The organism is Cryobacterium sp. TMB1-7, assembly GCF_004402435.1.
Classification (GTDB): Bacteria; Actinomycetota; Actinomycetes; order Actinomycetales; family Microbacteriaceae; genus Cryobacterium; species Cryobacterium zongtaii.
The window spans coordinates 57,672-173,014 of the sequence record NZ_SOFZ01000010.1 but is presented as its reverse complement, the minus strand read 5'-3'; the positions used below and the strand labels follow the sequence as shown (position 1 = coordinate 173,014).

The window sequence follows — 115,343 nt, the reverse complement described above, 5'->3', positions numbered from 1 at the left end:
TCCTCGCGGTTCGCCCGCGACGGCTGCCGCACCCGCACCGCGGTGAACACCGCGGCGGACAGCACGGCAAGCGCGTTCGCGCCATGGATGAGGCCCAGGTACGGGATGTCGCGGAGCGCAAACCCGAGCGTGACCTGCGCCACGATCAGGCCGAGCACGATCGCAGCCCACAGCCGAGCACGCGGGACTCTCACGAAGAACGCGACGATGAGAAGTGCCACGGCGGCGAGCGGAATCACCCCTGCGCCGACGATGGCATGAATCCAAAATCCGAGTTCACCGGTGTAGGCCAGCTGGCGACTTTCGAGCAGGGCTTTGTCGACGACGCCGCCCTCCTGCACGAAATGCACCATTCCGCCGACCCCGAAGGCGATTGCGGCAGCCTGCACTAGGACGCCTGCAGCGACGGTCCAAGCGATGGCCGAGTAGATCCTGCGCATGATGTCTCTCCTTGTTCGGTGCGGTCGCTCATGGAATTTGCTCATGGCATCCGCTTGACTCCACGCTCGTCTGCTCGGCGTGCGGTGGGATCGGGGTAGACCTCGCCGCGCGTGGAGGTGCTCCGCGCTTGTCACTGGCACGGCGGATGGGGGCTAACCGCCGACGGATGGTGAGGGCTGCCCTCCTTGTGGCCGACAACGCAACAGGAGGACGATGGAATCGTGGTTCGCAGATGGGTGTGCCTCGCGTCGCTCGGCCCGATCGGGGTCGCGGCTCTGGCCTATATCGTCGTCATGCGCGGGTTCATCGACATTGACGTCGACGTCGATCACGGCCTCGCCTGGCCGCTACTCGGCGCACTGCCGCTGTTCGTGTTCGGCATGTGGCTGCTCACGGTGTCGGCGTCGCGGATCGCCCTGTTCATCGGGCTCGGCTCGACGGCGATGCTCGTCGGCTCGGCGTATGAGATCTTCGTGCACACCAATCCTGAGATTCTTGCCGCACCGTGGTTCCCGGTCGTCAACACGGTTGGCCTCACCGCCGATGCGGTGGCCACGTCGACGCTGCTCATCGTGTTCGCCACCTTCCCGAACGGCACGCCGGAGCGGCGATGGGAGCGGATCGCGGTCGTTCTTCTGTGGACTCCGGTGCTCGTCGGCCCACTCACTTTGCTCACGAACCCGCACGTCGTGATGTCACAGTTCATCGGCATCAGCGGCGATTCGAACCCCAACCCATTTGTCGTACCGTGGCTGGCGTGGGCAGCCCCCTTCGTCCACCACCTCATCCTCCAGGCGTGGGGGGCCGTCGCGCTCGGCCTCGCCGTGCTCGCCTCCCGATCGATCTTCGGCGCAGCAGAGGCGCGGGCTCGCACCCGAGTCATGGCCCTGGCGGTCGCTGCGGCGATCGTGGCATTCGCGCTGTGGACGTTTGTGCCCGGCCTCCCAGGCGTCGAGTTCCAGGTCTACGCGTCGATGATCGCGATCCTGGTCGCCGCGATCCATGGCATCCTCCGTTACGGGGCGTTCGACATCGGACCAGGGGACCGCGGCGCGCGCGTCGAGCGCTCGTCGAACATTCTCATCACCGTCGTCTACGCCGCCGGCGTTGCGATGCCGGCTCTGCTGCTCGCGCCGCCGCTGAGGACCGTGCCGGCGATCCTTGTCACGACACTGCTCGCCGTCGTGCTGCTGCCCGCCCGTGGCTGGATGCAGCGCCGGCTGCACCGCGCCCTGTTCGGCGACCGGGAACGCCAATTCGGCGTGCTCAGCGAGCTTGGCGCCCAGCTGGAGCAGGCGGCAGAGCCCCGTGACCTACTCACCCGGCTCGCGGAGGCGGTGCGCGAAGGACTCGACGCGTCATGGGTGCGGATCCGGCTTGTGTCGACGGCCGGCAGGTTGGCGGATATACCCACCGAAACCGCCGGCGACGTGGCGGACGCCAGCGAGCCGGTCGAGTCGTGCGATCTCATCCGCGGCGACGAGACGCTCGGGCGAATCGAGGTCGGCCCTCGCCGCCGCCGGGACTACACCGACGCAGAGCGGACACTGCTGCGCACTGTCGCGAGCCAGGCGGCGGCGTCAGTCGCCAACATGAGCCTGACCGAACAGCTCGCCGAGCAGCTTGACGAGCTGACCGCCTCGCGCGAGCGGCTTGTCGCCGCGCACGACGATGAGCGGCGTCGGCTGGAGCGTGACCTGCACGACGGCATCCAGCAGACCCTTGTGGCGCAGATTGCCGGTCTCAGGCTCGCTCGAAACCGGCTGGAGCGCGGCGAGTTGACTCCCGCGGAACTCACGCTGTTGCAGGAGCAGGCTCGCGATACGCTCACCGACCTGCGCGAACTCGCGAGCGGTATCCACCCTCCGGTGCTGAGTGACAACGGCTTGGTCGCTGCGGTCGAGTCTGGGGTGGCGCGGTTTCCGATCCCGCTGTTGGTCGACGCGGACTCCGCCGTGCGCCAGACGCGTTTTCCCGATGACGTCGAGACGACCGCGTACTACGTGGTGCGCGAAGCGCTCGCGAATACCGCGAAGCACGCTAACGCGACCCATGCGTCGGTCGGGCTTGCGCAGGGCAACGGGCGCCTGTTCATCTCGATCAGCGATGACGGATGCGGCATGGGCGACGTCTCGCCGCCGTCGCGGTCCTATGGCGGGTTGGCAAACATCCGCGACCGGGTCGCCGCCTTGCGGGGCGCCATGCGGGTCTCGCCGAATGAGCCGTCTGGCACGACGGTGTTCGTGGAGCTGCCTGTGGACGGCGTCGTGCCCGCAGCCGGACGGACGGTCGTGTCCGTTGGATGAGCAAGGAGTGCTGCGGGTTGTGATCGCCGAAGACAATTACCTCGTGCGCGAGGGGGTGCGCCGCCTGCTCGAGGACTCTGGCGAGGTGGACGTGGTCGCGGCGGTCGGGAACGGCACCGAGCTGCTCGACGCGGTGCGACGGCTCACCCCGCACGCCGTCCTCACCGATATCCGAATGCCGCCCGGCCATCACATGGAGGGCATTGAAGCCGCACACGCGATTCGGGCCTCTTCAGCGGAGACGGGCGTAGTGGTGCTGTCGCAGCACGCCGACGAGAGCTACGCCCTCACGCTGTTCTCCAACGGCTCGGCAGGCCTCGGTTACCTGCTGAAGGACCGCGTCGGCGATTTGGAAGACCTTGTGCATGCCCTGCGCGAGGTCTGCGCCGGCGGGTCGGTTATCGACCCGCAGATCGTCGACACGCTCGTGCGCCGTCGCAGCGCGGGGGAGTCGAGCCTGCTCGGCGCATTGTCGCCCCGCGAACTCGAGGTGCTGCGCGAGATGGCCGCAGGCAAGACCAACGCCGGGATCGAGCAGTCGCTGTTCCTGGCGACGTCGACGGTGGAGAAGCACGTGAACGCGATTTTCACCAAGCTGCGCCTGCCAGAGACCGGCGTGCACCGGAGGGTGGCGGCCGTGCTGGCTTTCCTGCAGAACGACAACGAGCAGAGGAACAGCGGGTAGAGGAGACGAGACCATGGCATTCGATACTCCGAACGGAACGCGAGGGGCCCGTCAGCCCGGCCGCAACCGATTCGAGCGCTGGGCGAACCGGCGGATGATCCGCCATGTCCGTCGCACCGGCACCCTCGGGCATTCGAACCTGCTGGTACTGGTCACGACAGGGAGCAAGACCGGAGCCCAGCGCAGGACCCCGGTGGGCTGGTTCCCCGGCGGGGACGACACCCGACTCATCGTGGCGTCGGCATCAGGTGCCGCGCGCAATCCGTCGTGGTACTTCAACCTCGCGGCGCATCCATCAGCGGCCCGCATCGAGAGTGCCGGACAGCAGATCGACGTCACTGCCGCCCAACTGCACGGCGCAGAACGGGATGAGGCCTGGCGGCTGATCACCACAGAGGCCCCGGCGTACGCCAAGTACGAGACGATCACCGACCGCGAGATACCCGTCATCCGTCTCACACCACGCTGACAGGCGTCGCTTCGAGCGCGGTTGCGGGCTATCGTGTGGGCGTGCCCGCACTTGTCGACGCGAAGCGCGCTCACGCCGCCGGCGTGCAGCGCCTACTCGAGAGCTATCGGGCCGTCCCCGACGGGGCCCCGATTCGGCTGGCCAAACCAACGTCGAACCTGTTCCGGGCACGCGCCAAGAACACCGTGCCGGGCCTGGACACCTCCGGGCTGACCTGCGTCATCGCGATAGACGAAGAGGCGCGGACGGCCGACGTGGCCGGCATGTGCACCTACGACGACCTCGTCGCCCAGGCGCTGCCCCACGGGTTGGCGCCGCTGGTGGTGCCGCAGCTGAAGACCATCACGCTCGGCGGCGCAGTCACCGGCCTCGGCATCGAGTCGACGTCGTTCCGCAACGGCCTGCCGCACGAGTCGGTGCGGGAGATGGACATCCTCACCGGCACGGGGGAGGTGCTCACCGTCTCGCCCACCGAGCACGCGGATCTGTACCGGGCCTTCCCCAACTCCTACGGGACGCTGGGGTACGCGGTGCGCCTGCGCATCGAGCTCGAACCCGTGAAACCGTTCGTCGCGCTCAGCCATCTGCGGTTCCACTCGCTCGTCGACCTGATCCGGGCCATGCACGGCATCATCGAGACCGGGATGTTCGACGGTGACGTGGTCGACTACCTCGACGGCGTGGTGTTCAACGCGGCGGAAAGCTACCTCTGCCTCGGTAGGAAGACCAGTGCGCCCGGCCCCGTGAGTGACTACACCGGCCGACAGATCTACTACCGCTCCATTCAGCACGACAGCGGGGTGACGGACGACCGCCTCACCATCCACGACTACCTCTGGCGCTGGGACACCGACTGGTTCTGGTGTTCGGAGGCGTTCGGAGCGCAGAATCCGCGGGTCCGCCGGCTGTGGCCGCAACGCTACCGGCGCAGCAGCGTCTACGGGAAGCTGATGAAATACGAACAACGATTCCACATCGGCGATCGCATCGAGAAACTGGCCGGCCGGCCGCCCCGCGAGCGCGTCGTCCAGGACATCGAGGTGCCGATAGAGCGGTGCGCGGAGTTTCTGGACTGGTTCCTGGACACCGTGCCGATCACACCGGTCTGGCTGTGTCCGCTGCGGTTGCAGGATGACACCGGCTGGCCGCTCTACCCGATCGGGCCGCGCCAGAACTACGTGAACGTCGGCTTCTGGTCGACGGTGCCGGTCGGGTCCACCGCGGGGGCGACGAACCGCCTGATCGAACGCGCGGTCCGTGATTTCGACGGGCACAAGTCGTTGTACTCCGACTCCTACTACTCCCGGGCGGAGTTCGACGAACTCTACGGCGGAGAAAACTACCGGGCAGTGAAGAACAGATACGACCCTGATTCACGTCTCCTCGACCTCTATGCCAAGGCGGTGCAACGACGATGACCACGTACCGGGAACGCTCGACGAAGTCGACTTCGCTGACGGATGCGCCAGGGAAAACCGGATCGGCGGGGAAATACACCCTCGCCGAGGTGCTGGAGATCTTGGCAGGCGGCCGGCTTCCGCTGCGGTTCACGGCCTATGACGAGAGTTCGACCGGGCCGACGGACGCGTCGTTCGGGCTGGATCTGAGAACCCCCCGCGGCACGAGCTACCTGGCCACCGGCCGCGGCGACCTTGGCTTTGCCCGCGCCTACATCGCCGGCGACCTCGACATCCGCGGGGTGCACCCGGGGGACCCCTATGAGCTGCTCAAGGCCCTCGCCGACAGCCTCGTCTTCGCACGCCCACCGGCACGGATGATGGTCGACATGATCCGCTCCATCGGCGCCCGGCACCTGCGCCCGATAGCGCCGCCGCCCGAGGAAGCGCAGCCCCGGTGGCGCAGGATCACCGGAGGGCTCCGGCACAGCAAGACCCGGGATGCCGAAGCGATCCACCACCACTACGACGTCTCGAACACCTTCTACGAGTGGGTTCTCGGGCCGTCCATGACCTACACCTGCGCGTGTTACCCGCGCGGGAGCGCATCCCTCGAGGAGGCGCAGCACAACAAGTACCGACTCGTCTTCGAAAAGCTGCGACTGAAACCGGGCGACCGGTTGCTCGACGTGGGCTGCGGCTGGGGCGGCATGGTGCGCTACGCCGCCCACCGCGGCGTGCGAGCGACCGGTGTGACGCTATCGACCGAGCAGGCCGGCTGGGCACAGCGGGCCATCGCAGACGAGGGCCTGGGCCATCTGGCCGAGGTCCGTTACGCCGACTATCGCGATGTCACGGAAACCGGGTACGACGCGGTGTCGTCGATCGGGCTGCTCGAGCACATCGGCGTGCGCAACTATCCGTCGTACTTCGGGTTTCTGCAGTCCCGGCTGCGCCCCGGCGGGCTGCTACTCAATCACGCCATCACCTGGCCGGAGAATCACAAACCACCCCAGCCGCGCGGATTCATCGATCGTTACGTCTTTCCCGACGGGGAGCTCACAGGGTCTGGCCGGATCATCAGCGAGGCGCAGGACGCCGGTCTGGAGGTTCTGCACGAAGAGAACCTACGGCAGCACTACGCGCTGACGCTACGCGACTGGTGCGCCAATCTCGTCGAGCACTGGGACGAGGCGGTCGCCGAGGTCGGGCTCCCCACCGCGAAAGTGTGGGGTCTGTATATGGCTGGATCGCGGCTCGGGTTCGAGAACAATGGCATCCAGTTGCACCAGGTGTTGATGGCCCGGCCCGACAAACCGGGCGCTGCCGGCGAGCTGCCGTTGCGGCCCTGGTGGACCCCGTAGTCGCCGTTCGTGCGGCCCGCACGGCTCCTGGAGCGGCCTACGCTGGGGGAATGTCACGCACCAAGCGCCTGAAGCCGAACGAGTTGGTTCACGAGTGGCCGGATGGCCCGGCCAGCGACGCCATCGGCGAGGTCGCGCGGACGTTCGCGGGCAACTTGCGCCGTGCCATCGGTTCGCGGAGCATCCGCAATGCCGCCGAGTCCTGCGGCGTGAACCACGCCACCCTGATCGGCATCCTGGACGGGCGGGCCTGGCCGGACATGGAGACCATCGCCAAGCTCGAACGTGGGCTGGATGCGGCGCTATGGCCGGGGCACGTGACGAGGACCTGACCGGGTCGTTTTGGTTTGCTCAGCGGTGGTTTTCGGTCTGCTCGATCTGGTCGGCGAGATTGTCCGGGCTGAGGTCCGCGTTCTTGAACTCGGGTGTGAGCGGCAGTTCCAGGTGCAGGTCGGTACCGATGCAGATCTCGATGGTGCCCGAGAGTAACGCGAAGTCGAGCACGTGGCCGCCGTGCTGCCGGTCGGCGTCGACGAAGTGCACGTGCCCGCCGGGCACGCCGATGCCCTGCCCGTAAAGCGGGGTGCGGAACCCCGCGACGACGCCGGTGGAACGGCCGAACTCCAGGGTCTTCTCGCCCCGGATGGCCTCGGACATGGGCAGATACGGCTTCTCCTGCCGCTGCACGGCCCGCACCCGCACCCACTCGAACTCGCCGGTCAGCCGCACCGCGTAGAGGTAATTCGCGCTCTGCAGGGTCTCGTTGATCAGCGCCACCGCCTGATCGCGGGTGGCAGGCCCGGTGACGGGGATGGTGACCGTGGGGACGAACTCGGTGACCACGGCGAACGGGGTCAGGTCGCCGGGCGCGGCGGGTGCCACCGTGCCGTCGACCCGCATCCGGTAGCAGACACCGTCGAGGATCAGCATCTCGCCGTCGAGCGCGTTGAAGGTGCCCAGGCCGAAGTCGCCGTGTTCGAGCAGGGTGGCCACGGTGGTGTCACCGTCGTAGATGCCGTCGAGCAGGGCGCTCATCAGGCTGGTCTGGTACACGAGATGGCGGCCGGCGGGGACGTCCACGATGGTTCCTCCTAAGCGTGCGGTGGGGTTAGAGCGACGGGATCAGCTCGGGCACCCGGCAGGGCTGGCCGTGGGCGTAGTTGAGGCAGGAGCCCAGGGCATCCGGGTACGGGTCGGGGTTGCCGGAGCCGAACCAGGCCGTGTAGAACAGCCAGAAGTTGAGGTTGCCGTGGGTGGAGCATCCGTCGCCATCACTGTCGGGGTCGGCGAGGGCCGCCTCGTTGGGCTGGTACGGGGTGTAGTTGTACAGGTTGGCGGTGGCCTGGTTCTGGATGTCGACGGTGCTGGCGCCGCACGCGGCGTCGGGATTGTAGCCCACCTCGGTGTCGCCGATCTTGTAGGTGCGCTCGGGCTCCTGGGTGTACTGACGGAACTGCCAGGCCGCGTTGTAGACCTGGTTGAAGAAACCGAAGTACTCGGTCTCGCAGTCGGCCGTGTCGGGGCAACCGTAGCCGGTGGCGCGCAGGTAGCCGGACTCGGTGGGCCGGCTGAGCAGGGACTGCTCCTTCTGCAACAGCACCAGCAGAACGCGGGGGCTGATGCCGCAGGCCTCGGCGACCTTGCTGATGATGGTGCTCGCGTGTTCGTTCTCGGCGCCCGGGTAGGCGGCACAGTGGCCGGCACCCGCGGCGGGCTGGTCGACGGTGCTCTCGCGGTACTCCCAGAGGCAGGGTGAGCTGTCGGTGCGGATGCAGCTGCGCGACAGCAGGAACGACTGCACCTGCTGCTCGGTCATGGCGTCGGCGTTGAAGAAGGTGTAGTCGCTGACGATGCGGCCGGGCTCGAAGCCGGCCAGGTCGATCGTGTTCGTGGCGATGGGCGCGGTGGGGGCCGCCGTGGCGGGTTCGGCGCGCAGGGCGGCACTGACGAGGGCTGCGCCGGCCAGGACGACGACGAGAACGGCAGCCGTCGCGAGCGCGGACAAACGGTGGCGCTCGAAGTAGCTCATCCCCAGAGACTATCGAAGGCGTTGGGGCGCCGGGTGGGAGGCGGCTGCGAGAGGCTGCGCCGGCGCGGCTCAGCGGCGGAGGGCGGCCGGAATTCCTCGCCCGAGATGGCCCGCGCTCTACCGGCGGCAGGCTCGGGACGGTTGAATGGGAGGGAACCGCAGGAGTCGGACGCTCCGCCTTCCGCGGCAGGAGGCCACCATGGACGCTGACACCGGCACAGGCAAGGACCCTCGACCCGATGCGGGCGACGCGGCGGCGGTGCACGCCGAAGCGGCCGCGCAACCGGCACAGCAGCCCGGCCCACGCACGGGCATCGTCGTCGGGCATGATGGATCGGCCGACGCTGATCACGCCCTGACCGTGGCTCTCGACCTGGCCGCCGACCTCAAGGTGCCGGTGACGATCGTGCGTGCCTGGACCATCGACACGGCTCCGCGCCCGGCGAACTGGGAGTTCGGCTATGTGTCGTCGTACTCGGACTACGCGGGCGCGGTGCGGGAACGCCTCGTGGACGACACCCGGGACGTCGTCGCCGAGCATCCGGGGCTCACTGCGGAGTACCGGGTGGCGCTGGGCGGGCCGGCCAAGACTCTGATCGAGGTCTCGCGGGGGTCCCGGATGCTGGTGGTCGGCTCCCGCGGGCGCGGCGGACTGGCCGGGATGCTGCTCGGCTCGGTCAGTGAGCAGTGCGTGCGGCACGCGGACTGCCCGGTGCTCGTGGTGCGGCCCCGGTCCTGACCCGCGGAAGCGGGACTGCCGGGTGCGGGGCTGCCGGGTGCGGGTCAGCCGGCCTGGAGGCGGTTGCCCACCGCGAACCAGGCGAGCGCGCCGAACACCGGTGCGAAGACCACGGTCAATACCCACCGTGTGCGGGCCGGTTCGCTCAGGTGCACGGCGCGGACCACCTGCGCGAGGGCGGCCACGATGAGGACGAGGGCGCCCAGGCCGGCCAGGACGATGAGCGTCACGCCGATCAGAGCGCCCAGCGTGGCGCCGTCGATAGCGCCGCCGTCCAGGACATCTGTGCGCCCGAGCGTTCCTTGCCAGGCGGTGCTGAGTATTCCTGTGCTGTTCATTCGTCGGATTCCCCTCGATCCCGGCAGATGGTGCCCGGCGGCGGCGCTGGGCGGGTGGTGCGGTCGTGCGGTAGTCGTCGGCCGGGAAAACAGGTTCCCCCCGGAATGCTCGCCCGGCCTAATGGAAGCATACCAAACGGTATGCTTTCTGGTGAGACGAAGTCGGAATTGGTCTCGGTGCCGTGCCGGGTGCCCGTTTCCAGTCGAGGAGCGTCATGACCCAACAGGCTCGCGCCGTGGAAACCCGGGCGGCGATCATCCGCGCCGCCGCCGATGTCTTCGGCGCTGTGGGCTACGGCGGTGCCTCGATGGCGGATATCTGTGTCGCGGCCGGGCTCACCAAGGGGGCGCTGTACTTCCACTTCGCGTCGAAGGAGGCGCTGGCGCTGGCGGTCATCGACGCCCAGCATGAGCGGGCGCTCGGGCTCGGCGACGAGTTGCTGCACAGCGAGCAGCCCGGCCTGCACGTGCTGTTGCGGATGGCGTTCGAGCTGGGCAAGCAGGTGCGCGACGATCCGGTGTCGCGGGCAGGCATCCGCCTGACGATGGAATCGAGCAACCTCTCGGTGCCCGTGGTGACGCCATACGAGGACTGGATCGCGGCCTGCGAGCTGTTGCTGCGGCGCGCGATCCTCGACGGCGACGTGCGCGCCGACGTGGATGTCGCCGCCGCCGCCCGGTTCATCAGCCCGGCGTTCACGGGTGTGCAGGTGGTCTCCGGCGTGCTCACCGGCCGGGCGGACCTGATGCAGCGGCTCGTGGAGATGTGGTCGTTCGTGCTGCCGAGCCTGGTGGTGCCTGAGCGGTGGGACGTGCTGCGGACCCTGCCCGCGGAGATGGCCGACGTCTGGGGGTAGAGCCTGCCGGTGGCGCAACTGGTGCCCGTGCGGACAATTGGTGCCGGTGTGCCGGACGCAATTGTCCGCACGGGACGCAGAACGAAGGTGGTGGCTAGTCCTCGTCGGTGACGACGGTGAGCTTCACGGCGATGTTGCCGCGGGTGGCGCGGGAATACGGGCAGACCGCGTGTGCGGCTTCCATGGCTGCCTGCGCTGTGGCCGGGTCTGCGCCGGGGATCTGGGCCTCGATGGTGACCTCGAAGTCGAGGCCGGTGGCCATGCTGCCGACGAGGTTGACCGTGAGGGTGACGGCGGATTCCGACACGTCGACCTTGTTCTGGCGGGCGGTGGCCTTGAGGGCGTTGTGGAAGCAGGCCGCCCAGCCGCTGGCGAAGAGCTGCTCGGGGTTGGTGCCGGGTCCGTCGTCGCCGCCCATGTCCTTGGGGATGGACAGGTCGAGGTCGAGCTTGTTGTCGCTGGTGACGACCTTGCCGGTGCGTCCACCCCAGGAGGTGGCGGATGCGGTGTAAATGGCGTTGGTCATGATTGTCTTCTTTCGGGTAGAGCGGAGCACACTGGACTCAGTCGTCAACACGCAGAGTGTTCGACATCGAGCCGACAAGTGCTTCGTATTCGAAACAACTTCTTTCTCACCCTAACGGAGGACCGACCATGGGAATTCCCGAACCATCCATCTCGGCCGATGAGATGCGTGCCTGGGCGGCCCTGTTCGAGACGTCGAACATCGTGCAGTACGCGGCCGACCGCAATCTGCGCGACTCTGTGGGCCTCACCCTCGCGCAGTTCGAGATTCTCCTGCGCATCGGCGAAGCCGGCACCGTTGGGCGGCGCATGACCGACATCGCCGATTCACTCACGGTCTCCCGCAGTGGGCTCACGTACCAGGTCGGCCAGTTGGAGCGGAAGGAGCTGGTGCTTCGGCAGCCAGCCCCCGACGACGACAGGTCGGTCATCGCCCACATCACTCCGGCGGGCCTCGACCTGCTGCGGACGGGCATCCCCGGTTACGTCGACCTGGTGCGGGAGATGCTCTTCGACAGGCTCAGCCATGCCGACCTGATGACCGTCACCGAGATCCTCGACGATGTGCGCCGCCAGCTCAAGGAGCAGCCGAAGCGGTCAACCTACCGGCGGGCGCGGCGCAGCGTCGCTCAGGCTGGTTCGGATGCCGCGGCGGCGGCCGGTGCGGTGCCGACCACCGAGTAGCGCCGGATGGGCAGCCGCGAGGGGTTGCATCCGTCGGCGCGCTGGGCAGACTGGGGGGATGAGCATCCCCACACATGGCGATAGTCAGCCCGGTGCCGGCGAGCAGCGCACCGTCGAACTCGTCGAGGATGAGCGCCGGTACGTGCTGCTGCTCGACGGGGTGCAGGTGGGCCACACTGTCTACGCCGATCACGGCGAACAGCGGGTGTTCGTGCACACCGAGATCAGCATGGACCAGTCCGGCAAGGGGCTGGCGTCGACGCTGGTGGCGGCCGCGCTCGCCGATGTGCGGGCGCGCGGGCTGCGGGTCGTGGCGTTGTGCCCGTTCACGGCCGCCTACCTGCGCGGGCATCGCGAGTACGACGATATTCTCGACCCGCTGACCCCGCGGCTGAAGGCCGATCTGCGCGCGGCGCAGCTGATCTAGCGCCCGCCGCACGGCCTGCGCGGGCCACGGCGCGGGGGTACTCTGTGCAGCGAAAACAGGCCGAACCCCAAGGAGATGCATCATGGCTGGTGGAGTAGCGCGCCGCGACCGATTCGAATTGCCCGACTCGGTGCGACGCTTTTTTGAGGGCGACTGGGAGTCCGCAGCCCTGCGGGTGGAGGAATACCAGGAGGGTGACACCCTCGTGGTGAAAGCCGAGATGCCCGGCATTGACCCCGACAAGGACGTGGACATCTCGGTGTCCGACGGGGTCCTGCACATCCAGGCCGAACGCCAAGAGACCAGCGAACACAAGGAGAAGGGCGGCTACCGCACCGAATTCCGCTACGGCTCCTTCGCCCGCGACATCCCGTTGCCCAGCGGCAGCAAAGACTCCGACGTCTCGGCCAGCTACCGGGACGGCGTACTCGAGGTGCGGGTGCCCGTCGCCGAGCGCGAGCAGACGACGTCGAAGATCCAGGTGACCCGCGGCTGAGCCTGCACCGCTGGCACTGACGGGTCAGACGGCGGTCGGCGCCGCCGCCTCGGTGGATGCCGGTTCGCCGGATGCTGCGGCCCGGGGCGCCGGCTCGTGGCCGAACAGCTTCGGGCGCAGCCACAGCGACACGTAGACCAGGGCGATCAGAGCCGGCACCTCGATCAGTGGGCCCACGATGCCGGCCAGGGCCTGACCGCTCGTGGCGCCGAACGTGCCGATGGCCACCGCGATGGCCAGCTCGAAGTTGTTTCCCGCCGCTGTGAAGGCCAGCGTGGCCGTGCGGGCGTACGACAGCCCGACCAGCCGGCCGGCCAGAAAGCCCGCCCCGAACATCACCGCGAAGTAGACCAGCAGCGGCAGGGCGATGCGCACCACGTCCAGCGGCCGGTCGATGACCTGCTGACCCTGCAGGGCGAAGAGCAACACGATCGTGAAGAGCAGTCCGTAGAGCGCGAACGGGCCCACCCGCGGCAGGAACCGGCTCTCGTACCAGGCGCGGCCACGGGCGGCCTCGCCGATGCGACGGGAGAGGTAGCCGGCCAGCAACGGAATTCCGAGGAACACCAACACGCTCGCGGTGATCGCCCAGATGGAGAACTCGGCGCTGGTCGTGGCCAGGCCGAGCCAGGCCGGCAGCACCTGCAGGTAGAGCCAGCCGAGGGCGGCGAACGCGATGACCTGGAACACCGAGTTGATCGCCACGAGGAACGCCGCGGCCTCCCGGTCGCCGCAGGCCAGGTCGTTCCAGATGAGCACCATGGCGATGCACCTGGCCAGACCCACGATGATGAGCCCGGTGCGGTATTCGGGCAGGTCGGGCAGGAAGACCCAGGCGAGCGCGAACATCAGCGCCGGGCCCACGAGCCAGTTCAGCACCAGCGAGGACACCAGCAGGCGCCGGTCGCCGGCGACGGCGCGGGCATCCGAGTACCGCACCTTGGCGAGCACCGGATACATCATCACCAACAGGCCCACCGCGATCGGCACGCTCACCGAGCCGATCGAGAACGCGTGCAGCAGGTCGCCGACGCCGGGCGCGAAGACGGCGAGCAGTAGCCCGAGCCCCATCGCGAGGAGAATCCAGACCGGCAGCAGCCGATCGGTGGTGCCGAGCTGCGCGGCGGCAGGGGCGGGCTGGTCGGCGGATGTCATGGTGCTCCATCGGTCGCGGCTGGGAAATAGATGAACGTCGATATTGAGTGTGGCGACAGCATCGATGGATGTCAATTCGCGTGTCAGAATGGGGGGATGGTGAACGTCGAACTTCTGCAGGCCCCCGCGGCGGTCGAGTGCTGCGCGCCGCCCGCCCGCCAAGCGCTCGCCGCGGACGGCGCGGAAAAGCTTGCGAAGACCCTCAAGGCCATCGCCGATCCGGCCCGGCTTCGGCTGATCTCGATGGTCGCCGCCCACGACGACGCCGAAGCCTGCGTCTGCGACCTCACCGAACCCCTCGGCCTCAGTCAGCCCACGGTGTCCCACCATCTCAAAGTGCTGGTGGATGCCGGTATTCTCTCCCGGGACAAGCGCGGCACCTGGGCGTACTACCGACTGGTGCCCGGCGCTCTCGACGCCCTGGCCCAGTCGGTCGTCACCGTCTGAGCCCCGGGGTCCACTGGAACCACCCAGCCGCGCTTTGTAGAGTGAAGGCATGACAATCGCACCCGATCACGCCGTGCGCCGCAGCGCGCTGTTCGGCTGGCTGTGGAGCGTCGCGGTTCTCGGCCTCGGCCTCTGGGTGAGCCTGGCCACCGGTGAGTGGATCGCCTTGCTGTGCGCGGCAGGCCTGGTCATCCTGCCGATCGGCGGCCTGGCCCTCCGCGCCAGACGACCCTAGCGACACCCCCGCCGATGTGTGCGTACGCATGCACGCACACGGTTTACCCAGAAACGTGACGTAACGTCATTTACCTGCGCGCGGGGCCGACGTCGTCGCCGTGTGCTGGATTCCCATTCGGCGGTGCCACCTTCACGGTTCCCGCCCGCTCCACGCCCTATCCGGCCTGCCCTGTCACCTGACGCGGGCCGCTGCCGGTGAGTGACCCTTTCGAGGCCTGGTGGATCCGCATCCTGATCCCGCATCGACCAGAAAGCTTTTGCCATGTCCATTTGCACCGTGCACATCCTTGCCCACGTTTCGGCCGGGGAGTTTCATGCGTAGGCGCAGCGGATTCATCAAGCCGCCCTCCCGCCGCCGGCAGGTCACCGCCGTCACCGCCATGACCTTTGTGGCGCTGCTCACCACGGCCGGTGCGCTGCCCGCGCAGGCCGCTTACGTGGATGCCGACGGTGCTCCGGCCAGCGCGGCTCAGGCGTCCGCCGCCAGGGTAGCCCAGGCCGAGGCCGCACCGGCACAGAGCATCAGCGTGACCGCCGCAGCGCCCGTCCCCGTGCAGGTGGACACCTACACGGCCAAGGAGGTCGCGCCGCCACCACCACCCGTGGTCGTCGCCCCCGCCGCCGCGGCCGCGGCCACCGCCGTTGCCGCCGCCCCCGCCGGGGCGAGCGTGCGCTGGCCGTTCCCCGGCTCCATCCGCATCTCCGACGGGTACGGCCCCCGCTCGGCGCCCTGCGCGGGATGCTCGACCTTCCACGACGGCCTCGACATGAACCCCGGCCAGGGAACCCCGATCGGTTCCGTCGCCGACGGCGTCGTGAGCTCGGTGACCGCGTACGACAACGGCGGCCTGGGCGTGCACGTCATGATCGATCACGTCGTGAACGGTCAGAACGTCACCAGCACCTACGGGCACATGCTCGCCGGCTCCGCCGCCGTGAGTGTGGGCCAGTCCGTCACGGCCGGTCAGGTGATCGGCAACGTCGGCAGCACGGGCCAGAGCACGGGACCGCACCTGCACCTGGAGCTGCACCTCGACGGCGTCACCGCCATCGACCCGTACTCCTGGCTGACCGAGCACGCGGGGCCGATGTAGCCGACCCCGGGGCCATACGGCGCCGGTCGCCCGGGCCGGGAGTCAGGGCGTCGGCGGCGTCACCTGGAAGTACAGGTGGGCGTGCAGACGACATCCGTCATTGAAGGGCGACCCGCACGCCGGGCAGGCGGACACGGACCTGTAGACCTCGATCGTGAGGGTCTGCCCGCACGCCCCGCAGAGAATCGCCCGCTCGGCCCACTCCGCCGGCTCCCACTGCGCTGCCGGGTGCGATTCGGCGTCGGCGTGACACTGGAAGCACGGGTAGAACCTGTCGCAGCAGCGGAACCTGATCGCGACGATGTCGGTGGGCCCGGCGTAATGCACGCACCGGGTGTTCGCATCGACGGTGGCGCCGTAGACGCGCGGCCTGGCCGGGTGCCGGTCGGCCGGGACTTCGTGCAACATGCCGTCTCCTTCGGGTCCAACAGCGCGGTCACCCGTTCGCATCCGCTCGCATCCGCTCGCATCCGCTCGCATCCGCTCTCGTGCGCGGAGAACAACTGTGGCCGGTGCGGACTTCTGCGCCCGGTGTGCCGGGTGCACTTGTCCGCACCGGCCACAGTAGCCGAGCTGGATGCCGTCGCGGGAGTCCGCGCGGGCAGTGGCTACTCGCCCGTGTCGGTGCCCGAGTCGGTGCCGCTGGTGTCGGTCGTCGCGGTGGCCTGCTCCAACACGAACGCCTCGAAGGCTGCCGCGTCGCCGAGGTCGCCCTCATACTTGACGCCCTGCACGAGGACCGTCGGGGTGCCGGCGAGCGCGCCGATGTCGGTGTTGGGCAGCGGGTTGTCCAGAGCGCGGTCGGTGGCGTCGCCCACCCAGTCGGCGAACTCCTGGTCGGTGATGCAGGTGGCCACGGATTCGTCGGTGACGCCGGCCTCCTCCACCAGGCTGACGAGCTCAGCATTGCTGAGGCCGGTCGTGCCCTCGGTGGGCTGGTTCGCGAACAGGGCGCTGTTCACGTCGAGGAAGCTGTCCGGCTGGTAGTTGGCCACGCAGGCGGCGGCGTTGGCCGACCTGGTGGAGTACTTGCTGCCGCTCGAGGACTGGTCGAGGATCGAGATCGGGTGCGTCTCGAGGGTGATGTTGCCCGCGGTGAGCCAACTGGTGAGCTGGGCGCCGTTCGTGGTCTCGAACTGGCCGCAGTATGGGCACAGGTAGTCCAGGTACACCGCGATGTTCACGGTGCTGGTGAGCTCGCTCACATCGGTGGGCACTGGCTCGGCGTCGGCCGCGGTCGCCGCGGTCGTCACGGCGCTGATGGTGGTGCCGTCACCCTGCATCAGGATGCCGTCGCTGGCCATGTTGAGCGGCCCGGGCGAGGGCGGCTTGACGCTGCCCACGATCAGGACGGCGACGATGACGGCCACGGCCACCAGGGCCAGGCCGATGCCGCCGCGGAGGAACCAGCGATTGCGCGTCTCGCGCTTCTTCTGCTCCTCCCGCTGGATGCGGGCGGTCTCGCGCGCGACCTCACGGCGATCCTTCTTCGGGGGGAGCGCCTGGCCGGGGGTTTTTGAGTTCATGGGCTATCTGTGCCGTTTCGTCGGGACTGGTTCTCACCCCGACGATATCGACCCGGCCTATGAGGCCGGTTGCCGGGTGCTGTGAGCTAGCTGGGAGGGCAGCCCGAGCCGGGCACCCAGATCAGCCTAAGACCAGATCGGGGTGCGCCGGGAGCGATCGGCTAGAACCAGGTGCTCAGGTGCGGGGCGTAGGCGGAGTGCAGCGCCGTGTCCAGCCGGATGGCGGCATCCGGGGACTTCTCGGTGATCCGGCCGGCGCGGGCGAGGTCGACCGCGCTCGTGCCGCCGAGGTACAGCGACGCGAGGTCCGCTGCCGAGAGGGCCACCTCGACGGCGCCGGCCGGGGCCGTACCGGTGAGCGGATGCGCCTGCCCCGACCCGTCGGCGGCCACGGTGAGCAGAAACCGGCCCTCGGCGAAGCCGAGGTCGTCGGTGACGTCGAGCAGGTAGTCGCCCGGCGCCGCGTAGCTGCGGGCGCCGAGCGCCACCGGAACGTCGAGGATGCGCAGCCAGAGGTGGTCGCGTTCGCTGGTCTTGCGCACGGCGCGGTGGTCGGAGACCTGCCAGGCCACCGGCTCGGAGACGCTGCGGAGGCCCGCGTTGATCTCGCTGACCATGTCCATCTCGATCACGAACCGCCAGAGCGCGGCATAGGCGTCGTCGGTGGCCGCGACGAGGTCGACAAGCTTGAGCTGGCCGGGGTGGCTGACGTTCTGCAGCGCGATCTCGTAGAGCGCGAATCCGGCGATGGCGCCGTCGGCATCGTCGTAGCGCACCGCGCGGATGCCGCGCTTGTGCGCGTCGGGTTCGTTCGGCAGCAGGCCAAGGGTACGCTTCCACCAGATCTCGCGACGGTCGACCTCGCCGGGGGAGCGATCGCGGGTGCGTTCGAAGACTTCGGGGCCGTCGGCGAGCAGCGATTCCGGGCTGACGAACTGAACGCGGCCGGCCGGGGTTGGGCCGGTCCAGCGGGCCCGCTGGGTGTCGACGACGTACGAGGACTGCCGAGCCGACGGTCCGAAACCGTACCGGCCGTAGATGGTGGCTTCGGAGACCGTGAGCATGGCGATCGGCAGGCCGAGCCGCTGGGCGGTGCGGAGCTCCGAGGTGAGCATGGCCCTGGCAATGCCCTGGCGGCGGTGGGTGGGGGAGACGGTGACCGAGCTGATCGCCCAGGTGCCCAGGGCGGTGCCGCCGGGCACGGTCAGGCCCATCTCCCAGGACCGTATCGTGGCGACCGGGGTCTCCGGGTCGGCCTGCGAGGCGTCCCAGACGCCGGTGACCCTGTCGGTGGCGATGTCCTCGACCTGCACCTCGAGGGTGCCCTCGGTGGGCGTGACCTCGTGGAAGCCGCGGGCATCCGCCAGCAGCCAACGCTTGAGGCCCGCCTCGTCGTCGGCGTCGAGCACCGCCAGTCTCAGGCCGCGTTCGGCGAGGTTTGCGGTGGATTCGGGGTCGACGGGTGCGGAGGCGTAGGCATTCACCCATCCAGCCTACTCACGCCGATCCGGCGCGGACCGGGTGGGTGGCGGCCCGCTTGTCACCGATGCGGACGTCGTCGGCGGCGACGGTACCGGGATGGTGTTCCTGGCGCAGGCGAGTGCCCTCCGCGTCTCGTGGACCACTTTCCTCCCGCAGGCAGGTGTCCTTCGCGGCGGCACGGGTTCTAGCGTGTACCGCCGGGACTGACCTGTGCCGCCGGGACTGGCGCGTGCCGAGAGGCCCGCGGCGCCGGAAGCGGGGCGAGGACCCGCCGGGAATGGACCGCGCCAGAGGCGCCAGGCGGCTGCAACGTTGTAATGGAGGCGGTAAGTTCGGACGTGAGCAGACCGACGCGCCGAGGACGGTGTGTGGCCGCGCGGCGCCGCGACCGCGCGCACGGACTGTTCGCGGCACTGACCGACAGGGAGCGAAATTGGCAGCAACACTGCGCGATGTGGCGGCGCTGGCCGGGGTGTCGATCAAGACCGTCTCCAATGTGGTCCATGACTTTCAGCACATCCGGCCCGCAACCCGGGAGAGGGTGCGCGCGGCCATCGACGAGCTCGGCTACAAGCCCAACATCTCGGCACGCAGCCTGCGCTCCGGCCGCACCGGTGTGATCGGCCTGGCCCTGCCCGAGCTCAGCCTCAGCTACTTCGCCGAGCTGGCGGATGCGATCATCCAGGCCGCCGAGCGCCGTCACCTGGTGGTGCTGCTCGAGCAGACCGGTGGCGGTGACCGCGGCCGCGAGATCGCCATGCTCTCGAGCCCGCGGCTACAGCTGACCGACGGCCTGATCTTCAGCCCGCTGGGCCTGAGCACCGACGATGCCGCAATGCTCAACGTGGGCTACCCGATGGTGCTGCTCGGTGAGCGGGTCTTCGGCGGACCCGTTGACCACGTCACCATGCACAACGTGGAAGCCTCGAAGGCGGCGACCCTGCACCTGATCAGCCGGGGCCGGCGCCGGATCGCCATCATCGGTGCGCACGAGGGCGAGGTGGTGGGCTCCGCCGTGCTGCGTGTGCAGGGTTATCGCGAGGCCCTCGCCGAGGCCGGCATCCCGTTCGACCCGGCTCTGATCTGCAATGTGGGCCGGTGGCACCGGGCGGACGGCGCCGAGGCGATGCGCGCCCTGATCGACACCGGCGTCAGTTTCGACGCGGTGTTCGGGCTCAACGACACCCTGGCGCTCGGCGCCATGCGGGTGGCTCAGGTGGCCGGGCTGCGGGTACCGGAAGACGTGATGTTCATCGGCTTCGACGCCCTCGACGAGACCAAGTACTCCCTGCCGACCCTGTCGACCATCGACCCCGGCCGCGACGAGATCGCCGACACCGCGGTGCGCCTGCTCGTGCAGCGCATCGAGGAGGGCGTGACCCCGCGGGTGCCCGAGGTCTACCTGGCCGACTACACCGTGATCGACCGGGAGTCGACGGCAGGCTGACTGGACTGGTGCTCGAGGGGGGTGTCGAGGTGCACAAGACGGCAGCCGTGTGCCGGCACCCGCAGGGTGAGGCCGCCGTTCGTCACCGCGACCTGATCGCCGTGCCACAGGTCGGTGGCCGTGGCCGCCCCGGCCGGTGCGCCCAGCGCAGACAACGGCAGATGGATGTCCCTGGCGGCGTCCGCGGTGTTGAACACGGCCACATAAATCGCCGCCGGCTCCTCGACTTCGGCCCCGGCAACCGAACTCCACACGATGGTGTCACCCTCCCGCCAGAGCTCCCGCTGGCCGTGCGAGTCGCGGTGCATGCGCAGCACCGCCGGGTTGGTGAGCAGGGCCAGGGTCTGGGATGGGGTGGACGGCAGGTCGCCGCCGAACATCAACGGGGACCGGGCCAGGCACCACAGCGTGAGCATGGTGCGCTGTTCGTCCGGCGTGAGCCGGCTCATCCGGTCGTCGCCGCGTTCGGCCCGGATGCCGATGCGCCCCAACGGCAGCATGTCGGCGTCGGCCCAGGCTCCGGGGCGCTGGTGCGGTGCCCAGCGCGCGAGCCGGCCGAACTGGTCGAGGATGTCCTCCCAGCGGTCCCAGAGATCGTCGGACACCCGCCAGAGCTCGGCGTTTGCGGCCAGGTGCTCGCGGTGGGCCTGGGAGAGATCGGTGCCGGGGGAGAGGCTGAGGGTGATCGGGCGTCCGGAGCGGGCGATGGCCAGGGCGTAGGCCGCAATTTCGCGGGAGTGGTACGGCGCGAGCATGTCGTCGGCCTTGATGAAGTCCACGCCCCAGGTCGCGAACTGGGCCACCTGGGCGTCGTAGTAGGCCTGCGCGCCGGGGTGGTCGTGGTTCAGGCCCACGTTGTCCGGGTTCCAGGTGCAGGCCGAGGCCGGGTCGGCGATGTCGGCGGCGGTCACCCCGGCACGCTCGAAGACGGGCAGGGCCCGCTCCACCGCGGCGCGCGGGATCCCGCGCATGATGTGCAGCCCGAAACGCAGGCCGAGCGCGTGCACCCGGGCGGCGAGCGGGGCGAAGCCGGCGCCGGCGGCCGCCGACGGGAACCGGTTGGTGGCGGGCAGCTGGCGGCCCCAGGCATCCATCTCGATGCCGGGCTTCTCGTTGTAACCACCCGCGCGGGCGGCGGGGTCGTACCAGGCGATGTCGACCACGATGGTGTCCCAGCCGAAGCGCAGAAGGTGTTCGGCCATGAACTCGGCGTTGGCCAGCACCTCGGCCTCGGTGACGGTGGTGCCGTAACAATCCCAGGAGTTCCAGCCCATCGGAGGCCGGTCGGCGAGTGGGGCGACGGTGTCGTGCATGGCCAGGTCAGCGGGGAATTCGAGGGACATCGGGAGGCTCCGGTTCGGTGGGCCGCCCCGGCCACGGCCGGTAACGGGACGATAACATTTATTGCAACGTTGGAATTTTTTACCGGGATTCGTTGCGTATGCACCGAGCCTGTCATACTGTTACAACGTTGTAAAACACTCAGGACGCGGATGTCCGACCCGACGGGCCGTGGCATCCACCACTCACAGCACAGCCAATCGGGAAGGAACTACGTGATGAAGAGGTCACGTTTTATCGCCGCCTCCGTAGCAATGATCGCTACGACCGGCCTTCTGCTCAGCGGATGCTCGGCAGGAGCAGCAGACACCGGTGAGAAGCAGCTCACATTCATGTTCCGCGGCGGCGAAGACGAGAAGGCCGCATACACGACGGCCATCAAGGCCTTCGAAGAAGCCAACGACGTCAAGGTCAAGATCATCTCGACCACCGCAGACGACTACGCCACCAAGCTCAAGGCGGCCATCGCCGGCAAGCAGATCCCGGACGTGTTCTACATCGCGCAGGGCGACATCCAGGCCTACGTGAACAACGGTGTCGTCCTCGACATCACTGAGTACGTCGAAGGGTCGGACACCCTCGACCTCGACAACATCTGGGAATACGGCGTCGACAGCTACCGCTTCGACGGCAGCCTGGTCGGCGAAGGCGCCATCTACGCTCTGCCGAAGGACGTCGGACCGTTCTCGTTCGGGTACAACAAGACCATGTTCGAGGCCGCCGGTATTCCGCTGCCCGACGTGGACGTTCCCCTGACGCTCGAGGAGTTCGTCAACATCTCCAAGCAGCTCACCAAGGACCTCAACGGTGACGGCGAGCTGGACCAGTGGGGCACCGGCCTCAACGTGCAGTGGAGCCTGCAGTCGTTCGCATGGTCGAACGGCGCCGACTTCCTCAACGAGGACCGCACCAAGGTCACCGTTGACACGCCCGAGTTCGCCGAGGCGCTGCAGTGGTTCGCGGACCTGTCCAACGTGGAGGGCGTCACCCCCTCCACCGCGCAGGCGCAGACCCTTGACACCTACCAGCGTTGGATGAGTGGCCAGATCGCGTTCTTCCCGGTGGGCCCGTGGGACGTCTCCACGTACGCCGAGCTCGACTTCGACTGGGACCTGATTCCCTACCCGGCCGGGAAGACCGGTGAGTCCGCCACCTGGGTCGGCTCGCTCGGCATCGCCGTCGGCAGCACCACCGAGGACCCTGAGCTGTCCGCCAAGCTTGTCGAGTACCTCTCTGCCGACGTCACGGCGCAGCAGACCTTGGTCGACGCCGGGGTGCAGATCCCGAACCTCAAGGACATGGCCGACACCTGGGTGGCCGACTCGACCACCAAGCCGGCCAACAAGCAGGAATTCCTCGACATCGTCAACGACTACGGTCGTGCGCTGCCGGCGAACAACACCTACAACGCCGAGTGGTACGACGAGCTGTTCACCAACATCCAGCCGGTTCTCGACGGCAAGCAGACCGCCGCCGACTACCTCAAGGAGGCGCAGCCCAAGATGCAGGCCTTCCTGGACGACGCCAACGCCCAGGCCGGTATCGGCTAACACCGCCCGGATGCCGCGGCCGCGCTCTCTACGCGTGGCCGCGGCATCCGCCCCCGGCCCCGGCCGGCCCCCCGCTCATGGAATCACGTCAAGGAAGATCACTGATGTCCACCACAGCTCTTCGCACCAAGCCGCGCCGCTCTCGACTGCACAGGCGCGAGCACCAGGTTGCCCTCGCGTTCATCGCGATCCCCCTGATCGGCTTCCTGCTTTTCACGCTCTACCCGCTGCTGTTCTCCGTCTACGCCTCCTTCACGGCCTGGAATGGGCTGGCCGCTCCGAAGTTCAACGGGATCGACAACTACATCAAGATGTGGAACGACCCGTATTTCGCCAAGGCCATGTGGAACACCTTCTTCATGATGATCGGTATCCCGATCGGCCTGGTGCTCTCGATGGCGTTGGCCCTCGGGCTCAACCGTAAGATGCGCGGCACCACGTTCTTCCGCACCGTCTACTACGTGCCGGTGATCTCTTCGATCGCCGCAATCGCCATCCTCTGGCAGTGGGCCTACAACGGCGACTTCGGCCTGGTCAACCAGGTTCTGGACCTGTTCGGCATTCAGGGACCCAACTGGCTGGCGAACAAGGACACCGTCAAGCCGGCACTGATCATCATGGCCACCTGGAAGGGGCTCGGCTACTCGATGCTGCTCTACCTGGCTGCCCTGCAATCGGTGCCGCGCTACCTCTACGAGGCCGCAGCGCTCGACGGCGCCGGCACCTGGGCTCAGTTCCGCCACATCACCCTCCCGATGGTTCGACCGGTCACCTTCTTCCTCGTGGTGACGAGCATCATCGGCGGCTCGCAGATCTTCATCGAGGTCAACATCATGACCCCGACGGGCGGTCCGGAATTCAGCTCGGCGACCATCGTCTGGTACATCTGGCGGCAGGCCTTCAACAACCTGCACATGGGCTACGCGTCATCGATGTCGATCGTGCTCGGTCTGATCATCTTCGTGATCACCGTCATCCAATTCAGGCTCAACCGCCGCAACCAGTTCTCGATCGACTGAGGCCGCCACCGTGACTACATCAACCTCCCTGCCCGGCTCCATTCCGAGCGCAGCTCCCCTCCTGGCCCCCGACGGGGCACTCCCACCGACCTCAGGTGGCCGCCGTCTCCCGGCGCCGAACCGCAAGCGCGGCGTCTCGCGCACCACCAGCTATTCGATCGGCAATGTGATCGTCACGATCATCCTGTCCATCGGCGCTGTGGTCATGATCGGCCCGTTGCTCTGGACGTTCTCCACCTCCATCAAGACCCAGGAAGCGATCTTCTCGCTGCCGCCGCAGTGGATCCCCGACCCGATGGTGTGGGAGAACTACCTGCGGGTCTGGTCGGCCGGTCCGCTGCTCAGCGGCATCCGGAACAGCTTGATCGTGGCGGGTACCGTCACCGTGGTCGGATCGGTCACCTCCTCGATCGCCGCGTTCGCTTTCGCGAAGATGCGGATGCCGTTCAAGAACGCCGCATTCCTGATGCTGCTGGCCGGCCTGATGATCCCGTTCCCGACCATCATGATTCCGCAGTTCATGGTCTTCGCCGAGATCGGTTGGGTCGACACCCTGCTGCCGTTGATCGTGCCCGGCCTGTTCGGCAACATCATCATGATCTTCTTCCTCAAGCAGTACCTCGAGAACGTGCCGGACTCGATCATCGAGGCCGCCAAGCTCGACGGCGCCTCCTACCTGCAGATCTTCTTCAAGCTGATCTTCCCGGCCATCCGGCCCGCCATGGCGGCGCAGTTCATCCTCTGGTTCATGGCGGTCTGGAACGACTACCTGGCCCCGATCATCTACCTGAACACGCCGGAGAAGCAGACCCTGCAGCTGGTGATCGCGAGCTTCAACGCCCAGTACGCCAGCCAGACCGACTACCCGCTGATCATGGCGGCGTCCTTCATCGCCCTGCTGCCCGTGCTGATCGTGTTCATCATCTTCCAGCGCCAGATCATCGAATCCGTCGCCCTCACCGGCGGGAAGGGCTGATCATGTCGGTTCTCGACCAGACCCTGCCCGGCCAAGCGCGACCCGGCCAGGCGCTGCGCAGCCTGACCCCGGCGCCCGCCGGCGACCCGGCCGACTGGGGCACCCGCAACGCCCACGACCCCACCGTCGTGCGCGACACCGACGGCACCTGGTACATGTTCTCCACGGATGCCGCCGCCGGCGCCGATGCGGTGGCGGCCGGCGTGCACGTGCGCCGGTCGACCGACCTCGTGCACTGGTCCTTCGTCGGCACCGCCCTGGACGGCGTGCCCGGGCCCGCTTTCGAGTGGAGCCAGGCGCCCGGGCTCTGGGCTCCGGAGGTCGTGCGCTGGCCGACGGGCGGCGCCTCGACCGCCGCCGCATCCGATGTGAAGTGGCACATGTACTACTCGGCCTCCACCTTCGGTTCGAGCACGTCCGCCATCGGCCTGGCCGTGGCGAGCCGGCTGGCCGGACCGTGGGAGGACCGCGGCATCGTCGTGGCCACCCGCGCCGGAACCGACAGCCAGAACGCGATCGACGCGGCCGTCACCGTCGACAGGTCCGGCACCCCGTGGCTGACCTACGGGTCGTTCTTCTCCGGCATCTACACGCTGCCGCTGAACCCGGCGACCGGCCGACCACAGACGCCGGGCGACCTGGGCACCGTCATCGCCCGCCGGCCGGTGTCGGTGGACCGGGCGATCGAAGGCGCCTTCATCGTCTACCGCCGAGAGGAGGACCGCTACGTGCTGTTCTCCTCCTACGACTCGCTCTTCGACAGCTACAACGTACGGGTGGCCGTGGCCGAGGAGATCACCGGCCCGTACACCGACCTGCTCGGCCACTCGATGACCGACCTCGACACCGATCCGGCCCTGATCGGCACCAAGGTGCTCGGCAGCCACCGGTTCGGCGACGACACCGGCTGGCTCGCCCCCGGGCACAACTCGATCCTGACCGAGCCGGGCCTGCCCGGCACGAGCCCTGCCGCCGATGCAACAGCGTCAGCCTGCCGCGCCGACGAGTACTTCATGGTGCACCACGTGCGCTTCGCCGACGACCCCAGCCAGCACGTTGTGCAACTGCGGCGCACCTTCTTCACCGAAGCGGGGTGGCCCGTCGTCTCGCCGCAGCCGTTCGCCGGCGCCGATGCGGAGCGCCTGGCCGCGCCGGTGAGCCTGGCCGGCCCGTGGCGCGCGGTGCGTCTGGCTCCGGAGTCGACCGCGCTGGTGAATGCCGACCCGGTCACCGTCGCGGTGGCGCCCACGGTTCTGGTTCCCACGGATGCGCCTGAGCGGCTCTTCGACGGGCGCACCGAACGCGTGCGGCTGGTGGTCGGGGGCGTATCCGGCACCGAACTCGACGCCGTGGTCTTCACCAGCTGGGACTGGGCGAACGCCCGGCCCGCCCTCTCCTTCAGCGGTCTCACCGCCGACGGGGTGGCCTGGTTCGGCACGAGTGGCGCCTGAGATGGACGACTACGCCATCGGCTGGGCCGGGAAGGTGATGCACTGGCTGCGGTTCGCGATCGCGCTCGTGGTGATCAACCTGCTCTTCCTCGCGGGCACTCTCGCCGGGCTGATCGTGCTGGGCGTGTTCCCGGCGGCCACGGCCGCGGCGATCCTGCTCGGCCGGCTGCGCGCCGGCCAGCCCAGCGACAGGCTGGTGCGGGACTTCATCACCGCCTACCGCGCCCAGTTCTGGCACCTCGCGGTCGTCGCGATCCCGTTCCAGCTCGCCACGGTACTGGTGTTCCTCGACCTGGTGGCTTTCCAGACCACTGCGGTGGCGGGCAGCCCGGTCAGCGCAGTGCTGCTCGTGCTGCTGGTCGTGGTCTCGGTCGGCACCCTGCTGGCGGCGTTCTCCGCGATCATCATCTGCACCCGCTACCGCGACTCGGCCCGCTCGATCTGGCGGTACGCGTTTGTGCTGCCGTTCGTGTCCCCGCTGCTGAGCCTGTCGCTGATCCTGGCGCTGGGCGCGCTCACGCTGGCCCTGTTCCAGTTCGGCGTGCTGGTGCCGCTGATCGGCGCCTCGGCGCCTCTGTTCGTGGCGGGCTGGCTCATCGACCACCGGCTCGCCGCCCTCGACGCGGCGCACCCCGCGCACGGCGCGGTGCGCAACGAAGACGGCGCACTGTCACTCGCGCCCAGCCGGCGTGCGTCGCCGGCCTGAACAGCCCACCCCACCGCCTTTTCTCGTTTCACTCGACTTCGCCCCACCTCGTCAACGCTGCACAGATAGGACACGATCTCCATGACCACCGCACGAATCAGTATCGACCGCACCAATGTGGTCGCCACCATCAACCGGCGCATCTTCGGCTCCTTCGTGGAGCACCTCGGTCGCTGCGTCTATGACGGGATCTACGAGCCCGACCACCCCACCGCCAACGAGGACGGCTTCCGCCTCGACGTGGTCGACCTGGTCAAGGAGCTGGGCTCCACCACCATTCGCTACCCCGGCGGAAACTTCGTCTCCGGCTACAAGTGGGAAGACGGCGTCGGACCCCGCGACCGGCGCCCGGTGCGCCGCGACCTGGCCTGGCACTCGCTGGAAAGCAACCAGGTGGGCCTGGAAGAGTTCGGCCGCTGGTGCGAACTGACCGGCTCCGAACTGATGATGGCCGTGAACCTCGGTACCCGCGGCATCGAGTCGGCGCTCGACCTGCTCGAATACGCCAACGGTGAGGCCGGCACCGCCCTGGCCGACGAGCGCGTCGCCAACGGCAAGACCGAACCGTACGACATCCGCATGTGGTGCCTCGGCAACGAGATGGACGGCCCCTGGCAGGTCGGCCACATGTCCTCCGACGACTACGGCAAGATCGCGGCCCGCACCGCCTCGGCAATGAAGACCGCCGACCCGTCGCTGGAGCTCGTGGTCTGCGGATCCTCCGGCTCGGCGATGCCCACCTTCGGCGAGTGGGAGCGGGTCGTGCTCGAGCACAGCTACGAGTCGGTCGACTACATCTCCTGCCACGCCTACTACCAGGAACGCAACGGCGACCTGGCCTCCTACCTGGCGTCGTCGCTGGAGATGAAGTACTTCATCGACACCGTCGTGGCCACCGCCGACCACGTCAAGCACAAGCTGCGCAGCAAGAAGACCATCCAGCTCTCCTTCGACGAGTGGAACATCTGGTACCTCGACGAGCACCAGGCCTCCGAGGAGGTCAACGACGAGTGGCGTTTCGCGCCGCGTCAGCTCGAGGACGTCTACTCGGTGGCGGATGCCGTCGTGCTCGGCAACCTGCTGATCACCCTGCTGCAGAACCACGACAGGGTCGGCTCGGCCTCTCTGGCACAGCTGGTGAACGTGATCGCCCCGATCATGACCGAACCAGGCGGAGACTCCTGGCGCCAGAGCACATTCTTCCCCTTCTCGGTGACCTCCAGGCTCGCCCGCGGCGAGGTGCTCACGCCCCGCATCACCGTCGACACCTACGACACCGCGGTGTACGGCGCCGCACCGCTGGTGGACTCGGTCGTGACCGCTGACGCCGAGACCGTCACGAGCGCGGTGTTCCTGGTGAACCGCAGCCAGACCGAGTCGATCGAGGTGGCCATCGACGTGTCCGGGCTCGGCGCATCCGCCATCACGGAAGCCGTCACCCTGCACGACGCCGACCCGTACGCGAAGAACACGCTGGCCGACCAGAACCGGGTGGGCCTGAAGGACCTCACCGGTTCGGTCCTCGCCGACGGCACGCTCACCGTGACGTTGCCGCCCGTCTCATGGTCGGCGATCGCGCTCGGTTAGGACGAGCGGGTCAGGCGGGCACGCCCGCGGGCCTGTTCGTCCTGACCCTGGCCGCGGTCGTCCTGTTCGTGCTGAGCGGATGCTCGGCCGAGCAGGGCGCCCGCGAGCTCAGCGGTGACATCGCCACCCACGACCCCGCCTACGTGGCCGGGGTCGAGGGGGACGCGTCGTACGTGTACTCGACCGGCAACGGGCAGGTCGCGGACGGCAACATCCAGATCCGCCGGTCCATGGACGGGCTGGATTGGGAATACATCGGCGAGGTCTGGCAGGAGAAGCCGGATTGGCTGGTGGAGGCGGTGCCCGGGGTGGACAACCTGTGGGCGCCGGAGCTCTACCAGCACGACGGCACCTGGTACCTCTACTACTCGGCGTCGCTATTCGGCACGAACACCTCGGTGATCGCGCTGGCGACCAACAGCACCCTCGATCCGGATGCGGCCGACTACGCCTGGGTGGACCGGGGCGAGGTGATCACCTCCGTGGGCACCGACTACAACGCGATCGACGCCGGGGTGGTCGAGGATGCCGAGGGCACGCCCTGGCTGAGCTTCGGCTCGTTCTCGTCCGGGCTGCACCTCGTCGAACTCGACTGGCCGAGCGGGCTGCGCGCCGACGACGCCGACCCGGTGCTGATCGCGGACCGCAACTTGGCCGTGAACGCTCTCGAGGCGCCGTTCCTGCTCGCGCACGACGGCTTCTACTACCTGTTCTTCTCGCGGGATTTCTGCTGCCGCGGCGTGGACAGCAGTTACAACATCGCCGTCGGACGGTCCGAGACCGTGGACGGACCGTACTTGGACGCCAACGGCGCCGCGCTGCTGGATGACGGCGGCACCCCGGTGCTCTCCGGCGACGGGGACCGGGTCGGCCCCGGCGGCCAGTCGGTGTCCGGCGGCACCCTCGCGTTCCACTACTACGACGCCAGCCTGGACGGCGCCTTTCAACTCGGCCTCATTCCGCTCGGCTGGGACGACGGCTGGCCGGTCGTGGCCTGGGAATAGCCGCCCATTTCTTCCGAACTAGCCACAGGAGTCCTCATGCCCATCACCGGACCCGTCAGCCCCCTCGCCAGGGCACACAGCGTCCTCCGTCCGCTGCCCCTCGACGCGGTGAGCCTCACTGGAACCGGGCAGCTCGCCAGCTGGCAGCGGGTGAACCGGGACGCCACCCTGGCGCACTGCGTGCGGCAGCTCGAGGAGTCGGGGGCGCTGGCCAACCTGCGGATCGCGGCCGGCTTGGAGAGCGGGGTCTTCCGCGGCTTCGTCTTCGCCGACTCCGACGTCTATAAGGTGCTCGAGGCCATCGGCTGGGAGGCCGGGCGGGCCGGTGGGGGCGCCGAGGTGTTCGTCTCCTTCGTCGATGACACCGTGGCGCTGCTGCAGGCGGCGCAGCAGGACGACGGTTACCTGGACTCGTTCTTCCAGGTGGCCAAGCCCGACGAGAAGTTCGCCGACCTTCGTTGGGGCCACGAGCTGTACTGCCTCGGGCACCTGCTGCAGGCCGGGGTGGCGTGGCAGCGCACCCGTGCCCGCACCGACCTGCTCGAGGTGGGGCTGCGGTTCGCCGGCCTGGTCGAGCAGCGCTTCGGCGCCGGCGGCGTGGACGCGGTCTGCGGGCATCCGGAAATCGAGACAGCCCTGGTCGAGGTGTACAGGGTGACCGGGCAGCGGCGCTGGCTTGAGCTGGCCCAGCGCTTCGTCGACCTCCGCGGCCACCGGAGCGTGGGCGAGGACCGGTTCGGCTACGGGTACTTCCAGGACCACGAACCCGTGCGCACGGTGCCCGGCGCCACCGGGCACTCGGTGCGCCAGCTGTACCTGGCCGCCGGCGTGGCCGACGTCTATGCCGAGAACGGGGAGCCGGAGCTGCTCGCCGCCCTCGAACGCATCTGGTCCGATGTGCACCGGAGCAAGATGTACGTCACCGGCGGGCTCGGCTCCCGGCACCGCGACGAGGCCTTCGGCGACCCGTTCGAGCTGCCGCCGGATCGGGCATACTCCGAAACCTGCGCCGCGATCTCCAGCGTGCAGTTCAACTGGCGGATGCTGCTACTCACCGGCGAGGGCCGGTTCGCCGACGAGATCGAACGCGCGCTGTACAACGCCGTCGCCGGGTCGACCACGAGCGAGGGCACCGCGTTCTTCTACTCCAACCCGCTGCAGGTGCGCACCCACCGGGACGGCGCACACGAGCAGGCTCCGGCCCGCCGGGTGGGCTGGTACGACTGCGCCTGCTGCCCGCCCAACCTGGCCCGACTGGTCTCGTCGCTGCAGCACTACGCGGCGACGACGGCTGCGGGCTCCCTGCAGCTGCACCTCTACGAAACCGGCACCATCGACCTCGGCGGGGTCGGCGGGGCGGCCACCGTGGCCCGGATCCGCACGGGTTACCCGGTCGACGGTGTCGTGGCGATCGAGTTCGACGCGCCGTTCACCGGTGGCGAGGTGGCGCTGCGGGTGCCCGCCTGGGCGGAGTCCTGGCGGCTGACCGTGAACGGGGAGGCGGCTTCTGCGGCGGTGTCGGCCGGCTACCTGCGGGTGCCGGGGGCGGGCATCCGCTCGATCGAGCTGGTGCTGGACATGCCCGTGCGGCTGCGGCGGGCACATCCGCAGGTGGATGCGGTGCGCGGCTGCGTCGTGGTGACGCGCGGGCCGCTGGTCTACGCGCTCGAACAGGCCGACCTGCCCGGGTCGCTGGTGCTCGAGGACTTCGTCGTGGATGCCGCCGCCGCCGCCGAGCTGGGCCCGGTCGACGCGGATCTGGGCGTGCCGCTGGTGCGAATCACCGGGGCGCGGCGGGCGCCGGACGCGGGGGAGCTCTACCCGGTGGCTTCTGGCGACCGGTCTCCCGGCGGCGATGCCATCACCGTGACCGCGGTGCCGTACTACCGGTGGGGCAACCGCGCGCCCGGGGGCATGCGCGTCTGGATCCCCACCAGCTAGCCGTACCCCGCCATCCGCGCACTCGGCCCACCTCGCGAAAGCGGTGATGTGGTTGCTTCGGGTCGCGCGAAGTGACCGTTTCCCCGCTTTCGCGACACAGCGAACGTACGAAAGCGGGGTGCGGAGCTAGGCGCGGTGCGCGGCGTACTGGGCGCGGATGACCGGGCGGAAGTCCGGGGTGGGGTGCGCCTCGACCGCCACCGACCAGGCCGGGCGGGTGCCCGTGAGCGACCAGGCCGCCTGGGCGGCACCGCCGTCGGCGACGTACTCGCCGGGGGTGGGCACGGCCACCGGTGCATCGAACACCTGCGCGGCTATGAACTGCACGGCCGGGTTCTGCGCCGCTCCGCCGATCAGCAGGATGCGTTCGACGCTGACTCCCTGCGCGCGCACGGCGTCCAGCCCGTCGGCGAGGCCGCACAGCAGCCCCTCGATCGCAGCCCTGGCCAGGTTCGGCCGGGTGGTCGAGGTCAGGGTCATCCCGAACAGGGATGCCGTGGCGTCGGGCAGGTTGGGGGTGCGTTCGCCCTCGAAGTACGGCTGCAGGACCAGGCCCTGCGCGCCGGGCTCGGCCTCCAGCGCGAGCCGGCCCAGTTCGTGGTGGTCGACGCCGAGCAGGCCGGCAATGGAGTCCAGGATGCGGGCGGCGTTGAGCGTGGCGATCAGCGGCAAGTGCAGCCCGCTGGCGTCGGCGAACCCGGCGACGGCGCCGGAGGCATCCTCGCTGGGCACCGCGGTGACGGCGAAGACCGTGCCGCTGGTGCCGATCGACACGATCACGTCGCCGGCCGCAGCGCCCAGGCCCAGGGCGGCTCCAGCGTTGTCGCCGGCTCCCACACCCACGACGAGACCGGCGGGAACCCCGGGCAGGGCCACCGTGGTGCCTGCGGTCTCGCCAGGGCCGAGCACCCGGGGGAGCACGGCGTCGTGGCCGAGCCCGCGCACGAGCAGCTCACGGTCGTAGTCATCGAGGGCGGCCGAGAAGTAGCCGGTGCCGCTGGCATCCGACCGGTCGGTGGTCAGCGCGGTCAGCACGGGGCCGAGCTCGCTCTCACCGGCCGGGCCGTAACCGCGCAGCCGCCAGCTGAGCCAGTCGTGCGGGAGGGCGACGGCGGCGACCCTGGCGGCGTTGGCCGGTTCGGCATCCCGCAGCCAGCGCAGTTTGGTGACGGTGAACGAGGCCACCGGCACGAGGCCGGTGCGGCGGGCGTATTCGGCGGCGCCGACCTCATCGATCAGGTCGGCGGCGGCCTGCGCGCTGCGGGTGTCGTTCCAGAGCAGGGCCGGGCGGATGACGCGGCCGTCCTCATCGAGCACGACCATGCCGTGCTGCTGCGCGGCCACCGACACGGCGGCGACGTCGTCGAGACCGCCGGCCTTCTCGACGGCGGCCAGCAGGGCATCCCACCAGGCGGCCGGATCGACCTCGGTGCCCACGGGATGACTCGCCTTGCCGGTGCGCACCAGCGCGCCCGTCTCGGCATCCCGCACCACAATCTTGCAACTCTGCGTCGACGAGTCGACTCCGGCAACCAGCGCCATGGCGCACTCCAAACCTCAAAAATCCGCGGTGGGTCGGCGGCGTCCTCGCCGTCGCCCGGGGGCTCACACATAAAATGTTCTGGGTCTAAACATATTCGGTCCAGCGGGGATGTTCAAACGCTTGCGGGCCCCCGCGGCATCACGCAAGGGGCTCCGTGCCGCCCGCAGCGGGCGGGCGGCACCCTCAGGACAGGGTGAGCAGTCGGCAGACGGTGGCGACCGCGCGCTCCAAATTTGCCGCGCCGTCGGCGAGGGCGCTGGGCAGGTCGGAGACACCCGGCAGGATGGGCACCAGGGCGGCGAAGCCGTGGTCGTAGAGCACCTCGGCGCCGGGGCCGATCCGGCCCGCGAAGGCGACGACCGGGACACCGTGCACGCCGGCGGCCTCCGCAACACCCATCGGGGTCTTCCCGCTCAGGGTTTGGGCGTCGAGGCTGCCCTCGCCCGTGAACACGAAATCGGCGCCGGCGATCCGGTCGGCCAGGTGCACGGCATCCATCACGACATCCACACCGCGGCGCAGCTCGGCCGGGAAGAACGCCAGAAAGGCGGCCCCGAGTCCACCGGCGGCTCCGGCGCCGGGCTGGTTGGACACATCCGTGCCGGTCAGGGCGGCGATCACGGTGGCGTACACGCCCAGCGCGGCGTCGAGCTGGTGCACGGTGGCGGGGTCGGCGCCCTTCTGCGGGCCGAAGACGGCGCTGGCGCCGGCGGCTCCGAGCAGCGGATTCGTGACGTCACTGGCGATCTGGAACGTGCTGCCGGCCAACCGCGGGTCGACGGCGGACAGGTCGATCCGGTGCAGCCGTGCCAGGGCCGCACCGCCGCGCGGCAAGTCCGCACCGGCCTCATCGAGCAGGCGGGCGCCGAGGGCCTCGAGCATCCCGGCGCCACCGTCGTTGGTCACCGAACCGCCCAGACCCACGATGAACCGCGTCGCTCCACGGTCCAGGGCGTGGCGGATCAACTCGCCGGCCCCGTAGGAGCTGGTGATCTTCGGGTCCCGGTCGGCGACGGCGACCAGGTCGATCCCGGCGGCGGCGGCGATTTCGATGATGGCGAGGTGCTCGGAGCCGACGTAGCCGTACCGGGCCCGAACGGAACGTCCCAGGGCGTCGTGCACCGGGGCGCTGACGAGCACACCGTCGAGGGCATCGGTGAGGGCCTCCCTGGTGCCTTCCCCGCCGTCGGCCATCGGCGCGGCCACGCAGTCGGCGTCGGGAAACACCGACAGCACACCGCGTCGCATGGCGGCGACGGCCTCGGGTGCGGTCATCGATTCCTTGAACGAGTCGGGGGCCAGAACGAATTTCATGGGATCGATCCTCTGTGGAAGCGACGAACGCAGGGACGAGGGCGACCCTCTTCCCGCCCGGACGCCCGGTTCTCGACACGGTACCGCATGCCGATCCCCGGTTCGTCAGCGGGTTGTCGCTCCACGCCCCTCGGCAGAAACGGACTAGCCTCGCCTCATGGTTTCCCTTGATCCCCGGCCCACCGGCTCGCAGGCGCTCCTCCTGTCTCCTCTCACCCTCGGCACGTCCGGCTGGTCGCCGCGGAGTGCTGCCGAGACCAGCGCCACGGATGCCCTGGCCGCGTCCTGGGCGGCCGGCCGGCTCAGCACGAACGTCATCGACACCTCCAACATCTACGGCGACTCACACTCGGAAGGGGTCATCGGCAAGGCGCTGGCCGGCACTGTCGGCCCGGGACTGGTCGTGCAGACCAAGCTCGACCGCGACGTGGCGCGCAACGACTTCTCGGCGGCGCAGATGGAGAGATCTCTGCAGCAGTCGCTCGACCGGCTCGGCCTCGAATCCGTCGACATCCTTTTCCTGCACGATCCCGAAAACGTCGGCTTCGAGAGCGTCATGCAGCCCGGCGGTGCCGTGGATGCGCTCGTCGCCATGCGGGACCGCGGTGTGGCCCGGTACATCGGTATCTCGGGCGGACCTGTCGCGATGATGCGCCGCTTCGTGGACACCGGCCTCTTCGACGTCCTGATCAATCACAACCGCTTCACCCTGGTGGACCGCTCGGCGCTGGGCCTGTACCAGGCGGCCAGGGACCGGGGCATGATCGTGGAGAACGCGGCCCCGTTCGGCGCCGGGATCCTCACCGGCGACCCCCGGTTCGCCGGCACCTACGCCTACGGCCCGATCCGGCCGGAGACCCAGGCCGCCGTGGACGCCGTCACCCGCATCGCGGCCGACGCCGGGATCCCGCTGGCCGCGCTCGCCTTGCAATTCAGCCTGCGGCATCCGCTCGTCGACACGACCGTGCTGGGCGTGCGCACGAGGGAGCGCTTCGACGAGGCCGTCGCCCACGCCGCGATCGACGTGCCGGATGCGGTCTGGGCCGAGCTGGACACCATCCTCGCGAACTGAGAGAAAAGCACCCACAACTCGCGCGAAGGTGCTTACCTCACGGTTCGCGGGTGGGGGATGCGAGAAAGCCCCGGCCGGGAGAACCCGGCCGGGGCAGATGGTGCGGGTGGAACGGTCGAACGAACCTGCTGGTTAGCGGGCGCCGAGCAGGTGCTCGAGGGCCAGCTGCTGCAGGCGAACGAAGCCGAAGCCCTTGCCGCCGAAGTACTCCTCCGGAGCGAAGTCCTCGTAGGCGCTCTTGTCGGCCAGGAAGTCGTCGTAGCTCTCGCCGTCGGACAGAGTGGTCTGCGACAGTTCCGGCACGCGCGATGCGGCCAGCTGCTCCTGCACCTCGGGGTCGGCGCGGAAGGCCGCGGCACGCTCCTTGAGCAGCAGGTAGGTGCGCATGTTCGCGGCGGCGGAGTCCCAGACGCCGCTGATGTCCTCGGTGCGGCTCGGCTTGTAGTCGAAGTGACGCGGGCCGTCGTAGGACGGGCCACCGTTCGGGCCGCCGTTTTCGAGCAGGTCCACCAGCGAGAACGCGTTCTGCAGGTCGCCGTGGCCGAAGACCAGGTCCTGGTCGTACTTGATGCCGCGCTGACCGTTGAGGTCGATGTGGAACAGCTTGCCCTGGTAGAGCGCCTGGGCGATGCCGGCGGTGAAGTTCAGCCCGGCCATCTGCTCGTGACCGACCTCGGGGTTGACGCCGACGAGTTCGGGGCGCTCGAGGGTGGTGATGAACGCCATGGCGTGGCCGACCGTGGGCAGCAGGATGTCGCCGCGCGGTTCGTTGGGCTTGGGCTCGATGGCGAAACGGATGTCGTAACCCTTGTCGGTGACGTAGTCGCCGAGCAGGTTGACAGCCTCGCGGTAGCGGTCGAGGGCGGCGCGGATGTCCTTGGCCGCGTCGTACTCTGCGCCCTCACGGCCGCCCCACATGACGAAAGTCTTGGCGCCGAGCTCAGCGGCGAGGTCGAGGTTGCGCATGACCTTGCGCAGGGCGAACCGGCGCACGGCGCGGTCGTTGGAGGTGAAGCCGCCGTCTTTGAAGACCGGGGCGCTGAACAGGTTGGTGGTGATCATCGGCACGATCATGCCGGTGTCGGCGAGGACCTGCTTGAGACGGTCGATCTCCTTCTGGCGGGCGGCATCCGTGGAGCCGAAGGCGAAGAGGTCGTCGTCGTGGAAGGTGAGGCCGTATGCGCCGAGCTGAGCGAGGCGGGTGACGGCTTCGACGGTGTCCAGCTGCGGGCGAGTGGGTCCGCCGAACGGGTCAGACCCGTTGTATCCGATGGTCCACAGGCCGAATGAGAACTTGTCGGCGGGGGTGGGGGTGAGTGACATGACTGTGCTCCGATTCAGCTTCATTGGCGATTTGTTGCTATGACCAACATATTACACACCCGCGGCCCATCCGTACAGTTGCCCGCACGGGCCGCAGGAAAACCCCCGGCCACAACATATTCGCCGGAAGTCCGTTTTTGCGCCTCCTCCCGCCACTGACCCTGTCGAACGGTTTCGACGATTCCCGTCGCAATTAGAGCCCTCGAGGGGGTGCGTCATCATGCCAACCCCCCAAACAGGGGCATTTCCTGTTTTGCCCCTAGGCAAACCGAGAAGGTACGAGATAAGTTCTGTCCGTCAACAAAGGCCGCATTTGCGCGGTGGGTCAATCACAGCGATGTCCCGTTACAAGGAGGTAACCCTGACACGCGTTCGCCCAGTGCTGGGGGAGCGGGCGACAAGATTTCCTCCTCTGGCAGTCCACCGGCATACCGGTGACTGCGGTGACTGGCAGCTCTCAGAGAGGAAAGCTCCAACTATGTCCAAGACCAAGAAAATTCTCGCCCTCGCGGCCACAGGCATTTTCGCCCTGTCGCTCGCGTCCTGCGCCAGCGACGGTGAAACCACCGGAGGCGGCGATGCAGCCGCCGGCGGTACCGAGTGCAACGTCGGCATCTCGATGCCGACCCGCAGCCTGGAACGCTGGATCAACGACGGTGAGCAGCTCAAGGCGCTGCTCGAAGAGGCCGACTGCACCGTCGACCTGCAGTACGCCGACAACAAGACCGACCAGCAGATCAGCCAGATCCAGAACCAGGTCGCCGGCGGATCGAAGATCCTCGTTGTGGCCGCCGTCGACGGCCAGGTGCTCGCGCCGGTGCTCGCCGAGGCCAAGAAGCAGGACGCCACCGTCATCGCCTACGACCGCCTGATCAACGGCACCCCTGACGTCGACTACTACGCCACCTTCGACAACTACAAGGTCGGCCAGCTGCAGGGCCAGTTCCTGGAGACCCAGCTCGACCTGGCCAACGCGACCGGGCCGATCTCGATCGAACCGTTCGCCGGCAGCCCCGACGACAACAACGCCAAGTTCTTCTTCTCCGGCGCCTGGGACGTTCTGCTGCCCTACGTGGAGAGCGGCGTCCTCGTCGTTCCGAGCGGCCAGTCACCCGCCTCCAACGACGACTGGGCCTCGATCGGCATCCAGGGCTGGGCCAGCGACAAGGCGCAGTCCGAAATGGACAACCGTCTGTCGTCGTTCTACACCGGCGGCGACAAGGTCGACGTGGTGCTCTCCCCGAACGACAGCCTGGCCATCGGCATCATCGCCTCGCTGAAATCGGCCGGCTACGCACCGGGCACCGACTACCCGCTGATCACCGGACAGGATGCCGACAAGGCCAACGTCAAGGCGATCCTCGACGGTGAGCAGTCCATGACGGTCTGGAAGGACACCCGCACGCTCGGCGAGCAGGTGTTCACCATGATCGAGGAGATCGTGGCCGGCGACGAGGTCACCGTCAACGACACCGAGACCTACGACAACGGCGAGAAGGTCGTGCCGTCGTTCCTGCTCGACCCCGAGGTCGTCGTCAAGGACGATGTGCAGACCAAGCTCGTCGACTCCGGCTTCATCAAGGCATCGGATGTCGGCCTCTAACGAGCCGACCCTGGCCGGCCTGTTCGTTCCGAGCAGGCCGACCTCCTAGCCGGGCACCCGGGAAACCGGGTGCCCGGCCCATCAGCAAACAGGAGAGCGCAGTGGAGCATTCGATCATCCTCAGGATGAACAACATCGTGAAGGACTTCAATGGGGTGAAGGCCCTCGACGGTGTTTCCCTCGAGGTCACGAGGGGGCAGGTGCACGGCATCTGCGGGGAGAACGGCGCCGGCAAGTCCACGCTGATGAAGGTCCTCAGCGGGGTGTACCCGGCCGGCAGCTTCGACGGCAGCATCGAGTTCGAGGACCACGAGGTGGCCTACAAGACCATCAACGACAGCGAGCACGACGGTATCGTCATCATCCACCAGGAGCTGGCGCTGAGCCCGTACCTGTCAATCGCGGAGAACATCTTCCTCGGCAACGAGAACGCCACCCGCGGGGTGATCGACTGGAACAAGACCAACCGTGAGGCCGCCCTGCTGCTGGCCCGGGTGGGCCTGGACGAGAACCCGGCCACCAAGATCCTCGAGCTCGGCGTGGGCAAGCAGCAGCTCGTGGAGATCGCCAAGGCGCTCTCCAAACGGGTCAAACTGCTCATCCTCGACGAGCCCACCGCGGCCCTGAACGACGAGGACTCCACCCATCTGCTGGGCCTGATCGACCACCTGCGCACGCAGGGCATCACCTGCATCATCATTTCCCACAAGCTCAAGGAGATCAAACGCATCGCCGACACCGTCACGGTGATCCGGGACGGCAAGACCATCGAGACCATCGACATGGCAGGGCCGGATGCCACGGAGGCTCACATCATCCGCGCCATGGTCGGCCGGGACCTGAACAACCTGTTCCCGCCGCGGGAGCCCGCCGTGGGCGCCGAGGTGCTCAGGGTGGAGAACTGGACAGTGCACCACCCCGTCGACGTGGCCCGCAAGGTCGTCGACGGCGCCTCCTTCACCGTCAACGCCGGCGAGATCGTCGGCTTCGCCGGGCTGATGGGCGCCGGCCGCACGGAATTGGCGATGAGCATCTTCGGCCGCTCCTACGGCACCAACATCTCCGGGCAGGTCTTCAAGGACGGCACCGAAATCCAGATGCGCACCGTGGGGGAGGCCATCGAGCACGGCTTCGCGTACGCCACCGAGGACCGCAAACGCTACGGCCTCAACCTGATCGGCGACATCACCGTCAACGTGTCCGCGGCCGCCCTGGCCAAGCTGGCCAAGTACGGCGTGATCGACAAGCACCGCGAGTACAAGGTCGCCGACTCCTACCGGCAGAAGATGAACATCAAGGCGCCGTCGGTCACCTCGATCACCGGCAAGCTCTCCGGCGGTAACCAGCAGAAGGTGGTGCTGTCGAAGTGGATCTTCTCCGGCCCCGACGTGTTGATCCTGGACGAGCCGACCCGCGGCATCGACGTGGGGGCCAAATACGAGATCTACGGAATCATCAACGAGCTCGCGGCGCAGGGCAAGGCGGTCATTGTGATCTCCTCCGAACTGCCCGAGCTGATCGGCATCTGTGATCGCATCTACGCGATCTCGGAAGGAAAACTCACCGGCGAGGTCGCCAAGGCCGACGCGTCGCAGGAAACACTCATGCACTACATGACCGCAGGAAAGGACTGAGCGCGATGACCACCACCACGCCAGCGAGCAAGGCGCCCACAGAACCACCCGTCAAGCGCCGGATGCCCAAGCTCTCGATCAACCTCCGCCAGTACGGCATCGTCGCCGCCCTGGCCGTGATCGTCATCCTGTTCCAGATCCTCACCGACGGGCGCCTGTTGCTGCCCGGCAACGTGAACAACCTCATCCAGCAGAACGCCTACGTGCTGATCCTCGCGATCGGCATGGTCATCGTGATCATCGCCGGCCACATCGACCTGTCCGTCGGCTCTGTCGTGGCCATGGTCGGCGCTGTCGCCGCGATCAGCATGAACAACTGGGGTCTGCCCTGGTGGGGCGCGGTCCTCGTGTCGCTGCTGGTCGGCGCCCTGGTCGGCGCCTGGCAGGGCTACTGGGTGGCGTTCGTCGGCATCCCGGCGTTCATCGTCACCCTGGCCGGCATGCTCATCTTCCGCGGCCTCACCCTGGTACTGCTCACCGGCGGAACCATCAGCGGCCTGCCCGCCGAATTCACCGCGATCGGCGCCGGCTGGCTACCGTCGTACCTGGGCGAACTGGCCGGGCGCGACGTGCTCACCCTGGCGCTGGGCATCCTCACCGCCGTGGCCCTGATCGTCTTCCAGCTGCGCACCCGCGCTACCCTGGCCCGGCTGGACCTGCCGCGCGAACCGCTCGCCTCGATGTGGACCAAGAACGGCATCGCCGCCATCGCGATCGTCTGGTTCGCCTGGTTGCTCAGCGACTACAGCGGCACCCCGATCATCCTGATCGTGCTCGCCGCCCTGATCCTGATCTACAACTTCGTGCTCAACCGCACGGTGTTCGGCCGCCACGTCTACGCCATGGGCGGCAACCTCTTCGCCGCCGTGATGAGCGGGGTGAAGACCAAGTGGGTCAACTTCTACATCTTCGTGAACATGGGCGTGCTGGCCGGCCTGGCCGGTGTGGTCTCGACCGCGCGAGCCGGCGGCGCCGTCGCCTCGGCGGGCCAGAACTACGAGCTCGACGCCATCGCCGCCGTCTTCATCGGTGGTGCGGCCGTGCAGGGCGGCGTGGGCACCGTGGTCGGTGCCGTGGTCGGTGGTCTGGTGATGGGCGTGCTCAACATGGGCCTGTCGATTCTCTCGGTGGATGCCGCCTGGCAGATGACAATCAAGGGCCTGGTGCTGCTGCTGGCCGTCGCGTTTGATATCTTCAACAAGCGGCGCGCCGGAGGACGATAGCACTGACGCCACCCGGCGGTCCTCTGTCGGGCCCGCACCCGAAAGGACCGTGACCCACCCGTGAGCCAAGCGTCACCCACCCTGGGTGTTCGGGGCGGCACCAGCAACGACCAGCTCCGGCGGTACAACCTGTCGATGGTCATGACGATGCTGCACCACGCCGGTGGCTGCTCCCGAGCCGAGCTCACCAAGCGCACCGGACTGAACCGATCGACGATCGCGGCCCTGGTGGCCGAACTCGTCGACCTGGGCATGGCGTTCGAGGTGGAACCGGAGAGCGTGGTGGGCCGGGTGGGCCGGCCCAGCCCGCAGGTGGTGCCGAACCCGGGGCTGGCCGCGATCGCGGTCAACCCCGATATTGACGCCATCACCGTGGGACTGGTGGGACTCGGCGGTGAGGTGATCCGGCGCATCCGTTTCGACACCACCCGGGTGCCCACCGTGGCCGAGGCCATCAACGCGGTCAAGGCCATCGTCGACGGCATGCGCGGTGAGATCGACCAGAGCTACAGCATCGCCGGGGTCGGCGTGGCGGTGCCGGCGCTGGTGAACTCCGCGGACGGCCGGGTGCTGATCGCCCCGCACCTGGGCTGGCGCGACGTCAACCTGGCCCGCGATCTGGCCCGGGTGCTGGACTACCCGGTCTTCGCCGGCAACGACGCCAGCCTCGGCGCGATCGCCGAGAGCATGTTCGGCGCGGCCCGCGGCATCAACGACCTGGTCTACCTCAACGGCAGCGCCAGCGGAATCGGCGGCGGCCTGATCATCGGCGGCACACCGCTCCGCGGCACCAGCGGCTACGCGGGGGAGCTGGGCCACACCCTGGTGAACAGCGCGGGGGTGCGTTGCCACTGCGGCCGGATCGGCTGCCTGGAGACCGAGGTGAGCATGGCCAGGCTTCTCGCGGTGCTGAAGCTGCCGCGCGCCGACCTGGACGACCTCGACATCGCGCTCGGCGTCTCCCGCGACCCGGCCGTGCTGGCCGAGGTGCGCCGGCAGATCGAGCTGCTCTCCGAGGCGATCTCCAACTTCGTGAACCTGTTCGACCCCGAGATGGTGGTGCTCGGCGGGTTCCTCGGCTCGCTGCTCTCGGTGGGCCGGGAACAGCTGACCGCGGCGATGATCGTGCGCTCCATGAGCAGCATCGGCCACACCGTGGCCATCGAGCGGGCCAGCCTGGGCTCGCACCTGATGCTCGTGGGCGCCGCCGAGCTGGCCTTCGCCGACTTGCTCGACGACCCGGCCGGCTTCGTGCGCGGTCGTGCCTCTCGTCGCTAGTTCGCTGATCTGACATTTGTCGTCAATCACCACAAACTACTTGCGGAAGCGAGGAAGTCTGCCGTAGGCTCCCTTGCGAGGCGGTCGAAACGTTTAGACACTTCGCTCGCCGCTCGGCTGCGTTTCCGCAATCGATCCCGCACTATCCGACCGACGATGGAGTCCAGGTGGCCAACATTCACGACGTGGCACGTGTCGCCGGAGTGTCGATCAGTACGGTGTCCTACGCCCTCAGCGGTAAGCGTTCGATCGCGGCATCCACCAAACAGCGCATCGACCAGGCCGTTCTCCAGCTCGACTACCGGGCCAACGCCGGCGCGCGGATGCTCAAGGGCGCGCGCACCCAGATCCTCGCGTTGAGCGCTCCGCTGCATGCCGGCACCCACGCCCCGGCCCACATGGCCTTCGTGCTCTCGGTGGTCACGGCCGCCCGCCTGTACGACTACGACGTGCTTCTGCTCACCCAAGACGAAGCAACCGTGGGTCTCCGCCGGGTGGCGCGCAGCTCCCTGGTCGACGGCATCGTGCTGTTGGACGTCTCCACCGCCGATCCCCGTACCGACCTGGTGCGCGAGCTCGGCCTGCCGGCCACGGTGATCGGCATCCCCAGTGACACCGCCGGCCTCACCTGTGTCGACCTCGACTTCGAACAGGCCGCGGTGCTGGCCGTTCGCCGGCTGGTCGACCTCGGCCACCGCGAGATCGGCCTGATCGGCCAGGCGCCGCTCGTCTATGAGCGTGGCTCGAACTTCCCGCCGCGTTTCCGGGACGCCTTCCTGGCCGAAGCCGCCCGGCTGGGCATCACCGTGGCCTTCACCCCGGCCGCCGAGGAGTCGGCCGGCGTGCGCGCGGCCGTCGAGCACATGACGGCCGCTCTGCCCGGAATGACCGGGCTCGTGTTGCACTGCAACGAACCCGTGCAGTCCATGGTTCTCGACGTGCTCAGCCAGCGCGGCATCAGCGTGCCGAACGACCTCTCGGTCATTTCGGCCTGCTCCAGCTTCTCCACCGACCATCTCAACCCGCCGCTCGACGTGATCCCGCTACCCGCTGACCAGTCCTGCACCCGAGCAATCGAGCTCACGATGGCCCAGTTCGCCGGAGACGCCGAGCCCCACGTCGAGTACATCGAGCCGACCTACGTCGAGCTCGGGTCGACCGCCCCCGGCCCGCATCGATAGAACCTCGGAAATACCCTCAGAGTCTTCGCGCCGTCGAAACGTTTCGAAATGCGATCGAGAACCGTAGAGCCCAGCAGCACCACCCAACGCACCCTCACCAGGGGCATCACCGCAGGAGCAGTCAAGTAGACATGAAATTCACCGATGGTTTCTGGCACACCCGTCCCGGCGTCACCGCGTTCTACGCGCAGGAGGCCTACGACATCGAACAGGTGGGTGCCGCCCTGCGGGTCTCCGCCCCGACGAAGGTGATCGAACGTCGCGGTGATGTGCTCAACCGCGCCATGCTCACCGTGACGCTCTCGTCGCCGCTGGAGGGCATCGTCAAGGTGCGCGTGGAACAGCACACCGGGACCACAACCGGCCCGGGTTTCGAGCTCGTCGGCGCCGAGCCGGATGCCGGCGACATCGCGATCGACGCCACCGGCGGCACCCTCACGGCCGGCCCGCTCACCGCACGCATCGCCCCGGGTGCTCCGTTCAACCTCAGCTTCGAGGCCGACGGCCGCACCCTCACCGAGAGCGGCCACAAGTCGATCGGGCACATGCAGCTCGCCCCCGGGGCCCCCATCGCCGCCGAACCGGCCGGCGTCTCCGGCGTCACCACCACCGGGCTCGCACCGGCACCCAGCTACACGCACGCACAGCTCTCCCTCGGCGTGGGCGAACTGGTCTACGGCCTGGGCGAACGCTTCGGCCCGCTGATCAAGAACGGCCAGACCATCGACATCTGGAACGCCGACGGCGGCACCTCCAGCGAACAGTCTTACAAGAACGTGCCGTTCTACCTCACCAACCGCGGCTACGGCGTGCTGGTCAACCACCCCGAGCACGTCTCCTTCGAGGTCGGCACCGAGGCCGTCGAACGGGTGCAGTTCTCCGTCGCCGGTCCGGCCATCGAATACCTGGTGATCTACGGGCCCACTCCCAAGCAGATCCTCGAGCGTTACACCCGCCTCACCGGCCGCCCCGCGCGGGTGCCGGCCTGGTCGTACGGCCTATGGCTGTCGACCTCGTTCACCACCCAGTACGACGAGGCCACCGTGAACAGTTTCATCGACGGCATGGCGGAGCGTGACCTGCCACTTTCTGTCTTCCACTTCGACTGCTTCTGGATGCGCGAATTCAACTGGACCGACTTCGAGTGGGACCCGCGGGTGTTCCCGGACCCCGAGGGCATGCTCGCCAGGCTGCACGAGAAGAACCTGCACGTGAGCGCCTGGATCAACCCCTACATCGCCCAGCGAGCCGGCATCTTCGCCGAGGCCGCCGCCGCCGGCTACCTGGTGACGAAGGCCAACGGCGACGTCTGGCAGTGGGACCTCTGGCAGGCCGGCATGGCACTGGTGGACTTCACCAACCCCGCCGCCGTCACCTGGTTCCAGGACAAGCTGCGCGGCCTCTTCGCACAGGGCGTCGACGCCATCAAGACCGACTTCGGCGAACGCATCCCCACGGATGTGGTCTGGCACGACGGCTCGTCGCCCGAGGTGATGCACAACCTGTACACCCAGCTCTACAACAAGGCCGTCTTCGAGGTGCTCCAGGAGCACCGCGGCGAGGGCGATGCGGTGCTGTTCGCCCGCTCCGCCACCGTCGGCGGCCAGATGCAGCCCGTGCACTGGGGCGGAGACAACTCCTCCAGCTACGAGTCCATGGCCGAGACCCTACGCGGCGGGCTCTCGCTGGCCTTCAGCGGCTTCGGCTACTGGAGCCACGACATCGGCGGCTTCGAGGGCATGCCCGACCCGGCCGTGTTCAAGCGCTGGCTGGCGTTCGGCCTGCTGTCCAGCCACTCCAGGCTGCACGGGTCCACCAGCTACCGGGTGCCGTGGCTCTTCGACGAGGGCCGGGAGGAGCCCGGCCAGAGCGCCGTCGACGTCACCCGGGTGTTCACCAAGCTGAAGCTGACTCTGATGCCCTACCTCTACCAGGTGGGCCTGGAGGCACACCGTCTCGGTGCCCCGTTCATGCGGCCGATGCAACTCGAGTTCCCCGGCGACCCCGCCGTGGACTACCTCGACCGGCAGTACCTGCTCGGCGCCGACCTGCTGGTGGCCCCGGTCTTCAGCGAAGCCGGCGACGTGCAGTACTACCTGCCGGCCGGCACCTGGACGAACTACCTGACCGACGAGGTCGTCACCGGTCCCGTTTGGCGCCGGGAGACGCACGCGTTCGACAGCATCCCGCTGTGGGTGCGTGGGGGAGCGGTGCTGGCCACCGGTTCCCGCGACGACAGGCCCGACTACGACTACACCGACCAGACCCTGCTCACGGTCTACCCGGGCGAGTCGGCCGGCATCCGAACTGTCGAAGTCGCCAACCCGCTCGACGGCAGCTTTGTCACCTTCACCATCACAGTTTCCCGCGACGACACCGTCGTGACCAGCGATTCGGATGCCCCCTTCCGGGCCCGCCTCGCCGGCGGCGACATCCTCTCCTCCACCGACCGAAAGGCCACCCTCCGATGAGCATCATCGAGCAGAGCACCACGCAGGCCTCACCCGACTACCGCGACGCCGGCCTGACGTTCCCGGACTCGTTCATCTTCGGCTCCGCCACGGCCAGCTACCAGATCGAGGGCGCCTTCGACGAGGACGGCCGGGGCCCCTCGATCTGGGACACCTTCAGCCACACCCCCGGCAAGATCTGGAACGGCGACACCGGCGACGTCGCCTCCGGCCACTACCACCGGCTCGACGAGGACCTCGACATGATGGTGACGCTGGGCCTGCAGGCGTATCGGTTCTCCATCGCCTGGTCACGCATCCAGCCCACCGGCCGCGGCCCGGCCAACCAGGCGGGCCTGGACTTCTACGGCCGGCTGATCGACGGGCTGATCGCCCGGGGCATCAGCCCGATCGTCACCCTCTACCACTGGGACCTGCCGCAGGCCCTCGAGGACGAGGGCGGCTGGACCAACCGGGCCACCGCGTACGCGTTCGCCGACTACGCGGCGATCCTGGGCGCGGCATTCGGCGACCGAGTGGACACCTGGACCACCCTGAACGAACCGTGGTGCTCCGCCTACCTGGGCTACGGTTCCGGCTCGCACGCGCCCGGCCGCACCGACGGCGCCGAGGCGCTCACCGCCGTGCACCACCTCAACCTGGCGCACGGCCTGGCGATCCTGGCGCTCAAGCCGCTGGTGACCAACGACCCCGACTTCTCGATCACCCTCAACCTGCACGTGCTGCGCGGCGAGGGCGAGACCGGGCCGGAGGCCGTGCGGCAGATCGACGCCCTCGCCAACCGGGTGTTCCTGGACCCTCTGCTGACCGGCGCCTACCCGGCGGATGTCTTCGAAGACACCAAGGACATCACCGACTGGGCGTTCATCCTGCCCGGCGATACCGAGATCATCCACCAGCCGCTGGACGTGCTCGGCGTCAACTACTACTCCACCACCCTGGTTCGGCTGTGGGACGGGGCGGCACCGCGCCAGAACGCCGACGGGCACAAGGATGTCGGTGCCTCGCCGTGGCCCGGCGCCGACAGGGTCGAGTTCCTCGCCCAGCCCGGCCCGTACACCGAGATGGGCTGGAACATCGAACCGGCCGGCCTCGAGGAGCTGCTCGTGGCGCTGCACGAGGAGTTCCCGGCGCAGCCGCTGATGGTCACCGAGAACGGTGCGGCGTTCGCCGACACGGTCGTGCAGACGGAGGACGGACCCCGCGTGCACGACGTGGACCGCACCGACTACCTGCGCCGGCACTTCACCGCCGCGCACCGCGCACTGGCCCGCGGCGTCGACCTGCGCGGCTACCAGGTGTGGTCGCTGATGGACAACTTCGAGTGGGGCTACGGCTATTCCAAGCGGTTCGGCATCGTGCACGTGGACTACGACACCCTGGTGCGCACCCCCAAGGACAGCGCCCACTGGTACGCGGCCCTGGTCGCCACCCGCACCCTGCCCCTCCCCTAACCCCACACACCAGCCCGCGAACTGTGAGCTTTGCCCCAGAAATCCTCGTTTTTCGAGGTACAGCTCACAGTTCGCGGCACGTACGGATGGATATACCTTGAGCGAGTTCGTGTACGGCGGCGACTACAACCCCGAGCAGTGGCCCGAATCGGTGTGGGCGGAGGATGTGCGCCTGATGCGTGAGGCGCACGTCAACCGGGTCACCGTCGGGGTCTTCTCCTGGTCGTCGCTCGAGCCCGAAGAAGGCCGGTACGACTTCGGCTGGCTCGACAGGGTGATGGACCTGATGCACACCAACGGGATCGGGGTGGTGCTCGCCACCCCCACCGCGTCGCCGCCGCCGTGGTTCACCTTTGCCCACCCGGAGGCCCTGCCGGTCACCGCGGACGGCGTGCGCCTGGTGCACGGCAGCCGGGACACCTACAACCCGGCCGCCCCGGCGTACCGGGATGCCGCGCGGCGGATCGCCGGCGCGCTCGCCGAACGGTACGGCCGGCATCCGGCGCTGCGAATGTGGCACGTGCACAATGAGTACGGCACGGTCTCGTACGGCCCCGAGACGGACCGGGCGTTCAGGCTGTGGCTGGCCGAGCGCTATGGCACCGTGGCCGCGCTGAACAGCACCTGGAACAGTGCGTTCTGGTCGCAGAGCTACGCCACCTTCGAGCACATCCTGGCGCCGCAGGCTACCCAGTACCTGCCGAACCCGGCGCACCTGCTCGACTTCAAACGGTTCTCCGCCGACACTCTCCGCGACGCGCTGCGCGAGCAGGTCGCGGTCATCCGCGAGCTGAGCCCCGGCGTGCCGGTGACGACCAACTTCATGCTGCCCAGCTGGAACCACTACGACCAGTGGGATTTCGCCGCCGAGATCGACGAGGTGTCGATCGACCACTATCCCAGCGCCCGCGACATCGAAGGGGAGACCCACGTGGCGTTCGGCGCCGACGTGGCCCGCTCGTTCAACCAGGGCCGACCCTGGGTACTGATGGAGCAGGCCACCAGCCTGATCTACGACTACGCCGCCGCGCGTCTGTTCGCCAAGGACCCAGGCCGGCTCGAGCGCAACACCCTGCAATACCTGGCCAGGGGCGCCACCGGCAGCCTGTTCTTCCAGTGGCGTTCGCCGCGGGTCGGCGCGGAGTTCTTCCACTCGCCGATGGTGCCGCACGCGGGGGAGGACACCCGGGTGTTCCGCGAGATCGTCGCCCTCGGGCACACCCTCACGTCGTTAGCCGAGATCGCAGAACCGCCCGCGGACGGCCGCCGGGTGAACGACGCCCGGGTCGCCATCGTCTGGGATTCCATCGCCTGGTGGGCCGCCGAGACGCGCGCCTTGCCCTCCGACGACCTCGCCTTCCTGCCCGCCGTGCGCGCCGTGCACCGGGCGCTCTGGTGGCAGGGCGTCTCCTGCGACGTGGTGCGGCTCGATCAGGACCTCTCCGGCTACGACCTGGTGCTGGTGCCGAACAAGATCGCCGCCTCCGACGCCGAGGCCGAGACGCTGCGCGCCTTCGTCACGGCCGGCGGTCACGCGGCGGTCTGGTTCTTCTCCGGCAGCACCGACGAAAACCTCAGCGTGCGCCCCGGCGGCTTCAGCGGCGCCTTTGCCCCGCTGGCGGGCATCCGCGTCGAAGAGCACCACCCGCTCGCCGCCGGCGAGACCGTGCAGCTCTCCGACGGGTCGCTGGCGGATGCCTGGGCCGAAGACCTGCAGGTCACCGGCGCCGAGGTGCTGGCCACCTTCACCCACGCTCCGCTGGCCGGCGGGCCGGCGATCACCCGCAACCGGCTCGGCGCCGGCACCGTGCACTACCTGGCCACCCGGCTGGATGCCGCGGCGCTCGGCGACCACATCGGCCGCATCCTCGCGGAGGCCGGCGTGACGCCGGAACACCCGCAGGCCGGCGACGGGGTCGAAATCGTACGCCGCTACGCCGGCACCCGCAGCTACCTCTTCGTCTTCAACCACGGAGAGAGTCCCCGCACGGTCGACCTGAACGGCTACGACCTGCTCACCGACGCGCAGCTCTCCGGCGACATCGAGTTGGCCCCCGCCGCCTCGATCGTGCTCCGCGAGGATGCCCTGCCGGATGCCCCGCACCACCCCTGATGTCACCCAGCCAGGCGGTTCGCAGTCGAACCGCCTGGCACAGCCACAGTCCCGTGGCACACCCAGAAAGGATGCCAATGATGGCACTCAACCGCTCTCTTCGAACCTTCGGCTCCGCCGTCGCCCTCACGGCAGCGTCCGCGCTGTTGCTGGCCGGCTGCTCCTCCTCCGCCGGCTCCGACACCGGCGCCGTCACCCTCGAATTCTGGGGCTGGGCCCCCGGCCTTGAGACCGCGGTCGAAACCTGGAACGACACCAACCCCGACATCCAGGTCGAATTCTTCCGGATGACCGGCGACGACGGCGCGAAGATCCCGCCGGCCATCGACGCGGGCACCGCACCGGATGCCGTGCAGATGTCCGTTCACTCGCTGCCCGGCCACATCATCAACAACCGGCTGATCGACATCGGTGAGTACACCGACGGCCTCGACGCGTCGTTCACCGCCAGTTCCTGGAAGGGCGTCGAGTTCGGCGACGGCGTCTACGCCATCCCGCAGGACTCCGGCCCCACCGGTCTGATGTACCGCTCCGACATCTTCACCCAGTACAACCTCGCCGTGCCCACCACCTGGGACGAGTACCTGGAGACGGCCCGCGCGCTCAAGGCCGCCAACCCCGACATCTACATCGGCCAGTTCTCGCCGAACGAGATCGGCCTCTGGACCGAGCAGGTCTGGCAGAACGAGGGCACCTTCAACACCATCGACGGCGACGCGTGGACCGTGGAGGTCGACAACGACAAGAGCCAGGAGGTCGCCGCCATCTGGCAGACCCTCGTCGACGAGCAGCTGGTCAAGGTGGTCGACATGTGGACCCCGGAGTACTGGGCCGAGGTCAACGCGGGCACCATCGCGAGCATCAACTACGCCGCGTGGTTCCCGGCCCTGCTGGCCGAGAACGCCGCAGACCTGACCGGCAAGTGGTCGGTCGCACCGTCGCCCACCTTCGCGGGAAGCGATGCCGCCGGTGAAACCGGTGGCAGCGTCGACGTGGTTCCCACCGGAACCGAAAACGTGGAGCAGGCCGTGGAGTTCCTCACCTGGCTGAACAGCTCGGACGAATCCCTCGACATCCTGATCAAGGAGGGTGGGCTGTTCCCGACCGCGCTGGCCGGTCTCGACAATCCCGCCATGCTGACCGAGCAGGAGTTCTTCGGCGGTCAGGTCATCAACGAGGTCTTCATCGACGCGGCCAAGAACGTGCCGAGCAGCTGGGTCGACGGTCCGAACTACGACATCACCCAGGATGCCCTCAAGGACGAGTTCGCCAAGGTCGGCACGGGTGCGCAGACCTTCGCCGAGGCCCTGGACGCGGTGCAGGCGCTGACCGTGACCAACCTCAAGGACAGCGGTCTGAGCGTCAAATGACCTCCTCGACCCTGACGGCGCCTCCCGGCGCCCCCGCAGCATCCCCCCGCCGGCGCGGCACCCGCGCCGGCGGGGGGATGCGGGTGGCCCCGTATATCTTCCTCGCGCCCTTCATGCTCTCGTTTGTGGTCTTCATGATCCTGCCGATCGTGGTGGCGCTGTACACGAGCTTCTTCCAGGTCAAACGCAGCGGCCTCGGCTTCGGCGGCGACAACGACTCGATGTTCGTCGGCTTCGACAATTACGTGCAGGCGTTCGCCAACTCGGCCTTCATGGACAGCTTCGGCCGGGTGCTGCTCTTCGGCGTCGTGCAAGTGCCGATCATGCTGGCACTCTCCCTCCTGCTGGCGCTCCTGTTCGACTCCGCCGTGGTCAAGGCCAAACGGTTCTTCCAGCTCGCGGTGTTCCTGCCGTATGCGGTGCCGTCCGTCGTAGCCGCCCTGATCTGGGGATTCCTGTACCAGCCGCGGGTGAGCCCGATCGTGGAGGGTCTGGCAGACCTCGGCGTCTCGGTGGACTTCCTCGGCCCGGGCACCGTGCTCTGGTCGATCGCCAACGTGGCGGTCTGGTCGGTCACCGGCGTCAACATGATCATCCTGTTCTCCGCCCTGCAGACGGTTCCCCGCGAAATGTACGAGGCCGCCCGCCTCGACGGGGCCAGCGAATTCCGGATGGCCATGCAGATCAAGCTGCCGATGATCTACCCGGCCCTGATGCTCACCACGCTGTTCTCGATCATCGGCACCCTGCAGCTGTTCAACGAGCCGATGACCATGCGCTCGGTGACCTCGAACATCTCGGGCAGTTACACGCCGAACATGGCGATCTTCTCGGCCACCACCCTCGGCGGAAACATCAACCTCGGTTCGGCGATGGCCATCATCCTCGGGCTGGCGACCTTCGTGCTCTCGATCGTGGTGTCCATCATGACCAACCGAAAGAAAGGGAAGGCATGATGACGCAGGTCACAGTCACGTCCTCGCCGCCGCCCGTGCGTGAGACACGCTCCCGGCGGGCCGCCCAGAAGGCCGGCTCCTCCCGGCCCTCGGTCCTGGCCGAGGGCGAACGCCCCAGTCGGGGCGCCCGCATCGCCGCCTGGATCTTCATGGGCGCGATCACCCTGTACTTCCTGGTGCCGGTGTACTGGCTGATCGTGGCATCCACCAAGAGCACGGCCGAACTGTTCAGCACCCCGGGTTTCGTGTTCTCGAACTTCAACCTGATGGAGAACCTCGTTGACCTGAGCACCTACAACGACGGGATCTTCTGGCGCTGGATGGGCAACTCGATGATCTACTCGGGGCTCGGCTCGATCGCGATGACGTTCGTCTGCCTGATCTCCGGCTACGCGCTGGCGATGTACCGCTTCAAGGGGCGCACCATGGTGCTCGGTGCGGTGCTGGGCAGCATGCTCATCCCTCAGACCGTGCTGGCCCAGCCCACCTACCTGTTGCTGGTGGAGCTCGGGTTGAACAACACCATCTGGGGCATCTTGCTGCCCAGCCTGGCCTACCCGTTCGGCGTGCTGCTCGCCTTCGTCTTCGCGCAGTCGGCTATGCCGATGGAGTTGCTCGAGGCCGCCAGGCTCGACGGTGCCAGCGAGTGGCGGGCGTTCTTCTCGATCGCCCTCAAACTGCTCAGCCCCGGCGGCGTCACCATCTTGTTGTTCGCGTTCATCGGCAGCTGGAACAACTTCATGCTGCCGCTGCTGGTGCTCAGCGACGCCCGGCTGCAACCGGTCACCGTCGGGCTGTCGGGCTGGAGCCAGGCCTCCATCACCATCCCCGGCCTGCAGACCCTCGTGGTGATCGGCTCCCTGGTGTCGATCATCCCGATCATCGTGGTCTTCGTGTCGCTGCAGCGGTACTGGAAAACCGGCCTGGCCGCCGGCGGGGTGCGGTTCTAGGGATGAGCGTGCTCTCCTACACCGACCAGAGCGGGAGCTGGCTGGACGCCCTCCCGCTCGGCAACGGCAGCCTGGGCGCCATGGTCGACGCCACCGACAGGTGCACCCGGCTGCACCTGAACGACGAAACCGCCTGGTCGGGCTCGACGGCCAGCGAACATCACCACGGGCAGGTGGATGCGGCGGTTGCCGCGGCCGCGCTGGCCGCGGCCCGTGCGCACCTCGCCGAGGACCGCGCGACCGAGGCCGAGGCAGAACTGGCGGTGCTGAGCGCCGAGTACACCCAGGCCTTCCTGCCGTTCGGCACCGTGCAGATCGACCTACCCGGCGGCCACGCCCTCACCAGGCGGTGGCTCGACCTGGCCGACGCCGTCCACCACATCCAGGGGGCCGGCCTCGAACAGACCAGCTTCGCCAGCCACCCCGACGGGGTGCTCGTGCACCACATCGTGGCCGACGCCGCCCTGTCCGACCCGGTCTTCACGGTCTCGGTCAGCAGCCCGCTCGCCGAACTCGGCCGCACGGTCACGACCGACGGCCTGAGTCTTCGGCTGCAGCTGCCGGCCGACGTGGCGCCGGGGCACCGGCCCGACCGGCCCGCCGCCATCTGGGAACTGGACGGCATCCAGCCGCTGAAGGGCGCCATCGTGGTGTCTGTGCGGCATGACGGTCACGCCGCACCCGACGGGTCAGGGGCCCTCCGCATCGAGGGTGCCAGGGAGATCCTGGTCTGCGCGGCCACCGAGACCACCTTCACCGCCGCCGGCCGGCCGGCCTCCGGCACCGCAGCGGATGGCGCCGCCACCGCCTCGGCCCGCCTGGGCGCTGTCGCCGGGGCATCCGTCGACGACCTCGCCGGCCGGCACCGGCTGGACTACACGGCCCTGTTCGACAGGGTCAGCCTGGACCTGCCCGGGCCGGCCGGTGCCGACGGCTGGACCGCTCCCGACCGGCTCGACCGCGCCGCCATCGACCCCCGCCCGGCCGCGCTGACCGATCCCGGCCTGTTGTCGCTCCTCTTCGACTACGGCCGCTACCTCTTGATAGCGTCCTCCCGACCTGGCGGGTTGCCCGCCACCCTGCAGGGCCTCTGGAACGACTCCATGCAGCCGCCGTGGAGCAGCAACTACACCCTCAACATCAACACCCAAATGAACTACTGGGGCGCCCACGTGGCCCGGCTCGGCGAGACCGCTGAGCCCCTGCTCACCTTTGTGGAGGCCCTCGCCGAGCGGGGCGCGAACACCGCCGACCGGCTCTACGGCTGCCGGGGCTGGGTGGCGCACCACAACTCCGACGGATGGGCGTTCAGCTCGCCGGTCACCGGCGACGCCTCCTGGGCGCAGTGGCCGATGGCCGGGGTCTGGTTGGTGCGGCAGCTCGACGAGGTGCGCCGGTTCGGCACCGCCACGCCCGACCAGCTAGCCCGGCTGTGGCGCCTCGCGGCCGGGGCCGCCCGGTTCTGCCTCGACTTCCTGGTGGAACTGCCCGGCGGCAGCCTGACCACCCGGCCCTCCACGTCGCCAGAGAACCAGTTCCTGCAGAACGGCCGGCCGGTCGCGGCCGGCACCGGGTCGACCATGGACCGCACCCTGCTGCGCGAACTGTTCGCGCTGCTGCCCGGCCTCGCCGCCGACAGCGGGCAGGGCGACGACCCGATCCTCGCCGAGGCGGCGGCCGCGCTGGTGCGCATCCCCGGCCCCCGAATCGGCAGCGACGGCACCCTGTTCGAGTGGGACCGGGAGCGCCTCGAAACCGACCCGCAGCACCGGCACGTCTCGCACCTGGTGGGGCTGTACCCCGGCGACGGTCTGAGTGCCGAGCACGCCCGGGCGGCGTCGGCCACCCTCGACCGCCGCGGTGACGACTCCACCGGCTGGTCGCTGGCCTGGAAACTGTGCCTACGCGCCAGGCTGCACCAGCCCACCAAGGTCGACGACCTGCTCGAGCTGGTGCTGCGGCCGGCCCGCGACGACGCCGGTCCCCATGTCGGCGGGCTGTACCCCAACTTCTTCGCCGCGCATCCGCCGTTCCAGATCGACGGCAACCTGGGCTTTGTCGCCGCGGTCTGCGAGCTGCTACTGCAGTCGCACACCGGCACCCTCGAGCTGCTGCCCGCGCTGCCCGCGTCACTGCCCGAGGGCCGGGTGACCGGGCTGGCCGCCCGGGGCGGCGTGCTCGTCGACCTGACCTGGTCCGCCGGAACCCTGGTGAGCGTGACACTGCGCGCCCGCGCGGAGCGCTTCGCGGGCGCCAGGCTCGTCGGCTACCGCGGCCGCCGGCACGAGGTCGTTGTGCCCACCACGGGCATCCATCTCTTCAGGGCACCCGACGGCACCCTCTCGTGACCGGGACGGGGGTTAGGGCTTGGGCTTGTCGAGCGTCGTTGCGGCGGGGGCGGTGGCCGGCTTCTCGTCGGGCACGGCGGCGTCGGTGGGCGCCAGCTCGGTCTTGAGGATCTTCATCGACTGGCCCATGCTGCGCGCCAGTGCGGGCAGTTTGGGTGCGCCGAAGAGCAGGAGAACGACGAAGAGGATGATGATGAAGTGCCATCCGGTCAGATTGCTGAGCATGATGTCCCGTCTAGTCGGTGATGCTGATGGTGAATGGATGCGGCGAATCTAGGAAAGCGCGATGTGCGGCCCGCCGAGGAACGCGAGCTGCACCCCCCGCGACAGAGTGACCCGAAGGTCGGCCGGTGCGGCGTTGGTGCCCGCACCCTCGAGACGAATCGACACGGTCTTCCAGTCGAGCGTACCGACCTCGGCGCTGCCGAGCGGTGACCACAGTCCATCGCGGCGGCTCTCCAGGTCGATCCGGCCGGTGCCGCGGGCCTCGACCGCGAGCACCCCGGCCAGGGCGGCCAGGTCCACCGTCAGGTAGACCAGGCGGGCGCGCCGCGCATCGGCGGCCACCGCCACGGCGGTGCCGGCCAGCGGTGTGTACGCCACCAGCTCGCTCCGCACGGTGTCGCTGTGCCCGGTGTGGTCGAAGGAATCGGCGCCGAACCCGGCGACAGGGTTGCGGGGTGCGACGGAGACACCGTCGACGTGCAACAGCAGCCGGTGGTCGATGCTCTCGGCCGAGCGGCCGACGAGCATCTCGTAGTCGCCGGTTTCCACGATGAGGCGTTGGGTGGTCACGTCCCAGACCATCAACGCGGCAGGGTCGAGGGCGATGGTCAGCTCTGCGGCACCGCCGGCCGCGACGCTCACCCGACCGAAGCCGGCCAGGCGGCGGCGGGGGAACGGCAGCCGGTGCGCGTTCGCCGCGACGTAGAGCTGCACGGTGGCAACGGCCGGCCCCGCGGGCTGCGCGTCGCCGGGGTCGCCGATCACTCCGACGGTCACGGTGACCGGAGTCAGTCCGGTCTCGTCGGTCCACCGAACCCGGCTGGCGGACAGCGTGGCGGCCGACACGGATGCCCTGGCGTAACCGAGCCCGTGGCCGAAGGCGAAGTCGGGTGTTGCCGAGGAATAGAGGTAGGTACTGGCGCTGGTGATGATGTCGTAGTCGAGCACGTCGGCGAGGTCGGACTCGCCGGACCACCAGGTCTGTGCGAGACGCCCGGTGGGCTCCACCGCGCCGGTGAGCACGTCGGCGAGGCCGTGGCCGAGCGCTTCGCCGGCGTGCGACGACCACAGGATGGCCGGGGCCTTCTCGAGTGCCCCGCCGAGGGCGAACGGGTAGGAGGAGATCACCAGCAGCGCCAGGTGCGCATTGGCATCGGCGGCCGCGCCGACAAGTTCGGCCTGGTGCTCCGGCAGCGCGAGGGCCGGACGGTCCTCGGTCTCGCGGCCGCCCAGGTGCGGGTCGTTGCCGACGGTGACGATCACGGTGTCGGCCTCGGCGGCCACATGGGCGGCGTGGGCGAGCCCGGAGCGCAGCACCCGGAGGCCGAATCTGTCGGCCGTGGCCTCGGAGGCCGGCTGGGCCAGGATGGCGCCGTTGCCGAGGTCGGCGTGCAGCCAGAGGCCGGAGCCGCGGTGCTGCAGCGACACGCTGCCGTCGTCGTGGCGGAGCAGGCGCAGGTCTTCCTGGGCGACCCAGCCGCCCACCCGGGTGGCGGTGTCCTCAAGATAGCCGTGCGCGCCGCGGGTGACGAGGCGGTCGGTTGCGGTGTTCCGCAGGGTGACGTGGCCATGACCCCACTCGGTCAGTTCAAAGGTCTGCGCGTCGCCGACGGTGTCGCTCGCGGCGTGCAGACGCCCGCCGTCGGGTCCGCCGGAGGTGAGGTAGCGGCCGGTGCGCGGGTCGCGGAGCGCGATCAGGTCGCTGCCGCTGGCGACGGTGACGCCACCGCCGGTGGCGGCCAGCGCCGTGGCCAGCCCATCTGTGAGGCTCACCGGGGCGATCAGACTGCCGCTGTACCAATCGGCCAGGACCCGGTCGGCGAGCGGCCCGAGGAGGGCGACCCGGGACGCCGGGGCCAGCGGCAGCACCGGGGTGCCGGCGACAGGGTCGTTCTTCAGCAGCACGGTACCGGCCGCGGCTGCCTCCCTCGCCAGGGCCAGGTGGGCGGGTGAGCCGATCACGTCGGCGGTGATGCCGGCGTATTGATGCGGTTCGGTGTCGAATTCGCCGGTGCGGGCGCGGGCCGTGAGCAGGCGCAGCACCGCGGCATCCACGTGCTCGATGCCGATGAGTCCCTCAGCGAGGGCTTGGCGTATGGCCGAGACCGTGGGTTCGGTGTTGGTGTCGTTGTCGGTGAAGCTGTCGACGCCGGCGATCAACGCGGCGGCGTGAGCGGCCACGGGTCCGTCGAAGAACTCCTCGGACACGAAGAGGTTGGTGGGGGCGGCGGCGTCGCTGACGATGAACAGGTCGGCACTGTCGGCCACCCAGGTGCGCAGGTGTGCCGCGACGAGGTCGGAGACGTGCGCCGGGTGGCCGTTCACCAGGTTGTAGGAGAGCATCGCGGCGCCGGCGGCGCCCTCTTCGATGGCCGGGCGGTAGGCCGGCAGCTCATACTCGTGCAGCACTCGCTGGCGCAGCTGCGAATTGGTCGTGGAGCGGTCGACCTCGTTGTTGTAGCCGAGGAAGTGCTTGAGGGTGGGCACCGTGCGCCAGCGCACGGGATCGTTCCCGCGCAGGCCCCACGAGTAGGCGCAGCCGAGCAGACCGGTCAGCCAGGAGTCCTCGGAGTAGCCCTCCTCGTTGCGGCCCCAGAGCGGATGCCGCAGCGGGTTCACCACCGGCGCCCACACGTTCAGGCTCACCGCGGGGGAGTCGGCGTGCTTGCCCCGCACCTCGATGCCCACGGCTTCGCCTACCCGACGCACCAGGTCCAGGTCCCAAGAGGCGGCGAGGCCGACCGGCTGCGGGAACAGCGTGGCCTCGCCGAGCCAGGACAGGCCGTGCAGGCCCTCGGTGCCGGTGGAGAAGGCGTCCAGCCCCAGGCGCTCGATGGCGGGATTGGCCTGATGCAGCAGGCTGAGCTTCTCCTCGACGGTGAGCTGGTCGAGTAGGTGGTGTGCCGTTGCGGCGTCGGTGCCGTGCGTCATCAAGTTCTTCCTGGTTCGGTGACCGTCGAAGCGTTTCGACAGTTGTCGCGAAAACTACGTCGACATGCCGAGTCTAGGTCACAATTCACGATTTGTGGTTGCCTCCGCGTAATTCCTCCCTGTACACTCCCGATTGTCGAAGCGCTTCCGCAGGGAGTTGGACTTGGGGGCAAATCTTGCTTTTCCAGGCCTCGGCAAGAACAGCAACTTACGAAGAAGTGAGGCAGCATGAGCATCCAAACGGCCAGTTCTGATCTGAGAGCATTCGCCAAGAAGCCGCTGAACCGGAGGTCCTTCCTGGGCTTCGTAGGTGCCGGAGCGGCCGCAGCCACTCTCGCCGGCTGCAGCACAGGAACGGCCAGCACGTCGGGCGGCTTGTTCAGCGCCGAGGACATCGCCGGCGTCATCCCGAACTACTATCCGGTGGACTTCGCGGTCCCGGACCTGGTCAGCGTCAACGGCTCCACCGCCGGCTACCTGAAGCTGCCCACCACGCTGCGCAAGTCCGTGGCGAAGGTACCGGGCGCCGGCGGGTCGTACACCGCGCTCTCCCCGGCCTGGTGGACCATCCCCAGCTCGAACAACGACTACTTCAAGGCCGTGAACAAGGAACTGGGCGCGACGATCAAGTTCCAGGTCTCCGACGGCAACACCTACGGCGAAAAGATCCAGGCCGTGCTCGCCTCGCCGAACAACGTGCCGGACATGGTGGTCATCCCGTCCTGGAACCTGCCGCCCAAATTCGACCAGGCCGTCACCTCCCTGTTCGCCGACCTCAGCCCCTATCTCGCCGGCGACAAGGTGAAGGACTACCCCAACCTGGCCAACATTCCGACCGACTCGTGGAAGTACTCGGTCTTCCAAGGCAAGCTCTTCGGGCTTCCGTACCCGGGTGAGGTCATCCAGAACGCGTTCTTCTACCGCAAGGACATCTTCGACGAGCTCGGCCTGCCGCTGCCCACCGACGCCGAGAGCTTCATCACCATCCTCACCGAGGCGACGGATGCGTCCAAGAACCGCTGGGGTGCCGATGACCTGTGGAACGCCGGTCAGATCATGTTCGGCGTGCCAGACAAGTGGACCGTCGCCGACGGCAAGCTGGTGCACAAGTTCGAGACCGACCAGTACCGCGAGGCCCTGGACTGGCTGACCCGCCTGTTCAAGTCCGGTGCGGTGCACCCGGACGCCATGGCCGGCAATGACCAGCAGGCCAACAGTCGCTACGAGGCCGGGAACACACTGGTCAAGAGCGACGGCGTGGGCGGCTGGGCCGAGTCCCTCGCCAGGGTGCTGCCGTCCAACCCGGGTTACAACACCCAGGCCATGGACTTCTTCGCGGCCGACGGCGGCGACCCCACCCTGTACAAGGGCAGCCCCACCAACATCTTCAGCTTCATCAACAAGAAGGCCGACGAAAAGGCCATCAAGGAGATGCTCGCCGTGGCCGACTTCATCGCGGCACCGTTCGGCACCGCGGAGTACCAGCTCCTCAACTCCGGGGTTCAGGGCACCCACTACGACCTGGACGCGAACGGCGCCCCGGTGCTCAACGCCAAGGGCCAGGCCGAGGTCACCTCGACCTACTCGTTCCTGGTGCACCCGCCGGTCGTGCAGGCGCACGTGGAGTACCCGCAGTTCGTGACCGACTACTGCAACTGGAGCGCCCGGATGAGTGCCTTCGCGGCCGACCCGGTGCTCTACGGGGTGCAGATCCAGGAACCGGCCAAGTTCGGTTCGCTGGGCAAGCCCTTCGACGACCTCAAGGCCGACGTGGCCAACGGGCGCAAGGAACTCTCGGCCCTGGACGGCGCGATCGAGACCTGGAAGTCCAACGGTGGCAACGAGCTGCGCAAGTTCTACCAGAAGTACCTGGACGCGTAGGCCGGGCCGATGACCTTAACCGACGAGCGGCGCCCCACTCCGGAGGCGCCGCCCGCAGACCCCGCCACCCTGAAGGCCGCGACGGCGAAAAAGCGGAAAAAGCGCCGCGCCCTGTTCAAGCGCGACCGCACCCTGTTGATCATGGTGCTGCCGGCGCTGCTGCTCACCGCGTTGTTCGCCTACGTGCCGATCGTCGGCAATGCGATCGCCTTCCAGGACTACTCGCCCTACGTGGGAGCGTTCGAGAACCCGTGGGTCGGCTTCGCCAACTTCGAACGGGTGCTGGCCGACGAGGCCTTCTGGTCGGCGGTGCGCAACACCCTCACCATCACAGCGTTCCAGCTGGTCTTCTTCTTCCCGGTGCCGATCATGCTGGCGATCCTGTTGCAGGGGCTACTCAGCCCGCGGGTGCGGTCGCTGTTCCAGTCGATCGTCTACCTGCCGCACTTCCTGTCCTGGGTGATCGTGATCTCGATCTTCCAGCAGATCCTCGGCGGGGCGGGGCTGCTCAACCAGTTCCTGCGCGACAACGGCATCGAGGCGGTCAACCTGATGACCCAGCCAGACACCTTCCTGATCCTGGTCACCTCTCAGGCGCTCTGGAAGGACGCCGGCTGGGGAATCATCGTGTTCCTCGCCGCGCTCAGCGCCATCGACCCGAGTCAGTACGAGGCTGCGGCGATGGATGGCGCCGGCCGGCTCAAGCGGATGTGGCACATCACCCTGCCCGCCCTGCGGCCGATCATCATCCTGCTGCTCATCCTGCGCCTGGGGGATTCCCTCACCGTGGGCTTCGAGCAGTTGCTGCTACAACGTGACGCGGTCGGAGCGGGTGCGGCGGAGGTGCTGGACACCTTCGTCTACTACTCAGGCATCCAAAACGGCGACTGGAGTTACGCCGCCGCCGCAGGCCTGATCAAGGGCGTGATCAGCGTGATCCTGGTACTGGGCGCCAACAAACTCGCGCACCTATTCGGAGAAGCCGGGGTCTACCAGAAATCATGAGTATCACCACCAAACCACGCGCCTCAGCGCGCTCCCGTCCTCCCCGGGTCATCCGGCCGGCCTGGGAGGAGCCCCGCGCTCCGCTCGAAGCCGGTGCCCGCGGCATCGTGCTCTTCGGCATGGCCGCCCTGATCGTCATACCCCTCTACATCGTCGTGCTCACCAGCTTCTCCTCGCAGGCCACCATCACGGCGGCCGGCGGCATGGTGATGGTGCCCGGCGAGCTCACCTTCTCCGCCTACGAACAGATCCTCTCCGGCGGAGTGGTCACCCGGGCCGTCATGGTCAGTGTCGGCATCACCGCGGTGGGCACCCTGATCAGCCTGGTGGTGTCGGTGATGGCCGCCTACGGGCTCTCCAGGCCCGGCTCATACGCGCACCGGCCGATCCTGTTCTTCCTGCTGATCACCATGTTCTTCGGTGCGGGCATGATCCCCAGCTACCTGCTGGTGAGCAACCTGGGCCTGATCAACTCGTACTGGTCGCTGATCCTGCCCAGCTGCATCAGCGTGTTCAACATCTTCCTGATGCGCGGCTTCTTCATGGGCATCGACCAGTCGATCATCGACAGCGCGCGCATCGACGGCGCCGGCGACTGGCGTATCCTCACCAAGATGGTGCTGCCGATGTCACGCTCGGTGATCACCGTGATCGGCCTGTTCTACGGCGTCGGCTACTGGAACGCGTTCTTCAACGCCACCCTGTACATCAACGACAGCGAAAAGCTGCCGCTGCAGGTGATCCTGCGCTCCTACGTGCTCCAGGGCGTCTCAGTGCCCGGCCAGGTGAGTGTGGGCAGCGGTGAGGTCGCCACCCTGGCGGTGCAGATGGCCGTCGTGATCATCGCGCTGGTGCCGGTGCTGATCGTCTACCCGTTCCTGCAGAAGCACATCAGCTCCGGAGTCATGATCGGCGCCGTCAAGGGCTGATTCCAGTACCCAGCGCCCGGGCGGCAGCCGGCCGGGCGCTGGGTATTCTTAGCAGTGACGCACTGACGGCTCCATCCAGGTATCAGAGGACGCATGGCAACTATCAACGACGTAGCCCGTCTCGCCGGGGTGTCGATCAGCACGGTGTCGTACACGCTCAGCGGCAACCGCTCCATCGCCGAGTCCACCAGGAACCGGGTGGTCAGCGCCATCCAGGAGCTCGGCTACCGGCCCAATGCCGGGGCAAGGATGCTAGCCGGCACCCGCACCCGCATCTTCGCCCTGACCGCCCCGGTGCGCCCCGACACCCAGGCCGGGGTGCTGATGTCCTTCGTGCTCGCCGTCGCCACGGCGGCCCGCAAGATCGACTACGACGTGCTTCTGCTCACCGCCGACGAGGCCTCCACCGGGCTGGAGCGGGTGACCTCGAGCCGACTCGCCGACGGCATCATCGCGCTGGATGTCTCCCTGGACGACGAGCGGATGCCGCTGCTGCGCGCTCTCAACATCCCCGCCACGGTCATCGGCGTGCCGGCCGACACCTCCGGGCTGGTCTGCGTCGACCTGGACTTCGAGGAGGCCGCGCACCTGGCCGTCGGCCGGCTCGCCGACCTCGGGCACCGTTCGATCGGACTTCTCGGCATGTCACGCCTGACCTATGACTGGGGTGCGAACTACCCGCTTCGGTTCCGGGACGGGTTCTTCGCCGCGTCTGACGACCGTGACATCGCGACGGCCTTCGTGATGCCGGACGGCGACATGGACAGCATCCGCCGCGGTATCGACGAGCTGTTCAGCGCCATGCCGACCATGACGGCCCTGGTCATGCACGCCGGCGAATCCGTGCAGGTCACGGTGCTGGAGATCCTCGCCGCCCGGGGGATCTCGATTCCCGGCCAGCTGTCGGTGATCTCGGCCTGCGCGGTCTTCGACACCTCGGCGTTCAGTCCGCCGCTGGACGAGATCCCTTTGTCCGCGGAGGACTCCGGAGTACGTGCGGTGGAACTGACCATCCGCCAGATCACCGGCGACCGAACCCCGCACGTCGACCTGCTGCCGCCGCGTTACGTCGAGCGGGGTTCGACCGGCCCCGCCCCGGTCCGCGAACCGTGAGTAAAGCCCCAGAAATCGAGATTCTGGGGCTTTTTCTCACAGGTCACGAGGGGTCAGCGGGGGGTCTTGCCAGGAGTGCTCGGGGGAGTAGCCGAGCAGGCGCCGGGCCTTGTCGATGGAGAGCAGGGTGTCGGTCCCGGGGACCAGGCGGGTGAGCTGCACGTTCGGGAAGACCTCGGCGGCGAGCTCGGCGCTGGGCCGGCGCATCACGGTGTCCGCGGCGGCGATGATGAAGCGTTCGAAGCCGGGCGGGGCGGTCTGCAGCGCCTTGAGCACGGCTTGGGCACCGTCGCGGCCGTCGATGTAGCCCCAGAGGTTCCACTTGCGCAGCGTCGCATCCGTCTGGAACCCGTCGAACATGGCATAGTCCTCCGGGTCCATCACATTGGAGAACCGCAGCGCCGTGATCGAGAGCTCGGGATCCCAGCGCACCAGCTCGATGGCCATCTGCTCCTCGAGGTGCTTCACCAGCGAGTATGTGCTCTCCGGCCGGGCCGGGTACTCCTCGTCGACCGGGATGTAGGGCGGGTCGACGTCGAACGGCAGGCCGAGCACCGTCTCGCTCGACGCGTACACGATGCGCTTGATGCCATTGCGGCGGCCGGCCTGGAACACGTTGTAGCTGGAGAGCATGTTGTTATGGAAGGTGGCGACATCGGGCGCCAGGCCCGGCGCCGGGATTGCGCCCAGGTGCACCACGGCGTCGAAGCCGTTCACCTGGTCGTTGACGCCGGCGAAGGCGTCGACCACCTGTCCGAAGTCGGTGAGATCGATGCGCACGAAGCCGGCTTCGCGGCTGCCGGCCAGGTCGAAGTTGATCACGTGATGGCCCTCGGCGCGGAGCCGGGCGAGCACGGTCCTGCCGAGCTTGCCGCTTCCGCCGGTGAGGGCGATTCTCATGCTGGGGAATTCCATGGACTTCCTTGTCTGGGTCGATTTGTAGCGTTCTGCAACGTATCACGCCGGGTCGGGGGAGATGCCGGGTATTCTGGGGGCCAGAGTGACTCACGCTCGCAGAATCGGGCGTCAGCCAGACGGAGGAACCGTGCAGGGCAGCAGCCATGACGACGTGCGCAGACACAACCTGTCTGTGGTGTTGCGACTCGTGCACCGCAGTGGGGCGGCGTCGCGGTCCCAGCTGACCAGGGTCACCGGACTGAACCGGTCCACCATTGCCGCCCTCGTCGCCGAGCTGGTCGATCGCGGACTGGTCGTCGAGCGCGAACCGAGCTCCACCAATCAGGTCGGCCGGCCCAGTCCCATCGTCAGTGTCAGCGAGCAGGTCGTGGCGCTCGCCGTGAATCCGGAGATCGACGCCGTCACCATCGGCATCGTCGGCCTCGACGGTCAGGTGCACCGCCGGGTGCGCTACCCCACCGACCAGTCCCCGAGCGTGCTCGAGGCCGTCAACATCGCCGCAGCCGTGATCGACGGCATGCGCGGCGAACTCGAGGCCAGGTTCAAGGTCGTGGGAATCGGCGTGGCCGTGCCCGGCCTGGTGCGCGCCCACGACGGACTCGTACGGCACGCGCCGCACCTGGGCTGGACCGACGAACCCCTCGCCGAAATGCTCGAAGCCGCGACCGGCTACCCGGTTCTCGCCGCCAACGACGCCAGCCTGGGCGCCATGGCCGAGCGGTTTTTCGGCGCCGGCAAGGGCATCACCGATCTCATCTACCTCAACGGCGGTGCGAGCGGCATCGGCGGCGGCATGATCGTCGGGGGTGCGCCTGCCGGCGGCATCGCCGGATACGCGGGCGAGTTCGGGCACACCAGGGTCAGTGACAGTGAACGGGTCGACTCCGCCGGCATCCGCGGCACCCTGGAGGCCGAGGTCACCCGGCGCGAGCTGCTCGAGGTGCTCGGCCTGGCCGGAGCGGATGCCGACGAGCTCGAACAGGCGCTGCGGGCATCCACGTCACCGGAGGTACGCGCCGAGGTCAACCGTCAGATCGACCACCTCGCGGTGGCGCTGGCCGGGGCGATCAACATCCTCAACCCACAGGTGGTGGTGCTCGGCGGGTTTCTTGCCGCGCTGCTGGCGGTGGATGCCGACAGGTTGCGCTCCGCCGTGGCGAAGCACTCGCTCGACGCCGCCTTCGGCACCGTGCGGCTCAGCGCCGCGGAGCTCGGTTCGAACCTGCTGATGATCGGCGCCGCGGAGCTGGCCTTCGAGGGCCTGCTCGACGACCCGGCCGGACTCCCGGCCACGGCGCCCGCCGGTGCGCCCGCCGAGTCTCCCTGACCCTGCCCCCTCCCTACCGGACCCGGGACGGACCAGGGTTCACCAGGCCGGGCGGATTCAGACGCACCCGGCGCCCGGGAACGTGCAGAAAAGGCCGGATCCGCGCAATCTTTGCCGGGATGCCGCTGAGGTGGAATAGAACCGAGCGGCGCACGCTTTTCGCTACTGGGCGATCGCCCGCACTCCTTTCGCACGACTCCGACCGAGGACTCTTCAACGTGACTACTGCCGTCATCCCCGTGATCTCTGAGGCGCAGCTCGCCTCCACCGCCCGGCACCCGGGTGACGCGCTTTCCCGCGGGCAGCGCATCGTCTATATCATCATCCTCGGCGCGCTCACGGCCCTCGGCCCGTTCACCATCGACCTGTACCTGCCCGCGTTCCCCACCCTTGAAAGCGAACTCGGGGTCTCGGCCGCCGCCATCCAGCTCACCCTGACCGGCACCATGATCGGCTTCGGCTTCGGCCAGCTGATCGTGGGCCCGTGGAGCGACAAGGTCGGCCGCCGGTTGCCGCTGCTGCTGGCCACGGGTTTCCACGTGCTCGCCTGTGTCGGCGCGGCACTGTCGACCGAGATCGTGACGCTGGGCATTTTCAGGGTGCTGCAGGGCTTCGGCGCCGCGGCCGGCGCGGTGGTGGCCATGGCCATGGTGCGCGACCTGTTCGGCGGCAAGCCGCTGGTCAAAATGCTCTCCCGCCTGGCCCTGGTCAGCGGCCTGGCGCCGGTGATTGCCCCCGTCGTCGGCTCGCAGCTGCTGCTCGTGATGCCGTGGCGCGGCATCTTCTGGGTGCTCGCCGGTTACGGCATCGTGGTGATGGTGGCCGTCGCGATCTGGATCGTGGAAACCCTGCCGCAGGATCGTCGCACGGTGCCGGGCCACTCGAGCCTGGGCCAGCGCTACCGGGCCGTGCTCAGCGACCGCACCTTCGTGGGCGTCGCGATCATCGGCGCGATGACCTTCACCGGGCTGTTCTCCTACCTTTCCTCCTCACCGTTCCTGTTCCAGCAGGTCTACGAGTTCAGTGCCCAGCAGTACGGGGTGCTTTTCGCCGTCAACTCCCTCGGCATCGTCGTTGGCGTGCAGACCAGCTCGCGGCTGATGCACCGCTACAACGTGGGGCCGCAGAACATCCTGATCGGCGCCACCACGGTACTCGTGATCACGTCGGCAACGATTCTCACCCTCGACCTGCTGGGCGCGGGCCTGTGGGGCACCCTCATCCCGCTGTGGTTCTTCATCGCCGGTTGCGGGTTCACCTTCCCCACCGTGCAGGTCATCGCCCTCAACTCGCACGGCAGCGAGGCCGGCACCGCCGCGTCCGTGCTCGGCGCCGCCAACTTCGGCATCGCCGGGCTGATCTCCCCGGTCGTGGGCCTGCTCGGGGTCGGCACCGCCGTCCCGATGGCCTCGGTGATGGGTGTCTGCGCGATCATCTCCATCCTCAGCCTCTGGTCCATCGTGCGCCCGCGAACGGTGTCGGCGCTCACGCACTGACCCGGCTGCGGCACCCGAGGCCGCACTGCTCATCGGCCAAGCGGAGACTCGCCCGCTTTCGCTAGTTGCAGCGCCTGCTGCACTGGCGAATCCGGGCAACTCACCACTCGCTTCAGCAAGGCTGCCCCATTTTTGCTAGTTGTCGGGGTCGGGCACTAGCGAAAGTGGGCCAGTCATGGGGTGGTCGGGCAGGCGGGCGGTCCGGGGCAGGGCGCCCCGCCCGCGGCGTCCGATCTACCATGGGTTGATGGACCCCTCCCGAAACCCCGAGACTGAGCCCACCCCACCCGCCCCCGGCCGGGCCGAGGCGTCGGCGGATGCGCCCGCCCGCCGGGTCGCCCGGCGGTGGCCGCTGATCAGCGGTGCGGTCGCCGTCGTCCTCGCGTTCCTGCTCGGCGCCCTGATCCTCACCCGCGGCAACGGCCGCCCGATCGAGGCCGACGCGGAGTGGATGGAGGAGATCCTCGAGCACCGGTCCCCGGTCTGGGAGGTTCCGGCGCTGGTGATGAACTTCCTCGGCGCCGGCATCGCCGGGGTGTTCGTGATCCCGATCGCCATTGTTGTGCTCCTGCTCGTGTTGCGCCGGCCCTGGGCGGCCGGGTACTTCGTGATCGCCACCATCGTCAGCGCCGGTCTCGTCCAATTGCTGAAGACCCTCTTCGGCCGGGCGCGCCCCGAAGACATGCTGATCACCTCCGACTTCGGATCGTTCCCCTCCGGGCACGTCGCCAATGCCGCCACCATGGCCGTCGCGCTCGGGATCATCTTCCCGTGGCTGTGGGTGTGGATAGCCGGCGCCGTGTACACCGTCGCCATGATGGTCAGCCGCACCTACCTCGGCGCGCACTGGCTCACCGACACCATCGGCGGGCTGCTGCTCGGCGCGGGCGTGGCTGTGGTCCTGTGGGCGCCGCTGGCCGCCAAGCTCGACGGCGAGAACACCATCGCCAGGCGGCGGGCCGCGTCGCCGAACGAGCGAACGCGCCCGGCACCCCGGTGACCCGCCGCGACTGACGAGCACCCACCCGGTCCGACGGATGACCGAACCCGGTACCGACGCGTCCGACCAGTTCGACGACTCGCTCACCAATCCCTCGGGCATCTACGTCTTACGCGAAAAGAACGTACCCGGCGGCCGCATGGAGGTCTCCGGGTACGCCAATTTCCAGGGCATGCGGCTGCGGGTGCGCGGTGTCAGCAGGGATGGCCGGGTCTCGGTGGCCGGTGACCTTCCGCTGTCCGGGGTGTTCGGGCGTGAACAAGACCCCCGGGTGGGCGTGGCGTTCGGCCGGGTGGACTTCGGTTGGCTGAGCCGATTCTGGCTGACCCGCACCACCAGCTTCGACCTGATCGACGAGACCACGCCGCAGCCCGGACTGATGGCATCCATCGGCGGGCTGACGGTGGGCCTGGTTGACACCGACGGCACCGTCAGCGCGGCCGGGGTGCCTCAGCTGCAGCTGATCTGGTTGGGCGCGGTCCTGCCCACGGGCGAGGGCTGGGCGCCGGATGGCTATGGCATGTTCACGAGGCTGGTGGACCGGAGCGTCGTTGCCGTGGTGCATCGGGTGGGGTGGACGGCGATCTGGCGGGATTTCACGGTGCAGATCGCCGCGGTCCGCAACGGGCGGGCGGTGATCTTCGTCGGGGGAGGCGGGGAGCCGCCGCTGACCGCGCCGGAGGTTGTGCTCGGAGGAGGCCGCCGCACGAACGGTTGGTCTGCCGTGGTGCCGCTGGCGCAGCTGAGCCTGCGCGGCTGGACCCTCACCGAGAGCCCGTTGGGCGTCGGCGTCGTGGCCGCCTGCGTGGGAACGTTGCGCGGCCGCACCGCGTCGATGGTTCGAGTGGCGGGGCCCCATGTGGCCGGCGAGGAGCCGGTGGCTGCCCCGGACAGAGCAATCGTCGTCAAGAAAGACCGGGGTGACACCGTGACCGACGAATTCGTCCTGGCCGCGTCTTCCCTGCACTTCTGGACGTGGCGGGTGACCGTCGATGAGAGCGAGGTATCCGACCTCCGGCAGGTGACCGCCACCACCACCTGGAACGGGCAGACTCATCCCGTCCAGTGGCGCGATGACGGTGCGGGACTTGTGTACCTCGACAGCTCCACGGTGGACATTGCGGACACAACCCCCTTCATCTACACGGTCCAGCCCATTGATCGGAGCGCGCTGCCCGTCGACTCCAGGGCGTTGTAGCCCCGACGAGCCCGGGCTCGCGGGGCACGGATGTTGGCTGTGGGGCTGACATTCGCGGTGGCCGCGCGCTAGCGTCGGGTCATGAGAATCCTCCTCGTAGGTGCCGGTGGCGTCGGTGACGCCTTCGCGAAGATCATTGCCCGCCGTTCCTTCTACGAGCACGTCGTGGTGAGCGACTACGACCTGGGCCGGGCGGAGCGCACGATCGCGTCGATCGCCGCCCGCCACGGCGGGGAGACCGCCGCCCGGTTCACAGCGGCGCAGATCGACGCATCCGACCCTGAGGTGGTGACCCGGGTGGCACGCGAGCACGGGGTCACCCACGTGATGAACGCCGTGGAACCGAAGTTCGTGCAGAGCATCTTCACGGGTGCGCTGGCCGCCGGCGCCGACTACCTCGACATGGCGATGAGCCTGAGCGAGCCGCATCCGACCGACCCGCACGCGCAGACCGGCATCAAGCTCGGCGACGACCAGTTCGAACAGGCGAGTGATTGGGAGACCAGCGGCCGGCTCGCGCTGGTGGGCATGGGCGTGGAGCCCGGCCTGAGCGACGTCTTCGCCCGGTACGCGTCCGATCACCTGTTCAGCGAGATCGACGAGCTCGGCACCCGGGATGGCGCCGACCTGGTTGTGCGCGACGAAGCCGGAAACGAGATCTTCGCGCCGTCGTTCAGCATCTGGACCACCATCGAGGAGTGCCTGAACCCGCCGGTGATCTTCGAGAAGGACCGCGGCTGGTTCACGACGCCGCCGTTCAGCGAGCCCGAGGTGTTCGACTTCCCGGAGGGCATCGGCCCGGTGGAGTGCGTGAACGTGGAGCACGAAGAGGTGCTGCTGATGCCCCGCTGGCTGGACGCGAAGCGGGTCACCTTCAAGTACGGGCTCGGTGAGGAGTTCATCGGGGTTCTGCGCACCCTGCACCTACTCGGCCTCGACAGCGTCGCGCCGGTGCGGGTGCGCACCGCGGACGGCCCGGCGATGGTCGCCCCGCGCGACGTGGTGGCCGCGAGCCTGCCCGACCCGGCCACGATCGGCCCACGGATGACGGGCAAGACCTGCGCCGGCGTCTGGGTGACCGGTACCGGCCTGGATGGCGCGCCGCGGGAGGTCTACCTCTATCACGTGAGCGACAACGAGTGGACGATGGCGGAGTACGACGCCCAGTGCGTGGTTTGGCAGACCGCCCTGAACCCCGCGATCGCCCTGGAACTGCTCGCGACCGGAGTGTGGGCCGGCACCGGGGTGCTCGGGCCGGAGGCGTTCGACGCGCAGCCCTACCTCGACCTGATGAGTGCCCCCGAACCCGCCGGCTACGGCCAGCCCTGGGGCTTGGAGGAACGTACCCCCGCCGCCTGACCCGCCCGGGCTCGCCGGCATCCGCAAGTCAATCGCAGCAGGCCGCGGATGCCGGGGCCGGGCCCGTTCGGCGCCGCTGCTAGGGTGATCCCCTGCGGTCGTCCCCTCTGGACGGCCTATCAAATGGGGGATTTGAGAACACCATGCTGACTCCGCAAGCGGCCATTAAGTCTGTTTTCCGCAACTACGCCACCCTGGCCGGGCGGGCTCCGCGCAGCGAATTCTGGTGGTTCGCCCTGTTCCAGGCCGTGCTGTTCACCGTCGTGGTCCTGCTCGGCGGTCTCGGCATCGGCACACCCGAGCGCGGCGAGATGCCCGTGTCGATGGGTATCGCCATTGGCGTCACCCTGCTCCTGAGCCTGGGTCTCGCCATCCCGAACATCACGGTGTATGTGCGTCGCCTGCACGACGGCGATTTCTCCGGTTGGCTCTACTTCCTGGCCTGCATCCCGTACGCCGGTGTTCTGGTCGTGCTCATCTTCGCCCTGCTGCCCAGCCAGCCGGCCGGCGTCCGATTCGACGCCGTCGAAAACACCGGCAGCGCCACGCCGGCGTGGAACCCGAGCAAGACGCTCTCCTGACGTCGGCCGCACAGGCCACGCCCGAGCTGCGGCGCTAGAGTCGCCCCATGAATGACAACGACGACTACGACGGCCGCCCGGTCGGCTTCATGGGCAAACTCCGAAACTTCAAGGGGCTCACCTGGGTGTTGATCCTCTCCCTGGTCGCCATCACCGTCGGAGCCACGACCCTGCTGTTCCTCTTTCAGTAGACCGGCTACCGGTAGCCTGAGCGTGGGGGCGCACGGCCTCCGTCGGCCTGCGCCGACTTCTTGAAGCCGACGAAAGAGACCCCCATGCTGACACCCGCCGCGGCGATTGCCTCCGTTTTCCGCAAGTACGCCGACTTCACCGGCCGGGCGCCGCGCAGCGAATACTGGTGGTTCGGGCTGATCCTCTGGGTCGTCTTCGTGGCGCTTTCGCTGCTGCAGCTGATCCCGACCGGCACCGACCGCAACGGGTATCCCTCGCACAACTTCGAGCTCGTCTTCATGCTGGTGGCCCCGATCGTCGCGATCGGCGTGCTGTTGCCCAGCCTCGCGGTGCTCGTGCGGCGGTTGCACGATGCGAACTTCTCCGGCTGGTTCGCCCTGCTGGCCCTGTTCCCGCTCGTGGGAGCCGTCGTTGTGCTGGTCTTCACGCTGCTGCCCAGCAACTCCGCCGGCGCCCGGTTCGACCGACAGCCCAGCGTTCCCGGACTCTCCTTCCAGGGCTCGGGCCTGCGCTAATTCGCTGGGCTCGGGGTTCGGCTCAGTTCAGGGGGAAAACGCCATGCCAGACAGCTCAGTTATCGACCTGATCGGGCAGTCCGTCGCCGCATCGCCCGACAACGCCGCACTGCGGATGCATCTGGCCGGCCTGCTCCTGGATGCCGGCCGTGCCGCGGCGGCGCGGGTGCACCTCGCGGAGGTGCGCCGGCTCGACCTCGCCGACGCCGCGTTGCCCGCCCTCGAGGGGCGTGCCGCTGCCAGCGGCGACGCGTTCGACTGGGCGGATGCGGAGGCCCAGATCGGCGACATGGCGCGGCCCGCCTTCGTACAGAACAGCTCGTCTGACAGCCCGGCCGCAGCTGCCGGCGCGAGCGTGTCGGAGGAGCCGGAGACCTCTTCCGCACCCGTGCCGCCGACGGCACCCGAGGCGGCGCGGCGATAGCACTGGTCCTACAGGGCATCGTGGCCCTCGCTGCGGTCGGCGCTGTCCTCGTGGGGCATCCGCTGCTGCTGGCGCCGGCGATCTTCGTGATCCCGTTCGCCGGCTGGATCTTCCAGCAGTCGATGTTCCCCATGGTCGAGGCGGGCGAGAAGGCGTTCGGCCTGCCGGCCGACCTGGACTGAACTGCGGGTCGGCGCCACCGCGCGGCGCGCGGGCTGATGCCCTGCTAGGGTGAGCCACGCGATCGCCTTGTCCGAGGCACAGCGCGACATCCTGGGGGATTCACAATGCTCACTCCGAAAGCGGCCATCGTGTCGGTTTTCCGCAACTACGCCACCTTCGCCGGACGGGCCACACGCAGCGAGTACTGGTGGTTCCAGCTCTTTCAGGTCGTGGTAGTTCTGGTGATCTTTGCCGTCGGGTTCCTCCCCGTGATCATCAACCCGCCTCCGTTCGAGGAACCGAAACCCACCGCCATCGTCGGCGGCCTTCTCATCCTGGTGTTCGGCCTGGGCGTGATCATCCCCAACATCTCGGTCTTCGTGCGACGGCTGCACGACATCGATTTCTCCGGCTGGTTCTACTTCCTCACCGTCATCCCCGGCTTCGGCCCCCTGGTGGCCCTGGTTTTCGCCCTACTCCCGAGCAAGCCGGCCGGCGCCCGGTTCGACCCCGTCGAGAAGCTGGGCTCCAAAACCCCGGCCTGGCAGCCCACGCAGACCCTGTCCTGAGCCCGGCCCCGGTCAACGGATGCGGTGAACGGTGCGGCCATGATCAACGGAGACGTCTCCTTCTGGTGGAACCAGATCGGCCGGCCGGCGCCGCGGCCGCCGCTGCCCGGTTCCACCCGCGCCGACGTGTGCATCGTCGGCGCCGGGTACACCGGCCTGTGGGCCGCCTACTACCTCAAGAAGGCTGCCCCGCAGCTGCGCATCGTGATCCTCGAGCAGCGTTTCGCCGGCTACGGCGCGTCCGGCCGGAACGGCGGCTGGCTGACCAACTCGGTCACGGGTGGGTGCGAACAGTACCTGCGGAGCCACGGCCGTGACGCGGCCGCCGGTTTCCAGGCCGCCATGAACGACACCGTCGACGAGGTGATCAGGGTCGCCGCGGTCGAGGGCATCGACGCGGACATCGTCAAGGGCGGCGAGTTCACCGTCGCCTACGACAGGCCGCAACAGCGACGCCTCGAGGCCGCGGTGCAGGCCGAGCAGGCCTGGCCGCACACGGATGTCGAGCTACTGAGCGCCGAGGCCGCCACGGCGCGCATCAATGTCGCCGGCAGCACCGGCGCGATGTGGCACCCGCACTGCGCGCGCATCCAGCCGGCCAAGCTGGTCGCCGGGCTCACCCGCGCCGTCCTGGCGCTGGGCGTGGAGATCTACGACGACAGCCGGGTGAGCGAGATCACCCCGCAGACCGCCCGCACCCAACACGGCACCGTGCAGGCCGAGTTCATCGTGCGCGCCACCGAGGGCTTCACCGCGGGCCTGGCCGGACTGCACAGGGCCTGGCTGCCGATGAACTCCTCGTTGATCGTCACCGAACCGCTGCCCGCCGCCGTCTGGGCCGGCATCGGCTGGGACGACCGGGCCACCCTGGGCGACATGGCGCACGCTTACATGTATGCCCAGCGCACAGCGGATGACCGCATCGCCATCGGCGGCCGTGGGGTGCCGTACCGGTTCGGCTCCCAGACCGACTCCGACGGCCAGACCCCGGCGAGCACCATCGAGGCGCTCACCGGCATCCTGCACAGGTTCTTCCCCGGCACCGCGGATGCGGCCATTGAGCATGCCTGGAGCGGCGTGCTGGGCGTTCCCCGCGACTGGGCCGCGACGGTGGGCCTGGACCGGCAGACCGGTCTGGCCTGGGCGGGCGGCTACGTGGGCACCGGCGTGGCGACCACCAACCTGGCCGGCCGCACGCTCACCGACCTGATCCTCGGCCGCGAGAGCGCCCTGACGGCGCTGCCGTGGGTGAACCACCGGGTGCGCAACTGGGAGCCGGAGCCGCTGCGCTGGCTGGCCGTGACCGCCCTGTACCAGGCCTACACGCACGCCGACCGGGCCGAGCTCACCCGCCGCCGCAGCACCTCGCGCCTGGCGACCCTCGCCGACCGGGTCTCCGGCCGCGGCCACTAGCTCGGCATCCGCCCGCCGCCCGCGCCTCGCCCCCGCCGGCCCTCGATTCAGGCGCCGTCCTGTGGTGTACTCGTGGAATGAGCGTTGCTGAGCAGAGCGTGACCGAGGCCTACAGGCTGGCCACCATCGCCGCGGCGTCGGCCGCGGTGACGGTGCGAGCGGCGGAACCGCGCGACCTCGACGGCATCATCGGCCTCTTCGAACGCACCTGGGGGGTGGGGCGCAGCCCCGACCGGGCGATGCTGCTCGCGCTCGACTTCGCGGGAAACCCGGTGCTGCTGGCCACCCAGCACGGCAAGCCGGTCGGCGCGACGCTCGGGTTCCTGGGCTGGACCGACGGGGTGCACCTGCACTCGCACATGGCCGCGGTGGTGCCGTGGCACCGGGGCGGCGGCGTGGGCTACGCCCTCAAACTCTTTCAGCGTGCGCTGTGCCTCGAGCAGGGCATCACCGAGATGCGCTGGACCTTCGACCCGCTGATCCGCCGCAACGCGCACTTCAACCTGGTCAAGCTCGGGGCCGAGGTGACCGGGTTCCTACCCGATTTCTACGGCCGGCTCGACGACGTCATCTCGGGCAGCGACCGCAGCGACAGGTTCGAGGTGCGCTGGAGTCTGAACTCCCCAAGGGTGCTGCACGCTCTCGCCGGCGGACCCGTCCGGGACTGGACCGCCGTGACCAGCTGGCCGCTCGACGTGGATTTCGAGCAGCTGCGGGCCGACGACCCTGTCGGCGCCGCCCGACGCCGGGAGGACTCCAGGCTGGTTTTCGCCGAGGCGCTCGGCCGCGAACTCCGCCCCGAGCTCACGGCGGACAACGACTACGTCTTCACCACCGACGCCAGCGACCCGCTCGGCTAGGGTCCGGCCGCCGCCGCACTTCAACCCGGGGGAATGGAGGAACCGTCAACGGCCGAGGTCGGCGCCCGGGTCGAAGTCTTGCGGTGCCCGGCCGGTGATCCGGCGTTCGAACCAGTACAGGAGTTCGGGGCGCAGCCGGTTGAGCTCGGTGAGGGTCATCGGGTCCGGCACACGCACCACGGGGGCGCCCAGCTCGTCCACGACCGTGTCCATCGCGCCGCGAGAATAGAACTGTCCGCGCATCCGCACCAGGAGCTGACCGTCGGCGCCGGTCACGAAAAGCTGCGGGTGCGTGTCGATCGCGCCGCTCTGGTACAGCTCGAGAACCACGACACTGGCGACCTGCTCCACCGGAAAACTTGTCACCTGGCCGAAGAAGCCCCGCTCGGAGATGCCGGTGTCGTCGACCCAGACGCAGGTGCGCAGAAAACCGACGATGCCGACGGCGGCCCCGAGCATCACCAACAGCTGCACGATGAGGACCGGAATCCACTCCCCGAGGGGGATGGTGAGCCAGTAAAGGACTGCGAAGACGGGGGCGAAGAAGGCCAGTATCGAGAGGGTCGTCTGACGCAGCAGATGCCCGTGGGGTCGCAGCACTTGCACACGCAAGGCCGTACCCGTGATTTTGCCCACCCTCGTATCCCCTCCCCCCGGTGTACTACAGAGTATGCCCCATGCCCCGGCAACCCAGTAGACACCGTTCGGGGGGTACGCGCGATAGGGCAGGGCGAAAATCGCGTGCGCACGGGGTCGCCCAAGGGTCGTAGAGTGACACAGTGAACTCGCGGGCGAAGACGGGGCCGGGCCTCGGCCGGCCGAGATTCCGCCTGCACCCCGCCCAGGCGGTGGCCGCGGGTTTCGCCCTCACGATCCTCCTCGGCACCGGACTGCTCTCATTGCCGATCGCCAAGGTCGGCCCCGGCGGGGCGTCGTTCGCGGAGGCGATCTTCACGGCCACCTCCGCGGTCTGTGTCACCGGGCTCACCGTGGTCGACACCGAAACCTTCTGGACCCCGTTCGGCCAGGTCGTGATCCTGGTCCTGATCCAGATCGGCGGTTTCGGCGTGATGACCTTCGCGTCGGTTATCGGGCTCGCCGTGGTGCGACGGTTGTCGTTGCGCTCCCGCGTCACCGCCGCATCCGAGGTGCGCAGTGTGGGCCTCGAGGACGTCAAGGGCCTGGTGCTCGGCGTCGTCACCATCTCGCTGATCGTGGAGGGTGTCGTGGCGGTGCTGCTCAGCCTGCGGTTCCTGTTCGGCTACGGCGAGCCGCTCGGCCGGGCGATCTGGTTCGGGGTGTTCCACGCGGTGTCCTCGTTCAACAACGCCGGCTTCGCGCTGTTCAGTGACAACCTGATCAGCTACGCCGTCGACCCGTTCATCTGCCTACCGATCGCGGCGGCCGTGATCCTGGGCGGGCTGGGCTTCCCGGTGATCGTGCAACTGCGGAAGCACCTGCGGTCGCCGCTCCTGTGGAGCATGAACACCCGCATCGTGCTTGCCGGCACCATCACCCTGCTCGTGGCCGGCACGGTGTACATCACCGCCGTCGAATGGTCCAACCCGGCCACGCTCGGCCCGATGGACTGGCCGGCGAAGATCCTGGTCGGCTTCTTCCAGTCGGTGCAGACCCGCACCGCCGGGTTCAACAGCGTGGACATCGGGGCGATGGACTCCGCCAGCCTGCTCGGCATGGATGTGCTGATGTTCATCGGTGGCGGCCCGGCCGGCACCGCCGGTGGCATCAAGATCACCACCTTCGCGGTGCTGTACTTCATCCTCGTCGCCGAGATCCGCGGCGACGGTGTGGTGAACGTGTTCGGCAAGCGGCTGTCCAGGGCCGTGCACCGACAGGCCATCTCGGTGGTGCTCCTGGCCGTGTTCGTGGTCGTCGCGTCGACGGCCGTTCTGATGGTGCTCACCGACCTCACCCTCGACGTGCTGCTGTTCGAGGCGATCTCGGCGTTCGGCACCGTCGGGTTGTCCACCGGCATCACGGCGAATCTGCCGCCGGCCGGTCAGGCCATCCTGATCATGCTGATGTTCATCGGCCGGCTCGGGCCGATCACCTTCGCCTCCGCCCTCGCCCTGCGCGAGCACCCGGTAACGTACGAACTCCCGAAAGAGAGGCCCATCATTGGCTAAGTTCAGGTCGTCATCGTATTCCCTGTTCGGCCAGCGGCAGACCGCCCGCCTGGCCGAGGAGGACTCCGTGGTGGTCATCGGCCTCGGCCGATTCGGCAGCGCCCTCGCGCTGGAACTGATGGACAGCGGCACCGAGGTGCTCGGCATCGATGGCGACGAGGAGATCGTGCAGGCGCACAACCGGCTGCTCACCCACGTGGTCCGGGCCGACTCCACCAAAGAGGAGACCCTGCGGCAGCTGTCGGTGCCGGAGTTCAGCAGCGTGGTGGTCGCCATCGGCAGCGACATCCAGGCGAACATCCTCACGGCGTCGCTGCTGATCAAGATGGGCATCCCCAACATCTGGGCGAAGGCGGTGAGCGAACCGCACGGCGAGATCCTGCGTCAGCTGGGGGTCAAACACGTGATCTCCCCGGAGAAAGACATGGGCAAGCGCGTCGCGCACCTGGTGCGCGGGGTGATGCAGGACTACATCGACATCGGTGAGGACTTCGCCCTGGTGAAGACCGCCCCGCCCCAGGAGATCCTCGGCAAACCGCTGAGCGAGACCAGGGTGCGCACGGTGCACGGGATCACCGTCACGGCGTTCCACCGGGCCGGCCAGGGCTGGAGCTACGCCACCATGCAGACCGTGATTCTCGCCGGCGACATCATCCTGGTAGCCGGGCAGACCGAGCGCGTCGAATCGTTCAGCCGACTGCCGTGACGGGTCCCGTCGAGTTTCTCACCGGCACCGCCCTCGGCACCCGGGTCGTGGTGCGCACCCGCATCGCCGGCGGCTACACGGATGCCCTCGGCTACCTGCGTTCCTGCGACACCACGCACTGCACAGTGGAGACCAAGCGCGGCACACTGACGCTGGCGCTCGCAGAGGTCGTCGCCGCCAAAGAGGTGCCGCCGCCCCCGCCACCCCGCCCCCGCCGCCACGTCGGCGAGTAGCCCCGCCCGACAACTGTTGCCCGTGCGGACTTCTGCGTCCGGCGCACCGGGCGCAGAAGCCCGCTTCGGCAACAGTTGTTGCCGGGGCGTGAACTGGGCGCGGCCCGCGGACGGGTTGCGGCTCAACCGGGCGGCAGGGCCCCCGCCCGGCGCCGCAATGCCGCGCGCAGCCGCTCATCGCCGGCCAGCTCCACCGCCCGGTCGTACGCGGCGCGGGCATCCGCCACCCGCCCGGCCTCGGCGCACAGGTGCGCCCGGGTGGCCCAGAACGGCTGGAACGACGCCGTGTCCGGGCGGTCCCGGGCCACCGCGTTGAGCACGTCGAGCCCGGCCGTCGGCCCGTCCACCTCGCCGATGACCGCGGCCAGCGCCACCCGGGCGCCCGCGGTGGGGGAGAGGCGCACCAGAGCGGTGTGCAGGGTCTTCAGCGCCGCCCAGTCCGTCACCCCCGAGCGCGCCCGGTCGCAGTGCGCCGACTGGATCGCCGCCTCCAGCTGGAACCGGCCGATCCGGCCCAACGGCTGGGCGCGCCGCAGATAGCGCTCCCCGCGCTCGATGAGGGCGGTGTCCCACAGAGCCGGGTCCTGGTCGTCGAGGGCGACGAGCTCACCCGTGCCGCTCATCCGGGCCGGCAGCCGCGCGATCGAGAGAGCCATCAGGGCGGCCAGGCCGAGCACCTCCGGTTCCTCGGGCAGCAGCGCGGCGAGGGTCTCGGCCAGGTACAGTGCTTCGCCGGCCAACGAGTCCGGCACGGCACGGGCATCCGGCTCGGCGCTGGCCCAGTCGATCGCGTAGGCGCCATAGACAGCCTCGAGCACGGCGGGCAACCGCTGGGGCAGGTCGGTGAGCGACGGCAGCACGAACGGGATGCGCGTGGCGCGGATGCGCCGCTTGGCCCGCACCAGCCGCTGCGCCATGGTCTGCTCCGGCACGGCGTATGCGGCGGCGATGTCGGCCGCGGTCAGGCCGAGCACGGTGTGCAGCATCAGCGGGGTGCGCACGGCCCGGTCGATGGCCGGGTGCGCGCACACGCAGAGCAGCTCGATGCGCTTGTCGGGAATCGCCTCGGTGTCGAGGGACTCGAGCGCATCAATCCCCACCGTGCCGGCGCTGCCGACCCAGGCGTCCGGCCCCGTGCGCCCGGGTCCGTTCACTGTCGATCGGGCGCCGTCCCGCGCGGTGCCGTCGAGCGCGCCCTCCGCCAGCGGAGTACTCAGCCGCACCGCCGCGGATTTCCACAGGTCCCTGAGCCGATTGCGGGCCACGGTGAGCAACCATCCCTCCGGATTGTCGGGAACACCATCGCGCGGCCAGGTGATGAGCGCACGCTCGAAGGCGTCCGAGAGCGCGTCTTCGGCGGCCGCGATGTCGCCGGTGGGCGCGGCCAGCACGGCGAGCAGGCGCCCATAGGAGGCGCGGGCGGCCAATTCCGCCCGCGCCAGGGCGGTCACGCTACCTGGTGCCATTCGCCGTCGGTGAACACGATCGCCGACGGGCGCACCTCGATCGCCCCGTACTGGGCGGCGGGGCATTTCCCGGCCCAGTCGAGGGCGGCGTCGAGGTCGGGCACCTCGATCACGAAGGTGCCGTTCAGACGTTCCTTGGTGTCGGCGAACGGGCCGTCCTGAATCTGCAGGGCGCCATCCCGCAGCGACACCGTCGTCGAGGCCGACACGGGCTGCAGGATGTCGGCGGACACGAGCACGCCCGCCGCGTCGAGGGCCTTTCCGTAGGCGTCGAACGCCGCCCGGCCCCATTCCATGTCCTCTTCGGTGATTCCGGCGTCCCCGGACTCCTGGCTGATGACGAGAAGCGAATATTGCATGAGCTGTCCTTTCACGCGTTACGGATACTGACACCCCTATGACGACTGAACCAGTCCCCAATCGACATCGGCCCCGCAACTGTTGCCCGTGCGGACAAGTGCGCCCGGCGCACCGGGACCATTTGTCCGCTTCGGCAACAGTTGCTGCCGGCGCGCGGCTCAGGCGGACGGAACCGCAACGGTCGCGGGCGCCGCGTCACGCCCGACCCGGCCCACCAGCAGCAGGCCGCCCACCGCAAGCAGTGCCGAGAGCGTGAACGAGGCCGTGTAGGTGGCGGTGCCGCCCAGCGGCGCGAAGGCCACGAACACCACGGCCGTGGCCGCCAGGGCCAGCGCCGCGCCGATGGAGTCGGCGATCAGTAGCGCGGAGGAATTGAAGCCCTGCTGCTGGGGCGCCGACAGCCGCAGCACCCGGCCGCTCTGCCGCGGCACAAGGGTGCCCATGCCGGCCCCGGCAACGGCCCAGCCGGCGATGGCGACAGCGGGCGCCAGGCCCAGGGCGCTGGTCAGCGCCGACGCGGCGATCGCCACCAGCAGCAACGCGCTGCCCAGCAGCATGCTGCCCGCATCGCTGAGCACCGTGGCATACCGCCCCTGCAACCAGGACGCCAGCGCCCAGGTGACCCCCGCGCAACTCAACGCCAGCCCGGCCAACACGGGGGAGAGCCGGTACTCGCCGGTGAGCAACGCCGGCAGGTACACCTCGGTGGAGAGGAACGCCCCCGACACCAACCCGCGGATCGTCATCACCACGGGCAGTCCACGCCGGCCGCGGAGCGTCCCGGCCGGCAGCAGCGGACGCAGCGCCACCCCGGCCAGCACGAACGCGGCGCCGGTGCCCACCCACAGCAGCGCGCCGGGCAGCTGCGCCGCCATAGACGCGCAAAGCACCGCCGCCGCCGCACCCAGCGACCACAGCGTGCGCGACAGCCGCCACGGTTCCCGCACACCGATCGGCCGCTCCCGCTCCGCCGCCGCGATCGCAACCAGCCCGGGCCGCAGCATCCCCATCGCCGCCGCTACCAGCACCACCACGCCGAGGAACACCCACCGCCAGCTGGTGTACTCGGCCACCAGACCCGCGATGAACGGCCCGATCAGCGACGGCACGACCCAGGCGCCGGCGAAGGCGCCGAAGATCGCCGGATGCATCCGCTGCGGATACACCCGTGCGACGACCACGTACAGCGACACGCTCAGCGCCCCGCCACCGAGGCCGTGCACCAGGCGTCCCACGATCAGGGCGGGCATGGATGCGGCGGTGCCGGCGATCACCAGGCCCACCACGAACAGCACCACGGCGGTCAGCACCACGGGCACCGGCCCGGCGCGGTCCGCCCAGTTGCCCGCGGCCACCATGCCCACCACGCCCACGGCGAGCGGACCGGAGAACGCCAGCGCGTACAAGGAGTTGCCGTCCAGCGCCGCACTGATGATGGGCATCACCGTGGTCACGGCCAAGGCCTCGAACGCGGCCAGGAAGATCAGCGCGAGGATCCCGACGGTGACCCAGACGTACTCCCGGCCGAAGATCGAGGCCGGGCGCAGGGGGACCGAAGGCGGCGAGGAGGGGATGGGCACGAGAGCGATAGTAAGACCTCAACCGTGCTTGAGGTCAACCCGAGCGGATGCGGCCCCAACGCTGGCCGACAGTCGACAGCGGCTCGCCGCACACCCGCCGAACCGTTCCGGCTCGCACTGACTGTTGCTTCGGCAACAGTTGGGCGTTAAAACGGAAACGCCCACTCGAAAGCGGGCGTTTCACTGGCGGAGAATGGGGGATTCGAACCCCCGAGGGCTTTCACCCAACACGCTTTCCAAGCGTGCGCCATAGGCCACTAGGCGAATTCTCCTGAGCCGATCGATTCGTGAAGACAACGACCAGGGAAAATCTTACCTGCTTCCGGGGGTCCCGAGTGACACGTCACCAAACCGCCGGTTTTGGGCCCGGGGCCCGGACGCCCTAAACTGGCAATGGCTCCTCGCGTGGCGCTATCTCAGCCAACTCCCCCAGGACGGAAACGTAGCAAGGGTAACTGGGCTCTGGTGGGTGCGCGAGGAGTTTTACTTTGCCCGGATGCTGCCCGGATGCGCCCCCGAGTGCGCCCCGGATGCGAACCGGTCAGCCTAGCCCTATCGCCGGCGAGCAAAGGGGACCAACGTCCCCCCGGAGCAGGAATCGTCGCTCCTAGACTTGAACGGCGCCTGTGGCGCCCATAGAGCACTTGGAGTCCGTGATGGTTCATTCGTCCAACGCCACCTCATTCACCTGGCCCAGCCGCCTGCCGCACGCGTTGAGCGCCGAAGCTCTCGCCAGCGTCGACGCGTGGTGGCGAGCCTCGAACTACCTCTCGGTCGGGCAGATCTACCTGCTCGACAACCCGCTGCTGCGGGAGCCGCTCCAGAAAGAGCACATCAAACCGCGGCTGCTCGGCCACTGGGGAACCACCCCCGGCCTCAACTTCCTCTACGCGCACCTGAACCGGGTCATCCGCGAACGCGAGATCAGCACCCTCTACATCACCGGCCCCGGCCACGGCGGGCCCGGCATGGTCGCCAACGCCTACCTCGACGGCACCTACTCCGAGGTCTACTCGAGCATCGACCAGTCCGAAGACGGCATCAAGGGCTTGTTCCGCCAGTTCTCCTTCCCCGGCGGCATCCCCAGCCACGCCTCACCCGAGACCCCCGGCTCGATCCACGAGGGCGGTGAGCTCGGCTACGCGCTCAGCCACGCCTACGGCGCCGCGTTCGACAACCCCGACCTGCTCGTGGCCGCCGTCGTCGGAGACGGCGAGGCCGAAACCGGCCCGCTGGCCACCAGCTGGCACTCCAACAAGTTCGTCGACCCGCTGCAGGATGGCGTCGTGCTGCCGATCCTGCACCTCAACGGCTACAAGATCGCCAACCCCACCATCCTGGCCCGCATCCCCGAGAGCGAACTGCTCGAACTCATGCGCGGCTACGGCCACAACCCGCACATCGTCTCCGGCGGTTTCGACGGCGAAGACCCCCTCGCCGTGCACCAGCGCATGGCGCAGACCATGGACGAGGTGCTCAACGAAATCGCCTCGATCAAGCGCGCCGCCCTCGCCGGCGATACCAGCCGGCCGCGCTGGCCGATGATCATCCTGCGCACCCCCAAGGGCTGGACCTGCCCGCCCGTCATCGACGGCGTGCAGGTGGAAGACTCCTGGCGTTCGCACCAGGTGCCGCTCGTCAACGCCCGCGACACCCAGTCGCACACCGACGTGCTCGAATCCTGGCTGCGTTCGTACCGTCCGGAGGAACTCTTCGACGACGCCGGCGCCCCCGCCGCCAACATCACCGCGCTCGCCCCGCACGGCGACCTGCGCATGAGCGCCAACCCCGTCGCCAACGGCGGGCTGCTGCGCCGCGAGCTCAAGCTGCCCAACTTCCGCGACTACGCGGTGGAGGTGCCGACCCCCGGCGCCACCGTCGACGAGGCCACCAAGGTGCTCGGCATCTGGATGGCCGACGTCATCCGCCAGAACCCGGACAACTTCCGCATCTTCGGACCGGACGAGACCGCATCCAACCGGCTCGCACCATCCGTCTACGCCGCCACCGACAAGCAGTGGAACGGCGAATACCTGCCCGAAGACACCAACCTTGCCCGCGCGGGCCGGGTCATGGAGATGCTCAGCGAGCACCAGTGCCAGGGCTGGCTCGAGGGCTACCTGCTCACCGGCCGGCACGGCGTCTTCAACTGCTACGAAGCATTCATCCACATCATCGACTCGATGTTCAACCAGCACGCCAAGTGGCTCAAGGTCACCCGCGAGATCCCGTGGCGCCGCTCCATCTCGAGCCTGAACTACCTGCTCTCCTCGCACGTCTGGCGCCAGGACCACAACGGATTCAGCCACCAGGACCCCGGTTTCATCGACCACGTCGTGAACAAGAGCGCCGACGTCGTGCGGGTGTACCTGCCCTTCGACGCCAACACCCTGCTGTCGATCTACGACCACTGCCTGCGCAGCGTCGACTACGTCAACGTGGTCGTCGCCGGCAAGCAGCCGGCGCCGAACTGGCTCACCATGGATCAGGCCGTCGCGCACTGCGAGCGGGGCCTGGGCATCTTCGAGTGGGCCGGTACCGAGATTCCCGGCACCGAACCCGACGTGGTGCTCGCCGCCGCCGGCGAGGTGCCCACCCTCGAGGTGCTCGCCGCCGCCAAGATCCTGCGCGAGGCCATGCCCGACCTCAGCGTGCGCGTGGTCAACGTGGTCGACCTGATGCGCCTGCAGAGCGAGGACGACCACCCGCACGGCCTGAGCGACCGGGAGTTCGACGCCTACTTCACCGCGAACAAGCCCATCGTGTTCGCCTACCACGGCTACCCGTGGCTGATCCACCGGCTCACCTACAAGCGCCACGGCCATGGCAACCTGCACGCCCGCGGGTACAAGGAGAACGGGACGACGACGACGCCGTTCGACATGGTCATGCTCAACGACCTCGACCGGTACCACCTGGTGATGGATGTCATCGACCGGGTGCCCGGACTCGGAGCCCGTGCCGGACTGCTTCGCCAGCAGATGCAGGATGCCCGCCTGCGTGCCCGGCAGTACACCCGCGATCACGGAGAAGACATTCCCGAGGTCACCGACTGGGTGTGGGCTGGGAACGATGCCGCGGCAGCCGCTGCGCGCGCACTAGATACCACCGGCGGGGATAACGTATAACCGTGGCTCGAAGCATTTACATCACCTCCGCCGAGGGAAATACCGGCAAATCTACTATCGCCCTGGGTGTTCTTGACACCCTGTTGCACTCCATTGAGCGGGTGGGTGTCTTCCGTCCGATCGCTCGCTCCAAGCACAAGCCCGACTATGTGCTGGAACTCCTGCTCAATCACCTGCAGGCCCGCAAGCCCGTCGGTACCCACTCCGTCGCGCAGCCGGCGCTCAGTTACGACGAGTGCGTCGGCGTCACCTACGACGACGTGCACGCCGACCCGGATGCCGCGCTGGCGCGCATCGTGGCCCGTTACAAGGCCGTCGAAGCGCAGTGTGACGCCGTCGTGGTCATCGGCAGCGACTTCACCGACGTCGGAAGCCCGACCGAACTGGCCTACAACGCCCGCATCGCCGCGAACCTCGGCGTGCCGGTGTTGCTCGTGCTGGCCGGCCGGGTGGCCTTCGGTCAGGGCGAGGGGCTCAACCAGAGCGACCAGCTCGGCCAGAGCGAACCGCGCACCAGTGACGACATCCGCCAGCTCACCGATGTGGCCCTGACCGAACTCGCGTCAGAGCACGTCTCGCTGCTGGGCGTCGTGGTCAACCGCGCCGACCCCGCCAACCTCAACGGCCTCATCGCCGCGGTGCGCGAGGGCGTCGACAACACCCCGGCCACCGCGGATGCGCTGCACGCCGCCGTTGTGCCCGTCTGGGCCATCCCCGAGGACGCGTTCCTCGTGGCCCCGAGCATGAAGACCATCCTCGAAGCCACCCACGGCACCCTGGTGCAGGGTGACCCGGAGCTGCTTTCCCGTGAGGCGCTCAGCGTCGTCGTGGCCGCCATGTCGATGGTCAACGTGCTGCCCCGCCTGGCCGAGGGCGCTGTCGTCGTCATCCCCAGCGACCGCCCCGAGGTGCTCCTCGCCGCCCTGATGGCCAACTCGTCCGCGACCTTCCCGTCGCTGGCCGGCGTGGTTCTCGTCGGTGGTTTCGCGCTGCCCGAGTCGATCGAGCAGCTCATGAAGGGCCTCGCCCCGTCGGTGCCGATCATCCGCACCGACCTGGCCTCCTACGAGGCGGCCCTCCGTATCACCCACACCCGCGGCCGCCTGGCCGCCGACTCGCAGCGCAAGCACGACACCGCCCTGGCGTTGTTCGAGCAGCACGTCGACGGTGCCGCCCTGCTCGACCGGCTCAAGGTGAGCCGCGCCGACGTGGTCACCCCGCTGATGTTCGAGTACACCCTGCTCGAGCGTGCCCGGCAGAACCGCATGCGCATCGTGCTGCCCGAGGGCGACGACGACCGCGTGCTGCGCGCCGCCGCCACCCTGCTGGCCCGCGATGTGGCCGACCTGATCATTCTCGGCGAAGAGTTCGAGGTGCGCTCGCGCGCCATCGGCCTGGGCCTGGACATCGCCAAGGCGCAGGTCGTCAGCCCGTTCGACGACGTGCTGCGGATGCGTTTCGCCGAGGAATACGCGCGCCTGCGCTCCCACAAGGGCGTCACCATCGACCAGGCCCGCGACGTCGTCACCGACGTCTCGTACTTCGGCACGATGATGGTGCAGCTCGGCCTGGCCGACGGCATGGTCTCCGGCGCATCGCACACCACCGCGCACACCATCCGGCCCAGCTTCGAGATCATCAAGACCCGCCCCGGTGTGTCCGTGGTCTCCAGCGTGTTCCTGATGGCCCTGGCCGACCGGGTCCTCGTCTACGGCGACTGCGCGGTCAACCCCGACCCCACCGCCGCACAGCTGGCCGACATCGCCATCTCGGCGTCGGAGACGGCCATCGAGTTCGGCATCGAGCCGCGCATCGCGATGCTGTCGTACTCCACCGGCGTCTCCGGCAACGGAGCGGACGTCGAAAAGGTGCGAGAGGCCACCGCGATCGTTCGCGAACGCCGCCCCGACCTCGCCGTCGAAGGCCCGATCCAGTACGACGCCGCAGCGGATGCCGCCGTGGCCGCCGCCAAGATGCCGGATTCGGACGTGGCCGGCAAGGCCACCGTCTTCATCTTCCCCGACCTCAACACCGGCAACAACACCTACAAGGCGGTGCAGCGCAGCGCTGGCGCCGTGGCGATCGGCCCCGTCCTGCAGGGCCTACGCAAACCCATCAACGACCTTTCCAGAGGAGCCCTCGTGCAGGACATCGTGAACACCGTGGCGATCACCGCCATTCAGGCCGCATCTCTCGCAGCGGTGGTGGCAGCCGTATGACCGCCATCCTCGTCATCAACTCAGGTTCGTCCTCGTTCAAGTACCAGCTGATCGACATCGACACCGAGACCGAACTGGCCGGCGGACTCGTCGAGCGCATCGGTGAGGCCAGCGGACACGCCCGGCACACCAACACCGCCTCGGAGGCCGGCCGCCAGGAAGCGAACCTGCCGATCCCCGACCACACCGCCGGTTTCGACGTCATGATCGCCGCGTTCGCCGAGCATGGCCCGCAGCTGTCCGACGCCAACCTCATCGCCGTGGGCCACCGCGTCGTTCAGGGCGGGGCCATCTTCACCGGCCCCACCGTGATCGACGACGCCGTTCAGCAGCAGATCAGCGACCTCGCCGACCTCGCCCCGCTGCACAACCCCGCCCACGTGCAGGCCATCGTCGCCGCCCGCACCAACTTCCCCGACGTGCCGCACGTGGCCGTCTTCGACACCTCGTTCCACCTCACCATGGCGCCGGCCGCGTACACCTACGCGATCAACACCGAGCTGGCCGCCAAGCACGACATCCGTCGTTACGGTTTCCACGGCACGTCGCACAAGTTCGTCTCAGAGGCCGCTGCCGAGTTCCTCGGCCGTCCCCTGAGCGAGCTGAAGACCATCGTGCTGCACCTCGGCAACGGTGCGTCCGCTACCGCCGTCGACGGCGGCAAGTCGATCGACACCTCGATGGGCCTCACCCCGTTGCAGGGCCTGGTCATGGGCACCCGCTCCGGCGACATCGACCCCGCCGTGCTGTTCCACCTGCACCGCAAGGCCGGCCTGTCGATCGAAGAGCTCGACACCCTGCTCAACAAGAAGAGCGGCATGCTCGGTCTCACCGGCAACGGTGACATGCGCGACGTCGAAGACGCGGCCGTGGCCGGCGACGCCGTGGCCCAGGCCGCGCTCGACGTCTACTACCACCGCATCCGGGGCTACGTGGGCAATTACATGGCCCAGCTCGGCGGCCTCGACGTGATCGTCTTCACCGCCGGTGTCGGCGAGAACTCCGGCATCATCCGCGAGGGCGCCCTGCGCGGCCTCGAGGGCCTCGGCATCGAGATCGACCCGGCAAAGAACGACCCGTTCTCGCGCGTCGCCCGTGTTGTGTCGACGGATGCGTCTCGCGTCACCGTGCTCGTCATCCCCACCAACGAGGAGCTCGAGATCGCCCGCGAAACCCGCGCGGTCATCTAACTCTTCGGCCGCTGGACGAGCTCGGCCGCTGGTCGAGCTCGTCCAGACCTAAAGGCGGAGATTCACCCGACACGCCGCACCGCTGCCACGCAGCGCGGCGTGTCCCGAGAATCTCCGCCTTTGCTGTCGGTCTACGCCGAGCAACGGATGCCGACGGGCCGACCGCGAGTAGAATTCCGGCGTGCGCACACTCCTCAACCTGATCTGGCTCGTCCTCTCCGGCTTCTGGCTGTTCCTCGGCTATGTCGCCGCCGGCATTGTGCTCTGCATCCTGATCATCACGATTCCGTGGGGCATCGCGTCGTTCCGCATCGCCGGTTATGCGCTCTGGCCGTTCGGCCGCACCGTCGTCGCCAAGCCGTCGAGCGGAGCCTTCTCGTTCCTCGGCAACGTGATCTGGGTGATCCTGGCCGGCTGGTGGCTCGCCCTGGCCCACATCGTGTCGGGCATCGCACTCTGCATCACCATCATCGGCATCCCGCTGGGCATCGCCGACTTCAAGATGGTGCCGATCTCCCTCGCGCCGCTCGGCAAGGAAATCGTGCCCATCGGCGGCGGCGCGTTCGTCCAGGCCCGGGCCCAGCGCACCCCGGCCTAGCCGAACCACCCCGGCGGGCCAGCGCAAGCCGCGCGTCCGGAGGCACCGGACCGCCGTGCCCGGTGGGCGATTTTCCGATTCGGCGTGACGTTTGACGACCCGCCACCGTCCTACCCATAGCGGTGCCCGCCATCCAGGACAGGGCAGCGAGAGCCCTAAGGGGAAATGGACATGGGAAAGCTCATCTCCGGCGCCACCGAGGTCGATTTCGAGGACCGCGCGCTGGTGCACTTGCAGAGCGTCATCGGCTCCAAGCTTCGCCGCGGCGAGAGCTTCGCCCTCTTCTGGAGCGACCCGGCCGCGCCAGACGAGGCGCAGCCCAGTCTGTGGCTGCACCCCGGCATCCCGCTGTATTTCAAGTTCACCGGGACCACGACCCCCGGGCTCAACCGGGCCTGGATAGAGGTGCTCGCGACGTCGGCCGACAGTGCAGACGGGTTGCTGTTGAGCAGCGAACCGCGTGGTCAGGATGCCGACCAGAATCACACCGACTGACCAGGCCGGAGTGAGATTTCTTCACGCTGGAGCATGACAGGTGCGGGGTTCGGACCGTCTTAGAAGCAGCAGAGCATGTCAGGCGGATGCCCGACAGGATTTCCCACCGCACCCCGCACCATCCTTCAGAGGAGAACATCATGACGTCAGCACCCAACGACCCGCGCCCCATGACACCCAACGACCAGCGCCCCACGGCACCCAACGACCAGCGCCCCACGGCCCCCCACGACTCGCGTCCCACGGCACCCGACCCCGTCGAACCCGTCGCATCGCCGGCGACCTCGGGCACCACCATCCGCCAGGAAGTCGTCGCCAAGCAGAAGGCGCAGTTCGGCGGCATGAAGTTCGGCACGGCCTTCTTCGGCTGGCTCACCGCCACCGGCGCAGCCGTGCTCCTCACCGCGCTGGTAGCCGGTGCCGGCGCAGCCGTCGGCCTCGGAAACCAGGCCGACCCCGCTCAGACGGCGGATGCCGCGGCCGAGAACGCCTCGACCGTCGGCCTGATCGGTGCCATCGCCCTGGCCGTCGTCGTCTTCGTGTCCTACTTCTGCGGAGGCTATGTCGCCGGCCGAATGGCGCGGTTCAGTGGCGCAAAGCAGGGCATCGCCGTGTGGCTGTGGGCTCTGATCGTGGCCGTGGTTCTGGCCATTGTGGCCGCTATCGCGGGAAGCCAGTTCAATGTGCTCGCCAACCTCAACAGCTTCCCGCGGATCCCGGTCCAGGAGGGCGACCTGGCCCTGGGCAGTATCCTCACGGCCGTTGCGATCGCCATCGTCAGCCTCGGCGGCGCGATGCTCGGCGGCCTCGCCGGCATGCGGTTCCACCACAGGGTCGACAAGGTCGGCCTCGGCAAGTGAGCGGAACCCGCTCACGCTGAGCTGATTCGCCTACCCTGGCGAGAGTGAAGGGCCCCGGTGACACAGTCCCGGGGCCCTTTGGTCTGCCGGCCGGTAAGGCGGCATCGGCTCTTACTTGGTCTTCGGCGCGGCCTTCGCCGGGCCGAACGACACGTCCACCTCGGCCATCTCCATGTCGGCGGTGGCTTGGATCAGCTCCATCAGAGCCGGATCCAACCCGGGGGCGAACTCCTCCATCCTTTCGCCGGCGATCACCGACGGCACACCCTCAGGAGCCTGTTCGTCGGCGACCAGGTTCGTGCCGTCCTTGGAGGGGGACATACCCTGGAAGATCTTGCCCGCCTCCGACTGGCCGGCGAGGTCGAAGGTGTACTGCTTGCTGTGCAGGTTGAGGTCGAGCAGCTTCTTCACCTCGGGGAACTTCTCCGCGTTGGTCTTCGGGATCGGCAGCAGAGTGTTCCAGTGCACACCCAGGGTCTCGAGCGCCTTGGCGTACGCGTTCTCGTGAGCCTGGTCCCGCACGATGAGGTAAGCGATGGTGGAGCGTGCAGTCTTGTTCGCGGTCATCTCGTAGATGCGGCACTTCTGCAGTCGGCCGGTGGACTCCAACATCAGGTTGTAGAGCAGGTCGAGCACCAGGTTGCCGGAGTTGTACACGTAGCTGCCGCTCCACGGGTTGCCCACGGCGTCCACCGGCAGCGCACCCTGCGCACCCACCAGGTAGTGGTGGATGTTGCCCTGGTCGAGGGCGATCTCCAGCGGGATCGCTCCGCCCGAGCCGGCCTTGTCCAGCGGGTCGGTGACCTTGCCCTGGTAGCGCGGCGAGCCGTCCACCAGACGGGAGATGGTGGTGCCGATCAGTTCCACGTGGCTGATCTCTTCGGTGCCGATGCCCTGAATCAGGTCGCGGTACGGCTTCGCCGCGGGCCCACGGAAGTTCATCGACTGGAACAAGTACTGCATCATGGTGCGCATCTCGCCGAACTGGCCGCCGAGGCCCTCCTGCAGTGCGTTGGCCGCTGCCGGATCCGGCTCGTCCTGCGCGATGTCGTGGATGAGTCGTTGCACGTGGAAATACATAATTGTCCTTTCCTGGGACGTGGTGGATCAACGGTCGGATTCGGATCGTGTCGGGATCAGCTCTTGGTGTCGTGGCGTTCCGCGCTGTCCTCGCGCAGGCGCCGCCCCGCAATGATGTCGGCACGTTCCTTCTCGGCGGTTTTGTCGCTCTTGCGGGTGTCCCGCGGTGGCAGCTGAATGTCTTCCTCCGCCTTGATACCCGCCTGCAGTTGGCGGGTCCGCTCGAGTTCGGCGTCGAACTCGGCGCCGAACAGCAGGGCAAGGTTGGCGATCCAGAGCCAGAGCAGGAACACCACGACACCGGCGAGCGAGCCGTAGGTGCGGTCGTAGTTGGAGAAGTTGGTGACGTAGAGACCGAACAGGAACGACGCGATCACCAGGGCCACCAACGCCAGCAGCGCGCCCAAGCTGATCCAACGGAATTTCGGCTGCTTGGCGTTCGGGGTGGCGTAGTAGAGGATTGCGATGATCAGCACAGCGGCCAGAGCCAGGATCGGCCACTTGAGGATGGACCACACTGTCTGCACGGTTTCGCCGAGGCCCAGGGCACTGCTGACGGCATCGGTGACGGGCCCCGACACGATCAGGACCACGACCATGATGAGGATCAGCAGGATGGTGACGATGGTCACCACCAGCTGCATCGGGCGCAGCTTCCAGAACGGCCGGCCCTCCTCGATCTCGTAGATCCGGTTCATGGCCCGGCTGAACGCGCCGACGTAGCCGGATGCCGACCAGATAGCCAGCACGATGCCGAAGACCAGGGCGAACCCGGCGGCCGGTGACGAGCTGAACTGTTCGAGCGGTTCGCGCAGTACGTCGGCCGTGCCGCCGGGGGCGACCTCGTTGACGAGGTCGAGGATGGTGTCGGTGGACCGCTCGCCCTGACCGAACACGCCCAGGAGAGAGATCAACGCGATCAGCGCCGGGAACAACGCCAGCACCGCGTAGTACGTCAGCGACGCGGCGATGTCGGTGCATTGGTCGGCGGTGAATTCGCGCATGGTCTTGCGCATCGCGTACTTCCAGGACGGCTTCTTCACCTCGCCCGGCGAATCCGGCTTGCGTGGATCGTCGGGCGAGGGAGCGCTGTTCCTCTTGCTACGGGCGTCGTTGCGGGCCACCGGTACTACTCCTCGTGATCATCTAGCGGTTGGTGCGGGTGACTCCGTCAGCCGACGGTGCCCTGCCCGGCGTGCTTGGCGGTGTCGCGCACCTCGTCAGCGGACGACCCCGTCTCGGACTTGACGGTGTCGGCGGCATCCGTGGCCGTGCCCTTGACAGCATCGGCGGCGTCGGCGAGGGGCTGCTTGAGGTTCTCGCCCATCTGCTTCGCCGCGTCGGTGACCTCCTGGGTCAGTGGCTCAGCGGCCTCCTTCACGTTCGCCGCGACCTTCTTCTCGACGGTGCTGGCGGGCAGGAGAGACGACGCGAGCCAACCCACGCCGAATGCGATGAGACCCACCGCCAGCGGGTTGCCCTTGACCTGGGAGGCCGCGTCGTGAGCGGCGCCCGATACGTTACCGGTCGCTCCGCTCACCGAACCGCCCAGGTCGGAAGCGGTGCCCATGACCTTGTCCTTGGCCGAGCTGAACACGCCCCGCACCTTGTCCTTCTGGCGGTCCATGATCTTGCTGGGCGTTACCTTGTCGGCAAGGGCGTCGACATCGGCGCCGAGGCCCCGTCGGGTGTCTTCGATTTGGCTCCGAAGAACCTCGGGGTCGGTGCTGGATTCGTCATAGGTGCTCATCGGTTTTCCTCATTTCGTTTTAGTGCGTCAGGAATCTGCTTCAGGGAATCGACTGTCTTGGGCGCTCCCGTGATGGTCTTCATCTCTTTGCGCCCGCGCGAGTAGAGCACGGCGGCCACGATGCCCCAGACGACGGCAACGATCACGGCCGCCCAGGCGATGTCGATGACGTGTCCGAGCCCCCACCAGGCCGCGAACGACAGGAACAACACCGTCAGGTGGGCGGCATAGCCGGCTCCGCCGAGCAGTCCGGCTCCTTTGCCGGCGCGAGTGGCCGACTGCCGTAACTCGGCCTTGGCCAGTTCGACCTCCTGGCGCATGAGAGTAGACACGTCGCGTGTCACCTCACTGAGCAGATCGCCCAGCGAGGTCTCTTCGGCCTTGCGTTCAGAAGGCGTGGGCATGTCAGTCATTGCGGTTCTCCGTGTAATTCGGGTACTCCGCCGTGAGCGGGGTGCCTACGCCGGTGGCGGTGCCGGTGGGCGTGGTGGGGGTGTCGAAGGCCGTGTCGATTCCGGTGGTGGCGCCGGTGCCGAACTCGGTTCCGACGCCGGTGGGCGCGGTGGCCGGGGTACTGCTGCCCGTCGAGGCGGTCTCGGAGGAGTCCTTGGCCTCGGCGATGACCGAGCGGGTCAGGCGACCGGCCACTACACCGGCGACGGCGGCGATGCCGATGAACATGCCGGGGCTGCGCCGGACGTAGCCCTTGACCTCGTCGAGGAGGGCGCCCGGGTCGCGCTGGTCGAGCCAGTCGGCGATTCCGGCAGCACGCGAGGCGGCCTGGTGGGCGATATCGCTGGCTACACCCTGAGTATCGGACTTATCGGCCATCGCACCCAGCTCGTCGCCCAGGGAACGGAGACCGGCGGCGACCCGCTTCTGTTGTGCGGCCGCCTGGTCGGCGAGTTCGCCCTGCGTCTGGCGATAGAGGTCCTTGGCTTGCTGCTTGGTCTCGCTGCCGACCTTGTGCAACTCGTCCTTGGCGATGCCGGCGACGTGCTGGCCAGCGGCGACCGAGGTGTCCTTCACCTCGGTGGCGCGTTCTTTGGCATCGGGGCCGGCTCCGCTGTCGGACGCCGTGCTGGTGTCCAGGTCGGGGTTTCCCGGGACGGATGCTGGGTATGTATTCGACATGACTCTCCTAGATAGATCGGGGTGTGCACGACGCCCGGCATCGACGTCAGTGTCGTGTTCGGGAATATCCTTTGTCTTGCGAGCCGCGATTACAAGCACTCTGAGAGAACCCGCGAAATTAAGTTTTTTCCGTGACGAATCGCTGATTTTGCCGTCTATTTAAGGGGTGCGGGACTTTACGCAGCAACGTTGGAGGGGGTAGCGGATACCCCACAATGGGGGGTATCCTCCCGTCACTCCAGCGGGCGCTCGTGTCGCCTCTGTTGCTCCCGCTGAGCATCCTCGACGACGCGCTTGATCACGAGGAACGTGGTCTCCCACTCGTCGAGAATGTGGCGCTGCGTGAGCCGCAACACCCGGCGACCGAGCCCCTCGTAGAGGAGGTAGCGGGTGGAGAAATTGCGGACCCGCCGCATCCGCCGGCCCGTGGCGCGGCGTGCCCCGCAAAACTCCGCCTTTGCGGGCGCGCGACCGCCCGGGACCCCCGGGCCGGGTGCCTAGCGGGGCGGTGGCGCGGTGCTCGCCCGCACGACGAGGTGCGTGGGCACGATTGTCGTACCGGGGCCTACGGCCGCGGGGGAGTCGATCTGGCGCAGCAGCTTCTCGATGCAGAGCCGCCCCACTTGGCCGAAGTCCTGGTGCACGGTGGTCAGCGGCGGCCAGAAGGCATCCGCCTCGCGCATATCGTCGAAGCCGACCACGCTCACGCCAGCCGGAACCGAGCGGCCGGCCTCGTGCATCGCCCGCATCACGCCGAGGGCCATCTGGTCGTTGGAGGCGAAAATCGCCGTCACCGACGGGTCGGCGGCCAGCGCCACCCCGTGCCGGTAGCCGCTCTGCGCGCTCCAGTCGCCCTCGAGCACGGGCGGCACCGGGGCGCCGGCCGCCTTCAACGTGGCCCGCCAGGATGCCGTGCGGCGCCCGGCCGAGAACGACGACTCCGGCCCGGCGATGTGCCAGACCGTGCGGTGCCCGAGGTCGAGCAGGTGCTGGGTGGCCAGCCGAGCACCCTCGGTCTGGTCGGTGTCGACCACCGTGTAGCGTTCGCCGGCATCGGAATCGACGATCACGACGGGCAGCCCGGTCGGCACGGTCACGTCGATCCGGTCCAGGATGTGCGCTTCCATAATGATCACGATGCCGTCCACGGCCTGCTCGGCGAGCCGGTTCACAGCGCCGGCGACGGCGCCCTGGGTGGGCAGCGCCACCGGGATCAGGGTGATCGAGTAGCCGGCCTCGGCGGAGGCCGTGGCAACAGCGTCGAGGGTGCGCATGTTGCCGAAGCTGGACAGGCCGAACATGATCACGCCGATGGTGCTGAACTTGCCCGACTTCAGCGCGCGGGCGGCGCTGTTGGGCCGGTAGCCGATCTCGTCCATGGCGGCGAGCACCCGGTCGCGGGTGTCGGCGTCGACGTTGCTGCGACCGTTCACCACCCGGGAGACGGTCTGGGAGGAGACGCCGGCCAGCGCCGCCACATCCGCCATCGACGGCAGGCGCTGCGCGCGGGCCGTGGGAGCGGCCGAAGAACTGTCTGTCGTGCTCGCCGTTGCCACGTGCCCTCCCCGGTCCCGAAAAAAGATTTCCGTATGTTTACGTAAACATGCTAGCGTGCTTACACGTCATGTTTACGTAAACATGCCGTCAGATTCACCGTCCGTTGCATCACCATACCGAGTCAGAGAAAAAGGCATGACGACGCTGTCAACACTCCCCCCCAGTGGCCAGACACGCAGTGCACGGGCCCAGCCGAACCGCCGCAAGCCCAAGCCCCACGTGCAGAAGCGCGACTGGACCGGCTGGAAGTTCATCGGCCCGTTCATGATCGTTTTCGCCCTCGTGCTGATCGCCCCGGTGCTGTACTCGATTTACCTGTCCTTCTTCAAGGACCAGCTCGTCGGCGGCAACTCCTTCGTCGGCTTCGAGAACTACGGCCAGGCGCTCACCGATCCCAAGTTCTGGGAGTCGATGGGCCGGGTCACCCTGTTCTTCGTCGTGCAGGTGCCGATCATGCTCGGCATCGCACTCTTCGCCGCCCTCGCCATCGACAGTGCCCGCCTGCACCTGTCCAGCTTCTTCCGCATCGCGATCTTCCTGCCGTACGCGGTTCCCGCCGTGGTCGCAACGCTCATGTGGGGCTTCATGTACGGCACCAAGTTCGGCCTGGTCGGCAATCTCAATGAGTTCTTCTCGATCGCCATCCCCAACCCGCTGGGCAACACCTGGGTGCTCGCCGCGATCGGCAACATCGTCACCTGGGAATTCATCGGCTACAACATGATCCTGTTCTACGCCGCCCTCCGAGTGATCCCCACCGATCTCTACGAGGCCGCCTCGCTCGACGGCGCCAACGCGTTCCGCATCATCCGCAGCATCAAGATGCCGGCGCTCCGCCCCGCCATCGTCATCGGCGGCATCTTCAGCGTGATCGGTAGCTTCCAGCTGTTCAACGAGCCCAGCATCCTGCAGTCTCTGGCACCCAACACCATCTCCACCTATTTCTCGCCGAACATGTACGCCTACAACCTGTCGTTCTCGGGTCAGCAGTACAACTACTCGGCCACCATCGCGATCATCGTCGGCCTCATCACCGCCGTGATCGCCTACATCGTGCAGAACTCCGGTTCCAGGAAGGAGGCCTGACATGTCGACGACTGACCAGACCCACGCCCCCGCCGCACGGGCGAAAGCCCCGCGGATGTCCCGCTACACCAGCGAGAAGAAGGCCGGCAAGTCCACCCAGGGCCTGCACACCAAGAAGTCCATCATTCTCACCATCATCATGGGCGCCCTGCTGATCTACAGCCTGCTGCCCCTGTTCTGGCTGTTCGTGAACTCCACCAAGACCCAGGCCGAGCTGCTCAACTCGTTCGGCCTCTGGTTCTCGGGCGACTTCGCCCTCTGGGACAACATCGTCGCCACCCTCACCTACAACGACGGCGTCTTCGTGCGCTGGTTCGGCAACACGGTGCTCTACGTCGTCGTCGGCGCCGGCGGCGCCACCTTCCTCGCGGCGCTCGGCGGCTACGGCCTGGCCAAGTTCAACTTCCCCGGCAAGAAGGCCGTCTTCGCGGTCGTGCTCGGCGCCGTGGCCATCCCCGGCACGGCCCTGGCGGTGCCGACCTTCCTCATGTTCAGTCAGATGGGTCTCACCAACACCCCGTGGGCGGTCATCCTGCCCTCGCTGATCAGCCCGTTCGGCCTCTACCTGATCTGGACCTACGCCATGGACGCGGTGCCCACCGAGGTTCTCGAGGCCGCGCGAATGGATGGTTCGGGCGAGTTCCGCACCTTCTTCACCATCTCGCTCAAGCTGCTGGCTCCCGGCCTCGTCACGGTGCTCCTGTTCACCCTCGTGGCCACCTGGAACAACTACTTCCTGCCCCTGATCATGCTCAGCGAACCCACCTGGTACCCGCTGACCGTGGGCCTGAAGCAGTGGAACATGCAGGCCCAGACCGTGGGCGGCGACGTCATCTACAACCTCGTCATCACCGGGTCGCTGCTCACGATCGTGCCGATCGTCGTGGCGTTCCTGTTCCTCCAGCGCTACTGGCAGTCCGGCCTCGCCGCCGGCTCCGTCAAGTCGTAGCCCCACTACCGTTCCACCCCCGCACCATCCGTCATCCGCAGCACCGAACATCCGTTTACAAGGAAGTGAAAGGCACCCCAATGAAAGCACCACACAGCAACACGCGCCTGCGCCGCACCGCACTCGCCGTCGCCACCGGACTCGCCCTGAGCGTCTCCCTGGCCGCCTGCGCCTCCACCGGCGGAGGCGGAGCCGAGACCGGCACCGCCGCCGACATCGAGGCCGCTCTGCAGGAGGAGACCACCCTCACCGTCTGGGCCTGGGCCCCGGCCGTGGAAGACATCGCCACCGCATTCGAAAAGAAGTACCCCAACGTCACGGTCGACGTGGTCAACGCCGGCACCGGCAACGACCAGTACATCAAGCTGCAGAACGCCATCAAGGCCGGCTCCGGCGCACCCGACGTGGCCCAGATCGAGTACTACGCGCTGCCGCAGTTCGCTCTCTCCGAGGCCCTCGTCGACCTGAGCGACTTCGGTCTGGACTCCCTCGAGGACCAGTACACCGCCAGCACCTGGGGATCGGTGAACCTCGACGGCGGCGTCTACGCCCTGCCACAGGACTCCGGCCCCATGGCCATGTTCTACAACCAGGCCGTGTTCGACCAGTACGGCCTGACCGTGCCCACCACCTGGGACGAGTACATCGCCACCGCCGAGAAACTCCACGCGGCCAACCCGAACGCCTACATCACCAACGACACCGGCGACGCGGGCTTCGCCACCAGCATGATCTGGCAGGCCGGCGGCCAGCCGTTCACCACCACCGACTCCACGAACGTCGAGATCAACCTGCAGGACGAGGGGTCGAAGAAGTTCGCCGACACCTGGAACCAGCTGATCGAGAAGGACCTCATCGCACCGACCACCAGCTGGAGCGACGAGTGGTACCGGGGTCTGGGCGACGGCACCATCGCCACCCTCAACATCGGCGCCTGGATGCCCGGCAACCTGGAATCCGGCGTGCCGGAAGCCTCCGGAAACTGGCGTGTGGCCCCGCTGCCCGTCTATGAGGCCGGCGACACCGCCAGCGCCGAGAACGGTGGCGGCGGCGACGCCGTGCTCGCCCAGAGCAAGAACAAGCTCGCCGCGGCCGGCTTCGTCGAGTTCATGAACTCCGGTGAAGGCACCCAGATCTCCATCGACGCCGGCGGCTTCCCCTCCACCGTCGCCGACCTCGAGTCCGAGGAGTTCCTCGGCGCCGAGAGCGAGTACTTCGGCGGCCAGAAGATCAACGAGGTCCTCGTCCAGTCCGCCAAGGACGTCGTCGAAGGCTGGAGCTACCTGCCGTTCCAGGTCTACTCGAACAGCATCTTCTCCGACACCGTCGGCCAGTCCTACGCCGACAAGTCCGACCTCAACACGGGCCTGACCGACTGGCAGAAGGCCATCGTCGCTTACGGCAACGAGCAGGGCTTCACGGTCACCGAGTAACGCAGCGGCACAGGGTGGGCCCGTCCGACCGGACGGCCCACCCTTTGCGCACCATCAGCTTCCAACCAGAGGATCTCCTTCGTGTTTCACGCCCGGCTCAGCATCTCCCGCGACGACATCGTGGCCCCCGTCTCACCCCGGCTCTTCGGTTCGTTCGTCGAGCACATGGGCCGTTCGGTGTACACGGGTATCTACGAACCCGGGCACCCCACCGCGACCGCGGATGGCTTCCGCCAAGACGTGCTGGACCTCGTGCGTGAGCTGAACCCCAGCCTGATCCGCTACCCGGGCGGCAACTTCGTATCGGGTTTCCGCTGGGAAGACAGCGTCGGACCCGACCGCCCCACGCGCCTGGACGTGGCCTGGCACTCCGTGGAGACCAACGAGGTTGGCCTGCACGAATTCGCCGACTGGGCCGAGAGCGCCGGCGTCGAGATCATGCAGGCCGTGAACCTGGGCACCCGGGGCATCACCGAGGCCGCCGCCCTGCTCGAATACTCCAACCACCCGGCCGGCACCGCGCTCAGCGGCCAGCGCCAGGCCAACGGCCGCACCGAACCGTTCGGCATCCGCGTCTGGTGCCTGGGCAATGAGATGGACGGCCCCTGGCAGATCGGCCACAAGACCGCAGAGGAATACGGCCGCCTCGCCGCCGAAACCGCCCGCGTGATGAAGTGGGTCGACCCCACCATCGAACTCGTCGTCGCCGGCAGCTCCAACGCCGAGATGCCCACCTTCGGCAGCTGGGAACGCACCGTTCTCGAGCACACCGCGGAGCTCGTCGACCACATCTCCCTGCACGCCTATTACGAGGAAAAGCCCGGCGACCTCGGCAGTTTCCTCGCCTCCGGCGTGGGCCTTGACCGCTTCATCGGCGACGTCGCCCACATCATCGACGAGGTCACCGTGGCGCAGGGCCTCGACAAATCCATCGGCATCAGCGTCGACGAGTGGAACGTCTGGTACCAGACCCGGTTCAACGAGGTCGACAAGGAACCCCTGTTCACCGGCGACTGGAACACGCAGCCGCGCCTGATCGAGGACGAATACAACGTCAGCGACGCCGTGGTGGTGGGGTCCCTGCTGATCTCCCTGCTGCGGAACAGCGATCGGGTCAGCATGGCCAACCTCGCCCAGCTCGTGAACGTCATCGCGCCGATCCGTTCCGAGCCCAACGGTCCGGCCTGGCGCCAGACCACCTTCTTCCCGTTCGCCCTCACCGCAACCGCCGCCCACGGCGACGTGCTGGCCGCCACCATCCACTCCGACACCTACGACACCAGGGAACACGGCACCGTCGACCTATCGGATGCCGCGGTGACCGCTACCGACGAGGAGATCGTCTTGTTCCTTGTCAACCGTTCCAGCTCCGACCCGCTCACCCTCGAGGTAGACCTGGCCGGCGCCCCCGCCGACTCGGTGCTCTCAGCGCAGAGCCTGTTCGCGCCGGAGGGTGGGGACCGGTTCGCCACCAACACTGTTGATCATCAAGACACCGTGCACCCGGTCGACTTGACGGACGTGACACTGGCCGACGACGGCACCGCCGCCACGGTCGTGCTGCCCGCGCTGTCCTGGTCGATCGTGCGTCTGGCCGCCAAGGCTGCAGCATGAGCGCCGTGAGCACGGTCTCGACCAACGAGCATCGCTGGGTGCGCTGGCCCGAGGCGCACACCCTCGCCGACGGCACCGAGAGCCTGCCCGCCGACGCCGCCCGCATCGGCTACGGCGCCGACTACAACCCCGAACAGTGGCCCGAAGAGGTCTGGGCCGAAGACATGCGCCTGATGCGCGAGGCCGGTGTCAACATCGTCAGCGTCGGCATCTTCTCCTGGGCGCTGCTGCAGCCCACCCCGGACAGCTGGGATTTCGGTTGGCTCGACCGCGCCATCGATCTGCTGCACGCCAACGGCATCGCCGTCGACCTGGCCACCGCCACCGCCAGCCCGCCGCCGTGGCTCACCGAGCTGCACCCGGAGGTGCTGCCGGTGAACCGGGTCGGCGAAACCATCTGGCCCGGCGGCCGCCAGCAGTGGCGCCCCACCTCACCGGTGTTCCGCCGCTACGCGCTGGCCCTGGTCGAGAAAATGGCCGAGCGCTACGCCAACCACCCGGCCCTGTCGATGTGGCACATCAGCAACGAGCTCGGCTGCCACAACGTCTACGACTTCTCGGACGACGCGGCAGCGGCGTTCCGCGCCTGGCTCGAGGCCCGCTACGGCACTCTCACCGAACTCAACCGGGCCTGGGGCACCGCCTTCTGGTCGCAGAACTACACCTCCTGGAACCAGATCCTGCCGCCGCGGCTGGCCGCGACGCATCCGAACCCCACCCAGCAGCTCGACTTCGCCCGGTTCTCGAGCGACGCCCTCAAGGGCTACCTCGTCGCCGAGCGGGAGATCCTGCGCCAGATCACGCCCGACGTGCCGATCACCACCAACTTCATGGTGATGGGCGAGTCCCGCGGCATGGATTACGCCGACTGGGCCGGCGAGATCGACCTGGTCTCCAACGACCACTACCTGCTCGTGGCCGACCCCGCCGCGTTCGAGGAGCTGTCGTTCTCGGCCAACCTCACCGGCCAGATATCCGGCCGGGCGCCGTGGTTCCTGATGGAGCACTCCACCAGCGCCGTCAACTGGCAGCCGGTGAACCAGGCCAAAACCCCCGGCCAGCTGCGCCGGGACAGCCTCACCCACCTGGCCCACGGCGCCGACGCGATCTGCTTCTTCCAGTGGCGCCAGTCCTTGGCCGGCGCCGAGAAGTTCCACTCCGCGATGCTCCCGCACGCGGGGGAGAACAGCTCGGTGTTCCGGAGCGTCACCCGCTTCGGCGGCGAACTCGCTTCCCTGGCAGAGGTCGCCGGCAGCCGCACCAAGCAGGCCCGCATCGGAATCCTCTTCGACTGGGACTCCTGGTGGGCCTCCGAACTCGACTCGCACCCCACCGAGCTGCTGCGCTACAAGGCCGAGGCCATGGCCTGGTACACCGCCGCGCTCACCAATGGCCTGCAGGCCGACATTGTGCCGGCCCGGTCGGTGCTGAACGGTCACGGCCTCGCCGGGTACGACCTCGTCATCGCGCCGATGCTCTACATAGTGCCGCAGCCGCTGGCGGATGCCCTGGCCGACTACGCCCGCACCGGCGGCCACCTGGTGGTCGGCGTGTTCTCCGGCATTGCCGACGCCGACGACCACATCCACCCCGGCGGTTACCCCGGCGCGTTCCGCGAGCTGCTCGGCGTGCGCGCCGAGGAGTTCGGCGGCCTGCAGCCGGGCCAGACCGTCGGCCTGTCCGGCGACCTGCCGGCCGGGTCAACCGGGTCGCTGCTCACCCACGACGTCACCGTGGCCTCCGATGTCCAGGTGCTCGCCCGCTTCCAGGACGGCCCGTTCCCCGGTGTGCCGGCGGTGACCAGCCGCGTGGTCTCGACCGAGTCCGGCGGCCGGGCCAGCTTCGTCGCCACGGTCCTCGACCCCGACGCGTTGGTGGCTTTGGTCGGCCGGTTCGCCGCCGCCGCCCACATCGTCTCGCCGCTGCCGAGAGACGCGCACGGCATCGTGCAGCTCGCCGTGCGCCAGTCCGACGACATGGACTATCTCTTCTACATCAACCACTCCGACAAGGCCGTGACCGTGCCGCTGGGCAAGGCCGATGGCACGCTCGTGGCCGTCGACCTCGGCGGCAGCACCCTCGCCGCGGACTCGCTCACCCTCCCGGCCACCGGCGTCGCCGTGCTCGGCCGCGCCCGAACGGCGGCCTGATCATGGGCGCGTTCGAGATCGGCGACGAGCACTTCCTCCTCAACGGTGAGCCGTTCCGGGTGCTCGCCGGGGCCATCCACTATTTCAGGGTGCACCCGGATCACTGGGCCGACCGCATCCACAAGGCCCGCCTGATGGGCCTGAACACCATCGAGACCTACGTGGCCTGGAACGCGCACTCGCCGGCTCGTGGCGGTTTCGACACCGAGGGCCAGCTCGACCTGGCCCGTTTTCTCGACCTGATCGCCGCCGAGGGCATGTACGCCATCGTGCGGCCCGGCCCGTTCATCTGCGCCGAGTGGGACAACGGCGGCCTGCCCGGCTGGCTGTTCACCGACCCGGCCGTGGGGGTGCGGCGGAACGAGCCGCTCTATATGGCGGCCGTGGCCGAGTACTTCGAGCAGCTGCTGCCGATCGTGGCGTCCCGGCAGATCGACCGGGGCGGCCCGGTCATCCTGGTGCAGATCGAGAACGAGTACGGCGCCTACGGCGACGACAAGGATTACCTGCGCGCGCTCGTCGAGCTCAACCGGGCCGGCGGCATCACGGTGCCGCTGACCACCATCGACCAGCCCACCGACCAGATGCTCTCCGACGGCAGCCTGCCCGAGTTGCACAAAACCGGCTCGTTCGGCTCCCGCGCTACCGAGCGCCTGGCCGTGCTCCGCCGCCACCAGCCGACCGGACCGCTGATGTGCGCCGAGTTCTGGAACGGCTGGTTCGACCACTGGGGTGCGCACCACCACACCACTTCCGCGGAGGACTCCGCCCGCGAGCTCGACGACCTGCTCGCCACCGGCGCCAGTGTGTCGCTGTACATGTTCACCGGCGGCACCAACTTCGGCTTCACCAACGGCGCCAACGACAAGGGTGTCTTCCAGCCCACGGTCACTTCTTACGACTACGACGCGCCCCTCTCGGAGAGCGGTGAGGTCACAGCCAAGTACCTCGCCTTCCGCGAGGTGCTCGCCAAGTACGCGCCGGTGACCGGGTCGTTGCCGGCCCCGGCCGCGCCCGCGCCGGCCTTCGAGGTCGCCCTCGACGAGTTCGTTTCGCTGTGGGACGCGTTACCCGAGCTGGCCGACATAAGCGCCGCTCCGACCGCCGGGCTGCCCAGCATGGATGCCCTCGGCCAGTACACCGGGTTCGCCCTGTACCGCAGCCGGTTGACTCCGGGTGCCCGCGTGCTGTCCTTCGGCGAGGTGCGCGACCGCGCCCAGGTTTTCGTCGACGGCGACCCCGTCGGTGTGCTGCAGCGCGACCACCATGACCGCTCGATCGGCCTACCGCCGGGGGAGCGCCTCGACCTGCTCGTGGAGGACCAGGGCAGGGTCAACTACGGCCCACGCATCGGCGAGGACAAGGGCCTGATCGGCCCGGCCACCCTCGACGGTGTCACCCTGGCCGACTGGCAGGTGCTGCCGCTCGACGTCGACGGGTTCGTCGCATCCGGCAGCGCCCGCTTCGCCCTCGACCTCGCCGGTTCCGGCTCGCTCAGCGGTCCCGCGTTCGTGCGCGGCCGGTTCACCGCCGAGCCCGGCAAGGACCTGTTCCTCAGCACCGCCGGCTGGGGCAAGGGCCAGGTCTGGATCAACGGGTTCAACCTCGGCCGGTTCTGGGACCGTGGACCGCAGACCACCCTCTACGTGCCCGGTCCGGTGCTGCGGGCCGACAACGAGCTGGTCATCCTCTGCCTGCACGGCACCGAGAGCACCCTCGCCCACTTCGTCCCCCGCCCCGACCTCGGCCACACCGACTTCTAGCCCGCCCAACTGTTCCCCGAGCGGACAATTGCACCCGGTACGCCGGGCGCAATTGTCCGATTCGGGCACAGTTGCGCCGCCTCGCGTGCTCGGCGGGTCCGGAAGGCCCGGCGCCATGGGTGCGCATTGGACAATCCCGGAGTGCTTAGGTTACCCTAACCAAGGTCCAGTAAGGATTGCCTAACCTAAGTGCCCCAGGAGGCCCCGCCGATGTCCCTCACCCGCCCTCTCGCGACCCTCTCGTTCGCCCTGGCCTCCGCGCTGATCCTCGGCGGTTGCGCGTCAACCGAGGCCGACGCCGGCACTGCCGGCACCGCCGCAACCCCCGCGGCCACGACGGTGTCGTTCTCGTGGGACCGCAATATCGCCGGCGAAGGCGAAGACCCGCAGTACGAGGCGACCACGGTCGAGGTGCCCACCAACCCCCAGAACATCGTGGTGTTCGACATGGCCAGCCTCGACACCATCGGAGCCCTCGGCGGCGAGATCTCCGGCGCCCCGCTGGACTCGGTGCCCGACTACCTGCGGGAGCACCTGACCAGCGAAGCATTCAACGCGGGCACACTCTTCGAGGCCGACCTCATCGCGATCGAGGCAGAGCAGCCCGACCTCATCGTCATCGGCGGCCGCTCGGCGGCGCTCTACGAAGACCTCAGCGCGATCGCGCCCACCGTCGACCTGAGCATCAGCGGCTCGTTCCTCGAGACTCTCGAGCGCAACACCGAGTTCCTCGGTGAGGTGCTCGGCGCTCAGGACGAGGCCGCGGCCGCCCTGGCCGACCTCGAGGCCGGTATCGACGACGCACAGGCCGTGACGGCGGATGCCGGCACCGGCCTGGGCCTGATGGTCTCCGGCGGCAAGCTCAACGCCATGGCCCCCGCCGGCGCCGACGCCACCGGGCGCAACGCCCGCGGCGGGCTGATCTACGACGTGTTCGGCGTCACGCCCGTCGTCGAAGAGATCGAGGCGGCCACCCACGGTGAGCCGGTCTCGTTCGAGTTCCTGCTCGAGCAGAACCCCGACTACCTCTGGGTCGTGGACCGTGACGCCGCGACCGGCACCGAGGACGCCCAGGCGGCCGCGACCGTTCTCGACAACCCGATCGTCAAGCAGACCACCGCCGCGCAGCAAGACCAGATCGTCTACCTCGACCCCACCGCCTGGTACATCGTGTTCGGCGGCATCACCACCACGCAGCTGATGATCGACGACGTCCTGCAGATCGCCGAGTGACCCCCGGGATCGCCCGCACACTGTGACCGACCTCCTCACCCGTCGCACCCCCACCCCGGTGCCCGCCCGTCCGCGGCGCACCGGGGTGGGGGTGCTCATTGGCACCATCCTCGTGATCCTTGCGAGCGCGAGCCTGTTCATCGGGGTCTCCGATGTCTCGCCGCTTGCGCTGCTCACCGGCGGGCCCGACAGCAGTGCGGCGTTCCTCCTGGTGACCAGCCGCATCCCACGCACCGTCGCCGTTCTCCTGGCCGGCGCGTCCCTGGGCATCGCCGGCCTGATCATGCAGATGCTGGTGCGCAACCGGTTCGTCGAGCCCGGCACCACCGGGGTCACCGAATTCGCCACACTCGGAATGCTGATCAGCACCGTTTTCTGGCCCGGGATGGCGGTGGTCGGCAAGATGGCCGTCGCCGCGGTGTTCGGGCTGCTGGGCACCTGGGTGTTCCTGAGGGTCGTGCGCGCGGTGCCCGTGCGCCAGCTGGTGCTCGTGCCGTTGGTGGGCATCATGCTCGGCGGCATCGTCGGGTCGGTCACGGTGTTCTTCGCGTATCGGCTCGACCTGCTCCAGTCGCTCGGGCAGTGGTCACAGGGCAGTTTCGCCTCGGTGATGCAGGGCCGCTACGAGTTCGTCTGGATCGCCGGGGCCATGGTGGTCGTGGCCTGGTTCGCCGCGGACCGGTTCAGCGTCATCGGCATGGGCGAGGACTTCGCCACCAACCTCGGCCTCGACTACCGCCGCGTCGTGGCCGTGGGCATGGTCATCGTCGCCCTCATCACGGCGTCGGTCCTCGTGACCTCCGGGGTGATCCCGTTCCTCGGCCTGGTGGTGCCCAATGTGGTCAGCCTCATCATCGGCGACAACGCGCGTCGGTCCATCCCGTGGATCGCCGGCCTCGGCGCCGTGTTCGTGATCGCCTGCGACATCGTCGCCCGGGTGGTGCGCTTCCCCTACGAGATCCCGCTGTCGGTCATCGTGGGCATCATCGGCGCCGCCCTGTTCCTCTGGCTGTTACTGCGAAGGAGGGGTCGTGCTCACTGACGCCGTCACCGGCCGCACGCCGGCGCCCGCCCGGCTCGGCCCGCTCTGGGCCCGCCCCGGGCTGCGGTTGGCCCTGCTCGCGATCGTGGCGCTCGCCCTGGTCGCGGTGTATTTCTTCACGGATGTGCCCGGCTCGTTGGCCTTCGCGGTCAAGATCCGCAGCCTCACCGTGCTCGCCATGCTGCTCGTCGCCACCGCGGTGGGCGTGTCCACCGTGGTGTTCCACACCATCACACAGAATCGCATCCTCACCCCGTCGATCATGGGGTTCGACGCCTTCTACGTGCTCATCTCCACGGTGATCGTGTTCTTCTTCGGCTCGGCGTCGTTCCTGGGCGCCGACCCACTCACCCTCTGGCTCGTACAGGTCGTGGTGATGGTGGCGTTCAGCGTGTTCCTGTTCACCTGGCTGTTCGGCGGCAAACGCCGCTCGATCCACCTGATGCTGCTGGTCGGCATTGTGCTGGGCACCTTTTTCCGCAGCTTCACCGAGTGGATGCAGCGGATGCTCGACCCGCTGGACTTCCAGGTGCTCTCCGACGCGATGTTCGCGTCGCTGACCCGCCCCGACGAGACCCTGTTGCTGCTCACCGGCGCCGTCGTGCTGCTCGCCTGCGCCGCCGTCCTGCCATTGCTGCGCATCCTCGATGTGTTGACCCTGGGGGAGCCGGCGGCGGTCGGACTGGGGGTGAACCATCGGCGCACTCTGCTGATGCTGTTCACCATCGTGTCGGTGATGATCGCCGCGTCGACCGCTCTGGTCGGGCCGATCCTGTTCTTCGGCCTCATCGTCGCTAACCTCGCGTACTCCTACGCCGGCACCTTCCGCCACGTGTGGACGCTGCCGACGGCCGTGCTCATCGGGGTGATCTGCCTGCTCGGCGGGCAGATCGTGCTCGAGCAGGTGTTCAACCTCGGCGGCAGCCTCTCGATGATCATCGAGTTCGCCGGCGGGCTCTTCTTCCTCTACCTGGTTCTGCGAAAGGGGGCGCGATGATCGTGCTCGACGGCGTCAGCAAGCGCTACAACGGTCACACCGTGCTCGATGAGGTGAGCATCGCGTTCGGTGCTGAGGGGGTGACCGCGCTCATCGGCCCCAACGGTGCCGGCAAGTCAACCCTCTTCGGTGTCGTGGGGCGCCTCATCCGTCCCGAGGCGGGCAGCGTCGCCGTGGACGGTTCGGACGTGGCCACCGCCCGGTCGAGCGACCTCGCGAAGACCCTCGCCGTGCTCCGTCAGGACAACCACATCGCCGCGCGCCTCACCGTGCACGACCTCGTCGAGTTCGGCCGTTTCCCGCACTCGAAGGGGCGACTCACGGTCACCGACCGCGACCACGTCGACCGGGCCATCGACTACCTCGAGCTTGATGACTTTCGCAACCGGTTCCTCGACGAGCTCTCCGGCGGGCAACGGCAGCGGGCGTTCATCGCGATGGTGCTCGCGCAGGACACCAAGTACATCTTGCTCGACGAGCCGCTGAACAACCTCGACCTGCGCCATATGACCGAGATCATGAAGCTGCTGCGCCGAATGGCCGACGAGCTCGGCAAACGTGTCATCGTGGTGCTGCACGACATCAACTTCGCCGCCACCTACTCCGACCGCATCGTCGCCATCCGCGATGGCCGGGTCGTGGCGGATGCCGCCGCGGCCGAGATCATGCGCCCGGAGGTTCTCGAGGCGGTCTACGACACCAAGGTCGACGTGCGCCAGATCGACGGCCGCCCGGTCGCCCTCTACTACTCCTGATCCGCGCGGGCTCGCCCCAGCCGCGCTCGCCTTTAGGTACCGCCGGCCGAGCCGGGCGGATGCGCCTCCGCCGCCCTGTGCACCATCCACCCGGGGTGTCAGTGGCAGCAAGTACGATTGACCTCGTGGTTACCGCCCTGTATCGCCGTTACCGGCCAGAGACTTTTGCCGAAATGATCGGTCAGTCCCAGGTGACCGATCCGCTCATGACCGCCCTGCGCACCAACAGGGTCAATCATGCCTACCTCTTCAGCGGACCCCGCGGCTGTGGCAAGACCACCTCCGCCCGCATCCTCGCCCGCTGCCTCAACTGCGCAGAGGGCCCCACCGACACCCCCTGCGGCGTCTGCCCCAGCTGCGTTGAGCTCTCCCGCGACGGCAGCGGCTCGCTCGATGTGGTCGAGATCGACGCGGCCAGCCACAACGGTGTCGACGACGCCCGCGACATCCGCGAACGCGCTATCTTCGCGCCGGCCCGCGACCGCTACAAGATCTTCATCCTCGACGAGGCGCACATGGTCACCCCGCAGGGCTTCAACGCGCTGCTGAAGATCGTGGAAGAGCCGCCGGAACACGTGAAGTTCATCTTCGCCACCACCGAGCCCGAGAAGGTCATCGGCACCATCCGTTCGCGCACGCACCACTACCCGTTCCGGCTGGTGCCGCCGGCGCCCATGCTCGACTACGTGCAGCAGCTCTGCGACAGCGAGAACATGACCGTGGCGCCCGGCGTGCTGCCGCTCGTGGTGCGTGCCGGCGGCGGCTCGCCCCGCGACACCCTCTCGCTGCTCGACCAGCTCATGGCCGGCTCCGAGACCGACGCGATCGAGTACGAGCGCGCCGTGGCACTGCTCGGCTACACCCACGCGACCCTGCTCGACGACGCCATCGACTCCATCGCCGCCCGCAACTCCTCGGCCGCGTTCGACGCCGTCGACCGCGTCATCCAGACCGGTCAGGATCCCCGCCGCTTCGTCGAAGACCTGCTCGAGCGCATGCGCGACCTCATCATCGTTGCCGCCACGAGCGCCGCCGCCGCCGCGGCCGTGCTCCGCGGCGTGCCGCAGGACGAACTCGACCGTATGCACGTGCAGGCGTCCAAGTTCGGTCCCGCCGAGCTGAGCCGCACCGCCGACATCCTCAACGCCGCCCTCACCGAGATGACGGGCGCCACCTCGCCGCGCCTGCACCTCGAGCTGATGATCGCGCGCGTGCTCATCCCCGCCGCCGACGACAGCACCCGCGGCGCCCTCGCCCGCGTCGAACGTCTCGAACGCCGCATCGGCGTCGACGGCGGCAGCACGGATGCGCCGGCTGAGCCCGCTCCCGCCGCCACGGCCCCACGCACCCCGGCTGCTGCACCGGCGCCGCGCACCCCGGCCGCGGCATCGGCCCCGCGCACCCCGGCCGCACAGGTTTCCCCTCCGGTCGCGACCACGCCGGCTGTGACGACCGTCCCTCCAGCCGCCCCAGGCTGGGCCACCCGGACGCCGGGCACCCCCGCTGCCATGCTGGTCGAGCCCGCCGCGGCGGTCGCCACCAGCCCGGCTGCCGACGTGAGCCCCGATCGCGCCCAAGCCGACCGTCCCGATCCGACCGCCGAGACGCCGCCGCCCGCCGCCCCCGTCGTGCCCGTCGGTCCGGTCACCCTGGCCCAGATCAAGGACGCCTGGCCCCAGATCCTCGAGGCCGTCAAGGAGGTCAAGCTCAGCGCCTGGCTCGTGGTCTACACCGCCCGCGTGCTCGATCTGCGCGGCGAGGACATTCTGGTGCTGTCCTTCCCCAGCGAGCAGGACATGCAGGGCTTCAAAGCTCAGCAGGCTCCAGGCCAGGGCGTCAGCGAGTTCCTCCGCGGCGCCATCGTGAAGGTGCTCGGCCTGCGGGTGAAGTTCATCGCCCGCGCCGACTCCGAAACCTTCGCGCCCACTTCCGCACCCGCGTCCTCTGCCGAGGTGCCCACCTCCGGACCAGCTGCCCCGGTGCGCCAGGGTAACTCGTCCGCAGCAGGGCAAGGCCAGGAGGGGAACTCCCCGGCCGGCGCGACGCCAACCGCCTCGACGACAGGGTCAGCGCCCGCTGCCTCCGCGACGAGCACCACGCCGACCTCGGCCGCTGTCGATCTGCCTTCGTCCGGTCCCGCCGTCTTCGGCGGCCCGTCCGGCGATGCCACCTCCAGCTCCACCTCTGGTACCGGCCCGGCATCGGCCACATCCACCGGCACCGCGACGGCGACCCTCGCACCGCCGGCCACCTCCACAGGCTGGGCCACCGTGGTCATCCCCGGATCCGCTGCCGCCCTGGCCGCTGCCGAGACCGCGGCCGGTGAACCCATCGTTGTCCCGCCCGTCCTCGGGGCACCCGGCAGTGCATCCACCAGTGCACCCACCAGCGCCCCCACCGGCACACCCTCCGCCCCCACCGGCAGACCTTCCGCCCCCGCCGGCACCCCGGACGCCAGGAGCGCCCCGGCCGACACCGCACCGTCGTCAGCACCAGCCGCCGCACCCACATCTGCCACGTCGCAGTCTGCGCCGCAGTCCGCGCAGTCCGCGCCGTCCTACGACTACGCGCCCGAGCCCGACTTCGAGCCCCCCTTCGACGAGGAGCCGCCGCCCTACGACGACCTTCCGCCGGACCCGCAGCAGTTCGCCGCACCCCCGGAACCGCCCCGTGGCACCCGGCCGGCCACCCAGCAGGCCCCAGGCCAGCAGGCTCCCCGCCAGCAAGCCCCCGGCCGGCGTTCGCCCGCGTTCGCCGAGAAGCAGCGCTACGGCGAGGCCGTGGTGCGCGAGATCCTCGGCGCCACCTTCATCGAGGAACAACCGCACGACCCGATCTCGCGACAGAGGAACGATAACTAAATGTACGAAGGCATCGTTCAGGAACTCATCGACGAGCTCGGCCGGCTGCCCGGCATCGGCCCCAAGTCGGCGCAGCGCATCGCGTTCCACATCCTGCAGACCAAGAACTTCGACGTGACCCACCTGGCCAACGTGCTGCTCGAGGTGCGCGACAAGGTGAAGTTCTGCGAGATCTGCGGCAACGTGTCCGAGCAGGACACTTGCATGATCTGCCGCGACCCGCGCCGCAACCCCACCTCGATCTGCGTGGTCGAAGAGGCCAAGGACGTCGTCGCCATCGAGCGCACCCGCGAGTTCAAGGGTCTCTACCACGTGCTCGGCGGGGCGATCAGCCCCATCGACGGCATCGGCCCCGACGACCTGCGCATCCGTCAGCTGATGACGCGCCTCGCCGACAACACTGTGCAGGAGGTCATCATCGCCACCGACCCCAACCTCGAGGGCGAGGCCACCGCCACCTACCTCTCCCGCCTGCTGACCACCCTCGACATCAAGGTCAGCCGCCTGGCCTCTGGCCTGCCCGTCGGCGGCGACCTGGAGTACGCCGACGAGGTCACCCTGGGCCGTGCTTTCGAGGGCCGCCGCACCGTCACCAGCTAGCGCTCCGCCCGGTCGCCCGGGCTCCGCCGCGCCCCGGGAGCCCCACGCCACCCCGCCTCGCACACGGCGTCACATGAACGCCCGAGAATACGAACGCATTTAGGATGGGAGCGCGGGATGTCGCCGCGTACCCGGAAGCCAGGAGTGCCCACGTGAGCCTGATCGTGCAGAAGTTCGGCGGATCATCCGTTGCCGACGCCGAGAGCATCAAACGCGTTGCCAAACGCATTGTCGACACCAAGAAAGCCGGCAACGACATCGTCGTGGCCGTCTCCGCGATGGGCGACTCCACCGACGAGCTGCTCGACCTCGCCCACGAGGTCACCCCGATCCCGGCGCCCCGCGAGCTCGACATGCTGCTCACCGCCGGCGAGCGCATCTCCATGGCCCTGCTGGCCATGGCGATCAAGAGCATGGGCTACGACGCCCGCTCGTTCACCGGCAGCCAGGCCGGCATGATCACGGATGCCCAGCACGGCGCCGCCCGCATCGTCGACGTCACCCCCGGACGCCTGCGGGATGCCCTCGACGAGGGCGCCATCGCCATCGTCGCCGGTTTCCAGGGCTTCAACCGCGACACCAAGGACATCACCACCCTCGGCCGCGGCGGCTCCGACACCACCGCCGTCGCCCTCGCCGCCGCGCTCGGCGCTGACATCTGCGAGATCTACACGGATGTCGACGGCATCTTCAGCGCCGACCCTCGCGTGGTCCCCAAGGCGCACAAGCTCGAGCGGGTCTCCAGTGAAGAGATGCTCGAGCTCGCCGCCGCCGGCGCCAAGGTGCTCTACATTCGCGCCGTGGAATATGCCCGCCGGCACGGGGTCACGCTGCACGTGCGGTCGTCGTTCAACAACAACACCGGCACCATTGTCTACAACCCGGGCGCCACCAGCCCGTACGCCACCGAAATATTGAATGGAGAGCCCGTGGAAGAGCCCATCATCGCGGGGGTCGCCGCCGACCTCAGTGAGGCCAAGGTCACCGTCGTCGGTGTCCCCGACATTCCCGGCAAGGCCGCGCAGATCTTCAAGATCGTCGCCAAGACCAACGCCAACGTCGACATGATCGTGCAGAACGTGTCGGCCGCATCCACCGGTCTGACCGACATCTCGTTCACCCTGCCCAAGTCGGAGGGCCAGCAGGTACTCACCGCGCTCACCAACGAGCAGGCCAACGTCGGTTTCGCCGGCCTGCAGTACGACGACCAGATCGGCAAGCTCGCCCTGGTCGGCGCCGGGATGCGCACCAACACCGGGGTCTCGGCGAAGCTGTTCGAGTCGCTGTTCGAGGCCGGCATCAACATCGAGATGATCTCCACCAGCGAGATCCGCATCTCCGTTGTCACCCGCGCCGACACCATCAACCAGGCCCTGCGCGTGGTGCACACGGCCTTCGGGCTCGACAGCGACGACGACGCCGTCGTGCACGGCGGCACCGGCCGCTAAGGCCCCGTCCCGCCCGCACGGCAGCCAACTGTTGCCCATGCGGACTTCTGCGCCCGGTACGCCGGCACCATTTGTCCGCATCGGCAACAGTTGAACCCCGCGGGCACCCACCGGCCCGCCAGCCCACCGGATGCCAAAACCCGCGCACCCCCGGCATAACTCCTGCAATTTCTGCCAAAAACCCCTGTTTTGTCCCGTTTGGGCTCCAACCGGGGAGAATTGCAGGAGTTATGCGCATCCCGGCACGAGACCGACCCGCACCAGACTTGACTGAGTAAGGACCACACAGTGACCAGCACCGCAGCCACCAGCACCGCAGCACCCCGCCGCGCCGGGATCAACATCGGCGTCGTCGGCGCCACCGGCCAGGTCGGCGCCGTCGTGCGGCGCCTGCTCGAGGAGCGCGACTTCCCGGTCGCCAGCATCCGCTACTTCGCGTCCGCGCGCTCCGCCGGCACCGTGCTGCCCTACAAGGGTGAGCGGATCGTCGTGGAAGACGCCTCCACCGCCGACCCCACCGGACTCGACGTCGCGATCTTCTCCGCCGGCGCCACCCTGTCCAAGAGCCAGGCGCCCCGGTTCGCCGCGGCCGGCGTCACCGTGGTCGACAACTCGTCGGGCTGGCGGATGGACCCCGACGTGCCGTTGGTGGTCAGCGAGGTCAACCCGGAAGCCATCGACCAGGCCGTCAAGGGCATCATCGCCAACCCGAACTGCACCACCATGGCCGCCATGCCTGTGCTCAAGGTGCTGCACGACGAGGCCGGCCTCGAACGGCTCATCGTGAGCACCTACCAGGCGGTCTCCGGCAGCGGCCTGGCCGGCGCCCAGGAGCTGGCCAGCCAGATCCGCGCCGCGGCCGGCGACGACAACCTCTTCCAGCTGGTACACGACGGCTCCTCGGTGAGCATGCCCGAGCCCACCATCTACAAGCGGCCGATCGCGTTCGACGTCATCCCGCTGGCCGGGTCGATCGTCGACGACGGTCTGTTCGAGACCGATGAGGAGAAGAAGCTCCGCAACGAGAGCCGCAAGATCCTCCAGCTGCCCGAGCTTCTCGTCAGCGGCACCTGCGTGCGGGTGCCGGTCTTCACCGGCCACTCGCTGTCGATCAACGTCGAATTCAGCAAGCCGATCTCCGTCGCCCGCGCCACCGAGCTGCTCAGTGACGCGCCCGGCGTGCAGCTGAGCGACATCCCGACGCCGCTGGAGGCCGCCGGCGCCGACCCGAGCTTCGTGGGCCGCATCCGTCAGGACC

At 68.5% G+C, this 115,343-nt stretch carries 103 protein-coding genes, 1 tRNA gene and 1 other RNA gene (2 of these 105 cut by a window edge); 77 read left to right on the top strand and 28 right to left on the bottom strand.

The window, feature by feature from the left end:
• A protein-coding gene (locus E3O60_RS04200; protein ID WP_134497216.1) for a hypothetical protein crosses the window boundary here: on the bottom strand, positions 1-440 show its 5' portion. The gene continues 28 nt to the left of window position 1, outside the view; the window shows 440 of its 468 coding nt (coding positions 1-440); it begins with the start codon at positions 438-440; its stop codon lies off the left edge, out of view.
• A 222-nt stretch (positions 441-662) separates the two neighbouring features.
• On the opposite strand from E3O60_RS04200, the gene E3O60_RS04195 reads away from it, so the two are divergent.
• Genes E3O60_RS04195 through E3O60_RS04170 form a run of 6 tightly spaced genes read left to right on the top strand, consistent with a single transcriptional unit; the run spans position 663 to position 6,994 of the window.
• Positions 663-2,747, top strand: a complete 2,085-nt coding sequence (locus E3O60_RS04195; protein ID WP_134497214.1) for a sensor histidine kinase — start codon at positions 663-665, stop codon at positions 2,745-2,747.
• A 19-nt stretch (positions 2,748-2,766) separates the two neighbouring features.
• Entirely contained in the window at positions 2,767-3,432 is a 666-nt protein-coding gene (locus E3O60_RS04190; protein WP_241983723.1) for a response regulator transcription factor, read from the top strand.
• 13 nt (positions 3,433-3,445) lie between these two features.
• The gene (locus tag E3O60_RS04185) at positions 3,446-3,901 is read left to right on the top strand and encodes a nitroreductase/quinone reductase family protein (RefSeq protein ID WP_134481064.1); all 456 of its coding nucleotides are present in this window, start codon (positions 3,446-3,448) and stop codon (positions 3,899-3,901) included.
• A 41-nt stretch (positions 3,902-3,942) separates the two neighbouring features.
• Positions 3,943-5,319 carry an FAD-binding oxidoreductase gene (locus E3O60_RS04180; RefSeq protein WP_198415686.1) on the top strand — a complete coding sequence of 459 codons (1,377 nt, stop codon included), beginning with the start codon at positions 3,943-3,945 and terminating at the stop codon, positions 5,317-5,319.
• Entirely contained in the window at positions 5,316-6,662 is a 1,347-nt protein-coding gene (locus E3O60_RS04175; protein WP_134497210.1) for a class I SAM-dependent methyltransferase, read from the top strand. Before E3O60_RS04180 ends, E3O60_RS04175 begins: the two co-directional genes overlap by 4 nt.
• 50 nt (positions 6,663-6,712) lie before the next feature.
• Complete coding sequence (locus E3O60_RS04170; protein WP_088455077.1) at positions 6,713-6,994, top strand: hypothetical protein; 282 nt, start codon at positions 6,713-6,715, stop codon at positions 6,992-6,994.
• A gap of 19 nt (positions 6,995-7,013) precedes the next feature.
• Here E3O60_RS04170 and budA read toward each other — a convergent pair whose 3' ends face one another.
• Both budA and E3O60_RS04160 read right to left on the bottom strand, forming a co-directional pair.
• On the bottom strand, positions 7,014-7,742 hold the full coding sequence (gene budA, locus E3O60_RS04165) for an acetolactate decarboxylase (RefSeq protein ID WP_241980252.1): 729 nt from the start codon (positions 7,740-7,742) through the stop codon (positions 7,014-7,016).
• A gap of 28 nt (positions 7,743-7,770) precedes the next feature.
• Entirely contained in the window at positions 7,771-8,691 is a 921-nt protein-coding gene (locus E3O60_RS04160) for a hypothetical protein (RefSeq protein WP_134409159.1), read from the bottom strand.
• 199 nt (positions 8,692-8,890) lie between these two features.
• On the opposite strand from E3O60_RS04160, the gene E3O60_RS04155 reads away from it, so the two are divergent.
• Entirely contained in the window at positions 8,891-9,430 is a 540-nt protein-coding gene (locus E3O60_RS04155; protein ID WP_198414940.1) for a universal stress protein, read from the top strand.
• A gap of 44 nt (positions 9,431-9,474) precedes the next feature.
• Here E3O60_RS04155 and E3O60_RS04150 read toward each other — a convergent pair whose 3' ends face one another.
• On the bottom strand, positions 9,475-9,768 hold the full coding sequence (locus tag E3O60_RS04150) for a PLDc N-terminal domain-containing protein (RefSeq protein ID WP_103459675.1): 294 nt from the start codon (positions 9,766-9,768) through the stop codon (positions 9,475-9,477).
• Between the two features lie 215 nt (positions 9,769-9,983).
• Between E3O60_RS04150 and E3O60_RS04145 the strand changes: the two genes are divergently transcribed.
• On the top strand, positions 9,984-10,625 hold the full coding sequence (locus E3O60_RS04145; RefSeq protein WP_088455081.1) for a ScbR family autoregulator-binding transcription factor: 642 nt from the start codon (positions 9,984-9,986) through the stop codon (positions 10,623-10,625).
• A gap of 94 nt (positions 10,626-10,719) precedes the next feature.
• Here the strand turns inward: E3O60_RS04145 and E3O60_RS04140 are convergent, their stop codons facing one another.
• Entirely contained in the window at positions 10,720-11,151 is a 432-nt protein-coding gene (locus E3O60_RS04140) for an organic hydroperoxide resistance protein (protein WP_174776277.1), read from the bottom strand.
• A 128-nt stretch (positions 11,152-11,279) separates the two neighbouring features.
• Between E3O60_RS04140 and E3O60_RS04135 the strand changes: the two genes are divergently transcribed.
• The 3 genes from E3O60_RS04135 (at position 11,280) to E3O60_RS04125 (ending at position 12,757) form a co-directional block, all read left to right on the top strand.
• On the top strand, positions 11,280-11,834 hold the full coding sequence (locus E3O60_RS04135) for a MarR family winged helix-turn-helix transcriptional regulator (RefSeq protein WP_134409161.1): 555 nt from the start codon (positions 11,280-11,282) through the stop codon (positions 11,832-11,834).
• Between the two features lie 58 nt (positions 11,835-11,892).
• Positions 11,893-12,261 carry a GNAT family N-acetyltransferase gene (locus tag E3O60_RS04130; protein ID WP_088455083.1) on the top strand — a complete coding sequence of 123 codons (369 nt, stop codon included), beginning with the start codon at positions 11,893-11,895 and terminating at the stop codon, positions 12,259-12,261.
• Between the two features lie 82 nt (positions 12,262-12,343).
• Positions 12,344-12,757 (top strand): Hsp20/alpha crystallin family protein, encoded by a 414-nt coding sequence (locus E3O60_RS04125; protein WP_088455084.1) that lies wholly within the window; start codon positions 12,344-12,346, stop codon positions 12,755-12,757.
• A 24-nt stretch (positions 12,758-12,781) separates the two neighbouring features.
• On the opposite strand, the gene arsB is transcribed toward E3O60_RS04125, so the two are convergent.
• Positions 12,782-13,912 carry an ACR3 family arsenite efflux transporter gene (gene arsB, locus E3O60_RS04120; RefSeq protein WP_134497208.1) on the bottom strand — a complete coding sequence of 377 codons (1,131 nt, stop codon included), beginning with the start codon at positions 13,910-13,912 and terminating at the stop codon, positions 12,782-12,784.
• Positions 13,913-14,008: 96 nt separating this feature from the next.
• On the opposite strand from arsB, the gene E3O60_RS04115 reads away from it, so the two are divergent.
• From E3O60_RS04115 to E3O60_RS04105, 3 genes are all read left to right on the top strand, one after another.
• Positions 14,009-14,359: a metalloregulator ArsR/SmtB family transcription factor gene (locus tag E3O60_RS04115; protein ID WP_103459677.1), complete on the top strand. Its 351-nt coding sequence runs from the start codon at positions 14,009-14,011 to the stop codon at positions 14,357-14,359.
• 49 nt (positions 14,360-14,408) lie between these two features.
• Positions 14,409-14,594 (top strand): hypothetical protein, encoded by a 186-nt coding sequence (locus E3O60_RS04110; RefSeq protein WP_134409164.1) that lies wholly within the window; start codon positions 14,409-14,411, stop codon positions 14,592-14,594.
• 316 nt (positions 14,595-14,910) lie between these two features.
• Positions 14,911-15,690 (top strand): M23 family metallopeptidase, encoded by a 780-nt coding sequence (locus tag E3O60_RS04105; RefSeq protein ID WP_088455088.1) that lies wholly within the window; start codon positions 14,911-14,913, stop codon positions 15,688-15,690.
• A 42-nt stretch (positions 15,691-15,732) separates the two neighbouring features.
• Here the strand turns inward: E3O60_RS04105 and E3O60_RS04100 are convergent, their stop codons facing one another.
• The 3 genes from E3O60_RS04100 to E3O60_RS04090 all read right to left on the bottom strand — a co-directional run bounded on the left by E3O60_RS04100 (position 15,733) and on the right by E3O60_RS04090 (position 18,700).
• Entirely contained in the window at positions 15,733-16,098 is a 366-nt protein-coding gene (locus E3O60_RS04100) for a CHY zinc finger protein (RefSeq protein WP_088455089.1), read from the bottom strand.
• A 200-nt stretch (positions 16,099-16,298) separates the two neighbouring features.
• The gene (locus tag E3O60_RS04095; RefSeq protein ID WP_103479850.1) at positions 16,299-17,216 is read right to left on the bottom strand and encodes a thioredoxin domain-containing protein; all 918 of its coding nucleotides are present in this window, start codon (positions 17,214-17,216) and stop codon (positions 16,299-16,301) included.
• A 161-nt stretch (positions 17,217-17,377) separates the two neighbouring features.
• On the bottom strand, positions 17,378-18,700 hold the full coding sequence (locus E3O60_RS04090) for a GNAT family N-acetyltransferase (RefSeq protein ID WP_088455091.1): 1,323 nt from the start codon (positions 18,698-18,700) through the stop codon (positions 17,378-17,380).
• A 431-nt stretch (positions 18,701-19,131) separates the two neighbouring features.
• Between E3O60_RS04090 and E3O60_RS04085 the strand changes: the two genes are divergently transcribed.
• Positions 19,132-20,145, top strand: coding sequence for a LacI family DNA-binding transcriptional regulator (locus tag E3O60_RS04085; RefSeq protein WP_088455092.1), 1,014 nt, complete (start codon positions 19,132-19,134; stop codon positions 20,143-20,145).
• Here the strand turns inward: E3O60_RS04085 and E3O60_RS04080 are convergent.
• Complete coding sequence (locus E3O60_RS04080) at positions 20,109-21,488, bottom strand: glycoside hydrolase family 27 protein (RefSeq protein WP_241993200.1); 1,380 nt, start codon at positions 21,486-21,488, stop codon at positions 20,109-20,111. The two genes, E3O60_RS04085 and E3O60_RS04080, sit on opposite strands and share 37 nt — an antisense overlap.
• 252 nt (positions 21,489-21,740) lie before the next feature.
• On the opposite strand from E3O60_RS04080, the gene E3O60_RS04075 reads away from it, so the two are divergent.
• The 8 genes from E3O60_RS04075 to E3O60_RS04040 all read left to right on the top strand — a co-directional run bounded on the left by E3O60_RS04075 (position 21,741) and on the right by E3O60_RS04040 (position 31,720).
• Positions 21,741-23,036 carry a sugar ABC transporter substrate-binding protein gene (locus E3O60_RS04075; protein WP_370028216.1) on the top strand — a complete coding sequence of 432 codons (1,296 nt, stop codon included), beginning with the start codon at positions 21,741-21,743 and terminating at the stop codon, positions 23,034-23,036.
• Positions 23,037-23,140: 104 nt separating this feature from the next.
• Positions 23,141-24,055: a carbohydrate ABC transporter permease gene (locus E3O60_RS04070; RefSeq protein ID WP_165791122.1), complete on the top strand. Its 915-nt coding sequence runs from the start codon at positions 23,141-23,143 to the stop codon at positions 24,053-24,055.
• A gap of 10 nt (positions 24,056-24,065) precedes the next feature.
• Positions 24,066-25,031: a carbohydrate ABC transporter permease gene (locus tag E3O60_RS04065; RefSeq protein ID WP_240632350.1), complete on the top strand. Its 966-nt coding sequence runs from the start codon at positions 24,066-24,068 to the stop codon at positions 25,029-25,031.
• Positions 25,032-25,033: 2 nt separating this feature from the next.
• Positions 25,034-26,482, top strand: a complete 1,449-nt coding sequence (locus E3O60_RS04060; protein WP_134497206.1) for an arabinan endo-1,5-alpha-L-arabinosidase — start codon at positions 25,034-25,036, stop codon at positions 26,480-26,482.
• 1 nt (position 26,483) lies between these two features.
• Complete coding sequence (locus tag E3O60_RS04055) at positions 26,484-27,188, top strand: YesL family protein (protein ID WP_088455096.1); 705 nt, start codon at positions 26,484-26,486, stop codon at positions 27,186-27,188.
• A gap of 81 nt (positions 27,189-27,269) precedes the next feature.
• Positions 27,270-28,775: an alpha-N-arabinofuranosidase gene (locus E3O60_RS04050; RefSeq protein ID WP_134497204.1), complete on the top strand. Its 1,506-nt coding sequence runs from the start codon at positions 27,270-27,272 to the stop codon at positions 28,773-28,775.
• Positions 28,751-29,779 (top strand): arabinan endo-1,5-alpha-L-arabinosidase, encoded by a 1,029-nt coding sequence (locus E3O60_RS04045; protein ID WP_134497202.1) that lies wholly within the window; start codon positions 28,751-28,753, stop codon positions 29,777-29,779. The genes E3O60_RS04050 and E3O60_RS04045 overlap by 25 nt, the downstream gene beginning before the upstream one ends.
• A 36-nt stretch (positions 29,780-29,815) precedes the next feature.
• Positions 29,816-31,720, top strand: coding sequence for a glycoside hydrolase family 127 protein (locus tag E3O60_RS04040; protein ID WP_134497200.1), 1,905 nt, complete (start codon positions 29,816-29,818; stop codon positions 31,718-31,720).
• A gap of 126 nt (positions 31,721-31,846) precedes the next feature.
• On the opposite strand, the gene xylB is transcribed toward E3O60_RS04040, so the two are convergent.
• Complete coding sequence (xylB, locus tag E3O60_RS04035) at positions 31,847-33,262, bottom strand: xylulokinase (RefSeq protein ID WP_103432776.1); 1,416 nt, start codon at positions 33,260-33,262, stop codon at positions 31,847-31,849.
• Positions 33,263-33,446: 184 nt separating this feature from the next.
• Positions 33,447-34,577 (bottom strand): glycerate kinase, encoded by a 1,131-nt coding sequence (locus E3O60_RS04030; protein WP_134497198.1) that lies wholly within the window; start codon positions 34,575-34,577, stop codon positions 33,447-33,449.
• Positions 34,578-34,734: 157 nt separating this feature from the next.
• Here E3O60_RS04030 and E3O60_RS04025 point away from each other — a divergent pair, with 157 nt between their 5' ends.
• A complete protein-coding gene (locus E3O60_RS04025) occupies positions 34,735-35,649 on the top strand; it encodes an aldo/keto reductase (protein WP_134409174.1) in 915 nt (304 codons plus the stop codon).
• Between the two features lie 132 nt (positions 35,650-35,781).
• Here E3O60_RS04025 and xylA read toward each other — a convergent pair whose 3' ends face one another.
• Complete coding sequence (xylA, locus tag E3O60_RS04020) at positions 35,782-36,972, bottom strand: xylose isomerase (RefSeq protein ID WP_088455103.1); 1,191 nt, start codon at positions 36,970-36,972, stop codon at positions 35,782-35,784.
• A gap of 478 nt (positions 36,973-37,450) precedes the next feature.
• Between xylA and chvE the strand changes: the two genes are divergently transcribed.
• From chvE to E3O60_RS03960, 12 genes are all read left to right on the top strand, one after another.
• Positions 37,451-38,575 carry a multiple monosaccharide ABC transporter substrate-binding protein gene (gene chvE / locus E3O60_RS04015; RefSeq protein WP_088455104.1) on the top strand — a complete coding sequence of 375 codons (1,125 nt, stop codon included), beginning with the start codon at positions 37,451-37,453 and terminating at the stop codon, positions 38,573-38,575.
• Between the two features lie 125 nt (positions 38,576-38,700).
• On the top strand, positions 38,701-40,209 hold the full coding sequence (mmsA, locus tag E3O60_RS04010; protein ID WP_088457834.1) for a multiple monosaccharide ABC transporter ATP-binding protein: 1,509 nt from the start codon (positions 38,701-38,703) through the stop codon (positions 40,207-40,209).
• A 5-nt stretch (positions 40,210-40,214) separates the two neighbouring features.
• Positions 40,215-41,432 (top strand): multiple monosaccharide ABC transporter permease, encoded by a 1,218-nt coding sequence (gene mmsB, locus E3O60_RS04005; protein WP_088455105.1) that lies wholly within the window; start codon positions 40,215-40,217, stop codon positions 41,430-41,432.
• 60 nt (positions 41,433-41,492) lie between these two features.
• On the top strand, positions 41,493-42,710 hold the full coding sequence (locus E3O60_RS04000) for an ROK family protein (RefSeq protein ID WP_241993199.1): 1,218 nt from the start codon (positions 41,493-41,495) through the stop codon (positions 42,708-42,710).
• Between the two features lie 167 nt (positions 42,711-42,877).
• Entirely contained in the window at positions 42,878-43,891 is a 1,014-nt protein-coding gene (locus E3O60_RS03995) for a LacI family DNA-binding transcriptional regulator (RefSeq protein WP_134497196.1), read from the top strand.
• Positions 43,892-44,022: 131 nt separating this feature from the next.
• On the top strand, positions 44,023-46,362 hold the full coding sequence (gene yicI, locus E3O60_RS03990) for an alpha-xylosidase (protein WP_134409176.1): 2,340 nt from the start codon (positions 44,023-44,025) through the stop codon (positions 46,360-46,362).
• Positions 46,359-47,816: a GH1 family beta-glucosidase gene (locus E3O60_RS03985; RefSeq protein ID WP_134497194.1), complete on the top strand. Its 1,458-nt coding sequence runs from the start codon at positions 46,359-46,361 to the stop codon at positions 47,814-47,816. Before yicI ends, E3O60_RS03985 begins: the two co-directional genes overlap by 4 nt.
• Before the next feature lie 97 nt (positions 47,817-47,913).
• Positions 47,914-49,929: a beta-galactosidase gene (locus tag E3O60_RS03980; protein WP_134497192.1), complete on the top strand. Its 2,016-nt coding sequence runs from the start codon at positions 47,914-47,916 to the stop codon at positions 49,927-49,929.
• Between the two features lie 77 nt (positions 49,930-50,006).
• On the top strand, positions 50,007-51,299 hold the full coding sequence (locus E3O60_RS03975) for an extracellular solute-binding protein (RefSeq protein WP_166788950.1): 1,293 nt from the start codon (positions 50,007-50,009) through the stop codon (positions 51,297-51,299).
• Complete coding sequence (locus tag E3O60_RS03970) at positions 51,296-52,255, top strand: carbohydrate ABC transporter permease (RefSeq protein WP_134481083.1); 960 nt, start codon at positions 51,296-51,298, stop codon at positions 52,253-52,255. Before E3O60_RS03975 ends, E3O60_RS03970 begins: the two co-directional genes overlap by 4 nt.
• Positions 52,252-53,205, top strand: a complete 954-nt coding sequence (locus E3O60_RS03965; protein WP_198415685.1) for a carbohydrate ABC transporter permease — start codon at positions 52,252-52,254, stop codon at positions 53,203-53,205. Before E3O60_RS03970 ends, E3O60_RS03965 begins: the two co-directional genes overlap by 4 nt.
• Positions 53,206-53,207: 2 nt before the next feature.
• On the top strand, positions 53,208-55,553 hold the full coding sequence (locus E3O60_RS03960) for a glycoside hydrolase N-terminal domain-containing protein (RefSeq protein ID WP_134497188.1): 2,346 nt from the start codon (positions 53,208-53,210) through the stop codon (positions 55,551-55,553).
• A gap of 12 nt (positions 55,554-55,565) precedes the next feature.
• Here the strand turns inward: E3O60_RS03960 and E3O60_RS03955 are convergent, their stop codons facing one another.
• Positions 55,566-55,778, bottom strand: coding sequence for a twin-arginine translocase TatA/TatE family subunit (locus E3O60_RS03955; protein ID WP_103459695.1), 213 nt, complete (start codon positions 55,776-55,778; stop codon positions 55,566-55,568).
• 48 nt (positions 55,779-55,826) lie between these two features.
• The gene (locus tag E3O60_RS03950) at positions 55,827-58,709 is read right to left on the bottom strand and encodes a glycoside hydrolase family 3 C-terminal domain-containing protein (RefSeq protein ID WP_134409183.1); all 2,883 of its coding nucleotides are present in this window, start codon (positions 58,707-58,709) and stop codon (positions 55,827-55,829) included.
• A gap of 228 nt (positions 58,710-58,937) precedes the next feature.
• Here E3O60_RS03950 and E3O60_RS03945 point away from each other — a divergent pair, with 228 nt between their 5' ends.
• The 4 genes from E3O60_RS03945 to E3O60_RS03930 all read left to right on the top strand — a co-directional run bounded on the left by E3O60_RS03945 (position 58,938) and on the right by E3O60_RS03930 (position 63,637).
• Positions 58,938-60,590, top strand: coding sequence for an extracellular solute-binding protein (locus E3O60_RS03945; protein ID WP_103459697.1), 1,653 nt, complete (start codon positions 58,938-58,940; stop codon positions 60,588-60,590).
• A 9-nt stretch (positions 60,591-60,599) separates the two neighbouring features.
• The gene (locus E3O60_RS03940; protein WP_134481086.1) at positions 60,600-61,595 is read left to right on the top strand and encodes a sugar ABC transporter permease; all 996 of its coding nucleotides are present in this window, start codon (positions 60,600-60,602) and stop codon (positions 61,593-61,595) included.
• Positions 61,592-62,524, top strand: coding sequence for a carbohydrate ABC transporter permease (locus E3O60_RS03935; protein ID WP_103479835.1), 933 nt, complete (start codon positions 61,592-61,594; stop codon positions 62,522-62,524). Before E3O60_RS03940 ends, E3O60_RS03935 begins: the two co-directional genes overlap by 4 nt.
• A 93-nt stretch (positions 62,525-62,617) precedes the next feature.
• Complete coding sequence (locus tag E3O60_RS03930) at positions 62,618-63,637, top strand: LacI family DNA-binding transcriptional regulator (RefSeq protein ID WP_103459700.1); 1,020 nt, start codon at positions 62,618-62,620, stop codon at positions 63,635-63,637.
• 36 nt (positions 63,638-63,673) lie between these two features.
• On the opposite strand, the gene E3O60_RS03925 is transcribed toward E3O60_RS03930, so the two are convergent.
• On the bottom strand, positions 63,674-64,537 hold the full coding sequence (locus E3O60_RS03925; protein WP_134497240.1) for an NAD(P)-dependent oxidoreductase: 864 nt from the start codon (positions 64,535-64,537) through the stop codon (positions 63,674-63,676).
• Between the two features lie 145 nt (positions 64,538-64,682).
• Between E3O60_RS03925 and E3O60_RS03920 the strand changes: the two genes are divergently transcribed.
• The 13 genes from E3O60_RS03920 (at position 64,683) to E3O60_RS03870 (ending at position 75,651) form a co-directional block, all read left to right on the top strand.
• Positions 64,683-65,882, top strand: a complete 1,200-nt coding sequence (locus E3O60_RS03920; RefSeq protein WP_241993198.1) for an ROK family transcriptional regulator — start codon at positions 64,683-64,685, stop codon at positions 65,880-65,882.
• 218 nt (positions 65,883-66,100) lie between these two features.
• The gene (locus E3O60_RS03915; protein WP_240632355.1) at positions 66,101-67,378 is read left to right on the top strand and encodes a multidrug effflux MFS transporter; all 1,278 of its coding nucleotides are present in this window, start codon (positions 66,101-66,103) and stop codon (positions 67,376-67,378) included.
• Between the two features lie 247 nt (positions 67,379-67,625).
• Complete coding sequence (locus E3O60_RS03910; RefSeq protein ID WP_134497184.1) at positions 67,626-68,378, top strand: phosphatase PAP2 family protein; 753 nt, start codon at positions 67,626-67,628, stop codon at positions 68,376-68,378.
• 37 nt (positions 68,379-68,415) lie between these two features.
• The gene (locus tag E3O60_RS03905) at positions 68,416-69,576 is read left to right on the top strand and encodes a hypothetical protein (protein WP_134497182.1); all 1,161 of its coding nucleotides are present in this window, start codon (positions 68,416-68,418) and stop codon (positions 69,574-69,576) included.
• Between the two features lie 81 nt (positions 69,577-69,657).
• Complete coding sequence (locus E3O60_RS03900; protein ID WP_134497180.1) at positions 69,658-70,935, top strand: saccharopine dehydrogenase family protein; 1,278 nt, start codon at positions 69,658-69,660, stop codon at positions 70,933-70,935.
• A gap of 143 nt (positions 70,936-71,078) precedes the next feature.
• Positions 71,079-71,516, top strand: coding sequence for a DUF805 domain-containing protein (locus E3O60_RS03895; RefSeq protein WP_088455116.1), 438 nt, complete (start codon positions 71,079-71,081; stop codon positions 71,514-71,516).
• A gap of 47 nt (positions 71,517-71,563) precedes the next feature.
• Positions 71,564-71,707, top strand: a complete 144-nt coding sequence (locus tag E3O60_RS18420) for a hypothetical protein (RefSeq protein WP_166788890.1) — start codon at positions 71,564-71,566, stop codon at positions 71,705-71,707.
• 84 nt (positions 71,708-71,791) lie between these two features.
• Positions 71,792-72,223 (top strand): DUF805 domain-containing protein, encoded by a 432-nt coding sequence (locus E3O60_RS03890; RefSeq protein ID WP_134409193.1) that lies wholly within the window; start codon positions 71,792-71,794, stop codon positions 72,221-72,223.
• A gap of 43 nt (positions 72,224-72,266) precedes the next feature.
• A complete protein-coding gene (locus E3O60_RS03885) occupies positions 72,267-72,647 on the top strand; it encodes a hypothetical protein (RefSeq protein WP_088455118.1) in 381 nt (126 codons plus the stop codon).
• Positions 72,648-72,667: 20 nt separating this feature from the next.
• Entirely contained in the window at positions 72,668-72,829 is a 162-nt protein-coding gene (locus E3O60_RS18415) for a hypothetical protein (RefSeq protein WP_166788891.1), read from the top strand.
• A 105-nt stretch (positions 72,830-72,934) separates the two neighbouring features.
• The gene (locus E3O60_RS03880) at positions 72,935-73,378 is read left to right on the top strand and encodes a DUF805 domain-containing protein (RefSeq protein ID WP_088455119.1); all 444 of its coding nucleotides are present in this window, start codon (positions 72,935-72,937) and stop codon (positions 73,376-73,378) included.
• A gap of 39 nt (positions 73,379-73,417) precedes the next feature.
• Positions 73,418-74,791: an FAD-binding oxidoreductase gene (locus E3O60_RS03875; protein ID WP_134497178.1), complete on the top strand. Its 1,374-nt coding sequence runs from the start codon at positions 73,418-73,420 to the stop codon at positions 74,789-74,791.
• 77 nt (positions 74,792-74,868) lie between these two features.
• On the top strand, positions 74,869-75,651 hold the full coding sequence (locus tag E3O60_RS03870) for a GNAT family N-acetyltransferase (RefSeq protein WP_134409196.1): 783 nt from the start codon (positions 74,869-74,871) through the stop codon (positions 75,649-75,651).
• Between the two features lie 45 nt (positions 75,652-75,696).
• Here E3O60_RS03870 and E3O60_RS03865 read toward each other — a convergent pair whose 3' ends face one another.
• Positions 75,697-76,251 carry a hypothetical protein gene (locus tag E3O60_RS03865; protein ID WP_103459712.1) on the bottom strand — a complete coding sequence of 185 codons (555 nt, stop codon included), beginning with the start codon at positions 76,249-76,251 and terminating at the stop codon, positions 75,697-75,699.
• 179 nt (positions 76,252-76,430) lie between these two features.
• On the opposite strand from E3O60_RS03865, the gene E3O60_RS03860 reads away from it, so the two are divergent.
• The 3 genes from E3O60_RS03860 to E3O60_RS03850 are packed head-to-tail and all read left to right on the top strand — an operon-like array spanning position 76,431 to position 78,737.
• Entirely contained in the window at positions 76,431-77,798 is a 1,368-nt protein-coding gene (locus E3O60_RS03860; protein ID WP_174776278.1) for a TrkH family potassium uptake protein, read from the top strand.
• Positions 77,791-78,504, top strand: coding sequence for a TrkA family potassium uptake protein (locus tag E3O60_RS03855; protein ID WP_241980260.1), 714 nt, complete (start codon positions 77,791-77,793; stop codon positions 78,502-78,504). Before E3O60_RS03860 ends, E3O60_RS03855 begins: the two co-directional genes overlap by 8 nt.
• Positions 78,501-78,737, top strand: coding sequence for a ferrous iron transport protein A (locus E3O60_RS03850; RefSeq protein ID WP_088455122.1), 237 nt, complete (start codon positions 78,501-78,503; stop codon positions 78,735-78,737). Before E3O60_RS03855 ends, E3O60_RS03850 begins: the two co-directional genes overlap by 4 nt.
• A gap of 122 nt (positions 78,738-78,859) precedes the next feature.
• Here the strand turns inward: E3O60_RS03850 and E3O60_RS03845 are convergent, their stop codons facing one another.
• The 4 genes from E3O60_RS03845 to E3O60_RS03830 all read right to left on the bottom strand — a co-directional run bounded on the left by E3O60_RS03845 (position 78,860) and on the right by E3O60_RS03830 (position 82,415).
• A complete protein-coding gene (locus tag E3O60_RS03845; RefSeq protein ID WP_134497176.1) occupies positions 78,860-80,203 on the bottom strand; it encodes an RNA polymerase sigma factor in 1,344 nt (447 codons plus the stop codon).
• Positions 80,185-80,562, bottom strand: coding sequence for a YciI family protein (locus tag E3O60_RS03840; RefSeq protein WP_088455124.1), 378 nt, complete (start codon positions 80,560-80,562; stop codon positions 80,185-80,187). Before E3O60_RS03840 ends, E3O60_RS03845 begins: the two co-directional genes overlap by 19 nt.
• 159 nt (positions 80,563-80,721) lie before the next feature.
• A complete protein-coding gene (locus tag E3O60_RS03835) occupies positions 80,722-82,143 on the bottom strand; it encodes an MFS transporter (protein ID WP_241980262.1) in 1,422 nt (473 codons plus the stop codon).
• Between the two features lie 184 nt (positions 82,144-82,327).
• Positions 82,328-82,415: transfer RNA gene (locus tag E3O60_RS03830), tRNA-Ser, on the bottom strand.
• Positions 82,416-82,535: 120 nt separating this feature from the next.
• On the opposite strand from E3O60_RS03830, the gene ffs reads away from it, so the two are divergent.
• From ffs to E3O60_RS03790, 7 genes are all read left to right on the top strand, one after another.
• An RNA gene (gene ffs, locus E3O60_RS03825) (signal recognition particle sRNA small type) lies at positions 82,536-82,632 on the top strand.
• Between the two features lie 167 nt (positions 82,633-82,799).
• Positions 82,800-85,271 (top strand): phosphoketolase, encoded by a 2,472-nt coding sequence (locus E3O60_RS03820; protein ID WP_103459713.1) that lies wholly within the window; start codon positions 82,800-82,802, stop codon positions 85,269-85,271.
• Positions 85,272-85,273: 2 nt separating this feature from the next.
• Entirely contained in the window at positions 85,274-87,490 is a 2,217-nt protein-coding gene (gene pta / locus E3O60_RS03815; protein WP_088455127.1) for a phosphate acetyltransferase, read from the top strand.
• Positions 87,487-88,680 (top strand): acetate/propionate family kinase, encoded by a 1,194-nt coding sequence (locus tag E3O60_RS03810; protein WP_103432747.1) that lies wholly within the window; start codon positions 87,487-87,489, stop codon positions 88,678-88,680. Before pta ends, E3O60_RS03810 begins: the two co-directional genes overlap by 4 nt.
• Positions 88,681-88,861: 181 nt before the next feature.
• Positions 88,862-89,278, top strand: coding sequence for a YccF domain-containing protein (locus E3O60_RS03805; RefSeq protein WP_134497174.1), 417 nt, complete (start codon positions 88,862-88,864; stop codon positions 89,276-89,278).
• A gap of 171 nt (positions 89,279-89,449) precedes the next feature.
• The gene (locus tag E3O60_RS03800; protein ID WP_088457841.1) at positions 89,450-89,773 is read left to right on the top strand and encodes an ATP-dependent DNA ligase; all 324 of its coding nucleotides are present in this window, start codon (positions 89,450-89,452) and stop codon (positions 89,771-89,773) included.
• Positions 89,774-89,913: 140 nt separating this feature from the next.
• Positions 89,914-90,633, top strand: a complete 720-nt coding sequence (locus tag E3O60_RS03790) for a hypothetical protein (protein ID WP_166788949.1) — start codon at positions 89,914-89,916, stop codon at positions 90,631-90,633.
• A gap of 111 nt (positions 90,634-90,744) precedes the next feature.
• Here the strand turns inward: E3O60_RS03790 and E3O60_RS03785 are convergent, their stop codons facing one another.
• The 7 genes from E3O60_RS03785 to E3O60_RS03755 all read right to left on the bottom strand — a co-directional run bounded on the left by E3O60_RS03785 (position 90,745) and on the right by E3O60_RS03755 (position 96,084).
• Positions 90,745-91,713 carry a manganese catalase family protein gene (locus tag E3O60_RS03785; RefSeq protein WP_088455131.1) on the bottom strand — a complete coding sequence of 323 codons (969 nt, stop codon included), beginning with the start codon at positions 91,711-91,713 and terminating at the stop codon, positions 90,745-90,747.
• Between the two features lie 56 nt (positions 91,714-91,769).
• The gene (locus tag E3O60_RS03780) at positions 91,770-92,837 is read right to left on the bottom strand and encodes a YihY/virulence factor BrkB family protein (protein ID WP_241993197.1); all 1,068 of its coding nucleotides are present in this window, start codon (positions 92,835-92,837) and stop codon (positions 91,770-91,772) included.
• Positions 92,838-92,884: 47 nt separating this feature from the next.
• Positions 92,885-93,463 (bottom strand): DUF3618 domain-containing protein, encoded by a 579-nt coding sequence (locus E3O60_RS03775; protein ID WP_088455132.1) that lies wholly within the window; start codon positions 93,461-93,463, stop codon positions 92,885-92,887.
• Positions 93,460-93,876 carry a phage holin family protein gene (locus tag E3O60_RS03770; protein WP_103479822.1) on the bottom strand — a complete coding sequence of 139 codons (417 nt, stop codon included), beginning with the start codon at positions 93,874-93,876 and terminating at the stop codon, positions 93,460-93,462. Before E3O60_RS03770 ends, E3O60_RS03775 begins: the two co-directional genes overlap by 4 nt.
• Positions 93,869-94,597, bottom strand: a complete 729-nt coding sequence (locus tag E3O60_RS18995) for a hypothetical protein (RefSeq protein ID WP_166788942.1) — start codon at positions 94,595-94,597, stop codon at positions 93,869-93,871. Before E3O60_RS18995 ends, E3O60_RS03770 begins: the two co-directional genes overlap by 8 nt.
• 233 nt (positions 94,598-94,830) lie before the next feature.
• Positions 94,831-95,013, bottom strand: coding sequence for a hypothetical protein (locus tag E3O60_RS03760; protein ID WP_134409200.1), 183 nt, complete (start codon positions 95,011-95,013; stop codon positions 94,831-94,833).
• Positions 95,014-95,094: 81 nt separating this feature from the next.
• Positions 95,095-96,084 carry a LacI family DNA-binding transcriptional regulator gene (locus E3O60_RS03755; RefSeq protein ID WP_088457843.1) on the bottom strand — a complete coding sequence of 330 codons (990 nt, stop codon included), beginning with the start codon at positions 96,082-96,084 and terminating at the stop codon, positions 95,095-95,097.
• A gap of 205 nt (positions 96,085-96,289) precedes the next feature.
• Between E3O60_RS03755 and E3O60_RS03750 the strand changes: the two genes are divergently transcribed.
• The 14 genes from E3O60_RS03750 to E3O60_RS03685 all read left to right on the top strand — a co-directional run.
• The gene (locus tag E3O60_RS03750; protein WP_088455136.1) at positions 96,290-97,240 is read left to right on the top strand and encodes a carbohydrate ABC transporter permease; all 951 of its coding nucleotides are present in this window, start codon (positions 96,290-96,292) and stop codon (positions 97,238-97,240) included.
• A gap of 1 nt (position 97,241) precedes the next feature.
• Complete coding sequence (locus E3O60_RS03745) at positions 97,242-98,189, top strand: carbohydrate ABC transporter permease (protein ID WP_121678465.1); 948 nt, start codon at positions 97,242-97,244, stop codon at positions 98,187-98,189.
• A gap of 80 nt (positions 98,190-98,269) precedes the next feature.
• Positions 98,270-99,622 carry an ABC transporter substrate-binding protein gene (locus E3O60_RS03740; protein WP_088455137.1) on the top strand — a complete coding sequence of 451 codons (1,353 nt, stop codon included), beginning with the start codon at positions 98,270-98,272 and terminating at the stop codon, positions 99,620-99,622.
• An 81-nt stretch (positions 99,623-99,703) separates the two neighbouring features.
• Positions 99,704-101,236, top strand: coding sequence for an alpha-N-arabinofuranosidase (locus E3O60_RS03735; RefSeq protein ID WP_198415684.1), 1,533 nt, complete (start codon positions 99,704-99,706; stop codon positions 101,234-101,236).
• Positions 101,233-103,386, top strand: coding sequence for a beta-galactosidase (locus tag E3O60_RS03730; RefSeq protein WP_134409201.1), 2,154 nt, complete (start codon positions 101,233-101,235; stop codon positions 103,384-103,386). Before E3O60_RS03735 ends, E3O60_RS03730 begins: the two co-directional genes overlap by 4 nt.
• A 2-nt stretch (positions 103,387-103,388) precedes the next feature.
• Positions 103,389-105,149 carry a glycoside hydrolase family 35 protein gene (locus E3O60_RS03725; protein ID WP_134409202.1) on the top strand — a complete coding sequence of 587 codons (1,761 nt, stop codon included), beginning with the start codon at positions 103,389-103,391 and terminating at the stop codon, positions 105,147-105,149.
• Between the two features lie 210 nt (positions 105,150-105,359).
• Positions 105,360-106,382, top strand: a complete 1,023-nt coding sequence (locus tag E3O60_RS03720) for a siderophore ABC transporter substrate-binding protein (RefSeq protein WP_198415683.1) — start codon at positions 105,360-105,362, stop codon at positions 106,380-106,382.
• Between the two features lie 22 nt (positions 106,383-106,404).
• Positions 106,405-107,424 carry an ABC transporter permease gene (locus tag E3O60_RS03715; RefSeq protein WP_198414968.1) on the top strand — a complete coding sequence of 340 codons (1,020 nt, stop codon included), beginning with the start codon at positions 106,405-106,407 and terminating at the stop codon, positions 107,422-107,424.
• Positions 107,414-108,421 carry an iron chelate uptake ABC transporter family permease subunit gene (locus E3O60_RS03710; RefSeq protein ID WP_198415682.1) on the top strand — a complete coding sequence of 336 codons (1,008 nt, stop codon included), beginning with the start codon at positions 107,414-107,416 and terminating at the stop codon, positions 108,419-108,421. The genes E3O60_RS03715 and E3O60_RS03710 overlap by 11 nt, the downstream gene beginning before the upstream one ends.
• Entirely contained in the window at positions 108,418-109,176 is a 759-nt protein-coding gene (locus tag E3O60_RS03705) for an ABC transporter ATP-binding protein (RefSeq protein WP_088455140.1), read from the top strand. The genes E3O60_RS03710 and E3O60_RS03705 overlap by 4 nt, the downstream gene beginning before the upstream one ends.
• Positions 109,177-109,349: 173 nt before the next feature.
• Positions 109,350-112,037 carry a DNA polymerase III subunit gamma and tau gene (locus E3O60_RS03700; protein ID WP_241993196.1) on the top strand — a complete coding sequence of 896 codons (2,688 nt, stop codon included), beginning with the start codon at positions 109,350-109,352 and terminating at the stop codon, positions 112,035-112,037.
• Positions 112,038-112,637, top strand: a complete 600-nt coding sequence (recR, locus tag E3O60_RS03695) for a recombination mediator RecR (protein ID WP_088455142.1) — start codon at positions 112,038-112,040, stop codon at positions 112,635-112,637.
• A 152-nt stretch (positions 112,638-112,789) separates the two neighbouring features.
• A complete protein-coding gene (locus tag E3O60_RS03690) occupies positions 112,790-114,085 on the top strand; it encodes an aspartate kinase (RefSeq protein ID WP_088455143.1) in 1,296 nt (431 codons plus the stop codon).
• Between the two features lie 288 nt (positions 114,086-114,373).
• Positions 114,374-115,343 carry the 5' portion of an aspartate-semialdehyde dehydrogenase gene (locus E3O60_RS03685; RefSeq protein WP_088455144.1) on the top strand. It continues 134 nt past the right edge of the window, so 970 of the gene's 1,104 nt are visible here — the first part of the coding sequence; the start codon lies at positions 114,374-114,376; its stop codon lies off the right edge, out of view.

Bases quoted from the DNA above. Each gene is read 5' to 3' on its own strand.
- E3O60_RS04185 (WP_134481064.1), top strand. From the start codon at position 3,446: ATGGCATTCGATACTCCGAACGGAACGCGAGGGGCCCGTCAGCCCGGC.
- E3O60_RS04175 (WP_134497210.1), top strand. From the start codon at position 5,316: ATGACCACGTACCGGGAACGCTCGACGAAGTCGACTTCGCTGACGGAT.
- E3O60_RS04170 (WP_088455077.1), top strand. From the start codon at position 6,713: ATGTCACGCACCAAGCGCCTGAAGCCGAACGAGTTGGTTCACGAGTGG.
- E3O60_RS04160 (WP_134409159.1), bottom strand. From the start codon at position 8,691: ATGAGCTACTTCGAGCGCCACCGTTTGTCCGCGCTCGCGACGGCTGCC.
- E3O60_RS04155 (WP_198414940.1), top strand. From the start codon at position 8,891: ATGGACGCTGACACCGGCACAGGCAAGGACCCTCGACCCGATGCGGGC.
- E3O60_RS04150 (WP_103459675.1), bottom strand. From the start codon at position 9,768: ATGAACAGCACAGGAATACTCAGCACCGCCTGGCAAGGAACGCTCGGG.
- E3O60_RS04145 (WP_088455081.1), top strand. From the start codon at position 9,984: ATGACCCAACAGGCTCGCGCCGTGGAAACCCGGGCGGCGATCATCCGC.
- E3O60_RS04140 (WP_174776277.1), bottom strand. From the start codon at position 11,151: ATGACCAACGCCATTTACACCGCATCCGCCACCTCCTGGGGTGGACGC.
- E3O60_RS04135 (WP_134409161.1), top strand. From the start codon at position 11,280: ATGGGAATTCCCGAACCATCCATCTCGGCCGATGAGATGCGTGCCTGG.
- E3O60_RS04130 (WP_088455083.1), top strand. From the start codon at position 11,893: ATGAGCATCCCCACACATGGCGATAGTCAGCCCGGTGCCGGCGAGCAG.
- E3O60_RS04125 (WP_088455084.1), top strand. From the start codon at position 12,344: ATGGCTGGTGGAGTAGCGCGCCGCGACCGATTCGAATTGCCCGACTCG.
- arsB (WP_134497208.1), bottom strand. From the start codon at position 13,912: ATGACATCCGCCGACCAGCCCGCCCCTGCCGCCGCGCAGCTCGGCACC.
- E3O60_RS04115 (WP_103459677.1), top strand. From the start codon at position 14,009: ATGGTGAACGTCGAACTTCTGCAGGCCCCCGCGGCGGTCGAGTGCTGC.
- E3O60_RS04110 (WP_134409164.1), top strand. From the start codon at position 14,409: ATGACAATCGCACCCGATCACGCCGTGCGCCGCAGCGCGCTGTTCGGC.
- E3O60_RS04105 (WP_088455088.1), top strand. From the start codon at position 14,911: ATGCGTAGGCGCAGCGGATTCATCAAGCCGCCCTCCCGCCGCCGGCAG.
- E3O60_RS04100 (WP_088455089.1), bottom strand. From the start codon at position 16,098: ATGTTGCACGAAGTCCCGGCCGACCGGCACCCGGCCAGGCCGCGCGTC.
- E3O60_RS04095 (WP_103479850.1), bottom strand. From the start codon at position 17,216: ATGAACTCAAAAACCCCCGGCCAGGCGCTCCCCCCGAAGAAGGATCGC.
- E3O60_RS04080 (WP_241993200.1), bottom strand. From the start codon at position 21,488: ATGTCCCTCGAATTCCCCGCTGACCTGGCCATGCACGACACCGTCGCC.
- E3O60_RS04075 (WP_370028216.1), top strand. From the start codon at position 21,741: ATGATCGCTACGACCGGCCTTCTGCTCAGCGGATGCTCGGCAGGAGCA.
- E3O60_RS04070 (WP_165791122.1), top strand. From the start codon at position 23,141: ATGTCCACCACAGCTCTTCGCACCAAGCCGCGCCGCTCTCGACTGCAC.
- E3O60_RS04060 (WP_134497206.1), top strand. From the start codon at position 25,034: ATGTCGGTTCTCGACCAGACCCTGCCCGGCCAAGCGCGACCCGGCCAG.
- E3O60_RS04055 (WP_088455096.1), top strand. From the start codon at position 26,484: ATGGACGACTACGCCATCGGCTGGGCCGGGAAGGTGATGCACTGGCTG.
- E3O60_RS04050 (WP_134497204.1), top strand. From the start codon at position 27,270: ATGACCACCGCACGAATCAGTATCGACCGCACCAATGTGGTCGCCACC.
- E3O60_RS04045 (WP_134497202.1), top strand. From the start codon at position 28,751: ATGGTCGGCGATCGCGCTCGGTTAGGACGAGCGGGTCAGGCGGGCACG.
- E3O60_RS04040 (WP_134497200.1), top strand. From the start codon at position 29,816: ATGCCCATCACCGGACCCGTCAGCCCCCTCGCCAGGGCACACAGCGTC.
- xylB (WP_103432776.1), bottom strand. From the start codon at position 33,262: ATGGCGCTGGTTGCCGGAGTCGACTCGTCGACGCAGAGTTGCAAGATT.
- E3O60_RS04030 (WP_134497198.1), bottom strand. From the start codon at position 34,577: ATGAAATTCGTTCTGGCCCCCGACTCGTTCAAGGAATCGATGACCGCA.
- E3O60_RS04025 (WP_134409174.1), top strand. From the start codon at position 34,735: ATGGTTTCCCTTGATCCCCGGCCCACCGGCTCGCAGGCGCTCCTCCTG.
- xylA (WP_088455103.1), bottom strand. From the start codon at position 36,972: ATGTCACTCACCCCCACCCCCGCCGACAAGTTCTCATTCGGCCTGTGG.
- chvE (WP_088455104.1), top strand. From the start codon at position 37,451: ATGTCCAAGACCAAGAAAATTCTCGCCCTCGCGGCCACAGGCATTTTC.
- mmsA (WP_088457834.1), top strand. From the start codon at position 38,701: ATGAACAACATCGTGAAGGACTTCAATGGGGTGAAGGCCCTCGACGGT.
- mmsB (WP_088455105.1), top strand. From the start codon at position 40,215: ATGACCACCACCACGCCAGCGAGCAAGGCGCCCACAGAACCACCCGTC.
- yicI (WP_134409176.1), top strand. From the start codon at position 44,023: ATGAAATTCACCGATGGTTTCTGGCACACCCGTCCCGGCGTCACCGCG.
- E3O60_RS03985 (WP_134497194.1), top strand. From the start codon at position 46,359: ATGAGCATCATCGAGCAGAGCACCACGCAGGCCTCACCCGACTACCGC.
- E3O60_RS03975 (WP_166788950.1), top strand. From the start codon at position 50,007: ATGATGGCACTCAACCGCTCTCTTCGAACCTTCGGCTCCGCCGTCGCC.
- E3O60_RS03970 (WP_134481083.1), top strand. From the start codon at position 51,296: ATGACCTCCTCGACCCTGACGGCGCCTCCCGGCGCCCCCGCAGCATCC.
- E3O60_RS03965 (WP_198415685.1), top strand. From the start codon at position 52,252: ATGATGACGCAGGTCACAGTCACGTCCTCGCCGCCGCCCGTGCGTGAG.
- E3O60_RS03960 (WP_134497188.1), top strand. From the start codon at position 53,208: ATGAGCGTGCTCTCCTACACCGACCAGAGCGGGAGCTGGCTGGACGCC.
- E3O60_RS03955 (WP_103459695.1), bottom strand. From the start codon at position 55,778: ATGCTCAGCAATCTGACCGGATGGCACTTCATCATCATCCTCTTCGTC.
- E3O60_RS03950 (WP_134409183.1), bottom strand. From the start codon at position 58,709: ATGACGCACGGCACCGACGCCGCAACGGCACACCACCTACTCGACCAG.
- E3O60_RS03945 (WP_103459697.1), top strand. From the start codon at position 58,938: ATGAGCATCCAAACGGCCAGTTCTGATCTGAGAGCATTCGCCAAGAAG.
- E3O60_RS03940 (WP_134481086.1), top strand. From the start codon at position 60,600: ATGACCTTAACCGACGAGCGGCGCCCCACTCCGGAGGCGCCGCCCGCA.
- E3O60_RS03935 (WP_103479835.1), top strand. From the start codon at position 61,592: ATGAGTATCACCACCAAACCACGCGCCTCAGCGCGCTCCCGTCCTCCC.
- E3O60_RS03930 (WP_103459700.1), top strand. From the start codon at position 62,618: ATGGCAACTATCAACGACGTAGCCCGTCTCGCCGGGGTGTCGATCAGC.
- E3O60_RS03925 (WP_134497240.1), bottom strand. From the start codon at position 64,537: ATGAGAATCGCCCTCACCGGCGGAAGCGGCAAGCTCGGCAGGACCGTG.
- E3O60_RS03910 (WP_134497184.1), top strand. From the start codon at position 67,626: ATGGACCCCTCCCGAAACCCCGAGACTGAGCCCACCCCACCCGCCCCC.
- E3O60_RS03905 (WP_134497182.1), top strand. From the start codon at position 68,416: ATGACCGAACCCGGTACCGACGCGTCCGACCAGTTCGACGACTCGCTC.
- E3O60_RS03900 (WP_134497180.1), top strand. From the start codon at position 69,658: ATGAGAATCCTCCTCGTAGGTGCCGGTGGCGTCGGTGACGCCTTCGCG.
- E3O60_RS03895 (WP_088455116.1), top strand. From the start codon at position 71,079: ATGCTGACTCCGCAAGCGGCCATTAAGTCTGTTTTCCGCAACTACGCC.
- E3O60_RS18420 (WP_166788890.1), top strand. From the start codon at position 71,564: ATGAATGACAACGACGACTACGACGGCCGCCCGGTCGGCTTCATGGGC.
- E3O60_RS03890 (WP_134409193.1), top strand. From the start codon at position 71,792: ATGCTGACACCCGCCGCGGCGATTGCCTCCGTTTTCCGCAAGTACGCC.
- E3O60_RS03885 (WP_088455118.1), top strand. From the start codon at position 72,267: ATGCCAGACAGCTCAGTTATCGACCTGATCGGGCAGTCCGTCGCCGCA.
- E3O60_RS03880 (WP_088455119.1), top strand. From the start codon at position 72,935: ATGCTCACTCCGAAAGCGGCCATCGTGTCGGTTTTCCGCAACTACGCC.
- E3O60_RS03875 (WP_134497178.1), top strand. From the start codon at position 73,418: ATGATCAACGGAGACGTCTCCTTCTGGTGGAACCAGATCGGCCGGCCG.
- E3O60_RS03870 (WP_134409196.1), top strand. From the start codon at position 74,869: ATGAGCGTTGCTGAGCAGAGCGTGACCGAGGCCTACAGGCTGGCCACC.
- E3O60_RS03845 (WP_134497176.1), bottom strand. From the start codon at position 80,203: ATGGCACCAGGTAGCGTGACCGCCCTGGCGCGGGCGGAATTGGCCGCC.
- E3O60_RS03840 (WP_088455124.1), bottom strand. From the start codon at position 80,562: ATGCAATATTCGCTTCTCGTCATCAGCCAGGAGTCCGGGGACGCCGGA.
- E3O60_RS03820 (WP_103459713.1), top strand. From the start codon at position 82,800: ATGGTTCATTCGTCCAACGCCACCTCATTCACCTGGCCCAGCCGCCTG.
- E3O60_RS03810 (WP_103432747.1), top strand. From the start codon at position 87,487: ATGACCGCCATCCTCGTCATCAACTCAGGTTCGTCCTCGTTCAAGTAC.
- E3O60_RS03800 (WP_088457841.1), top strand. From the start codon at position 89,450: ATGGGAAAGCTCATCTCCGGCGCCACCGAGGTCGATTTCGAGGACCGC.
- E3O60_RS03790 (WP_166788949.1), top strand. From the start codon at position 89,914: ATGACGTCAGCACCCAACGACCCGCGCCCCATGACACCCAACGACCAG.
- E3O60_RS03785 (WP_088455131.1), bottom strand. From the start codon at position 91,713: ATGTATTTCCACGTGCAACGACTCATCCACGACATCGCGCAGGACGAG.
- E3O60_RS03775 (WP_088455132.1), bottom strand. From the start codon at position 93,463: ATGAGCACCTATGACGAATCCAGCACCGACCCCGAGGTTCTTCGGAGC.
- E3O60_RS03770 (WP_103479822.1), bottom strand. From the start codon at position 93,876: ATGACTGACATGCCCACGCCTTCTGAACGCAAGGCCGAAGAGACCTCG.
- E3O60_RS18995 (WP_166788942.1), bottom strand. From the start codon at position 94,597: ATGTCGAATACATACCCAGCATCCGTCCCGGGAAACCCCGACCTGGAC.
- E3O60_RS03760 (WP_134409200.1), bottom strand. From the start codon at position 95,013: ATGCGGCGGGTCCGCAATTTCTCCACCCGCTACCTCCTCTACGAGGGG.
- E3O60_RS03755 (WP_088457843.1), bottom strand. From the start codon at position 96,084: ATGGCGGATGTGGCGGCGCTGGCCGGCGTCTCCTCCCAGACCGTCTCC.
- E3O60_RS03750 (WP_088455136.1), top strand. From the start codon at position 96,290: ATGACGACGCTGTCAACACTCCCCCCCAGTGGCCAGACACGCAGTGCA.
- E3O60_RS03745 (WP_121678465.1), top strand. From the start codon at position 97,242: ATGTCGACGACTGACCAGACCCACGCCCCCGCCGCACGGGCGAAAGCC.
- E3O60_RS03740 (WP_088455137.1), top strand. From the start codon at position 98,270: ATGAAAGCACCACACAGCAACACGCGCCTGCGCCGCACCGCACTCGCC.
- E3O60_RS03730 (WP_134409201.1), top strand. From the start codon at position 101,233: ATGAGCGCCGTGAGCACGGTCTCGACCAACGAGCATCGCTGGGTGCGC.
- E3O60_RS03725 (WP_134409202.1), top strand. From the start codon at position 103,389: ATGGGCGCGTTCGAGATCGGCGACGAGCACTTCCTCCTCAACGGTGAG.
- E3O60_RS03720 (WP_198415683.1), top strand. From the start codon at position 105,360: ATGTCCCTCACCCGCCCTCTCGCGACCCTCTCGTTCGCCCTGGCCTCC.
- E3O60_RS03705 (WP_088455140.1), top strand. From the start codon at position 108,418: ATGATCGTGCTCGACGGCGTCAGCAAGCGCTACAACGGTCACACCGTG.
- E3O60_RS03700 (WP_241993196.1), top strand. From the start codon at position 109,350: ATGATCGGTCAGTCCCAGGTGACCGATCCGCTCATGACCGCCCTGCGC.
- recR (WP_088455142.1), top strand. From the start codon at position 112,038: ATGTACGAAGGCATCGTTCAGGAACTCATCGACGAGCTCGGCCGGCTG.